At 70.7% G+C, this 115,343-nt stretch carries 86 protein-coding genes and 10 pseudogenes (2 of these 96 only partly in view); 62 read left to right on the forward strand and 34 right to left on the reverse strand.

Annotation, left to right across the window (positions count from 1 at the left end):
• From ACZ6TU_RS28230 to ACZ6TU_RS28275, 10 genes are all read left to right on the forward strand, one after another.
• Nucleotides 1-1,073, forward strand: partial view of an aldehyde dehydrogenase family protein gene (locus ACZ6TU_RS28230; protein ID WP_467677383.1) — the 3' portion only. Its footprint begins 397 nt before the window's first position; only the last 1,073 of its 1,470 coding nucleotides appear in the window; its start codon lies off the left edge, out of view; its stop codon occupies nt 1,071-1,073.
• Nucleotides 1,074-1,093: 20 nt separating this feature from the next.
• Nucleotides 1,094-2,182 carry a quaternary amine ABC transporter ATP-binding protein gene (locus tag ACZ6TU_RS28235; protein WP_193478677.1) on the forward strand — a complete coding sequence of 363 codons (1,089 nt, stop codon included), beginning with the start codon at nt 1,094-1,096 and terminating at the stop codon, nt 2,180-2,182.
• Nucleotides 2,182-4,182 carry an ABC transporter permease gene (locus ACZ6TU_RS28240; protein ID WP_469551904.1) on the forward strand — a complete coding sequence of 667 codons (2,001 nt, stop codon included), beginning with the start codon at nt 2,182-2,184 and terminating at the stop codon, nt 4,180-4,182. The genes ACZ6TU_RS28235 and ACZ6TU_RS28240 overlap by 1 nt, the downstream gene beginning before the upstream one ends.
• Nucleotides 4,183-4,195: 13 nt before the next feature.
• Nucleotides 4,196-5,158 (forward strand): ABC transporter substrate-binding protein, encoded by a 963-nt coding sequence (locus ACZ6TU_RS28245; protein WP_467677388.1) that lies wholly within the window; start codon nt 4,196-4,198, stop codon nt 5,156-5,158.
• A 227-nt stretch (nt 5,159-5,385) separates the two neighbouring features.
• Nucleotides 5,386-7,824, forward strand: coding sequence for a GcvT family protein (locus ACZ6TU_RS28250; protein WP_469551906.1), 2,439 nt, complete (start codon nt 5,386-5,388; stop codon nt 7,822-7,824).
• A 93-nt stretch (nt 7,825-7,917) separates the two neighbouring features.
• The gene (locus tag ACZ6TU_RS28255; RefSeq protein WP_467677392.1) at nt 7,918-8,778 is read left to right on the forward strand and encodes a bifunctional methylenetetrahydrofolate dehydrogenase/methenyltetrahydrofolate cyclohydrolase; all 861 of its coding nucleotides are present in this window, start codon (nt 7,918-7,920) and stop codon (nt 8,776-8,778) included.
• The gene (gene glyA / locus ACZ6TU_RS28260) at nt 8,775-10,058 is read left to right on the forward strand and encodes a serine hydroxymethyltransferase (RefSeq protein WP_467677394.1); all 1,284 of its coding nucleotides are present in this window, start codon (nt 8,775-8,777) and stop codon (nt 10,056-10,058) included. Before ACZ6TU_RS28255 ends, glyA begins: the two co-directional genes overlap by 4 nt.
• Nucleotides 10,055-11,287, forward strand: coding sequence for a sarcosine oxidase subunit beta family protein (locus ACZ6TU_RS28265; protein ID WP_467677396.1), 1,233 nt, complete (start codon nt 10,055-10,057; stop codon nt 11,285-11,287). Before glyA ends, ACZ6TU_RS28265 begins: the two co-directional genes overlap by 4 nt.
• A gap of 20 nt (nt 11,288-11,307) precedes the next feature.
• Nucleotides 11,308-14,547 carry a sarcosine oxidase subunit alpha family protein gene (locus tag ACZ6TU_RS28270; protein ID WP_469551908.1) on the forward strand — a complete coding sequence of 1,080 codons (3,240 nt, stop codon included), beginning with the start codon at nt 11,308-11,310 and terminating at the stop codon, nt 14,545-14,547.
• Entirely contained in the window at nt 14,540-15,145 is a 606-nt protein-coding gene (locus ACZ6TU_RS28275) for a sarcosine oxidase subunit gamma (RefSeq protein ID WP_467677400.1), read from the forward strand. Before ACZ6TU_RS28270 ends, ACZ6TU_RS28275 begins: the two co-directional genes overlap by 8 nt.
• A gap of 105 nt (nt 15,146-15,250) precedes the next feature.
• Here ACZ6TU_RS28275 and ACZ6TU_RS28280 read toward each other — a convergent pair whose 3' ends face one another.
• Nucleotides 15,251-16,042, reverse strand: a complete 792-nt coding sequence (locus tag ACZ6TU_RS28280) for an IclR family transcriptional regulator (protein ID WP_467677402.1) — start codon at nt 16,040-16,042, stop codon at nt 15,251-15,253.
• A 55-nt stretch (nt 16,043-16,097) separates the two neighbouring features.
• Complete coding sequence (gene purU, locus ACZ6TU_RS28285; protein ID WP_469551910.1) at nt 16,098-16,970, reverse strand: formyltetrahydrofolate deformylase; 873 nt, start codon at nt 16,968-16,970, stop codon at nt 16,098-16,100.
• A 191-nt stretch (nt 16,971-17,161) separates the two neighbouring features.
• Between purU and ACZ6TU_RS28290 the strand changes: the two genes are divergently transcribed.
• The gene (locus ACZ6TU_RS28290; RefSeq protein ID WP_467677406.1) at nt 17,162-18,304 is read left to right on the forward strand and encodes an aromatic ring-hydroxylating oxygenase subunit alpha; all 1,143 of its coding nucleotides are present in this window, start codon (nt 17,162-17,164) and stop codon (nt 18,302-18,304) included.
• Nucleotides 18,305-18,307: 3 nt separating this feature from the next.
• Nucleotides 18,308-20,602 (forward strand): FdhF/YdeP family oxidoreductase, encoded by a 2,295-nt coding sequence (locus ACZ6TU_RS28295; protein ID WP_467677408.1) that lies wholly within the window; start codon nt 18,308-18,310, stop codon nt 20,600-20,602.
• A 12-nt stretch (nt 20,603-20,614) separates the two neighbouring features.
• On the opposite strand, the gene mshA is transcribed toward ACZ6TU_RS28295, so the two are convergent.
• The 3 genes from mshA to ACZ6TU_RS28310 are packed head-to-tail and all read right to left on the reverse strand — an operon-like array spanning nt 20,615 to nt 24,160.
• Nucleotides 20,615-21,898 carry a D-inositol-3-phosphate glycosyltransferase gene (gene mshA, locus ACZ6TU_RS28300; RefSeq protein WP_467677410.1) on the reverse strand — a complete coding sequence of 428 codons (1,284 nt, stop codon included), beginning with the start codon at nt 21,896-21,898 and terminating at the stop codon, nt 20,615-20,617.
• Nucleotides 21,895-22,746: a formate dehydrogenase accessory sulfurtransferase FdhD gene (gene fdhD, locus ACZ6TU_RS28305; protein ID WP_467677412.1), complete on the reverse strand. Its 852-nt coding sequence runs from the start codon at nt 22,744-22,746 to the stop codon at nt 21,895-21,897. Before fdhD ends, mshA begins: the two co-directional genes overlap by 4 nt.
• Nucleotides 22,747-22,777: 31 nt before the next feature.
• Nucleotides 22,778-24,160: an L-serine ammonia-lyase gene (locus ACZ6TU_RS28310; protein WP_467677414.1), complete on the reverse strand. Its 1,383-nt coding sequence runs from the start codon at nt 24,158-24,160 to the stop codon at nt 22,778-22,780.
• A gap of 357 nt (nt 24,161-24,517) precedes the next feature.
• Here ACZ6TU_RS28310 and ACZ6TU_RS28315 point away from each other — a divergent pair, with 357 nt between their 5' ends.
• The 6 genes from ACZ6TU_RS28315 (at nt 24,518) to ACZ6TU_RS28340 (ending at nt 32,429) form a co-directional block, all read left to right on the forward strand.
• Complete coding sequence (locus ACZ6TU_RS28315; RefSeq protein WP_467677416.1) at nt 24,518-25,483, forward strand: PaaX family transcriptional regulator; 966 nt, start codon at nt 24,518-24,520, stop codon at nt 25,481-25,483.
• A 379-nt stretch (nt 25,484-25,862) separates the two neighbouring features.
• Entirely contained in the window at nt 25,863-26,744 is an 882-nt protein-coding gene (locus ACZ6TU_RS28320; protein WP_467677418.1) for an alpha/beta hydrolase family protein, read from the forward strand.
• 402 nt (nt 26,745-27,146) lie between these two features.
• A complete protein-coding gene (locus ACZ6TU_RS28325; protein WP_467677420.1) occupies nt 27,147-29,051 on the forward strand; it encodes a rhamnogalacturonan lyase in 1,905 nt (634 codons plus the stop codon).
• 265 nt (nt 29,052-29,316) lie between these two features.
• Nucleotides 29,317-30,372 carry a glycosyl hydrolase 53 family protein gene (locus tag ACZ6TU_RS28330; RefSeq protein ID WP_467677422.1) on the forward strand — a complete coding sequence of 352 codons (1,056 nt, stop codon included), beginning with the start codon at nt 29,317-29,319 and terminating at the stop codon, nt 30,370-30,372.
• Between the two features lie 67 nt (nt 30,373-30,439).
• Entirely contained in the window at nt 30,440-31,516 is a 1,077-nt protein-coding gene (locus ACZ6TU_RS28335) for a rhamnogalacturonan acetylesterase (RefSeq protein ID WP_467677423.1), read from the forward strand.
• A 46-nt stretch (nt 31,517-31,562) separates the two neighbouring features.
• Entirely contained in the window at nt 31,563-32,429 is an 867-nt protein-coding gene (locus tag ACZ6TU_RS28340) for a GDSL-type esterase/lipase family protein (RefSeq protein WP_467677425.1), read from the forward strand.
• A gap of 108 nt (nt 32,430-32,537) precedes the next feature.
• Here ACZ6TU_RS28340 and ACZ6TU_RS28345 read toward each other — a convergent pair whose 3' ends face one another.
• Complete coding sequence (locus ACZ6TU_RS28345; RefSeq protein WP_467677427.1) at nt 32,538-33,917, reverse strand: pyridoxal phosphate-dependent decarboxylase family protein; 1,380 nt, start codon at nt 33,915-33,917, stop codon at nt 32,538-32,540.
• A gap of 152 nt (nt 33,918-34,069) precedes the next feature.
• On the opposite strand from ACZ6TU_RS28345, the gene ACZ6TU_RS28350 reads away from it, so the two are divergent.
• From ACZ6TU_RS28350 to ACZ6TU_RS28360, 3 genes are all read left to right on the forward strand, one after another.
• Nucleotides 34,070-34,558: a MarR family winged helix-turn-helix transcriptional regulator gene (locus tag ACZ6TU_RS28350; RefSeq protein WP_467677429.1), complete on the forward strand. Its 489-nt coding sequence runs from the start codon at nt 34,070-34,072 to the stop codon at nt 34,556-34,558.
• A gap of 203 nt (nt 34,559-34,761) precedes the next feature.
• Nucleotides 34,762-36,015, forward strand: a complete 1,254-nt coding sequence (locus ACZ6TU_RS28355) for a sensor histidine kinase (protein WP_467677431.1) — start codon at nt 34,762-34,764, stop codon at nt 36,013-36,015.
• A 322-nt stretch (nt 36,016-36,337) separates the two neighbouring features.
• Nucleotides 36,338-37,606 (forward strand): alpha/beta hydrolase family protein, encoded by a 1,269-nt coding sequence (locus tag ACZ6TU_RS28360; protein WP_467677433.1) that lies wholly within the window; start codon nt 36,338-36,340, stop codon nt 37,604-37,606.
• A gap of 133 nt (nt 37,607-37,739) precedes the next feature.
• On the opposite strand, the pseudogene ACZ6TU_RS28365 reads toward ACZ6TU_RS28360, so the two are convergent.
• Nucleotides 37,740-38,965, reverse strand: a pseudogene (locus ACZ6TU_RS28365) (IS30 family transposase).
• A gap of 372 nt (nt 38,966-39,337) precedes the next feature.
• Between ACZ6TU_RS28365 and ACZ6TU_RS28370 the strand changes: the two are divergent.
• The 4 genes from ACZ6TU_RS28370 to ACZ6TU_RS28385 all read left to right on the forward strand — a co-directional run bounded on the left by ACZ6TU_RS28370 (nt 39,338) and on the right by ACZ6TU_RS28385 (nt 44,474).
• Nucleotides 39,338-39,988 carry a (2Fe-2S)-binding protein gene (locus tag ACZ6TU_RS28370; protein ID WP_467677435.1) on the forward strand — a complete coding sequence of 217 codons (651 nt, stop codon included), beginning with the start codon at nt 39,338-39,340 and terminating at the stop codon, nt 39,986-39,988.
• A gap of 12 nt (nt 39,989-40,000) precedes the next feature.
• Nucleotides 40,001-40,981, forward strand: coding sequence for an FAD binding domain-containing protein (locus ACZ6TU_RS28375; protein WP_467677437.1), 981 nt, complete (start codon nt 40,001-40,003; stop codon nt 40,979-40,981).
• Complete coding sequence (locus tag ACZ6TU_RS28380) at nt 40,978-43,191, forward strand: xanthine dehydrogenase family protein molybdopterin-binding subunit (protein WP_467677439.1); 2,214 nt, start codon at nt 40,978-40,980, stop codon at nt 43,189-43,191. Before ACZ6TU_RS28375 ends, ACZ6TU_RS28380 begins: the two co-directional genes overlap by 4 nt.
• A 131-nt stretch (nt 43,192-43,322) precedes the next feature.
• On the forward strand, nt 43,323-44,474 hold the full coding sequence (locus ACZ6TU_RS28385) for an XdhC family protein (RefSeq protein WP_467677440.1): 1,152 nt from the start codon (nt 43,323-43,325) through the stop codon (nt 44,472-44,474).
• Nucleotides 44,475-44,497: 23 nt separating this feature from the next.
• Here the strand turns inward: ACZ6TU_RS28385 and ACZ6TU_RS28390 are convergent, their stop codons facing one another.
• Nucleotides 44,498-45,385, reverse strand: a complete 888-nt coding sequence (locus tag ACZ6TU_RS28390) for a helix-turn-helix domain-containing protein (protein WP_467677442.1) — start codon at nt 45,383-45,385, stop codon at nt 44,498-44,500.
• 137 nt (nt 45,386-45,522) lie between these two features.
• Between ACZ6TU_RS28390 and ACZ6TU_RS28395 the strand changes: the two are divergent.
• Nucleotides 45,523-45,792: pseudogene (locus ACZ6TU_RS28395) on the forward strand (SDR family NAD(P)-dependent oxidoreductase); the annotation flags it as partial.
• Nucleotides 45,793-45,794: 2 nt separating this feature from the next.
• Here the strand turns inward: ACZ6TU_RS28395 and ACZ6TU_RS28400 are convergent.
• Nucleotides 45,795-46,443, reverse strand: a pseudogene (locus ACZ6TU_RS28400) (alanine racemase); the annotation flags it as partial.
• Nucleotides 46,440-47,444 (reverse strand): ornithine cyclodeaminase family protein, encoded by a 1,005-nt coding sequence (locus tag ACZ6TU_RS28405; protein ID WP_469551918.1) that lies wholly within the window; start codon nt 47,442-47,444, stop codon nt 46,440-46,442. The pseudogene ACZ6TU_RS28400 and the gene ACZ6TU_RS28405, both read right to left, overlap by 4 nt.
• Nucleotides 47,445-47,696: 252 nt before the next feature.
• Here ACZ6TU_RS28405 and ACZ6TU_RS28410 point away from each other — a divergent pair, with 252 nt between their 5' ends.
• Nucleotides 47,697-48,320, forward strand: coding sequence for a TetR family transcriptional regulator (locus ACZ6TU_RS28410; RefSeq protein ID WP_467677446.1), 624 nt, complete (start codon nt 47,697-47,699; stop codon nt 48,318-48,320).
• 7 nt (nt 48,321-48,327) lie between these two features.
• Nucleotides 48,328-48,444 (forward strand): annotated as a pseudogene (locus tag ACZ6TU_RS28415) (IS5/IS1182 family transposase); the annotation flags it as partial.
• 11 nt (nt 48,445-48,455) lie between these two features.
• On the opposite strand, the gene ACZ6TU_RS28420 reads toward ACZ6TU_RS28415, so the two are convergent.
• The 5 genes and pseudogenes from ACZ6TU_RS28420 to ACZ6TU_RS28440 all read right to left on the reverse strand — a co-directional run bounded on the left by ACZ6TU_RS28420 (nt 48,456) and on the right by ACZ6TU_RS28440 (nt 53,596).
• Nucleotides 48,456-48,983, reverse strand: a complete 528-nt coding sequence (locus ACZ6TU_RS28420; RefSeq protein WP_469551919.1) for a hypothetical protein — start codon at nt 48,981-48,983, stop codon at nt 48,456-48,458.
• A 113-nt stretch (nt 48,984-49,096) separates the two neighbouring features.
• Nucleotides 49,097-49,222 (reverse strand): annotated as a pseudogene (locus ACZ6TU_RS28425) (ABC transporter ATP-binding protein); the annotation flags it as partial.
• Nucleotides 49,223-49,249: 27 nt separating this feature from the next.
• Nucleotides 49,250-50,866, reverse strand: coding sequence for an MDR family MFS transporter (locus tag ACZ6TU_RS28430; RefSeq protein ID WP_467677449.1), 1,617 nt, complete (start codon nt 50,864-50,866; stop codon nt 49,250-49,252).
• 88 nt (nt 50,867-50,954) lie between these two features.
• Nucleotides 50,955-52,163 carry a glycosyltransferase gene (locus ACZ6TU_RS28435; RefSeq protein ID WP_467677451.1) on the reverse strand — a complete coding sequence of 403 codons (1,209 nt, stop codon included), beginning with the start codon at nt 52,161-52,163 and terminating at the stop codon, nt 50,955-50,957.
• A gap of 107 nt (nt 52,164-52,270) precedes the next feature.
• Nucleotides 52,271-53,596 (reverse strand): UDP-glucose dehydrogenase family protein, encoded by a 1,326-nt coding sequence (locus tag ACZ6TU_RS28440; RefSeq protein WP_467677452.1) that lies wholly within the window; start codon nt 53,594-53,596, stop codon nt 52,271-52,273.
• Between the two features lie 283 nt (nt 53,597-53,879).
• Here ACZ6TU_RS28440 and ACZ6TU_RS28445 point away from each other — a divergent pair, with 283 nt between their 5' ends.
• Entirely contained in the window at nt 53,880-54,563 is a 684-nt protein-coding gene (locus ACZ6TU_RS28445) for a TetR/AcrR family transcriptional regulator (RefSeq protein WP_467677454.1), read from the forward strand.
• Nucleotides 54,564-54,578: 15 nt separating this feature from the next.
• Here the strand turns inward: ACZ6TU_RS28445 and ACZ6TU_RS28450 are convergent.
• Nucleotides 54,579-54,692 (reverse strand): annotated as a pseudogene (locus tag ACZ6TU_RS28450) (oxidoreductase); the annotation flags it as partial.
• Nucleotides 54,674-55,129, reverse strand: a pseudogene (locus tag ACZ6TU_RS28455) (helix-turn-helix domain-containing protein); the annotation flags it as partial. The pseudogenes ACZ6TU_RS28450 and ACZ6TU_RS28455, both read right to left, overlap by 19 nt.
• Before the next feature lie 229 nt (nt 55,130-55,358).
• On the opposite strand from ACZ6TU_RS28455, the pseudogene ACZ6TU_RS28460 reads away from it, so the two are divergent.
• Nucleotides 55,359-56,141 (forward strand): annotated as a pseudogene (locus ACZ6TU_RS28460) (zinc-binding dehydrogenase); the annotation flags it as partial.
• An 822-nt stretch (nt 56,142-56,963) separates the two neighbouring features.
• Here ACZ6TU_RS28460 and ACZ6TU_RS28465 read toward each other — a convergent pair.
• Both ACZ6TU_RS28465 and ACZ6TU_RS28470 read right to left on the reverse strand, forming a co-directional pair.
• A pseudogene (locus tag ACZ6TU_RS28465) lies at nt 56,964-57,731 on the reverse strand (serine/threonine-protein kinase); the annotation flags it as partial.
• Between the two features lie 159 nt (nt 57,732-57,890).
• Complete coding sequence (locus ACZ6TU_RS28470) at nt 57,891-60,572, reverse strand: cellulosome protein (RefSeq protein WP_469551922.1); 2,682 nt, start codon at nt 60,570-60,572, stop codon at nt 57,891-57,893.
• 322 nt (nt 60,573-60,894) lie between these two features.
• Here ACZ6TU_RS28470 and ACZ6TU_RS28475 point away from each other — a divergent pair, with 322 nt between their 5' ends.
• The 5 genes from ACZ6TU_RS28475 (at nt 60,895) to ACZ6TU_RS28495 (ending at nt 66,896) form a co-directional block, all read left to right on the forward strand.
• Nucleotides 60,895-61,917: a LacI family DNA-binding transcriptional regulator gene (locus ACZ6TU_RS28475; protein WP_467677457.1), complete on the forward strand. Its 1,023-nt coding sequence runs from the start codon at nt 60,895-60,897 to the stop codon at nt 61,915-61,917.
• Between the two features lie 123 nt (nt 61,918-62,040).
• On the forward strand, nt 62,041-63,282 hold the full coding sequence (locus ACZ6TU_RS28480) for a sugar ABC transporter substrate-binding protein (RefSeq protein WP_469551924.1): 1,242 nt from the start codon (nt 62,041-62,043) through the stop codon (nt 63,280-63,282).
• A 10-nt stretch (nt 63,283-63,292) separates the two neighbouring features.
• Entirely contained in the window at nt 63,293-64,279 is a 987-nt protein-coding gene (locus ACZ6TU_RS28485) for a carbohydrate ABC transporter permease (RefSeq protein WP_467677460.1), read from the forward strand.
• The gene (locus tag ACZ6TU_RS28490) at nt 64,276-65,100 is read left to right on the forward strand and encodes a carbohydrate ABC transporter permease (RefSeq protein WP_467677462.1); all 825 of its coding nucleotides are present in this window, start codon (nt 64,276-64,278) and stop codon (nt 65,098-65,100) included. Before ACZ6TU_RS28485 ends, ACZ6TU_RS28490 begins: the two co-directional genes overlap by 4 nt.
• Nucleotides 65,101-65,156: 56 nt before the next feature.
• Nucleotides 65,157-66,896 (forward strand): amylo-alpha-1,6-glucosidase, encoded by a 1,740-nt coding sequence (locus tag ACZ6TU_RS28495; protein WP_467677464.1) that lies wholly within the window; start codon nt 65,157-65,159, stop codon nt 66,894-66,896.
• A 94-nt stretch (nt 66,897-66,990) separates the two neighbouring features.
• Here ACZ6TU_RS28495 and ACZ6TU_RS28500 read toward each other — a convergent pair whose 3' ends face one another.
• On the reverse strand, nt 66,991-68,670 hold the full coding sequence (locus tag ACZ6TU_RS28500) for an NAD-dependent malic enzyme (RefSeq protein WP_467677466.1): 1,680 nt from the start codon (nt 68,668-68,670) through the stop codon (nt 66,991-66,993).
• 162 nt (nt 68,671-68,832) lie between these two features.
• Here ACZ6TU_RS28500 and ACZ6TU_RS28505 point away from each other — a divergent pair, with 162 nt between their 5' ends.
• The 9 genes from ACZ6TU_RS28505 (at nt 68,833) to hypA (ending at nt 75,948) form a co-directional block, all read left to right on the forward strand.
• The gene (locus ACZ6TU_RS28505) at nt 68,833-69,300 is read left to right on the forward strand and encodes a DUF6069 family protein (protein WP_469551927.1); all 468 of its coding nucleotides are present in this window, start codon (nt 68,833-68,835) and stop codon (nt 69,298-69,300) included.
• Nucleotides 69,301-69,494: 194 nt separating this feature from the next.
• Nucleotides 69,495-71,027 carry a hypothetical protein gene (locus ACZ6TU_RS28510; RefSeq protein WP_469551930.1) on the forward strand — a complete coding sequence of 511 codons (1,533 nt, stop codon included), beginning with the start codon at nt 69,495-69,497 and terminating at the stop codon, nt 71,025-71,027.
• A 1-nt stretch (nt 71,028) separates the two neighbouring features.
• Nucleotides 71,029-72,117, forward strand: a complete 1,089-nt coding sequence (locus tag ACZ6TU_RS28515; RefSeq protein ID WP_467677472.1) for an NADH-quinone oxidoreductase subunit B family protein — start codon at nt 71,029-71,031, stop codon at nt 72,115-72,117.
• Between the two features lie 64 nt (nt 72,118-72,181).
• Complete coding sequence (locus ACZ6TU_RS28520; protein WP_467677473.1) at nt 72,182-73,975, forward strand: nickel-dependent hydrogenase large subunit; 1,794 nt, start codon at nt 72,182-72,184, stop codon at nt 73,973-73,975.
• Nucleotides 73,968-74,519 carry a NifU family protein gene (locus ACZ6TU_RS28525; protein WP_467677475.1) on the forward strand — a complete coding sequence of 184 codons (552 nt, stop codon included), beginning with the start codon at nt 73,968-73,970 and terminating at the stop codon, nt 74,517-74,519. Before ACZ6TU_RS28520 ends, ACZ6TU_RS28525 begins: the two co-directional genes overlap by 8 nt.
• Nucleotides 74,516-75,112, forward strand: a complete 597-nt coding sequence (locus ACZ6TU_RS28530) for a DUF5947 family protein (RefSeq protein ID WP_467677477.1) — start codon at nt 74,516-74,518, stop codon at nt 75,110-75,112. Before ACZ6TU_RS28525 ends, ACZ6TU_RS28530 begins: the two co-directional genes overlap by 4 nt.
• 41 nt (nt 75,113-75,153) lie before the next feature.
• Nucleotides 75,154-75,360 (forward strand): hypothetical protein, encoded by a 207-nt coding sequence (locus ACZ6TU_RS28535; RefSeq protein WP_467677479.1) that lies wholly within the window; start codon nt 75,154-75,156, stop codon nt 75,358-75,360.
• 26 nt (nt 75,361-75,386) lie between these two features.
• Complete coding sequence (locus ACZ6TU_RS28540; protein ID WP_467677481.1) at nt 75,387-75,584, forward strand: hypothetical protein; 198 nt, start codon at nt 75,387-75,389, stop codon at nt 75,582-75,584.
• Nucleotides 75,585-75,591: 7 nt separating this feature from the next.
• A complete protein-coding gene (gene hypA, locus ACZ6TU_RS28545) occupies nt 75,592-75,948 on the forward strand; it encodes a hydrogenase maturation nickel metallochaperone HypA (RefSeq protein ID WP_467677483.1) in 357 nt (118 codons plus the stop codon).
• Between the two features lie 54 nt (nt 75,949-76,002).
• Here hypA and hypE read toward each other — a convergent pair whose 3' ends face one another.
• From hypE to ACZ6TU_RS28590, 9 genes and pseudogenes are all read right to left on the reverse strand, one after another.
• A complete protein-coding gene (gene hypE / locus ACZ6TU_RS28550) occupies nt 76,003-77,073 on the reverse strand; it encodes a hydrogenase expression/formation protein HypE (RefSeq protein WP_467677485.1) in 1,071 nt (356 codons plus the stop codon).
• Nucleotides 77,066-78,208: a hydrogenase formation protein HypD gene (hypD, locus tag ACZ6TU_RS28555; RefSeq protein ID WP_467677487.1), complete on the reverse strand. Its 1,143-nt coding sequence runs from the start codon at nt 78,206-78,208 to the stop codon at nt 77,066-77,068. Before hypD ends, hypE begins: the two co-directional genes overlap by 8 nt.
• Nucleotides 78,205-78,486 (reverse strand): HypC/HybG/HupF family hydrogenase formation chaperone, encoded by a 282-nt coding sequence (locus ACZ6TU_RS28560; protein WP_467677488.1) that lies wholly within the window; start codon nt 78,484-78,486, stop codon nt 78,205-78,207. Before ACZ6TU_RS28560 ends, hypD begins: the two co-directional genes overlap by 4 nt.
• Nucleotides 78,487-78,489: 3 nt before the next feature.
• Entirely contained in the window at nt 78,490-80,802 is a 2,313-nt protein-coding gene (gene hypF, locus ACZ6TU_RS28565; protein WP_467677490.1) for a carbamoyltransferase HypF, read from the reverse strand.
• Nucleotides 80,799-81,548, reverse strand: coding sequence for a hydrogenase nickel incorporation protein HypB (gene hypB / locus ACZ6TU_RS28570; RefSeq protein ID WP_467677492.1), 750 nt, complete (start codon nt 81,546-81,548; stop codon nt 80,799-80,801). Before hypB ends, hypF begins: the two co-directional genes overlap by 4 nt.
• Before the next feature lie 38 nt (nt 81,549-81,586).
• Nucleotides 81,587-82,173: pseudogene (locus ACZ6TU_RS28575) on the reverse strand (hydrogenase maturation protease).
• Complete coding sequence (locus ACZ6TU_RS28580; RefSeq protein ID WP_467677494.1) at nt 82,170-83,915, reverse strand: hydrogenase maturation protein; 1,746 nt, start codon at nt 83,913-83,915, stop codon at nt 82,170-82,172. Before ACZ6TU_RS28580 ends, ACZ6TU_RS28575 begins: the two are co-directional and overlap by 4 nt.
• 105 nt (nt 83,916-84,020) lie before the next feature.
• Nucleotides 84,021-85,511 carry a family 43 glycosylhydrolase gene (locus tag ACZ6TU_RS28585; RefSeq protein WP_467677496.1) on the reverse strand — a complete coding sequence of 497 codons (1,491 nt, stop codon included), beginning with the start codon at nt 85,509-85,511 and terminating at the stop codon, nt 84,021-84,023.
• On the reverse strand, nt 85,508-88,768 hold the full coding sequence (locus ACZ6TU_RS28590; RefSeq protein ID WP_467677497.1) for a discoidin domain-containing protein: 3,261 nt from the start codon (nt 88,766-88,768) through the stop codon (nt 85,508-85,510). Before ACZ6TU_RS28590 ends, ACZ6TU_RS28585 begins: the two co-directional genes overlap by 4 nt.
• A gap of 269 nt (nt 88,769-89,037) precedes the next feature.
• Here ACZ6TU_RS28590 and ACZ6TU_RS28595 point away from each other — a divergent pair, with 269 nt between their 5' ends.
• From ACZ6TU_RS28595 to ACZ6TU_RS28610, 4 genes are all read left to right on the forward strand, one after another.
• The gene (locus tag ACZ6TU_RS28595; protein WP_469551935.1) at nt 89,038-90,702 is read left to right on the forward strand and encodes a glycoside hydrolase family 43 protein; all 1,665 of its coding nucleotides are present in this window, start codon (nt 89,038-89,040) and stop codon (nt 90,700-90,702) included.
• Between the two features lie 81 nt (nt 90,703-90,783).
• The gene (locus tag ACZ6TU_RS28600) at nt 90,784-91,818 is read left to right on the forward strand and encodes a LacI family DNA-binding transcriptional regulator (protein ID WP_467677501.1); all 1,035 of its coding nucleotides are present in this window, start codon (nt 90,784-90,786) and stop codon (nt 91,816-91,818) included.
• Nucleotides 91,819-91,909: 91 nt separating this feature from the next.
• Nucleotides 91,910-92,662 (forward strand): IclR family transcriptional regulator, encoded by a 753-nt coding sequence (locus ACZ6TU_RS28605; RefSeq protein ID WP_469551938.1) that lies wholly within the window; start codon nt 91,910-91,912, stop codon nt 92,660-92,662.
• Nucleotides 92,663-92,778: 116 nt separating this feature from the next.
• Nucleotides 92,779-93,972: a PP2C family protein-serine/threonine phosphatase gene (locus ACZ6TU_RS28610; RefSeq protein WP_469551940.1), complete on the forward strand. Its 1,194-nt coding sequence runs from the start codon at nt 92,779-92,781 to the stop codon at nt 93,970-93,972.
• An 8-nt stretch (nt 93,973-93,980) separates the two neighbouring features.
• Here the strand turns inward: ACZ6TU_RS28610 and paaK are convergent, their stop codons facing one another.
• Complete coding sequence (gene paaK / locus ACZ6TU_RS28615) at nt 93,981-95,324, reverse strand: phenylacetate--CoA ligase PaaK (RefSeq protein ID WP_469551942.1); 1,344 nt, start codon at nt 95,322-95,324, stop codon at nt 93,981-93,983.
• Between the two features lie 159 nt (nt 95,325-95,483).
• On the opposite strand from paaK, the gene paaA reads away from it, so the two are divergent.
• The 5 genes from paaA to paaE are packed head-to-tail and all read left to right on the forward strand — an operon-like array spanning nt 95,484 to nt 99,222.
• Nucleotides 95,484-96,470, forward strand: a complete 987-nt coding sequence (gene paaA / locus ACZ6TU_RS28620; protein WP_469551944.1) for a 1,2-phenylacetyl-CoA epoxidase subunit PaaA — start codon at nt 95,484-95,486, stop codon at nt 96,468-96,470.
• Nucleotides 96,467-96,760, forward strand: coding sequence for a 1,2-phenylacetyl-CoA epoxidase subunit PaaB (gene paaB, locus ACZ6TU_RS28625; RefSeq protein ID WP_467677510.1), 294 nt, complete (start codon nt 96,467-96,469; stop codon nt 96,758-96,760). Before paaA ends, paaB begins: the two co-directional genes overlap by 4 nt.
• 10 nt (nt 96,761-96,770) lie before the next feature.
• Complete coding sequence (gene paaC, locus ACZ6TU_RS28630; protein WP_467677512.1) at nt 96,771-97,598, forward strand: 1,2-phenylacetyl-CoA epoxidase subunit PaaC; 828 nt, start codon at nt 96,771-96,773, stop codon at nt 97,596-97,598.
• Nucleotides 97,592-98,107, forward strand: coding sequence for a 1,2-phenylacetyl-CoA epoxidase subunit PaaD (gene paaD / locus ACZ6TU_RS28635; RefSeq protein WP_467677514.1), 516 nt, complete (start codon nt 97,592-97,594; stop codon nt 98,105-98,107). Before paaC ends, paaD begins: the two co-directional genes overlap by 7 nt.
• A complete protein-coding gene (gene paaE / locus ACZ6TU_RS28640; RefSeq protein WP_467677515.1) occupies nt 98,107-99,222 on the forward strand; it encodes a 1,2-phenylacetyl-CoA epoxidase subunit PaaE in 1,116 nt (371 codons plus the stop codon). Before paaD ends, paaE begins: the two co-directional genes overlap by 1 nt.
• Before the next feature lie 7 nt (nt 99,223-99,229).
• On the opposite strand, the gene ACZ6TU_RS28645 is transcribed toward paaE, so the two are convergent.
• Nucleotides 99,230-99,553 (reverse strand): hypothetical protein, encoded by a 324-nt coding sequence (locus ACZ6TU_RS28645; protein ID WP_469551948.1) that lies wholly within the window; start codon nt 99,551-99,553, stop codon nt 99,230-99,232.
• A gap of 120 nt (nt 99,554-99,673) precedes the next feature.
• On the opposite strand from ACZ6TU_RS28645, the gene ACZ6TU_RS28650 reads away from it, so the two are divergent.
• The gene (locus ACZ6TU_RS28650) at nt 99,674-101,392 is read left to right on the forward strand and encodes an RICIN domain-containing protein (RefSeq protein WP_469552033.1); all 1,719 of its coding nucleotides are present in this window, start codon (nt 99,674-99,676) and stop codon (nt 101,390-101,392) included.
• Nucleotides 101,393-101,395: 3 nt separating this feature from the next.
• Here ACZ6TU_RS28650 and ACZ6TU_RS28655 read toward each other — a convergent pair whose 3' ends face one another.
• Complete coding sequence (locus tag ACZ6TU_RS28655) at nt 101,396-103,018, reverse strand: PucR family transcriptional regulator (protein WP_469551949.1); 1,623 nt, start codon at nt 103,016-103,018, stop codon at nt 101,396-101,398.
• 226 nt (nt 103,019-103,244) lie between these two features.
• On the opposite strand from ACZ6TU_RS28655, the gene ACZ6TU_RS28660 reads away from it, so the two are divergent.
• Genes ACZ6TU_RS28660 through ACZ6TU_RS28670 form a run of 3 tightly spaced genes read left to right on the forward strand, consistent with a single transcriptional unit; the run spans nt 103,245 to nt 108,822 of the window.
• Complete coding sequence (locus ACZ6TU_RS28660; RefSeq protein WP_467677521.1) at nt 103,245-104,513, forward strand: aspartate aminotransferase family protein; 1,269 nt, start codon at nt 103,245-103,247, stop codon at nt 104,511-104,513.
• Nucleotides 104,510-107,386 (forward strand): FAD-binding and (Fe-S)-binding domain-containing protein, encoded by a 2,877-nt coding sequence (locus ACZ6TU_RS28665; protein ID WP_469551951.1) that lies wholly within the window; start codon nt 104,510-104,512, stop codon nt 107,384-107,386. Before ACZ6TU_RS28660 ends, ACZ6TU_RS28665 begins: the two co-directional genes overlap by 4 nt.
• A complete protein-coding gene (locus ACZ6TU_RS28670; protein WP_467677525.1) occupies nt 107,383-108,822 on the forward strand; it encodes an NAD-dependent succinate-semialdehyde dehydrogenase in 1,440 nt (479 codons plus the stop codon). The genes ACZ6TU_RS28665 and ACZ6TU_RS28670 overlap by 4 nt, the downstream gene beginning before the upstream one ends.
• Before the next feature lie 3 nt (nt 108,823-108,825).
• Here the strand turns inward: ACZ6TU_RS28670 and ACZ6TU_RS28675 are convergent, their stop codons facing one another.
• Together ACZ6TU_RS28675 and ACZ6TU_RS28680 are read right to left on the reverse strand one after the other, a co-directional pair.
• On the reverse strand, nt 108,826-109,569 hold the full coding sequence (locus ACZ6TU_RS28675; protein ID WP_467677715.1) for an IclR family transcriptional regulator: 744 nt from the start codon (nt 109,567-109,569) through the stop codon (nt 108,826-108,828).
• 199 nt (nt 109,570-109,768) lie between these two features.
• The gene (locus ACZ6TU_RS28680) at nt 109,769-110,515 is read right to left on the reverse strand and encodes an IclR family transcriptional regulator (protein ID WP_467677717.1); all 747 of its coding nucleotides are present in this window, start codon (nt 110,513-110,515) and stop codon (nt 109,769-109,771) included.
• 280 nt (nt 110,516-110,795) lie between these two features.
• On the opposite strand from ACZ6TU_RS28680, the gene solA reads away from it, so the two are divergent.
• The 5 genes in view from solA to ACZ6TU_RS28705 are tightly spaced (at most 54 nt apart) and all read left to right on the forward strand, a layout consistent with a single transcriptional unit that may run on beyond the window.
• Nucleotides 110,796-111,932, forward strand: a complete 1,137-nt coding sequence (gene solA / locus ACZ6TU_RS28685; RefSeq protein ID WP_467677527.1) for an N-methyl-L-tryptophan oxidase — start codon at nt 110,796-110,798, stop codon at nt 111,930-111,932.
• A gap of 2 nt (nt 111,933-111,934) precedes the next feature.
• Nucleotides 111,935-112,996, forward strand: coding sequence for a M14 family metallopeptidase (locus tag ACZ6TU_RS28690; RefSeq protein ID WP_467677529.1), 1,062 nt, complete (start codon nt 111,935-111,937; stop codon nt 112,994-112,996).
• 54 nt (nt 112,997-113,050) lie between these two features.
• Nucleotides 113,051-114,181 carry an ABC transporter substrate-binding protein gene (locus ACZ6TU_RS28695; RefSeq protein ID WP_467677531.1) on the forward strand — a complete coding sequence of 377 codons (1,131 nt, stop codon included), beginning with the start codon at nt 113,051-113,053 and terminating at the stop codon, nt 114,179-114,181.
• Nucleotides 114,174-115,319, forward strand: coding sequence for an ABC transporter ATP-binding protein (locus ACZ6TU_RS28700; protein WP_467677533.1), 1,146 nt, complete (start codon nt 114,174-114,176; stop codon nt 115,317-115,319). The genes ACZ6TU_RS28695 and ACZ6TU_RS28700 overlap by 8 nt, the downstream gene beginning before the upstream one ends.
• Nucleotides 115,320-115,322: 3 nt before the next feature.
• A protein-coding gene (locus tag ACZ6TU_RS28705; protein ID WP_467677535.1) for an ABC transporter permease crosses the window boundary here: on the forward strand, nt 115,323-115,343 show its beginning. 921 nt of this gene lie beyond the right edge of the window; the window shows 21 of its 942 coding nt (coding positions 1-21); it begins with the start codon at nt 115,323-115,325; its stop codon lies beyond the right edge, outside the window.

Here is a 115,343-nt window from a genome sequence, read left to right on the forward strand (position 1 = left end):
GCCGCGTCGTGTACGAGCCGATCGGTGTGTGCGGACTGATCACCCCCTGGAACTACCCGCTGCTCCAGGCGAGTTGGAAGGTCGCGCCCGCTCTCCTCGCGGGCAACACGATCGTCCTCAAGCCCAGTGAACTCACCCCATCGACGTCCATCCTGCTGATGAAGGCACTGGCGGAGGCCGGGCTCCCGGCCGGTGCCGCCAACCTCGTCCTGGGGACCGGACCCGAGGCGGGCGCACCCCTCGCCGAGGACCCCGCCGTCGACATGATCTCCTTCACCGGCGGCCTGGACACCGGCAGACGCATCATGGCCACCGCCGCCGCGACCGTGAAGAAGGTCGCGCTGGAGCTCGGCGGCAAGAACCCCAATGTCGTCTTCGCCGACGCCGACTTCGAGACGGCCGTGGACTTCGCGCTCACGGCCGTCTTCCTGCATTCGGGCCAGGTCTGCTCGGCCGGCGCCCGGCTGATCGTCGAGGACTCGCTGCACGACCGGTTCGTCGACGAGGTGGTCCGCCGCGCCCGGCGGATCCGGCTCGGCGGCCCCTTCGATCCGCGGGCCGATACCGGCCCGCTGATCTCAGCGCAGCACCTGGCGAAGGTCGAGGCGTACGTCGCCGCCGGACTCGCCGAGGGCGCCGTCCTGCGCTGCGGTGGCGAACGCCCCGACGACCCGGCCCTGGCCGACGGCCACTACTACCCGCCCACCGTGCTCGACGAGTGCGGTCAGGACATGCGGGTGGTGCACGAGGAGTCCTTCGGGCCCGTGCTCACGGTGGAGCGCTTCACCGGCGAGGACGACGCCGTACGCATCGCCAACGACACCGAGTACGGACTCGCGGGCGCCGTCTGGACGCAGGACGCGGGGAAGGCCCAGCGGGTCGCCCGCCGGCTGCGTCACGGCACGGTGTGGATCAACGACTACCACCCCTATGTGCCGCAGGCGGAATGGGGTGGGTTCGGGCACTCCGGCGTGGGCCGGGAGCTGGGCCCGACCGGCTTGGACGAGTACCGGGAACCCAAACACATCTGGCAGAACATCCAACCACGGCCGCAGCACTGGTTCCGCGGCTGAACGCCGAAAAGAGGTCGAACATGACCCCAGCAACGACCGAGGTGCCGCAGCGGCGCGGCACACCCCAGGACTCGGCACCCGACCCGGTCATATCCGTACGCGAGCTGTGGAAGGTGTTCGGGCCGAAGGCGGACCAGGTACCGGGCTCCGAGGAACTGCGCGGGCTCACCCGCCGCGAACTGATGGACCGCACCGGATGCACCGCCGCCGTGCGCGACGTGGACTTCGAGGTCTCGCCCGGCGAGGTGTTCGTCGTCATGGGCCTGTCCGGCTCCGGCAAGTCCACCCTGGTGCGCTGTCTGACCCGGCTCATCGAACCCACCGCCGGCGAGATCCTCTTCGAGGGCGAGAACATCCGCGACGCGGACGCGGGCCGCCTGCGCGAACTGCGCCGCAGCAAGTTCTCCATGGTTTTCCAGCACTTCGGGCTGCTGCCGCACCGCCGGGTCGTCGAGAACGTGGCGTTCGGTCTGGAGATCCGCGGCATGAGCCGGGCCGAGCGCACGAGACGGGCGCTGGAGGTCGTCGAACTCGTCGGGCTCTCCGGGTACGAGAGCTCCTACCCGGACCAGCTCTCCGGCGGTATGCAGCAACGCGTGGGTCTCGCCCGCGCACTGGCCGGCGACCCGGACATACTCCTCTTCGACGAGCCGTTCTCCGCGCTCGACCCGCTGATCCGCCGTGACATGCAGAACGAGGTCGTCCGGCTGCATCACGAGGTCGGCAAGACGATGGTGTTCATCACCCACGATCTGTCGGAGGCGCTGCGGCTGGGCGACCGCATCCTCATCATGCGCGACGGCAGGATGGTCCAGTGCGGCACCGGCGACGAACTGGTCGGGGCCCCCGCCGACGACTACGTACGCGACTTCGTCAGGGACGTGCCCCGCGGTGACGTACTGACCCTGCGGTGGATCATGCGCCCGGCGGAGCCCGACGACCCCCTGGACGGTCCCGAGCTCGGCCCGGACGTCGTGGTGAAGGAGGCCACGCGGGCGGTGCTCGCGGCCGAGAAGCCGGTCAAGGTCGTGGAGGACGGCAAGCTGCTCGGCATCGTCGGTGACGAGGAGATCCTCGCGGTGGTCGCCGGGCAGGAAGGCGACGCGTGATGACCGTCGCGATCGAGAAACCGGAGAAGACCGGGACCGTGGAGCCGCCCGCTCCCGCCCGGCGCGTGCGCACGGTCAACCGCGGCGTGGTGGTGGCCGGGATCCTGCTGGTCTGGCTCGTGCTCTTCGCCGTGCTGCGCGGCAAGCAGACACTGTCCCTGGCCGCGGCCGACCTGACCGACCTGCACCGGTGGTTCAACGACGTCAACGACTCGATCGGCGCGAACCGCAACTCCAATCCGCTCTTCCTCTACTTCTTCAACGAGATCCGCCTGGTCATCGACTCCCTGGTGACCTTCGTGCAGGATCTGATCTCGCAGCCGACCCCGGGCCGCCCGGTGCCGCAAGTCGGCTGGCTCGGTGTCGTCGGCGTCGTCGGCTACGTCTCCTGGGCCGTGGGCAACTGGCGGGTCGCGCTGCTGGCCGTGGCCGGCTTCACCTTCCTCGGCCTGCAAGGGCTCTGGCAGGAGAGCATGGACACCCTGGCGCTGACCCTCTCCGCGGTCTTCGTGGCGCTGCTGTTCGCCATTCCCCTGGGCGTGTGGGCCGGGTTGTCGGACCGGGTCAACCGGATCGTGACGCCGTTCCTGGACTTCATGCAGACGATGCCGACCTTCGTCTATCTGGCGCCGCTGACCCTGTTCTTCCTGATCGGTCCCGCCTCCGCCACGATCGCCACCACCATCTACGCGGCTCCACCGGCGATCCGCATCACCGCGCACGCCATCCGCTCCGTACCACAGGCCACCGTCGAGGCGGCGGACTCGATGGGCGCGACTCGGCGGCAGGCGCTGCTGAAGGTCCTGCTTCCGATGTCCAAGCGGACCGTGGTGATGGGCATCAACCAGACCATCATGGCCGCCCTGGCCATGGTGACCATCGCGGCCCTGATCAACGCGCCCGGCCTTGGCGCGACCGTCATCCAGGCCCTGCAGTCACTGGACGTCGGCACGGCCTTCAACGCCGGTCTGGCCATCGTCGTCATGGCCATCGTGCTGGACCGGGTCACCACCGCGGCGAGCGGCCGGGCGGAGACGGCCCGGGGCTCGGACAGTCCCTTCCTCAAGTGGCGGCGGCAGTTGCTCGCGGCGGGCGCGGTGGCGGCAGCGGTGCTGGTGTATCTGTCGCACACCTACATATGGGCGGCCGAGTTCCCCGGCGAGGGCGGCATCGGCAGCGGCATCGCCAGGACGGCGGACGATGTGACCACCTGGGCGCAGGACAACCTGTCGGGCCTCACCAACGCCTTCCGTGACGTGCTCACCAACGGTTTGCTCAATCCGTTCCAGACCCTGCTGACCGACTCGCCGTGGTGGCTCGTCGGCGCCGCCCTCGTCGCGGTCGGCACGGTGCTCGGCGGCTGGCGCGCCGGGGCCACCACCGTCGTGTGTGTGGGCCTGCTGGTCGGTACCGGTGTCTGGTCGGACGCCATGACGACGCTGGCGTCCACCGCGGTGGCGGCGGTGCTGGTGATGCTGCTCGGCGTCGCCCTCGGCGTATGGATGGGCCGCAGTGCGCTCGTGGACCGGCTGCTGAGGCCCTCCCTGGACGCGGCCCAGGTCATGCCGCCGTTCGTCTATCTCGTGCCGTTCCTCGCGCTGTTCGGCGCGACACGGTTCACGGCCATCGTCGCCGCCGTCGTCTACGCGGCGCCGGTCGCCATCAAGATCATCGCCGACGGGGTGCGGGCCGTGCCCGAGGCCACCGTCGAGGCGGCGACGTCCACCGGGTGCAACACCTGGCAGATCATCACCAAGGTCCAACTGCCGATGTCGCGGGGCGCCCTGACCCTCGCGACCAACCAGGGCCTGATCTATGTGCTGTCGATGGTCGTCGTGGGCGGCCTGGTGGGCGCGGGTGCCCTCGGCTACGACGTGGTGGCCGGGTTCTCGCAGGGACAGCTGTACGGCAAGGGACTCGCGGCGGGGCTGGCCATCGTCCTGCTCGGAGTCATGTTCGATCGGATCACTCAGGCAGCGGCTCGCCGCGCCGGCGCATAAGGAGCACCACACCATGGCACGACACTTCAGAGCCGGCGCGGCCGGCCTGGCCGTCCTCGGCCTCACTCTCACGGCCTGCGGCGGCGCGAAGGTCGGCGACGACAGCGCCGGCGGCTCGGGCAGCTCGGGCAAGTGCGGCACCTTCAACCTCGCGATCAACCCCTGGGTGGGCTACGAGGCGAACGCGGCGGTCCTCGCCTACGTCGCCGAGCACGACCTCGGCTGCAAGGTCGAGCAGAAGGATCTGAAGGAGGAGATCGCCTGGCAGGGCTTCGGGACGGGCGAGGTCGACGCCGTCGTCGAGAACTGGGGTCACGACGACCTGAAGAAGAAGTACATCACCCAGCAGAAGACCGCCGTCGACGCGGGCCCGACCGGCAACGAGGGCCTCATCGGCTGGTACGTGCCGCCGTGGCTGGCCAAGGCGCACCCGGACATCTTGGACTGGAAGAACCTGAACAAGTACGCGTCGAAGTTCAAGACCTCGGAGTCGGGCGGAAAGGGGCAGCTCCTCGACGGCGACCCCTCGTACGTCACCAACGACGAGGCGCTGGTGAAGAACCTCAAGCTGGACTTCAAGGTGGTGTACGCGGGCAGCGAGACCGCGCTCATCCAGGCGTACCGCAACGCCGAGAAGAACAAGGAATGGGTGATCGGCTACTTCTACGAGCCGCAGTGGTTCCTGTCCGAGGTGCCGTTGAAGAAGGTCAGCCTGCCCGAGTACAAGGAAGGCTGCGACGCCGACGCCGAGAAGGTCGCCTGCGACTACCCGGTGTACAAACTCGACAAGATCGTCAGCGCCAAGTTCGCCAAGTCGGGCAGCCCGGCCTATGACCTGGTGAAGAACTTCACCTGGACGAACGACGACCAGAACACCGTGGCCAAGTACATCGCGGTGGACAAGATGGCGCCCGAGGCCGCGGCGAAGAAGTGGGTCGAGGCCAACCGCGACAAGGTCGACGCCTGGATCAAGTAGCGCGCACGACCGCCCTGGTGAACCCCGCCGGAAAGGCCCGGCAGGCTGTGTCCGCAGCCTGCCGGGCCTCGTCGTTTTCCGGTGTTTCCTCCCTGCCGCTCCCGGGGGTTTTTCCGGCGTCGCGGACCCCTTGACACGCCTGTCCACGGCGGGCACATTGAGTTGCGCAACCTGAACCCTGTTGCGCAGACAGCAACTGGATCGCTTTCAACGTCGGAGGTGCGGCGATGGCGGGACCCCGGGTGGTCATCATCGGAGCGGGCGTCGTGGGAGCAGCGCTCGCCGATGAGATCTCCGCGCGAGGCTGGACCGAAGTGACCGTGGTCGACCAGGGCCCGCTGCCCGCCACCGGGGGATCGTCGTCGCACGCCCCGGGCCTGGTCTTCCAGACCAACCCCTCCAAGACCATGACGGAGATGGCCCGTTACACCGTCGAGAAGTTCTGCTCGCTCGACGTGGACGGTCAGCCCTGCTTCCTCCAGGTCGGCGGCCTGGAGGTGGCGACCAGCCCGGAGCGCGTCACGGAACTGCAGCGGCGCCACGGCTGGCTCGCCTCCTGGGGCATCGAATCCCGGCTGCTGAGCACCGAGGAGTGCGTCGAGCGGCACCCGCTCGTCAACCCGGACAAGGTCCTCGCCGGTCTCCTCGTGCCCACGGACGGCCTCGCGAAGGCGGTCCTCGCCGTCGAGGCGCAGATCCGCCGGGCCACCGAGCGTGGCGTGCGCTTCCTCGCCCGCCACGAAGTCCTCGACATCCAGCGGGCCGAAGGCCGGGTGACCGGCGTCCTCACCGACCAGGGCGAGATCCCCGCCGACATCGTCGTGTGCTGCGCCGGCATCTGGGGCCCGAAGATCGCCCGGATGTCCGGCATGAACCTCCCGCTCACGCCGCTCGCCCACCAACTCGCCTGGACGGGCCCGGTACCGGCCCTGGCGGGCCAGACGCAGGAGGCGGTCCGCCCGATCCTGCGCCACCAGGACGCCGACCTCTACTACCGCGACCGCTTCGACGGCCTGGGCATCGGCTACTACGGCCACCGCCCGATGCCGATCTCGGCCGACGACATCCTCTCCGTGGACGAGGCCGACGAGATGCCGTCCGTCCTGAAGTTCACCGAGGAGGACTTCGAGGAGGCCTGGAGCGAGACCCAGTCGCTGCTCCCCGCGACCAAGGACGCCAAGGTCGAAGAGGGCATCAACGGCCTGTTCTCCTTCACCACCGACGGCCTGCCGCTGCTCGGCGAATCCCCGGACGTCAAGGGCTTCTGGGTCGCCGAGGCCGTCTGGGTCACCCACTCCGCGGGCGTCGGACGGGCCATGGCCGAATGGCTGGTCGACGGCTACTGCTCCTCGTTCGACCTGCACGAGTGCGACGTCAACCGCTTCGAGCCGCACCAGCTCTCGCCGGAGTACGTCCTGGCCCGCGACTGCCAGAACTTCGTCGAGGTCTACGACATCCTCCACCCCCTCCAGCCGTCGGGGGACCCGCGCCCGATCCGCACGAGCCCGTTCCACGCCCGCCAGCAGGAGCTGGGCGCCTTCTTCCTGGAGGCGAACGGCTGGGAGCGCCCCCAGTGGTACGAGGCCAACGCGGGCCTGGTCGAAGGCCGTTCCATCGTCACCCCCAACGACTGGGCCGCGCGGTACTGGTCGCCCATCGTCGCCGCCGAGGCCCAGACCACCCGTGAGACCGTCGCGATGTACGACATGACGGCCCTCAAGCGGCTCGAGGTCAGCGGGCGCGGTGCCGGCGAGTTCCTGGAGCGGCTGTGCACCGGCAAGGTCGCCAAGTCCGTCGGCTCGGTGACGTACACCCTGCTCCTCGACCACGACGGCGGCATCCGCAGCGACATCACCGTCGCCCGGCTGGCCCCCGACCTCTTCCAGGTCGGCGCCAACGGCAACCTGGACCTCGACTGGTTCACCCGCCACCTCCCCGCCGACGGCACGGTCCAGGTCCGCGACATCACCCCCGGCACCTGCTGCATCGGCCTGTGGGGCCCCCGCGCCCGCGACGTCCTCCAGCCGCTCACCGACGCCGACTTCTCGGCGACCGGCCTGAAGTACTTCCGGGCCAAACGCGCCCACATCGGCTCCGTCCCCGTCACCGCGATGCGGCTGAGCTATGTCGGTGAGCTCGGCTGGGAGCTGTACACCACCGCCGACCTGGGCGGAAAACTGTGGGACACCCTGTGGCAGGCGGCCGAGCCGCTCGGCGGCATCGCGGCCGGCCGCGGCGCGTTCAACAGCCTCCGCCTGGAGAAGGGCTACCGCTCCTTCGGCACGGACATGACCTACGAGCACGACCCCTACGAGGCCGGAGTCGGATTCGCCGTCAAGCTCGACAAGGACGACTTCATCGGCAAGGCGGCGTTGGAGCGGCGTAAGGCCGACGTACGGCGGAAGCTCACCTGTCTCACGATCGACGACCCGAAGGCCGTCGTCATGGGCAAGGAGCCGGTGTACGACGGGGACTGTGCGGTGGGTTACGTCACCAGTGCCGCGTATGGATACACGATCGGCAAGGGCATTGCCTATGCGTGGTTGCCGGTGGAGCTGGCCGCTCCGGGGACCGTTGTGCACATCGGGTACTTCGATCAGTCCGTCGAGGCGGTAGTGGCTGAGGAGCCTTTGTTCGATCCGACGATGTCCCGGCTTCGTGGCTGAGTCTTCGTCTGCGGGCGCGTCGTGGCTTGTCGCGCAGTTCCCCGCGCCCCTAGAGGGCGTTCAAGCTCGGCCTCGTTGGAAGGAACTCACCAGGTGACCGCACAACTGCTCGACGGTAAGGCCACCGCCGCTGTCATTCGCCGCGAACTCTCCGAGCGCGTCGCCAAGCTGACCGCGACCACCGGCCGGGCACCGGGACTGGGCACCGTCCTGGTCGGCGACGACCCCGGTAGCCACGCCTACGTCGGCGGCAAGCACCGCGACTGCGCCCAGGTGGGCATCGCCTCCATCCGCCGGGAGCTGCCCGCCGACGCCTCGCAGCAGCAGGTCGAGGAGACGATCGACGAACTCAACGCCGACCCTGCCTGCACCGGCTACATCGTCCAGCTGCCGCTGCCGCGCCACCTCGACGCCAACGCCGTACTGGAACGCATGGACCCGGCCAAGGACGCCGACGGACTGCACCCCGTCAACCTCGGCCGGCTCGTCCTCGGCGTCGAGGCCCCGCTGCCGTGCACCCCGCGCGGCATCGTCGAACTGCTCCGCCGCCACGACGTGCCCCTCGCCGGAGCGCGGGTGTGCGTGATCGGCCGGGGCATCACCGTCGGGCGGCCCATCGGGCTCCTCCTCACCCGCAGGTCCGAGAACGCCACCGTCACCCTCTGCCACACCGGCACCAAGGGCCTGGCCTGGCACGTACGCGAGGCGGACATCGTCGTCGCTGCCGCCGGCTCGCCCGGACTGATCACCAAGGACATGCTGCGCCCCGGGGCGGCCGTCCTCGATGTCGGTATCACCCGCACCGACCAGGGGCTGGTGGGTGACATCCACCCGGAGGCCGCCCAGGTCGCCGGATGGCTGGCCCCGATGCCCGGGGGTGTGGGCCCCATGACCCGGGCCATGCTGCTCGCCAATGTCGTCGAGGCCGCCGAGAGGAACGCGAACACCGTATGAACGCGCTGAACACCCCCCTGGCGGAGCTGGACCCCGAGGTCCACGCCGCGCTCCGCGCCGAACTGCACCGCCAGCAGTCCACCCTGGAGATGATCGCCTCCGAGAACTTCGCGCCCTCCGCCGTGATGGAGGCCCAGGGCTCGGTCGCGACCAACAAGTACGCCGAGGGCTACCCGGGCCGCCGTTACTACGGTGGCTGCGAACACGTCGACGTCACCGAGCGGCTGGCCATCGAGCGGATCAAGTCCCTCTTCGGCGCGGGCTTCGCCAATGTGCAGCCGCACTCGGGCGCCCAGGCGAACACCGCCGTCTTCTTCGCCCTGCTCCAGCCCGGCGACACCGTCCTCGGTCTCGACCTCGCGCACGGCGGGCACCTCACGCACGGCATGCGCATCAACTACAGCGGCAAGATGCTCAATGTCGTGCCATACCACGTGTCCGAGGCGGACAACCTCGTCGACATGGACGAGGTGGAGCGGCTCGCCAAGGAACACCGCCCCAAGATGATCATCGCGGGCTGGTCGGCGTACCCGAGGCAGCTGGACTTCGCGGAGTTCCGCAGGATCGCCGACGAGGTGGGTGCCCTGTTGATGGTCGACATGGCGCACTTCGCGGGACTGGTGGCGGCGGGACTGCACCCCAACCCCGTACCGCACGCCCACGTCACGACCACCACGACCCACAAGACACTCGGCGGCCCGCGCGGCGGCGTCATCCTCACCAACGAGGCCGACCTCGCCAAGAAGATCAACTCTGCCGTGTTCCCCGGTATGCAGGGCGGCCCCCTGGAGCACGTCATCGCTGCGAAGGCGGTGTCGTTCAAGGTCGCCGCGTCGCCCGAGTTCGCCGAACGCCAGGCCCGCACGCTCGCCGGCTCCCGCATCCTCGCCGAACGCCTCACCCGGCCCGACGCAGCGGCGGCCGGGGTGAAGGTCCTGACCGGAGGCACGGACGTCCACCTGGTCCTGGTCGACCTGCGCGACTCGGAACTCGACGGCCGGCAGGCCGAGGACCTGCTCCACGAGATCGGCATCACCGTCAACCGCAACGCCGTGCCCTTCGACCCGCGCCCGCCCATGGTCACCTCGGGCCTGCGCATCGGCACCCCGGCCCTGGCCACCCGCGGCTTCACCGAGGCGGACTTCGCCGAGGTCGCGGACGTGATCGCCCTCGCCCTCCAGCCGGAGCCGGACGTGGCCGCCCTGCGCGCCCGCACGGAGGCCCTGGCCGCCAAGCACCCGCTCTACCCCCACCTGTCCGAAGACGGAGATGCCCGATGAGCCCCCGCACCCCAGGCGCCGAGCTCCCCGAACACCCCGACTGGCTGTGGCGCAACCCCGAGCCGAAGCGCTCGTACGACGTCGTCGTCGTGGGCGGCGGCGGCCACGGCCTGGCCACCGCCCACTACCTGGCGAAGAACCACGGCATCACCAACGTCGCCGTGCTGGAGAAGGGCTGGCTGGCGGGCGGCAACATGGCCCGCAACACCACGATCATCCGTTCCAACTACCTGTGGGACGAGAGCGCCGGCATCTACGAGCACGCGCTCAAGCTGTGGGAGGGGCTGGCGGACGAGCTCGACTACCCGATCCTGTTCTCCCAGCGTGGCGTACTGAACCTCGCCCACAGCCTCCAGGACGTCCGCGACAGCGTGCGCCGCGTCGAGGCCAACCGCCTCAACGGCGTGGACGCCGAGTGGCTCGACGCGGACGGCGTCAAGGACGTCTGCCCGATCGTCAACATCTCCCCGGACGTGCGCTATCCGGTCCTGGGCGCGACCTACCAGCCGCGCGCGGGCATCGCCAAGCACGACCACGTGGCGTGGGGCCTGGCCCGCTCAGCCGACGCCGCCGGGATCGACATCATCCAGAACTGCGAGGTGACAGGCCTCGACGTCGTCGGCAACCGGGTGGTGGGAGTCCAGACCACCCGGGGACCGATCGCGGCCGGCAAGGTCGCGCTCTGCTCGGCGGGCCACACCTCGGTCCTGGCGGCCATGGCGGGCGTCGAACTCCCCGTCCAGAGCCACCCCCTGCAGGCCCTGGTGTCGGAGTTGCTGGAGCCGGTGCACCCGACGGTCGTCATGTCCAACGCGGTCCACGTGTACGTCAGCCAGGCCCACAAGGGCGAGCTGGTGATGGGCGCGGGCATCGACGCGTACAACTCCTACACCCAGCGCGGCGCCTTCCACATCATCGAAGAGCAGATGTCGGCGGCCCTGGAACTCTTCCCGGTCTTCGCCCGCGCCCACGTCCTGCGCACCTGGGGCGGCATCGTCGACGTCAGCCCCGACGCCTCACCGATCATCGGCCTCAGCCCGGTCGACAACCTCTACCTCAACTGCGGCTGGGGAACCGGCGGTTTCAAGGCCACCCCGGGCGTCGGCTGGGTCTACGCCCACACCATCGCCCACGACACACCGCATCCGCTGAACGCCCCCTTCTCGCTCGACCGTTTCACCACCGGCGCGCTCGTCGACGAGCACGGCGCGGCCGCGGTCGCCCACTAGGACCATCAGGGAGCCGACCCATGCTGCTGATCCCCTGCCCGTGGTGCGGGCCCCGCGACGAGGCCGAGTTCCACTATGGCGGCCAGGCCCATGTGCCGTACCCGCAGGACCCGTCCTCCCTCACCGACGAGGAGTGGGCCCGCTACCTCTTCTTCCGCGACAACCCGAGGGGCCCCTTCGCCGAGCGCTGGAGCCATGCGGCGGGCTGCCGCCGCTGGTTCAACGCGGTGCGGGACACGTCGACCAACGAGATTCTGACGGTTTACCGGGCGGGGGAGGAGCGCCCTGCCACCTTCGAGTCGCGTTCAGTGCATTCAGCCCGTCCTGCGCTTGAGGACGAGGCCGTCCAGGCCGAAGGGGGGCCCGGGGGCGCAGCCCTCGGCGGGGTCGAAGGGGCAGAGCCCCTTCAGGACGGGAAGGGTAAGGGCGGCGGGGGCGAAACCACCCAGTCGTTCCGCCACCCCGCCCGCGGCCGAATCCACCGCGACACCCCGATCACCTTCACCTTCGACGGCACCGCATACCAGGGCTACAGGGGCGACACCCTCGCCTCCGCCCTCCTCGCCAACGGCGTCATCGAGACCGGCACCAGCATCAAGCTGGGCCGCCCACGCGGCATCTTCTCGGTCGGCGTCGAGGAACCCAACGCGGTCGTCCAGATCGAGGCCCCGTTCCCCGAGCCCATGCTCCCCGCCACCACCGTCGAGCTCTACGACGGCCTCGTCGCGACCAGTCTCCCCGGCCAGGGCCGCCTCGCCACCGACCCGGACCCGGCCCGCTACGACGCCGTGCACACCCACTGCGACCTCCTGGTCGTGGGCGCGGGCCCGGCCGGCCTCGCCGCAGCGCAAGCCGCCGCCCGATCAGGTGCCCGCGTCATCCTCGCCGACGACCAGCCGGAACCCGGCGGCAGCCTCCTCGGCACCGGCGAACACCTCGACTGGGTGACCGAGGCGACCGCCCGGCTCGACGCCGCCCCCCACGTGCGCGTCCTGCGCCGCACCACCGTCTTCGGTTACTACGACGACAACCACCTGCTCGCCGTGGAGCGCCGCACCAACCACTTGGGCGCCGAGGCCCCCGAGAACGTCTCCCGCGAACGCGTCTGGCGCATCCGCGCCCGCCGCGTCGTCCTCGCCACCGGCGCGCACGAACGGTCGCTGGCCTTCGCGGACAACGACCGTCCGGGCGTGATGCTGGCTGCCTCAGCCCGCGCCTACGCCAACCGCCACGGCGTCCTGCCCGGCCGCCGCGCGGTCGTCTTCACCACCAACGACAGCGCCTACGCGGCGGCCCTGGACCTCGCCGCGGCGGGCGTGGCCATCGAGGCCGTCGTCGACACCCGCACCGGACCGGGGGAGTGGGCGACGCGCGCCCGGCAGGCAGGCATCGAGGTGCTGACGGGGCACGCCGTCACCGCCACGGACGGCGCCCCCCGGCTCACCTCCGTGACCGTCGCCCCGTACGGACAGTCCGCGGGACAGCGGGAGTTCGCCGCCGACCTGCTCCTGGTCTCCGGCGGCTGGAACCCGGTGGCACACCTGTTCAGCCAGGCGGGAGGCAAGCTCCGCTACGACGAGCAACTCGGCACGTTCGTCCCCGACACCTGCCGTCAGGCGGTCGAGGTCGCGGGCGCCGCGAGCGGTGTCTTCGACCTGGCCCGGGCCCTCGCGCAAGGAGCGGCCGCCGGCGCCCGCGCGATCGAGGCCGAGGGCTACACCGCGGAGGAGGTCCACCTGCCCCAGGTGGCCACACCGCCGCAGACACCGCCCATGCGGGTCTTCACCGTCCCGGGCCGAGAAGGCGCCCCGCGCTTCGTCGACCTGCAACGCGACGTCACCGTCGAGGACCTGGCCCGGGCGACCGGCGCCGGCATGCGCTCCGTCGAGCACACCAAGCGCTACACCACGGCCGGCACGGCGAACGACCAGGGCAAGACCTCCGGCGTCCTGGCCAGTGGCGTCGTCGCCGAACTGCTCGGCGTGGACATCTCCGCACTCGGCACCACCACCTTCCGGCCGCCGTACACCCCGGTCTCCTTCGCCGCTCTCGCCGGCCGCGACCGTGGTGCCCTGCTCGACCCGATCCGCACCACCGCCCTGCACGAGTGGCATGTCGCGCACGGCGCCCTGTTCGAGAACGTCGGCCAGTGGAAGCGGCCCTGGTACTACCCGCAGGACGGCGAGGACATGGAGACGGCCGTCCTGCGCGAGTGCGCCGCCGCCCGCGAGGGCGTCGCCTTCATGGACGCCTCCACCCTCGGCAAGATCGACGTCCAGGGCCCGGACGCCGGCGTCTTCCTCGACCTGCTCTACACCAACATGATGAGCACCCTGAAGGTCGGCATGATCCGCTACGGCGTGATGTGCCGCCCGGACGGAATGGTCTTCGACGACGGCACGGTGATCCGCCTCGACCAGGACCGCTACCTGGTCACCACCACGACGGGCAACGCCGCCGCCGTGCTGGACTGGATGGAGGAGTGGCTCCAGACGGAGTGGCCCGAACTGCGCGTCCACTGCACGTCGGTGACCGAGCAGTGGGCCACCGTCGCCCTGGTCGGGCCCCGCTCCCGCGAGGTACTCGGCTCGCTCGCGCCTCGACTCGCCGTCGCGAACGAGGACTTCCCGTTCATGGCGTGGCGCGAGACGTCCGTCGCCAGCATCGACGCGCGCGTGTGCCGGATCAGCTTCTCCGGTGAACTCGCCTATGAGATCAACGTGTCACCGTGGGAGGCCCTCGCCCTGTGGGAGGCGCTGTACGAGGCCGGCGCCCCGTACGGCATCACCCCGTACGGCACGGAGACCATGCACGTCCTGCGCGCGGAGAAGGGCTATCCGATCGTCGGCCAGGACACCGACGGCACCGTGACACCGCAGGACCTCGGCATGAGCTGGGTGGTCTCGAAGAAGAAGCGGGACTTCATCGGCAAGCGGTCCCACGCCCGTGCCGACACCGCCCGCCCCGACCGCAAGCATCTGGTCGGTCTGCTTCCGGAGGACCCGGGCACGTTCCTCCCCGAGGGCACGCACCTGGTCGCCGGCAGTGTGCTGCCCGCGCCGCCCGTCCCGATGCTCGGCCACGTCACGTCCAGCTACCGCAGCGCGGCCCTCGGCCGTACCTTCGCCCTGGCGCTGGTCAAGGGCGGCCGGGACCGCATCGGTGAGCGACTCTATGCCCCCGTGGGCGACCGGCTGGTCCCGGTGACCGTCGCGAGCCCCGTCCTCTACGACCCCGAGGGAGCCCGCCGCGATGGCTGACACCGCCGTTACCACCCCGCTCCGCAGCCCCCTGTCGCATGCCGCCGACCGACTGGCCACCGCGACCCGCACCTCCGGGGGCGCGATCCGGCTGGCGGAACTGCCCTTCCTGACCCAGATCAATGTGCGCCTCGACCTCAAGGGGGCGGCGGCGGACGCCGTGGGACTGGCGCTGGGTCTCCAACTTCCCGTCGAGCCCGACACCGTGGTCCGCGCCGGGGAGCTGACCGTGCTGTGGCTCGGCCCCGACGAGTGGCTCGTGGTGGGCCCGCCGGGCGGTCAGCAAGACCTGGAGAGCCGGATCCGTGAGGCCGCGGGCGACGAGCCCGTGTCCGTCATCGATGTCTCGGCCCAGCGCACCACGCTCCTCGTCGCGGGTCCCCGGGCCCGCGACGTGCTGGCACACGGCTGCTCGCTGGATCTCCACCCGCGGGCCTTCGGGCCGGGTCGCTGCGCCCAGACGAACCTGGGCCGCACTCAGGTCGTCCTGGTCGCCCGTGACGACCCCAGTGCCGGTTTCTGGGTGCTGGTCCGTTCGTCCTTCGCCGGCTACCTGACGGACTGGCTGCTGGACGCGGCTGTGGAGTGGACGGGCTGACGCGGGCACATGCAGGCGGCGGTCGGTGATCCGGACACCGGATCACCGACCGCCGCATGTCATGAGGTCCTGCCCTGTCAGCGACCGAGTCGGGCCTCCCGGGCCTCAGCCCGCATACCCGAGACGGCGGCTGATCTCGTCCGCTCCCGTGACCAGCAGCGGCGCGAGTTCGCGCAACCGCTCGTCGGTCAGCCGGAAGGCCGGCCCCGACGCGCTGAGGGCGGCGACGACCTCGCCTTCTTCCGAACGCACGGGAGCGGACAGGGCGTTGAGGCCCTCCTCGTATTCCTCCAGCGTGATGGCATAGCCCTGCTCCCGGGCTTCGGACAGGTCCGCCTCCAGCTTCTTCCTGGAGGTCACCGTGCGCGGTGTCAGACGGGGCAGACCGGCCTCGGCGAGGAGCTCGTCGCGGGCCTCGCGGTCGAGGTGGGCCAGGAGGATCTTGCCGCTCGACGTGCAGTGCAGCGGCGTCAGCCGTCCCACCCAGTTCTGCGCGGCGATGGCGGACGAGCCGCGCACCTGGTAGAGGTTGATCGCGTGGGGGGACTCGAGCACGGCGATGTTCAGCGTCTCGCCCACATCGTCGACGAGACGCTCACAGATCCCGCGCCCGTGTCTGGTGACGGCGATGCGGCCCGTCACGGCGCCGGCCAGGCGCACGACGCCGAAGCCGAGACGGTACTTTCCGCGTTCGCTCTCCTGCTCGACCATCCCATGCGCTTCCAGCGCGCCGAGCAGACGGAAAGCGGTGGACTTGTGGACGTCGATCGCCGCGGCCACCTCACTCACGCCCGCCTCGCCGTGCTGGGCGAGGATCTCCAGCACGGCGACAGCACGGTCAACGGATTGCACTCCGCCACTGGGAGAGCCTGCGGACTCAGCGCCGTAGTTGCTCATGGCGAAACCCTAAGTGAAATGGTCAACAGGCGTGAGGGGGCGGACGTCATTTTCCTCAGCGGAAGACGACCGTACGGTTGCCGTTGACCATGATGCGGCTCTGGCTGTGCCATTCCACCGCCCGTGCCAGGACCTGCGCCTCGACGTCGCGCCCCAGGGCGACCATGCTGTCGGGGCCCTGTGAGTGGTTCACACGGATGACGTCCTGCTCGATGATGGGTCCCTCGTCGAGGTCCGGGGTGACGTAGTGGGCCGTCGCTCCGACGAGCTTGACGCCGCGGTCGTGCGCCTGGACATAAGGGCGAGCGCCCTTGAAGCTAGGCAGGAACGAGTGGTGGATGTTGATCGCCCGGCCTTCGAGCTGCTTGCACAGGTCGTTCGACAGGATCTGCATGTAGCGGGCGAGAACCACCAGGTCGATGTCCAGTTCATCGACGAGTTCCAGCAGCCGCGCCTCCGCCTCGGGCCTCGTCTCCCGGGTGACGGGCACGTGGTGGAAGGGGATTCCGTAGCTCTCGGCGAGCGGCTCGAAGTCCCGGTGGTTGGAGACGATCGCCGGTACCTCGATGTTCAGCGCGCCGGTGCGCCAGCGGAAGAGCAGGTCGTTCAGGCAGTGCCCGAACTTCGACACCATGATCAGCGTGCGCGTCGGCGTCGAGGCCTCGTACAGCTGCCAGGTGATCCGGTACGCCTCCGCGACCTGGGCGAAGCCGGATTTCAGGTCCTCCAGCGACGTGCCCGGGTCCGAGACGTCGAAGTGCACCCGCATGAAGAAGCGGTCCTGCAGCCGGTCGTCGAACTGCTGGCTCTCCTGGATGTTCCCGGAATTCCGGACCAGGAAGCCGGTGACGGCGTGGACGAGGCCCAAGCGGTCGGGGCACGACAGGGTGAGGACGAACTCGCGGCCGGTTGTGGGTCCAAGAGACACGGAGCCCTCCCAGAGAAGTGCGTATTACGCAACAGCCTGACTGATACGCAACATGCTCCTGGCTGCGACGGTCTGCGGTCAAGGGCTTGACAGTGCTTCGGGTGGGCTGCACCGTGAGTTGCGTAGCAAGAAGCTCGTTGCACATGAGGCAACCACTCGCCCGTCCGAGGCGCTTCACTCCGAGGTGAACCATGACTACGACCGGCCTGCCGGAGAGCCTGATCGCGACCCTCCCCGGTGACCACTACACGGACCCGGAGATCTTCCGCCTGGAGCAGGAACACATCTTTGAATCCATGTGGTTCTGCGCGGCACGCTCGTCGGAACTGTCGAAGCCGGGCGCCTTCCGGACCGTGGACGTCGGGCGGGAGAGCGTCCTGCTGACCCGGTCGCGGGACAACTCCGTCCGGGCCTTCTTCAACGTGTGCCGGCACCGGGGCGCGAAGCTGTGCACGCAGGAGTCCGGCGAGGTGAAGCGGGCCTTCCAGTGCCCGTACCACGCGTGGACGTACGACCTGAACGGCAAACTCGTCGCGGCCCCGAACCTGACGAAGATGCCGGACATCGGCCGCACGGAGTACGGCCTGGCGAGCGTGGCGGTACGCGAGTGGCTGGGTTATGTGTGGGTGTGCCTGGCCGAGAACCCGCCCTCGTTCGAGGAGTCGGTGATCGCGGACGTGGTCGCGCGCCTGGGCGATGTGGAGTCCATCGAGCGGTACGACGTCGAGAGCCTGGAGGTCGGCCGGCGGATCGTCTACGACGTCAAGGCCAACTGGAAGCTGATCATCGAGAACTTCATGGAGTGCTACCACTGCGCGACCATCCACCCCGAGCTGACCGAGGTCCTCCCGGAGTTCGCCGACGGCTACGCGGCGCAGTTCTACGTGGGACACGGCGCCGAGTTCGGCTCGGACGTCCAGGGCTTCACCGTGGACGGATCGCAGGGCCTGGACCGTATCCCCACGGTCTCCGAGGAGCAGGACCGCCGGTACTACGCGATCACGGTGCGCCCGCAGGTGTTCATCAACCTGGTCCCCGACCACGTCATCTTCCACCGGATGTTCCCGGTGGCGGTCGACCGCACGATCGTGGAATGTGACTGGCTGTACCTGAAGGGCGTGGTGGAGAGCGGCCGGGACGTGAGCCGGTCGGTCGAGCTGTTCGACCGCGTCAACCGGCAGGACTTCGACGCCTGTGAGCGCTGCCAGCCCGCCATGAGCTCCCGGCTGTACGCCAAGGGCGGAGTCCTCGTGCCCAGCGAGCACCACATCGGCGAGTTCCACGACTGGGTCCAGGACCGCCTCGGCACCCGCGCGAACCTCGCGGAGCGCTAGGCGATGACCCGCAAGGCACCTGCCGAGGACCCCGGTGACTCCCGTCTGCGGGTGGGCCCGCCGAAGGAATACGCCGCGGGCGTTCCCGCGGTCACGTCCTCGCTGCGCCACGCCCACGCGCAGATGGGCGTCCGCCGCAGTCTGCTGACGCTGCTGAGCGTCAACCAGAAGACGGGATTCGACTGCCCGGGATGCGCCTGGCCCGAGCCCGAGCACCGGCACCGTGCCGAGTTCTGCGAGAACGGCGCGAAAGCGGTGGCCGAGGAGGCGACCCTGCGCCGGGTCGGCCCCGGCTTCTTCGCCGAGCACACCCTGGCGGAGCTGGCCGGACGCAGCGACTACTGGCTCGGTCAGCAGGGCCGCCTCACCCACCCCATGTACCGCCCAGCGGACAGCGACCGATACCGGCAGATCTCCTGGGACGAGGCGTTCGCCGTCATCGCCCGGGAGCTGGGCGCTCTCGACACTCCCGACCAGGCCGCTTTCTACACCTCCGGCCGGGCGAGCAACGAGGCCGCCTTCCTCTACCAGCTGTTCGTCCGGCTCCTCGGCACCAACAACCTGCCGGACTGCTCCAACATGTGCCACGAGTCGAGCGGCTCCGCCCTGACCGAGACCATCGGCATCGGCAAGGGCAGCGTCCGGCTGGAGGACCTGTACGAGGCCGACCTGATCCTCGTCGTCGGGCAGAACCCGGGCACCAACCATCCCCGGATGCTCTCGGCGCTCGAGACGGCCAAGGACAAGGGGGCCCGCGTCATCACGGTCAACCCCCTCCCCGAAGCGGGCCTGTTGCGTTTCAAGAACCCCCAGCGGCCCTCCGGCGTGCTGGGGACCGGAACCCAACTCTCCGACCAGTTCCTGCAGATCAGGCTCGGCGGCGACCAGGCCCTCTTCCAGGCCTTCAACCGCATGCTCCTGGAGGCGGAGGACGACGCTCCCGGCACGGTCCTCGACCGTGACTTCATCGTCGCGCACACCCACGGCTTCGAGGAGTACGCCGAGCAGGCCCGCAAGACGCACTGGGACGACGTCCTGGAGGCGACCGGCCTGTCGGAGCGGGAGATCCGGGAGGCGTTCCAGGAGGTACTGTCCGCCCGGAAGATCGTCGTGTGCTGGGCCATGGGCCTCACCCAGCACCGCCACTCGGTGCCGACCATCCGCGAGGTCGTCAACTTCCTGCTGCTGCGGGGCAACATCGGACGCCCCGGTGCCGGCTTGTGCCCCGTGCGCGGGCATTCCAATGTCCAGGGCGACCGGACCATGGGCATCCATGAGAAGCCGGACGCCGCCTTCCTCGACGCGCTCGGCGCGGAGTTCGGTTTCGCGCCGCCCCGTCGGCACGGCCACGACGCGGTGGAGAGCATCCGGGCCATGCGCGACGGCCGGGTACGGGTCTTCGTCGCGCTCGGCGGCAACTTCGTCTCCGCCGCTCCGGACACCGAACTCACCGAGCGAGCTCTGCGCAACTGCGAGCTCACGGTGCAGATCTCCACCAAGCTCAACCGGTCCCACGCGGTGGCCGGCCGCCAGGCGCTCATCCTGCCCTGCCTGGGCCGCACCGAAGCCGACCTGCGGCCCACCGGGGAGCAACGGGTGACGGTGGAGGACTCCATGGGCATGGTGCACCTCTCGCGTGGCCGCCTTGTGCCCGCCTCCGACACCCTGCTGAGCGAGGTCGCGATCATCTGCCGGATGGCGAACGCGACCCTCGACAGCGGTGGTCCGCAGGTGCCCTGGGCCGACTTCGAAGCGGACTACGACCGCATCCGGGACAGGATCGCCCGGGTGATCCCCGGCTTCGAGGACTTCAACGCCCGGGTGCGCCGGCCGGGCGGCTTCGCCCTGCCACACCCGCCACGCGACGAGAGGCGCTTCCCCACCAGGACCGGGCTCGCCAACTTCACCGTCAACCCACTGGATGTGCTGCGCGTCCCGCAGGGGCGGCTGCTCCTCCAGACCATCCGTTCGCACGACCAGTACAACACCACCATCTACGGCCTGGACGACCGCTACCGGGGCATCCACCAGGGCCGCAGGGTGCTCTTCGTCCACCCGGACGACCTCGCCGCGCACGGCCTGACCGACGGCGATCCGGTCGACATCGTCAGCGAGTTCTCCGACGGGGTCGAGCGCCGGGCACCGGCCTTCCGAACGGTCGCCTACCCCACCCCGCGCGGCTGCTGCGCCGCCTACTTCCCCGAGACCAACGTCCTCGTACCGCTGGACTCGACCGCGGAGGTCAGCAACACCCCGACGTCCAAGTCCGTCGTGGTCCGGCTGGAACCGGCGCGCTGACCGGACTGCCGGTCAGTCACGCTCCCACGCAGCCTCGCGCATTGCCGCCGCGTACACGTCCGCCGTGGCCGCGGCGGACGTGTCCCAGCCGAACGACTCGGCGTGCCGGGCGGCGGCCGCGCCCATCCGGGCCGAGAGCGTCGGGTCGTCGGCGAAGCGGCGCAGCGCCCGCGCGTAGTCCGCGGGCCTGTGCCCCGGCACCAGGACGCCGCTCACTCCGTCCCGAACGGCCACCGGCAGGCCGCCGACCGCGGCCGCGATCACGGGCGTGCCGCAGGCCTGCGCCTCGGCGGCCACCAGGCCGAAGGACTCGCTGTAGGAGGGCATGACCAGCACGGTCGCCGCCCGGTACCAGTCCGCGAGCTCCGCCTGTCCCGTCGGCGGACGGAACAGCACCACATCACCGATGCCGAGCTGGGCGGCGAGCTTCTGCAACTCCTCCGGCCTGGCCAGGCCCCTGCCGCTCGGCCCGCCCACGACCGGCACGACGATCCGCTCGCGCAGCCGCGGCCGGTCCACCAGCAGTCGGGCCACCGCACGCAGCAGTATGTCCGGAGCCTTGAGCGGCTGGATGCGGCCGGCGAAGAGCGGGATGAGTGCCTCCGGCGGCAGCCCGAGCCTGGCCCGGGCGGCGGCCCGGCCGGCCTCGACTCCGCGAGGATCGGGCCGGAAGCGGTTCAGGTTCACGCCGGGGTGCACGACCGCGACCCTGCCGGGTTCGGCGTCGTAGTGCCGGCACAACTCGTCCGCTTCCTTCGCCGTGTTGGCGATGAGCCGGTGGGCGCCCCGGACGACCCGGGTCTCCCCGAGCACGCGGGACTCGGGTTCGGGGGTGTCGCCCTCGGCGAGGGACGCGTTCTTGACCAGGGCCATGGTGTGCATGGCGTGCACGAGCGGTACGCGCCGGCGTTCGGCGGTGAGCCGGCCGACCTGCCCGGACAGCCAGTAGTGCGAGTGCACGACGTCGTAGTACCCGGGGCGCTGCCCGGCCCAGACCCGCGCCACTCCCTGCGTGAAGTCGCGCAGCCGCGCCGGCAGCTCCTCCTTGGCCAGACCCTCGTAGGGGCCGGCGACCACATGCCGCGCGAGCACGCCCGGCGCGAGCTCGACGGTGGGCGGCAGCGCCGCCGAGGTCGCCCGGGTGAAGATCTCCACCTCGATGCCGATCGCGGCCAGGCACGTGGCGAGTTCGACGATGTAGACGTTCATGCCGCCCGCGTCGCCGGTGCCCGGCTGGTGCAGGGGCGAGGTGTGCACGCTGAACATCGCGACGCGGCGGGGGCGGCGACGGCTCACTCCGGGCGACCCCCTCGCGGCCCCAGGGCGATGCGCTGCTCGCCGGCGTACACGTTCATGGAGCTGCCGCGCAGGAAACCGACCAGCGTGAGGCCCGTCTCCGCCGCCAGGTCCACCGCGAGGGAGGAGGGCGCGGAGACCGCGGCCAGCACCGGGATGCCGGCCATGACCGACTTCTGCGCCAGCTCGAAGGACGCGCGACCGGAGACCAGCAGGATGGTCCGGGACAGCGGCAGCGCGCCGGACCGCAGCGCGCGTCCGATCAGTTTGTCGACCGCGTTGTGACGGCCCACGTCCTCCCGCAGATCCAGCAGTTCCCCCTCCGCCGAGAACAGCCCCGCGGCATGCAGACCCCCGGTGCGGTCGAACACCCGCTGCGCGGCCCGCAGCCGGTCGGGGAGGACGGTCAGCAGATCGGGAGCGACCCGGACCGGGGGAGTGTCGGCGATCGGCCAACGTGCGGTGGTCCGCACGGCGTCCAGGCTCGCCTTGCCGCACAGACCGCACGAGGAGGTGGTGTACACGTTTCGCTCCAGCGAGATGTCCGGCACCGCCACGCCGGGCGCGAGCCGCACGTCGACGACGTTGTACGTGTTGGAGCCGTCAGTCGTAGCGCCCGCGCAGTACACGATGTTCGCCACCTCCTCGTCCCGGCCGAGGACGCCCTCGCTCACCAGGAACCCGGCGGCCAGCGCGAAGTCGTCTCCGGGTGTGCGCATGGTGATCGCGAGAGGCTTGCCGTTCAGCCGGATCTCCAGCGGCTCCTCCGCCACCAGGGTGTCCGGCCGGCTGCCCACCGCCCCGTCCCGGATGCGCAGTACGCGCCGTCGCTCGGTGACCCGTCCCACGCAGTGCTCCCAGATCTCGGCTGCCGCGTCGTCAGCACTCGATGACGTTGACCGCGAGCCCGCCGCGGGCCGTCTCCTTGTACTTGACCTTCATGTCGGCGCCCGTGTCCTTCATGGTCTTGATGACCTTGTCCAGGGAGACGTGGTGGCGGCCGTCGCCCCGCAGGGCCATCCGGGCAGCGGTGACGGCCTTGACCGCCGCCATGCCGTTGCGCTCGATGCACGGGATCTGCACCAGGCCGCCGACCGGGTCGCAGGTCAGGCCCAGGTTGTGTTCCATGCCGATCTCGGCGGCGTTCTCCACCTGTTCGGGCGAGCCGCCGAGTACCTCCGCGAGGCCGCCCGCGGCCATGGAGCAGGCGGCGCCGACCTCGCCCTGGCAGCCGACCTCGGCGCCCGAGATCGAGGCGTTCTCCTTGAACAGCAGGCCGATGGCGCCGGCCGCCAGCAGGAACCGGACCACTGCGTCGTCGTCGGCTCCGTGCACGAAGTTGACGTAGTAGTGCAGGACCGCCGGGATGATGCCGGCCGCGCCGTTCGTCGGGGCGGTGACCACCCGGCCGCCGGCCGCGTTCTCCTCGTTGACCGCCATGGCGTAGAGGGTCACCCACTCCAAAGCCCGCCCCGCCGGGTCGCCCTCGGCCCGCAGCGCCTTGGCCACGGCGGTCGCCCGGCGGCGGACCCTGAGCCCGCCCGGCAGGATCCCCTCACAGGACAGGCCGCGTGCCACGCACTCCCGCATCACGCGCCAGATCTCCAGCAGTCCCGCGCGGATCTCCTCGTCGGTCCGCCAGGCCCGTTCGTTCTCCAGCATCAGCGCCGAGATCGACAGACCCGTCTCCCGGGTCAGGCGCAGCAGCTCGTCGCCGCTGGCGAACGGGTACTTCACCACCGTGTCGTCGACCTTGACCCGGTCCGCACCGACGGCGTCCTCGTCGACGACGAACCCGCCGCCGACCGAGTAGTAGGTGGCCTCCAGCAAGGACAGCCCCTCGACGTCGTACGCGAACAGAGTCATGCCGTTGGCGTGGTACGGCAGGGAACGGCGGCGGTGCAGGACCAACTGCCGCTCCGTGTCGAAACGGATCTCGTGGGTGTCGCCGAGCTCGCGGCCCAGCAGCCGCAGCCTTCCCGTCGCCCTGATCCGCTCGACGTCGCCTTCGGCCACGCCGACGTCCACCGTGTGCGGCTCGTTGCCCTCCAGACCGAGCAGGACGGCCTTCGGGGTGCCGTGACCGTGGCCGGTGGCCCCCAGCGACCCGAAGAGCTCGGCCCGTACCGACGCCGTCCGCGCGAGCAGATCCTCCTTCTCCAGCCTGCCGGCGAACATGCGGGCGGCCCGCATGGGACCGACCGTGTGCGAACTGGACGGGCCTATGCCGATGGAGAAGAGGTCGAAGACGGAGATGGCCACGAGCGGGCTCCCTTGTCTGCGCGTGGGTGTGGCGGGAGGTGCGAGCGAAACCTCTCGACCGCGGATGCTCTGGTTTCTGATGAAGCAACCAGCATCTCTATGCGCAACAGCTTTTCTTCTGTGTTCCAGGTTGTCAAGACGCCTGCCACACGGTCGACGGCGAAGGTGCTGTGCGTCGGGATCATGCTTCACCAAGAATCCCGATCGGGCACAGAGCTGTTATATATGTACGTCAGTCAGTTGACGTCCCAGTGTTCAGAGGAGTGGCAGTGAGCGCCCGTGGCACCCGCGCGCGTCAGGCGGGGTCGTTACAGTCGTTACATTGGGATCGCCGTATTCGACGCGTCGGAGCAGACCTTGGCGAACCTGTCCCACCTGGATGAGATCTTCTCCGGCGACGGCACCAGGCCGATGCGGTTGCCGCGCTGGCAGGCGGGCGGTTCGCCAGCGGGTTTGGCGGTCACCTTGATCGCTGACTACACGTTTCCGGCCCGGTCCTGGTTGCCGGCGGCGGCGATCGTGGCGTTGTTGGGGGAGTTCGACGTGGCCGCCGGTGCCGCCCGTACGACGATCAGCAGGCTGGCGGGTCGAGGGGTGCTGGAGAGCAGCCGGCAGGGGCGGTACAGCTCGTATCGGCTGACGCGGGAGGCCGCTGTCGATCTGTGGAGCGGCGGTGCCTCGATCGCCACGTTCACCACGCAACCCGACTCATGGGACGGATGGTGGACCCTGGTCGCCTTTTCCGTGCCGGAGCAGGAGAGCACGCGACGGCGCGCGCTGCGCACCGCGTTGAGGTGGCGGGGATTCGCGCCGCTGTATGACGCGGTATGGGCGTCGCCGCATCCGCTCACCCCCAAGGGGCGTGCCGAACTGGCGGACTTGGCGCTGGGGTCGGTGAGTGTGTTCCGCGCGCGGCAGGTGGATCTCGAAACGGAGGCCAACCGCAACCCGGTCGAGGCGTGGGACCTGTCCGGCATCGCCGGCCAGTACGAGATCTTCATCCGGCGGTGGAGCGGCCTGCTGCCCCGTGTCAGCGCTGGTGAAGTCACCGGTGCCGCGGCGGTGCGTGCCCGCACCGAGGTGATGAACACCTACCGCCACTTCCCGGTGCTGGACCCCCTGTTGCCCATCGATCTGCTGCCGGCCGACTGGCCTCGGTCCCGGGCGAGGGAAGTGTGCGTCGCGGTGTACGACGGTCTGGCCCACCCGGCCCAGGAACACGTCCGGTCGGTGGCGGCCCGGTCCGCGGACGGTCCGCACCTCGGCATCAGTGCCCATACGATCGCCGGCATGAGTGCTGGTATCGGTCACAGCCACGGCTGACGGCCCGACGGTCCGACCCTGAGTTCAGAGGGATTGGGTCGCAGAGATTGACAGATGGGAGTCCGATGGCGACTCTTTCTGTTATTCGAGATGGTGTGGGAGCGTTCACAGTCGTGTGGCCGCAGAGAGCAGATCGCATGCAGCATCCCTCGCCGCCTCGGGCCCTTGTACCTCCGCATCAGTGGTGACGGGAGGCACGTCATGCGTGAGTCACGGCCGGTCGGCGTTCGGCGGCCGCCACCGCACCCTGCGTGTTCAGCGGAAGCCGCACCATCACCCCGTCACCCCACCTGACGCTTCCTCATCAGTGGAGCGACCGGGCCACGAAGCTCCCGCATCTCCCCCCACGGACACCCCCCACTCACACAGGAGTTCATCCATGAGCATGCAACGGCGCACCTTCCTGGCTCTGAGCGCGGCCGGAGCAGCGGGCGTGGGCGCATCCCTGCTCGGCACCGGGCAGGCAGGCGCCCTCGTCAGGCCGCAGGGCGCACCGACCACGCCGTTCGCGGTCGGCGTGCGCCGGTATGACTGGACCCGCGGCAGCCGCCGGTGCACCACCTACGTCTACTACCCCGCCACCGGTACCCCCGGCGGCAACCCGGTGACGAACGCCCCGGTCGCAGGCGGTGTCTTCCCCGTCTACAACTTCACCCACGGCTACGGAAGCAGCCCGCAGAACTCCCTGTTCATCATCCGGGCCCTGGCCGCGGCGGGCTTCGTCGTCCCCGCCCCGCACTTCAACCACAACTTCAACGACGTCAACAACGGCAACTCCTCCAAGGACGTCTCGCAGATCCTCACCAACACCCTCGCGCTCAACGCGAGCGGTCCGCTGGCCGGGCACATCAACACCGGGATCGGCGTCGGCGTCTCGGGCCACTCCCTGGGCGGCATGATCACCCATGGCCTGCTGACCTCCTGGCCCGACCGCCGGATCATCTCCGCCAACCCGCAGTCCTGCACCGACATGGGCAACCCGTCCAGCTCGGTCTCGGCCAAGGTCCTGTTCGTGCACGGCGACCGGGACTCGACCACGGGGTACAACTCGGCCCGGCAGGCGTACAGGGAGATTGCCTGGCCCAAGGCGTTCCTCACCTTCGTCGGCGGCAGTCACACCAGCTTCTGGAGCGACAGGCGCTTCCCGAACACCGTCGTCGACTGGGCCCGCTGGACGATGTACGGCGACACCGCCGCACGGGACCGCCTCCCGGCCGACGCGGCCGGATCCAACACCAGGTGGGAATCCGTCCTGGGCTGAGGAGCAACGGCTCCACGCGCCGGGCGTGACGTTCCCGCACGTGAGGATCGCCAGACAGGCAGAACTGTCATGATCACGTCACTCGACGGCGTGCGAGGCGGCTCTGGTCATCCACGAACGCGGACAGCGAGGCGCTCGGTCACCGGCTCCACGACGGGCGCTTCGCTGCTCGTGCCGCCCCACAGCGGATGCCGGCACGGGCAACCTTCCAGGAGGTACTGATGCACGATCCAGTGGACGGTTCCCTCCGGCGGTTTCCACGCCGGACGCGGCCGGCGCGCCCTCGCGCCGCAGTGCCTCATGACCATGAAACGCAGATCTCTCCGCGGGGATGGCCCCCCGTCGGCCACCACCCCGTGATCCACCACTAGGCATGCACATCCCCCCACACCGGAGGTCACTGTGACCGACTCTCACCGGCGCCCCCGCACGGCGCCGCGTCCACGAAGAATCCGCCGAGCCTCGGGCGGCCGTGTGGCAGGCGTTCTCGCCGCCGCCGTCGCGCTGGCCGCCTCCGCTCTCACCGTGGCGCCCCAGACCGCGGAGGCCGCGACCGCGCGACAGGTGGAGCGCCTCGACCGGGGACTGACCAGTGTTCACACCAGCAGCGGGAACCTGGTGTCGTGGCGCTGGCTGGCCACCGACCCGAACGACGTGGCGTTCAACGTCTACCGCGGCGCCACCAAGCTCAACTCCTCGCCGATCACCGGCTCCACGAACTACTTCGACTCCGGCGCCCAGGACTCCGCCGACTACACGGTGCGCCCGGTGGTGAACGGCACCGAACAGACCCCTTCCGAGCGCGCGCTGCAGTTCCGGTCGGGTTACCTGGATGTGCCGATCTCGCCGCCGGCCGGAGGCACCGCTCCGGGCAACTCGGCGTACACCTACGAGGCAAACGACGCCAGTCTCGGCGACCTGGACGGCGACGGCAGGCTCGACCTGGTCCTGAAGTGGTATCCCACCAACGCCAAGGACAACGCCCAGTCCGGCTACACCGGCAACACCATCGTCGACGGCATCAAGCTCGACGGCACCCGGCTGTGGCGCATCGACCTGGGCCGCAACATCCGCTCAGGCGCGCACTACACGCAGTTCCAGGTGTACGACTACGACGGCGACGGCAAGGCAGAGGTCGCCATGAAGACCGCCGACGGCACCCGGGACGGCACGGGCGCGGTGATCGGCAGCTCGTCGGCCGACCACCGCAACTCCAGCGGCTACGTGCTCTCCGGCCCCGAGTACCTGACCATGTTCAACGGGCAGACCGGCAAGGCGATGGGGACCGTCGACTACGTCCCGGGCCGGGGCAACGTCTCCTCCTGGGGCGACAACTACGGCAACCGTGTCGACCGCTTCCTGGCCGGAACGGCGTACCTCGACGGAGCACGCCCATCGCTGATCATGGCGCGCGGCTACTACACCCGCAGCGTCATCGCCGCCTGGGACTGGCGAGGCGGCCAGTTCACCCGCCGCTGGACCTTCGACACCGCCTCCTCCGCCAACAGCGGCAAGGGCTATGACGGCCAGGGCAACCACAGCCTGTCCGTCGCGGACGTCGACGCCGACGGCAAGGACGAGATCGTCTACGGCGCGATGACCGTGGACGACAACGGCTCCGGGCTGTGGACCACCAGGCTGGGCCATGGCGACGCCGGTCACGTCGGGGACCTCAACCCGTCCCGCGCGGGCCTGGAGTACTTCAAGGTCTCGGAAAGCTCCAGCCAGCCCGGCTCGTGGATGGCCGACGCGCGCACCGGCCAGATCCTGTGGCGTACGGCCTCCGGCTCGGACAACGGCCGCGGGGTCGCTGCCGACGTCCACGCCGGCAGCCCGGGTGCCGAGGCATGGTCGGCCACCGACACCACCCTGCGCTCGGCGACCGGGGCCTCCCTGGGCCGGGAGCCGTCCAGCATGAACTTCCTGTCCTGGTGGGACGGCGACCCCGTCCGCGAGCTCCTCGACGGCACCCGCATCGACAAGTACGGCACCTCGGGCGACACCCGCCTGCTGACCGGCTCCGGCGTCCACTCCAACAACGGCACCAAGTCCACCCCGTCGCTGTCCGGAGACATCCTCGGCGACTGGCGTGAAGAGGTCATCTGGCCGACGTCGAACAACAGGGCCCTGCGGATCTACTCCACGCCGCACCAGACGAACACCCGCATCACGACCCTGCTCCACGACACCCAGTACCGGGCTGCCCTCGCCTGGCAGAACACCGCCTACAACCAGCCCCCGCACCCGAGCTTCTTCATCGGCAACGGGATGCCGGCGGCTCCCCGCCCCACCGTCTACACGCCCTGAACTCCGCCGCTCGGCCGCCCATGCTCCACCGCATGGGCGGCCGACCAGGGGCGGGGAGGGCTGGTCCGCTGTGAGACCCGCCGCGGCCGAGGCGCGGAACGGCGCGCTCGGCATGAGCGGCTCCGCCGTATCGGCGCGAAGCACCTCCTACGACGACCCACCGCCCCACTCACCTGCGCCAAACCCTGGAACACCCACCCCCCACGACCAACCTCCCGTCGGCCGCCACGACTCACGCGCGCCCGGCGAGGAGGAAGGAGCGACCATGCACCCCACCCAGGCATCCGGCTCCGGGCGGATCAGCCGCAGGACTCTGCTCAAGGCCACCACCGCCACCGCGGGGGCGATCGCCACCGCCGCCGCGCTCGCCGAACTCGAGACGCCGGCCAACGCCGCCGCGGGTTTCGTCAAGGGCGTCGACATCAGCTGGGTGCCGCAGATGGAGGCGCGCGGCTTCTCCTGGAAGAACGCGAGCGGGCAGAAGCAGGACCTGCTGACCATTCTCAAGGGGTACGGCATCACCGCCGTGCGGTTGCGCACGTTCGTCAATCCCTCCAGCAGCCCGACCGACGGGCACTGCGGCATCAACGAGGTCGCCGCCTTCGCCAAGCGGGTCAAGGCCGCCGGAATGTCGATCATGCTCGACTACATGTTCGGCGACACCTGGAACTCCGTCGGTGTGCAGAACCCGCCCGCCGCCTGGCGGAACATGAACTACAGCCAGATGCGCACCGCGATGAGCACGTACGTGAACCAGACCATGACGGTCATGAAGAACAACGACGTGCTCCCCATGTGGGTGCAGATCGGCAACGAGATCAACAGCGGGATCTGCCGCCCCGTCGGCAGCGTCTCCAACCCGGCGCAGATGACTGGGCTGCTCAACGCGGCGTACACCCAGGTCAAGGCGGTGTCACCGAACTCGATCGTGTGCATCCACCTGGCCCAGCCGCAGAAGTACGACGTGATGACGACGTTCTTCAGCCGCTTCGCGGCCAACGGCGGCAAGTGGGACATGTCGGTGTTCTCCTCCTACGGCAGCGCCGACGTCGCCCCCGGGATCGTGGGGAACATGAAGAAGATCTCGACGCAGTACGGAAAACCGTTCCTGCAGAGCGAGTTCGGCGGCCGGGTGGACAGGGCCTCCTCCACCCGGGCCGCGCTGGTCGCCTACACCAAGGCGCTGAAGGCCAACGGCGGGCAGGGCATCTTCTACTGGGAGCCGGAGTGCATGTCCCCGTTCACCGGCTACAACATGGGTGCCTGGGACTCCTCCACGCAGCGGCCCACCGTCATCATGGACGGCTTCACCCAGGCCTGAGCGACGGGCCGTCGACCTCAACCCGGTATCGACTCGGTCAAAGATGGGATTGGTGATTGTAATGGGCATGCCAGTAGTGCGCTCCGGAGGGCATCGGGTCCGGCTGGGCGCAGCGGGCCTGCTGACACTTGGGATGCTGGTCGGCACCGGCGCGGCGCATGCCGATGCCGCCGCGCGGGCTCTGCCGGCCGGTTGTTCCGGCACTGCGCCGATCAAGTGTCACTACGCGGTCTCACCCGGCAACTACGACGTGACGGTCTCCATCGGCGGCACGGCCTCCGCCGGGCAGACCGAGATGTGGGTGGAGGCCCGGCGTCTGATGCTTCCGGCGACGAAGACGGCGGCCGGTGCCGTCGCCACGTACTCGTTCACGGTCAACGTGCGGCAGCCGGAGGGGCAGCCGACCGGCCAGGGCGGCAACGGCAACCCCGGCCTGGACATCCGGTTCGCGGGCTCCAACCCCCAGGTCTCGGCCGTCTCGGTGAAGCCGGCGACCCAGCCGATGGTCGCCTACCTGGCCGGTGACTCGACCGTGTGCGACCAGCTGATCGCCCCGTACACCGGGTGGGGTCAGATGATCACGCCTGCGGTGCGTCCCGGCGCGGTCGTCGCCAACTACGCCGACTCCGGAGAGAGTTCGGGCAGCTTCCGGAACAACTCGGCGCTCTTCCCGGCCCTGCTGTCGAAGGTCAGGGCGAACGACGCGGTCTTCATCCAGTTCGGCCACAACGACAAGCAGACCAGCGCCTCCGCCTTCCGGAGCAACCTCACGTCCATGATCACGCAGGTCCGTGCGAAGGGCGGCGTCCCGGTCCTGGTGACCCCGCCGGTCCGCCGGCAGTTCAACGGCAACCGGCTGACGGCAACGGCGCTGCACGTCAACGGCGTGGGCGTGAACCTGCCCGCCGAGATGCGCTCGCTCGGCGCGGCGCAGAACGTGCCGGTGATCGACCTGACCACCAAGAGCAAGACGCTGGTGGAGTCCCTCGGCCCGTCCGCCTCCGCGCAGCTCTTCCTGCGCTCCTCCGTCGACGGCGTCACGGACAACACCCACTTCTCGCAGTACGGCGCGAACCAGATCGGTGGGCTGGTGCTCCAGAGCATCCGGGAGCAGCGCCTGCCCCTGGCCGCGCACCTGCGCTGACCGACGCCCGGCGGTGCCCGTCTGTGGGAAGGACCTGATGGACCTGATGAAGAAACTTCGGATACTCGTCACGACCGCGCTGGTGATCGCCTTGTCGAGCCTCGGCGTCAGCGCCGCCTCGGCGGCCGACGGCGTCGCGGCGAACTGCACCGGCGCCTCCCGCGCCGAGGCCCCGGCCGCACGAGCCGCGGCCGCACCGGTCACCGTGTGGCTGGCCGGTGACTCCACCATGGCCAACCCGGGCTCGGCCCGTTGCCCGGTCGGCTGGGGCAGCCAGTTCGACGCCCTGTTCAACAGCGATGTGACGGTCAAGAACCAAGCAGTGGGAGGCCGCAGCATCCAGACCTGGCTGTACGAGGGGAACGTGAGCAGCACCAAGGGCTCCGACGGCGAGTGCCGCCTCACGTCCAACACGTACTCGTCACGCTGGCAGGCGATGCTGAACGCGAGCACCGGGATGAAGGCCGGCGACTACCTGTTCATCCAGTTCGGCATCAACGACTCTTCCTCGACCTGCCCACGACACGTCGGCCCGGCCCGGTACCAACAGCTGATGACCATGATGGCGCAGGCTGCCCTGGCCCGGGGCGCACACCCGGTGCTGCTCACCCCGGTGGCAGCCATCACCTGCTCCGGCAGCACGGCGACCAAGAACCGCGGCTTCGTCTCCCAGACCTTCGCCGCCGGCTCCGCAACCGGAGCGCCGGTCATCGACCTGCAGACGCTCAGCGTCTCGCGTTACAACAGTCTGCGCTTCTGCCCGCACAACGGCGACTTCGGATCGGGGCCCGTGGGCGCATTCTTCTGCAACGACCGCACCCACTTCGAAACCTACGGCGCGCAGCAGGTCGCCGGGCTCGTCGCCGGTGACGTGCGCCGACAAAGCCTCCCGCTGGCCGCGTATCTCAGGTAGCGACGGGCTCGGAAGCGGCCCGGCCCACGCCTGATGCGGCACTCGCAACGCCCGGATCCGCCGACCGTGGCGGACCCGGGCGTCTGCTTGCGGCATCGGCGGCGAGCGTCACCTCGCCAGTGGTGGCCGTTGTCCGGCGAGCCGTTCGACCTGCTGGTGGAGGTGCTCCACGTGGTGCTCGGATTCCGGTTTCATCAGCACGCTGCGGAGGATGCGGGCGCTGTCGGCGTCCGCGGTGATTTTGGGGTGGCGTGCGGCGAACGCCTCGCTGTCGGCGCGCAGGGTGCTGAGGAAAACCGGGTCGGGGCTCGTCATGCCGTCCGTCAGGATGCGGGCGGAGGCAGTGTCGATGCCGCTCAGGGTGGCGGGGTCGACCACGGGGAAGTAGCTGACGATGTCCAGCTCCGGCTGCTGGTAGAGCTCCAGGTGGTCGGAGGTGGTGATCAGTTGTGCCCACTTCAACGCGGCCCGGCGGCCCGCCGCCAGCACCCGGCCCAGGCCGTCGGCGGTGGGCGGCAGGAGCTGGAAGGTGAGCCAGAGCGCGGCGGCCGAGGCACCGGCGCGTGAGCATTCCAGGCTGATCTCGCCGAGGTGGAGGTCCGTGGAGGTGAAGTACGTGTAGGGCGAGTCGTGCAGGTAGAAGCGCCCCACGTCGGGGTCGCGGAAGAGCACGGCACCGCAGCCGTAGGGCTGGAGCCCGTGTTTGTGCGGGTCGACGACGACCGAGTCGCATCGGGCGATCGCCTGCCAGGGCTCAGGCGCGAGTCCCTCGGGGCCCTCGGCGCCGGCCAGCAGGGTGAAGAAGCCGCCGTAGGCGGCGTCGATGTGGAACCGGACGCCGTAACGCTCTTTGAGGAGCAGGGCCTCGTGGATCGGGTCGACGACGCCCAGCCCGGTGGTTCCGGCAGTCAGTACGACCGTGCCCACCCGGCCGCCGCGCAGCAGGTCCTCCAGCGCGTCGAGGTCCATGCGTCCCCGGCCGTCCGTGGGGACCGCGTGTCCCTCCATCCCCAGCACACGGCACATGCGGCCGTGTGTGTAGTGGGCGTCCGCGCTGTACGCGACACCTCGGCCGGGGTGGAGTTCGCGGGCGACGAAGAGGGCCTCGAGGTTGGCGATCGTGCCGCTGGTGGTGAGGTGGCCGAGGTGGGTGTCGTAGCCGAACATGGCGGCCAGCTGAGCAACGGCCTCGCGTTCCATCCGGGCCGTGGCGGGGCCGCCGTCCAAGGCGTGGTTGTTGGGGTTGATCAGCATGGCGGTGAGGTAGCCGACCACCGCGGCGGGGTGCGGAGGCTTGAGCATCTGTCCCGCGTAGTGCGGGTGGAAGAAGGGGTAGTTGTCCCGAAGTCTCCCGGTGAAGTCCTCGAAGGCTGCGGCGAAGCGGCCGTCGTCGACCTGGAGCGACGGGTGCGGCTGGTAGGGGCCGAAGGTGTCGGCCCAGTCCTGTATCGCATGGGTGGCTCGGCCGAGCCAGTGTTGCAGGTCCATGGGGTCCCTCTCCGATGAGGCCGACGGGATGGCGTCCACCATAGGATTTCGTTGAGCAGTCAGCAATTGATTGCTCAGTAATTGAGACGTCAGTAGGTGATGTGGCAGTAAACTCCCAGGCCAGGACCATCAGGATGGGAGGACCTGGGCAGGTGAATGCCGCGACCCGGCAGGGCGACCAAGCCGCCCGTGCCGCCAACAGCCAGCTCGTTCACGACTTCGGGCTGCTGATCAAAGCCGCGACCCGGCTGGAGCACCGGATCGATACCGCGCTGCGACGGGAGTGCGGGATCAGTCACACGATGCTGGAGGTCCTCATCAGGCTGTGCCGCAAGCCGGGCGAGGAGGTCTCCCAGCGTCGGCTCGCCGAGGACCTCACCCTCACCAGCAGTGGCACCACCCGGCTGATCGACCGCATGGAAGAAGCCGGCCTGGTCTGTCGTGTCCCGTCACCGGACGACCGCAGAAGCGTGCTGGTGGAACCGACCGATCACGGTCGTACCGTGTTCCTTCAGGCCGCGACTGTTCACGCTCATGTCGTCGAGCGGTACTTCGTCACCCCCGTGGCCCACGACGACTACACCCGGCTGACCGGCGCACTGAGCGACATCAACGAGGCGCTGCGCGAGGCCGCCGACTGACATCGGCGGCCCATGGGTGCAGCACACGGTGGCGGAAGCGACCGCTGGGACTGCCGGTACCGGACAGGCGGGGGCGTCGCCCATATTCCTCGCGTAACACCGCGAACGCCTCGGTCGTTCGGCCACTTTACGACGCCCCACGCTCGGGCGGCGGTGGCCCTTCGGCTGATCCGGCTGGGGCGCGGGATGTTTACTGTGGCGCCGTGGACTCTTGGCACGTGATCGTCGGACCGGCCGGCCCGCGCGGCCGCCGGCGCAGAGGGCTGTACGCGGCCGGTGTGGTCGTGATGGTCCTGGCGGCCGGTACGGATCTGCTGGAGGCGGGTCTGGTTGCGGCGCTGGGTACCCCGGGCAGGTACAGCGTGGCGCCGTGGCTGCAGCCTGCCGCTGTGCTGCCGCTCTGCCTGGCCGCGGTGCTCTGGCCCGCTGCCCGGCGGCCTGTGTGGGTCACTCCTGTGCTGCGTGTCGCCGTGCCCGCCGGCGCGTCGTTGGGGCTGACGATGGTCGCTGTCGTGACCGGCTGGCAGGTGGCGTTCGGGCTGGGGGAAGTGGCGTGCCTGCTGTACCTGCTGCTGGTTGCCGTCCGTTCCGGCCCCGGGTGGTGGGCGGCGGTCTGCGGTGTGTCCGTCGTCACCCTGCCCGCCAGGTTTCTCGCGAGCGCCGGCGAGGCCGCCGGAGGATTCGGGCTGGCGCTCCTCGTGCTGGCGATCGTGAGCGGCGGTCTGGGCGGCTACCTGCGTTTCCTCGATCATCGCCGCCGCGTGATGCTTGACGAGACCCGTCGGAGTGAACGCCTCGCGATGGCCGCTGACCTGCATGACTTCGTCGCCCACCACGTCACGGGGATCCTGGTGCAGACGCAGATGGCCCAGATGATGGCCACCGATCCGGACCAGCTGCGTCCCGTGCTGGGGAACATCGAGTCCTCCGCCACCGAGGCTCTGGCGTCCATGCGGCGTACCGTGGGCCTGCTGCGGGAGGCGCCGGACGACGCCACAGCTGACGGCGCGAGCCGTCCGCGCGGCGATCTGACGGCGCTTGCGGGCCTGGTCGAGGGCTTCGGTGGTCCCGTCGGCCCGAAGGCCGTTGTGCACCGTGATCCCGCCGTACTCGACGACCTCCCGCCCGAGGTACAGGCAGCCGCATACCGTGTCGTCCAGGAGGCCCTGACCAACGTCCGCCGTCACGCCGCCGACGCCGACGAGGTCACCGTGGACCTGGTCCACGACGGCCGCGCGCTGACGGTGACCGTGCGCGACGACGGCCGCGGCGGCACCCGGATCCCGCAGGCCGCGCGGGGCGGCGGCTTCGGTCTGGTCGGCCTCACCGAACGCGTCACCGCCCTCGGCGGTGAACTGCGCACCGGTCCCCGTCCCACCGGTCAGGGCTGGGAGGTCACGGCGGTGCTGCCGACGGCCTCATCAGCCAGGGGCGTGACGCGCCGGTGGCCTGACTGACGTGATACAGGCGCGGTAGGCAGGGCCGGGACGGACGGGCGAATTCCAGGGGTTGTTGCAACACCATGGTGATTTGATCAAGCTGCGAGCAGGTTAGACAGGCGCTCGGCTGGGGTTTCCCAGCAGAGCGTCTTGCGTGGGTGGCTGTTGAGTTCGGCGGTTACGGCGTCGAGGTCGCTACAGGTGTGCCGGATCAAGGTGGCGGGGAACGTCGTCGTCGGGCAGCGACGGTGAGCACCGAGCGCACCCTCGGGAAAACCCCACACACGTCGGAGGGTTGGCCGGATGGTCGGCTGTGTCGGCGGATACGTACGGTCACGACATGAAGCGAATGAGCAGGGTACTGATGGTCTCGGCGGTGTCGGTGGCGCTGACGGCGAGCGGCACGACGGCCGTGGTCGCACAGCAAGCGGAGGAACCCCGGGCCGCGGTTGTCGCGCCGGTTGCGGCGGACTTATCGCGGGGCACGCTCGTGTCGATCGAGCACCTGCGCACGCTCAGCGCCCGCGAGGTCGCGGCTGAGCTGGCGGGGGACAAGGCGGGTGCCTGGGACACCGGCGCCGTACGGTACGGTCTGGACACCTTCCGGATCGTGTACCACACAGTTGACCCTCACGGTCGGCCCACGACGGCCAGCGGACTGCTGGCTCTGCCTCGGAGCGGTGAACGGCGCCTGCGGACCGTGTCCTTCACGCACGGCACCGAACTGTTCAAGGGCGACGTCGCCTCCGTCTCGACCAGCGTCTGGGACCAGGCCCCCGCCTTGACCTACGCCTCCGCCGGATTCGCCACGGTGCTCCCCGACTACCTCGGATTGGGCTTGGGCCCCGGCCCGCACCCCTGGATGGACGTGCCCTCGGAGACGACGGCCGCCCTGGACATGCTGCGCGCCTCCCGCGCCGTCGCGACGGCCAAGGGTCGGGAGCTGCGGCGCGAGGTACTGGTCACCGGCTTCTCACAAGGCGCCTCGGCGGCACTGGGACTGGCCCAGTCGCTGCAGGAAGGCGCCGACGGATGGTTCCGGCTGCGCGCCGTGGCGCCCATCAGCGGCGCGTACGCGTTCCGCGACGCGGAACTGCCCGCGCTACTGGCCGGGCAGACGGAGCCGAAGGCAAGCGTGATCTACACGGCGCTGACCCTGGTCGCCTTGAACCGCCTGCACCACCTGTACGACACGCCGGCCCAGGTATTCCGCGCGCCGTACGACCAGACGATCGAAGGTCTGCTGGACGGCACACACACCGGTCAGGAGGTCGAGGCGGGCACCCCGGACTCCATCGACGCGCTCCTCACACCCCGAGGCCGGGCGATGCTGGCCCACCCCACCGGACGGCTGGCGGCGGCCCTGCGGATCGCCGACGGCGTGTGCACCGACTGGACGCCGCGCGCTCCGATCCGGCTCTACTACGCCGATGGCGACGAGCAGGCCGTCACCGCGAACACCGCCCGCTGCCACGCCGCCCTGCGTGCCCGCGGCGTCCATGCCCCGTTGATCGACCTCGGCACCCCTGACTACGGCGGCTCACGCCACCTGGGTTCCCAGCAGGCCGGAACCGCCGCCGTGGTGCGGTGGTTCCACTCCATGCGGTAGGCGGGCCGTCTACCGGATGTTCCGCCGTCGGAGGCTTCACTATCACTCGCCGGGTGCAGAACAGCTTCTCCCTGGCCCGTCCCTCGGGTGAGGGGGCCGCTGTAGGGGTCGTTGCAACACCATGGTGATTTGATCAAGCTGCGAGCAGGTTAGACAGGCGCTCGGCTGGGGTTTTCCAGCCGAGCGTCTTGCGTGGGCGGCTGTTGAGCTCGGCCGCGACGGCTTGAAGGTCCTCAGGGGTGTGCGTGGACAGGTCGGTGCCCTTGGGGAAGTACTGCCGTAGCAGGCCGTTGGTGTTCTCGTTCGAGCCTCGCTGCCAGGGACTGCCGGGATCGCAGAAGTAGACCGGGATGTTGGTAGTGATGCTGAAGCCGCGGTGAGCGGCCATCTCGGTGCCCTGATCCCAGGTCAAGGACCGCTTCAGGAGGGGCGGCAAGGTCTCGAAGGTGGCGATGAGGGCGTCGCGCACGGCTGCGGAGTTGTAGCCGTCGGGCAGGTGGACCAGCATCAGGTAGCGGGTGCTGCGTTCGACGAGTGTGGCGATCGCGGAGTGCTTGTTGCGGCCGAGGATCAGGTCGCCTTCCCAGTGTCCCGGGACAGCCCGGTCGGCTGCCTCGGGCGGCCGTTGGCTGATCATGACCATGTTCTTGACGGCGCGGGTGCGCCTGCGGTCGGCCAGGCGGCGAGGGCGTCGCATGGCACGTCCAGTGCGCGGAGCGCGGGTCAGTTCGCGGCGGAGTTCACTGCGGCCTCGGGCGTAAAGGGCCTGGTAGATGGTCTCGAGGCTCACGTGCATCTCTGGCCGGTTGGCGAAGCGTCTGTGCAGAGCGTGACAGATCTGTTCAGGGCTCCAGCGCAGGGCCAGATGGGACTGGACGAAGTCGTGCAGTTCTGGGTTCTGTCCGATCTTCCCGGTCTTGGGGCGGGGCAGGCGGGCGTGGGCGGCAAAGGGCCGGTAGCGCCGGCGGCCGTTGGCCAGGACGGTGCGGTGCGGCGGATTTCGCGGCTGATGGTCGACGGGCTTCGACCCAGCTCGGCGGCGATTGCCCGGATGGTGGCCTTCTCCTGCAGGCGGTCGGCTATGTGGATGCGGTCGGCCTCGCGCAGATAGCGGGAAGGAGCGGCAGGTGTCAGCTCAGCGACGGGCGGTGCCGGGTTGACCGGTGATGCTGCCTTGAACCGACCCGATGCACCTCGTCCGTTGCGCCATCGCTCGCCGGTACGGGTGCTGATGCCGACGGTCCTGGCTGCCTCGACAAAGCTCATTCCTTGATCCACAAACCGGAAGTATGTCTCCCGTTCCCGGACCAAGGGCTTGCGGCCCCGCGGCCTCCGGCTCCCCCGAACTTCGATGTCCATTGCCACCTCTGAGCTGAGGTGTTGCAACGACCACTAGAACCCAGAACGCCGTGGCGACATAAGGGCTGCCGACGGCCGGGCAGCTCTGCCTGCTACTGCCAGACGTACCAACGGCAGTCGTAGCAATGGGAGTCGTCCCAAAACTCTTTGCTCGTTGGATCGCGCCGTGTGCAGCACAGTGGATGTCATGCCGCACCGAAGGCCTGGTGAGGCGGCTGCCGGACGCGTTCAAGCCCCGGCCGCCGCACTCCTCCCGGGCTGAGGGCCCGGCTCGTCCGCCGCGGCGTGAACCGTCTCCCGCACTCACGCCGATTCGTGCACATGACGGTGGTCGGTACCGCCATCCGTCTTCCGTCGACCAAGAGAGTGGGCATGTCCATCGAACCCCCCGAGTCAACTGTTTCTCCTCCCGAGGGATCGCCCGAGGGACCTGCGTCCGCCCCGTCCCGGCGCACGTTCATCGCGACCACCGCCGTCGGCGGTGCGGTCGTGGTCGGCGGCCTGACAGCGGGGCCGTCCGTGTTCGGCGCCGAGCCCGCGGAAGCCGCCGAGGCGCCGCCCGGCAGCCGCGTCTCCCTGACCGTCAACGGCGAGCGGCGCACCGTCACGGTCGACAACCGGACCTCCCTGCTGGACCTGCTGCGCGAACACCTGGGGCTGACCGGCTCGAAGAAGGGTTGCAACGCCGGTGCCTGCGGCGCCTGCACGGTCCTGGTCGACGGACGCCGGGTCAACTCCTGCCTGACGCTGGCGATCCGGCTGGACGGCGCCGAGGTCACCACCATCGAGGGCCTGTCGAAGGGCGAACGGCTGCACCCGCTGCAGCAGGCGTTCATCGACCAGGACGCCTTCCAGTGCGGGTTCTGCACCTCCGGCCAGATCATGTCCGGCGTCGGCTGCATCAAGGAGGGGCACACCGGCTCACCGGAGGAGATCCGGGAGTTCATGAGCGGCAACATCTGCCGCTGCGGCTGCTACGTGAAGATCGTGCGCGCCGTCGAGCAGACCGCACACGGGAAATGAGGCACGGTCCCCATGCACCCCTTCTCTTACACCAGGGCCGCCGACACCCGGCAAGCCCTCGACGCGGGCCGTGACGGCGGCCGTTACATCGCCGGCGGCACCACGCTGGTCGACCTGATGCGTGAGACCGTCGAACGCCCCCGCACGCTGGTCGACATCAGCGGCCTGCCCCTGCGCGAGATCATGGTCGCCAAGCGCGGGGGCCTGCGCATCGGCGCGCTCGTGCGGATGTCCGAGGCCGCCGCCCACCGGGGCGTGCGCGCTCTGTTTCCGGTGATCTCGCAGGCGCTGGAGCTGAGCGCGTCGGCGCAGCTGCGCAACATGGCGACCATCGGCGGCAACATCATGCAGCGCACCCGGTGCACGTACTTCCGTGATGTGACGGCAGCCTGCAACAAGCGTGAGGCGGGCTCCGGTTGCGCTGCCCTGCACGGCGTCAACCGCACCCACGCCATCCTCGGCACCTCCGACGACTGCGTGGCCACCCATCCCTCCGACGTCGCCGTGGCCTTCGCCGCCCTGGAGGCGACCGTGGTACTGCTGGGGCCGGACGGCGAGCGGACCGTGCCCTTCGCGAACTTCCTGCTCAAGCCGGGCAGCACACCCAACCGCGAACAGGCCCTGCGCCAGGGTGAGTTGATCACCGCAGTGGAGATTCCGGCCCTTCCGCGTCCGCTGAAGTCGGGTTACCTGAAGGTGCGCGACCGGCAGTCGTACGAGTTCGCGCTCACCTCGGCGGCCGTCGCCCTGCACATCAGCGGCGGGGTGATCCGCCAGGCGAAGGTGGCCGCCGGAGGCGTGGGCACCGTGCCGTGGAAGCTGCCCGCCGTCGAGCGGGAGCTCATCGGCAAGCGGCCGTCCGCCGACCTGTGGGCCAGGGCCGCCGAGCGGGCGGCGGACGGGGCCCGGCCCCTCCAGCACAACCGTTTCAAGGTCGAGTTGCTCAAACGGACCGTCGAGCGCCAACTGCGCGTCGTAGGAGGTGGCAAGTGAGCCCGCAGCCGCAGGCAGCCGTCGGAGCGCCGCTGTCCCGGGTGGACGGACGGCTGAAGGTCACCGGCCAGGTCAAGTACGCCGCCGACCACGACATCGACGGCGTCGTCCACGCCGTCATCGTCGACAGCACCATCGCGCGCGGACGCATCACCGGCATCGACACCCGCGCCGCCGACGCCCTGCCCGGAGTCCTGAGTGTCATCAGCCACCTCGACGCCCCCAGGCTGGCCTACCGCGACAACCCGGGCGCCTGGCTGGACCCGGCCGTCGGCGAGCGGCTGCACGTGTTCCAGGACGACGAGGTCCGCTTCATGGGGCAGCCCGTCGCCGTGGTCGTCGCCCGCACACTGGAGGCCGCCCAGCACGCCGCGGACCTGGTGAAGGTCTCCTACGACGCCGAGAAGCCGTCGACCGACATGGCAGCATCCGGAGTCCGGGAGAACGACCCCCTGCCGCCGCAGAACTACGCGCGCGGCAACCCCGAAGACGCACTGGCGTCGGCGGAGGTCAAACTGGAGGGCACCTACCGGCTCACCCGTAACCACCACAACGCGCTGGAGCCGCACGCCACCATAGCCCGCTGGGACGGCGACAAGCTCACCGTGTGGGACAAGACCCAGTGGGTGGTGGGCGCGCGGGACGAACTCGCCGCCGTGTTCGGCATTTCGGCGGAGAACGTGCGTGTGATCTCGCCGTTCGTCGGCGGCGCGTTCGGCAACGGGCTGCGCGCCTGGCCGCACTCCACCATCGCGGCCCTCGCCGCCCGCCAGATCCGCCGCCCGGTCAAACTGGTCCTGACCCGCGAGCAGCTGTACTACGGGGTGGGCTACCGGCCCGCCTACGAGTACGGGCTGCGTCTGGGCAGCACCCGAGGCGGACGCCTGACGGCGGCGGTCCACCGGATACGGGCCGAGACGTCCTCGTACGAGCACTACGTCGAGGGTGTGATGAACCCGGGGCAGATGCTCTACGCCACGCCCCACGTCCGCCAGGCGTATCGGACCGTGCCGCTGGACGTGAACACACCGACGTTCATGCGGGGCCCCGGCTGGTCCAGCGCCGCCTTCGCCATCGAGTCGGCCATGGACGAACTCGCCCACGAGACCGGCATCGACCCGATCGAGCTGCGGCTGCGCAACGAACCGCAGGAGGACCCTGCCAACGGGCTGCCCTGGTCCACCCGGCGCCTGAGCGAGTGCCTGCGGACCGGAGCCCGCGAGTTCGGCTGGCACCGGCGCAACCCCAAGCCCCGCTCCCGGCGGGACGGCGACTGGCTCATCGGCATGGGCATGGCCAGCGGTATCTACGACACCCTGCGCATGCGGTCCGAGGCACGGGTCAGGCTGGACGCCGACGGCACGGCCCTGGTCCAGGCGTCGACGAGCGACATGGGCCCCGGCACCTACACCTCCATGACCCAGCTCGCCGCCGATGCCCTCGGCCTGACCATGCGCACGGTCCGCTTCGAACTCGGCGACTCCACCTTCCCGGCGGCCCCACCGCATGGCGGATCGCAGACCATGGCCGGCGTCGGTTCCGCCGTCCAGGACGGCTGCGACAAGCTGCGGCAGGAGGCGATCAAACTCGCCGTCGAGGACGAGCGGTCACCGCTGCACGGCATCGACGCCGACGACATCGTGGTCCGAGGCGGCCGGCTGCACGTCAAGGGCAACCCCGCGCGCGGGGAGACCTACCGGCAACTGCTGGTGCGTAACGGCCGTACGCACCTGGAGACGCGCGGGCTCTTCACCCCGAGCGGCGACGACCGGTACTCCATGAACGCCTACAGCGTGACGTTCGCCGAGGTGGCCGTCGACCGGCGGCTTGGCCTGGTGCGGATGCGGCGCATGCTGGGCGTCTACGACGTCGGGCGGATCATCAGTCCCAAGCTCGCCGACAGCCAGGCCCTCGGCGCCATGGTGGGCGGCGTCGGGCAGGCCCTGCTGGAGCACACGGCCACCGACCACCGCGACGGCCGGATCGTCAACGCCAACCTCGCCGACTACCTCGTGCCCGTCAACGCCGACATCCCCGACATCAAGGCGATCTATCTGGACGGGGAGGACCTCCACGCCGACCCCATCGGCGTCAAGGGCCTCGGCGAGATCGTGAAGGTCGGGGTCGCACCGGCCATCGCCAACGCGGTCTTCAACGCCACCGGCCGCCGCGTCCGCGACCTGCCCATCACCGCCGAAGCCCTGCTCTGAACCCCGGGCGGCCGGGGCTCTCTCTCCCCCTGGGAGTCCCGGAATCGACCCGGTCGGCCCGCCGCCGCGGCCATTCCCCCCATGCCGCCGCGGCGGCGGGCCTCCCCGACCACCCCCGAAGGACACCTTTCATGCTGAACATCGCGGACACTCTGTACCGCTGGTGCCGCGAGGCCCGCCCCTTCGCCCTCGCCACCGTCACCCGGGTCAGCGGCAGCGCACCCCTGCCACCCGGCACCGCACTGGCCGTGAACACCGACGGGGAGGCGGTCGGCAGCGTCTCCGGAGGGTGCGTGGAGGGCGCCGTCTACGAGCTGTGCCAACAGGTGCTGGAGACGGGCGAACCCCCGATACGGGCCTCGTTCGGCTACTCCGACGACGACGCCTTCGCCGTGGGCCTGACCTGCGGCGGTGAGTTGGAGGTCCTGGTGCAGCGGGTCGACCCCGCCGACCAGCCCCACCTCACCACCACCCTGGAACAGGTGTCGGCCGGTGTGCCCGTCGCCGTGGCACAGGTGATCGGCGGGCCGCAGCGCCTTCTCGGCCGCACCCTGTCCGTTTTCGGGGGTGGCAGCGCGTACGACGGGACACTGGGCAGCCGCCAGGCGGACCGGGCGGCGGCCAACCAGGTCCGCGCGCTGCTTCGGGCGGGCCGGACCGCCCGCGTCGAGGTCGGCGGGGACGCCGACACCTGCCCGGAGAAGCTGACGCTCCTGGTCCACACCCAGGCGGCGCCGCCCCGCATGCTGATCTTCGGCGCCGTCGACTTCGCCGCCGCCCTCAGCCAGGCCGGACGCTTCCTCGGCTACCACGTCACCGTCTGCGACGCCCGCCCCGTCTTCGCCACCACTCAGCGCTTCCCACACGCCGACGAGGTCGTCGTCGACTGGCCCCACCGCTACCTGGAGGCCACGGAAGTCGACGCCCGCACCGCGATCTGCGTCCTCACCCACGACGCCAAGTTCGACATCCCCCTGCTGCGCCTGGCCCTCACCCTCCCCGTCGGCTACATCGGCGCGATGGGCTCCCGGCGTACCCACGAACACCGCCTGGAACGTCTGCGTGAGACCGGCGTGCCCGAAGAGCACCTCGCGCTCCTGCACTCGCCGATCGGACTCGACCTCGGCGCCCACACCCCCGAAGAGACAGCGATCTCCATCACCGCCGAGATCATCGCCCGCGTCAACAACGGCACCGGCCTGCCCTTGTCCCGCGTCCCCGGCCCCATCCACGGTTCCGCCCCGGTGGCCGGGTTGTCACCCTCCTCGGTGCTGGCCGCATGACGGCGTGACATGCACCGGGGAGATCAGCGCAGCGGCTCCATTTCCCAACTGGCCAGCATCCGCAGGGCTTCCTCCGAGCGGGAGCCCGGCTCGGCGTGGTAGGTCATCAGCCGCATGGGGGCGCCCCCCGGCAGCGTCATGGGTTCGTGGACGAGGTCGAACTCTCCCACGAGCGGGTGCCGCATCCGCACGGGCTCGCCGGTGCTCGGACAGCTCACCTCGTGCCGTGTCCACAACTGCCGGAACTCCTCACTCTTCTGCGACAGCTCCTGGATCAGCGAAGAGAGGTGTGAATCCCCGGGGCTCTTGCCGGCGTTCATGCGCAGCACGCCGGCGATTCTCAGAGCGCTACGGTCCGGGTCGGCGAAGCGGTCGCGCGCCTCGGGCGAGAGGAAGAACAGCCGGGCCACGTTGCGCTCCTCGGGCGGCAGTTGGGCCCAGTCCCCGAAGACGGCGGTGGCGAGCCGGTTCCACCCCAGGATGTCCAGGCGCCGGCCGACGACGTAGGCGGGTACGCCGAGCGCGTCGAGCAGGTGCTGGACGGCGGGCCGCAGTCGCTGCGGCGAGGGTGCGGCCTGCGCCGTGCTCTGACGCTCGGGCTGAGCCAGCCGGACCAAATGGTCACTCTCCTCCTGGTTCAGGCGCAGGGCGCGGGCGACGGCGTCCAGCACCTCGGCCGACATGGTCTCGCCGTAGCCCTGCTCCAGGCGTGCGTAGTACGCGTACGACATTCCCGCCAACTGCGCCAACTCCTCGCGCCGCAGCCCGGGAACCCGCCGCCGCCCGTACGAGGGCAGGCCCACGTCCTCGGGCCTGAGCCGGGCCCTGCGGGAACGCAGGAACTCCCTCAGTTCAGTACGCCGGTCGAGTCCGGACGTCACCTGGTCACCGTGCGCCCCGTCTGAAGACATCTCTGTCCTCCAGTTGTCAAACGTGCCTCGCTGATGCGGGCAGCGTACAGCAGCGAATCCACGACTCATCTTGATACTAAGTCTCAATCCGATGTAGAGTCTTCTCGTAAGACTTAATTCGAAACGGGAGTGTTCTCGTGAGCAAGATCTGGTTCATCACCGGCTCCTCGCGCGGCTTCGGCCGCCAGTTCGTCCAGGCGGCCCTGGAGCGCGGCGACAGGGTCGCGGCCACCGCCCGCACCACCGACTCCCTCGCGGACCTGGTGGCCGCCCACGGCGAGGCGATCCTTCCGCTGACCCTGGACGTCACCGACAAGGCCGCCGTCACCGAGGCCCCCAAGCGGGCGCACGACCACTTCGGCCGTCTGGACGTCGTCGTCAACAACGCCGACTACGGCCTGTTCGGCACCAGCCGCTCGGCCGCGGTGACGGCGGTGTCACGTTCCTTCTTCGCCGCCAGACGCAGTTCCCCGGCGGTGTAGGCGAAGTAGGACTCACCCGCGTGGGTCAGCACGCCGTCCAGGCAGCCCGCGTCGTGCAGGATGCCGCCGATTTCGCGGAGTGCGGGGTCGTCGGGCTTGAGGCCCCCGCGGTGGCCGTCACAGTCGATCTCGATCTGGGTCGGGACGGGAAGGCCGGACTGGCGGGAGGCTTCGGCGACGAACTCCGCCTGGGTGGTGCTGTCCAGCAGGATGCGCAGGGTGACACCGCGGCGCAGCAGTGCGAGGACACGCGGGAGTTTGTGGGGGGGGGGGTGGGGGGGGCGATGCCGACGGCGTAGGTGATGTCGGTGTAGCCGCCGTCGGCGAACGCCTCGGCCTCGGCGAGGGTGGAGACGGTGATGGGGCAGGGAGAGCCGTCGTGCAGGAGGGCGGCGCATCCAGGCTCTTGGCCGTCTTCACGTGGGGGCGCAGGGCGACCGCGAGCCGGTCGGCCTTGGCTGCCAGTCGTTCGATGTTGCGTCGGGTCTTGTGGATGTCGACGACGGCGAACGGGGTGTCGGGGTCGGTAAGCGTCCGGACGGCGCTGCGGCTGGTGGCGGGTCCGAGGGTGTTCACAGGGAGATGTCCATTTTCTTCAGAAGGGCCAGGCCCAGATACAGGTCCTGCAGTCCGATTCCGGAGCTGTCGAAGATCGTGATGCCGCTGTCGTCGGTGCGTCCCGTGGCGCGGTGGGTCAGGACCTCGCCGAGTGGGGTGAGGACCGCCTCGGCAGGAGCGTGCTGGCTCTCGCCCATGAGGCGGGCCTGCTCGGACAGGTCGCAGAAGACGCGCGCACGGCTGAACAGGTCGGACGGGAGTTCCCGCTTGCCGGGGGCGTCGGCGCCCATGCAGGAGATATGCGTACCGGGGCGGACCCACGTGGCATCGAACAGCGGCGGGGTGTCGATCGTGGCGGTGGTGGCGGTGACGATCACATCGGCCCGGGCGCAGGCTTCCTCGGCGCCGACGCCACGGGCGTTGTGTCCTTCCGCGGCCAGCGCCGCGGCCATCTGCTCGGCCCGCTCCGAGGTTCGTCCCACGACCAGGACCTCGTCGAGGGGACGGATGCGGCTGACGGCCGCCACCTCGTAGGCCGCCTGGTGCCCGGTGCCGAAGACGGCCAGGGTGGTGGCGTCGGCCCGGGCCAGAAGGTCGACGGCCAGGGCGTCGGCCGCAGCGGTCCGGTAGGCGTTCGCGGTGCCGACCTCCAGGACGACCGCGATCCTGCCGGTCGTCTGGTCGAAGAGCAGCAGGGCGGAGTGGTGGCGCGGCAGCCCGTGCTCCGCGTTGCCCGGCCAGTAGGTACCGATCTTCACCCCGGCATGCGTCGCCGACGCGGACGGCTTGAGCGTGAATCGGTTGCGCGGGTCGGACCCGTGGACGGCGAGACTGGGAAAGACCGGCCCGTCCACCGTCGCGGCGAAGGCGGCACGGGCCGCTTCGAGGGCCAGGTCCTCATCCATGATCGCGGCGGTCTGCTCCTCGGTGATGTGGAGCAGGCGGTGTGCGGCCGGTGGCCGGCCGGAGCCGGGCGAGGGAGCGGGCGCGGGCTCGGTGGCCGATCCGGCGGAGGTCATGGACTGCCCTTCACTCGGCGTAGTTGTAGACGATCGCCCGGGAGGCACCGAGCCGTACGAGTGCCCTCTTGTCCGATGCGTTTCACAAGGCCTGCCCGAGAAGCGATTCTGGACCGGGTGTCCAGACCTGGACGGAAAATCTAGACACTCTTCGGGTGGTCGTCCAGTAGGCCGGGGCGCTCGGCGAGGTGGTCGAGGTCGCTCGGGTTTGATACTCGGTATCAAATTGAGTCCTTGCTGTACCCTTCTGGCATGACCGAGACCGCCCGTACCGCCGCACAGTCCGCAGGCAAGCCGCCCGGCTTGCGTGAGCGCATGCGTGCGACGGTTCGGGCGGAAGTGGTCGAGGTGGCGCACCGGCTCTTCACCGAGCAGGGGTTCGACAAGACGACCGTCGACCAGATCGCCGCCGAGGTGGGTCTGTCGCGCGCCAGCCTGTTCCGGTACTTCGGCACCAAGGAGGACATCGTCCTCGGGCGCTTGGCGGAGTCCGGTCGCCGGATCGCGGAGGCGCTCGCCGCCCGCCCCGACGACGAGCCGCCCTGGGAGGCGCTGCGCCGGTCGTTCGATGTCCTGACGCGGATGAACGAGCAGGCACCGGAACAGGCACTCAGCTATCTGCGCATGCTCCAGGAGACCCCGTCGCTGCGCGCCGGCCACTATGAGAAGCAACGGAGCTGGCAGGAACTGCTGGTGCCGGAGGTCGCCCGGCGACTCGGGGTCAGCCCCGACCGGCCGGAGGACACCAGGCCGAGCGCACTGGCCGCCGCCGCGCTCGCCTGCCTGGACGTGGCCGCCACGGGGTGGGTGGCTTGCGAGGGCACTGTTCCCCTGGCCGTGCTGCTCGACCGGGCGATGGGCGCGCTGGCGGGGTAGCCCGGCCTCCCGCGGCGTCCGGCACCGCCTCGCCCGCAAGGGCATCGAGTCATCCCAACGACTGGGCCGGCACCGATGGGTCGTGGAACGGCCCATCTCCTGGCCGTCCGGCTGCCGACGCCTCTGAATGACGGCTTACAGTTGGTCCCCCATGCCGGCTGGTTCTGGAGGATGCGGCCCGCCACCGTCCTTGATGTCCTGCTCGCAGGTTCGTCCGTCGTGGGACTGGTCATTCGGGATCAACAGCACTCCGGCAACCTGCTCAGGGTGCTGGACGGCGAGCCAGTCGTCGCCCGTGAGGTCACCGTCCGGCCCGAACGCCTGGGACGAATAAACCGTATGACACCCCAACGCCACGCGCTCCTTATCGACCGCGCAGGCGTCCACTGCAGGGCCGGATATCTCGTCGGCGCCGTCCAAGCGGTAGTGGAAGTGGACCTGGTCACCTTCGGAGGGCACCTGCGGGTGGGGCTCAAGGCGCCAGTCAACGACCTCGGCGGTGACGCCGAGAGGCCGCCCAGACGTGTCCTCGACCTGCACCCTGACACCCGCCTCACCGCGCTCCGCGGTCGTGTCGGTGCAGCCCCAGTGGGAAGAGCAGCCGGACAGGGCGAGAATCACCAGAGCCAACGGAGCACCGGCAAGTACCCGTGCGGGGGACATTCAGGTGACCTCCAGTCAGGGTGGAGCGGAGCAGTGTATCCCGGGGCATGGCAGCTGCGGGTGATAGCGACGAGCGCCTGCGGCGGTGAATCCTCGCCCTCATCGCCGTCGCCACCAGCCTCACCCATGATCGCGGTGTACTCGCCCTGGTGGAAGTTCACAGTGACGTGGTCCAGGGCGATCACCCGGGTCTCGCCCTGTCCGTACACGTGGGACAGATCCGCGGCGCGTGCGGCCAGGACCTGACATTCGACGTTCCCTGGACGCTACTCGTCGGAGAGCGTGAGGTCGGGAACCCGCCAGGCCGCCAGCGCGAAGGCGGCCAGGGACACCGCGGCGCCGGTGAGGAAGACGATGCGCATCGAGGTGACGTAGCCCTCCAGGAACGGCAGTGCCGCGCTCGGGTCGAGGGTGCGCAGGAAGGCGGAGTCCTCCAGGCTGACGCCGCCGCCGGGTCGGAGGACACCCGTCAGGGCGTGCGCGTTGTCGGGCTGGGCCAGCAGGTGGCGGTAGGCCGGGTCGTGGCGGGCCTCGGCCAGTCGCTCGGCGATGCTGCCGGCCGCCGTGGTGAACAGGATCGACAGGAACGCCGCGGTGCCGACCGTGCCGCCGTTGGAGCGGAAGAAGTTGACGGATGCCGTCGCCGCGCCCATGTCCGTACGGGGCACCTCGCACTGCGCGAGCGTGGTGAGCGTCTGCATCGACGCACCGAGTCCCGCGCCCATCAGGGCCATGCCGAGCGCAGGGTGCCACAGCGGGCTGTCCACGCGCAGCGTGGCGAACACGAGCATCGCGGCGGTGAACGAGCCGACGCCGGCGACGAGATGGACCTTGAACCGGCCGGTCCGGGCGATCATCCGGCCCGTCAGCAGCGTCACCGCGAGGTTCGCGGCGACCGTGGGCAGGGTGGCCACGCCCGCCTCGATGGGGCTCATGCCGCGCACGAGCTGGAGATAGAGCGGCAGCGTCGTCATCGCGCCGAACATGCCGATGCCGACGACGAAGTGCAGCCCGACGCCCAGCCGGAAGGTCCGGATGCGGAACAGGCGCGGCGGCAGCAGCGCGGCGTCGCCCGACCGCCGCTCCACCACGACGAACACGGCCAGCCCTGCCACTCCGATCGCGTACATCGACAGGGCCCGGGGCGAGTCCCACCCCCAGGTGCGTCCCTGCTCGGCGACCGTCAGCAGCGGCACGAGTCCCACGGCCAGGGCGAGCGCCCCGGCGTGGTCGAGCCGGTGCCGGACCCGCCGGTGCGGGAAGCGCAGCACGCGCGTGATCGCCACCGCGGCCGCGGCGGCGAGCGGCACGTTGATCAGGAAAATCCAGCGCCAGCCGGCTATCCCGAGCAGCTCGGCCCGGTCCGCGAACGCTCCGCCCACCAGCGGGCCGACGATGCTGGCGCCGCCGAACACGGCCATGAAGTAGCCCTGGTAGCGGCCCCTTTCGCGCGGGGTGGTGATGTCGGCGACGATCGTCATCGCGAGCGACATCAGCCCGCCCCCGCCGAGACCCTGCACGGCGCGGAACGCCGCGAGTTCGTAGATCGACGTGGCGCATCCGCACAGCAGCGAGCCGACGGTGAACAGGGCGATCGCGGCGAGGTAGACGGGCCTGCGGCCGTGGATGTCGGAGAGCTTGCCGTAGAGCGGCGTCGCGATGGTGGCGGTGATGAGATACGCGGTGGTCACCCATGCCTGGGCGGTCAGCCCGTGCAGGTCGTCGGCGATGGTCCGCAGCGCGGACGAGACCACTGTCTGGTCCAGCGCCCCCAGGAACATGCCGAGCACCAGCCCGGACATGACGGTGGTGATCTGCCGGTGACTGAGCCGCGGGGGCATGTCCCCGGCCGCGCCCTGTTCTTGGGTGTCGGAGAAGGTCACGTGTCGTCCTCGGGGTGGGGGCGGGTACGGCGCGCGGGCGCGGGCCGCCCCGGGGCTCCGGAGCGGCCCGCGCCGGGGGCAGGGGCGGCTAGCCGACGATGCCGGCCAGGTCGCCGACCGCCTGCTCGATCTCCGGCAGTGTCAGCATCGCCAGTTGGGCCGACCGGGCCCGCGCCCGGGGCTCGGGATCGGTGAGGAGTTTGCGGCACACGTCGGCGATGCCGGCCGCGCTGCGGTCCTCGATGTGACGACCCAGGCCCAGCTCCTCCACACGTTCCGCGTTGGCGGGCTGGTCCCCGAAGTGCGGCAGGACCGCCAGCGGCGTGCCGGTGCGCATGGCCTCGCGGATGCTGTTGAAACCGCCGTGGGTGAGGAACAGGTCGACCGACTCCAGCAGCAGCGGCTGCGGCACCCGCTCCGTGACATGGACGTGCCCGGGCAGCCCCTCGGTGCCCACCGGCACCCCGGACGTCGACACGACCACGGTGCAGTCGTCCAACTCGGCAGCCGCCTCCAGAATCGCGCGCAGGCTCTCGGTGGGGTCCGGCAGCTTCACGGGCAGAGGTGCCGCCCCGTCCGCCGTGCGCTCACTCATCTTCGGCAGGGCGGTACCGATCGCGGCGTACACCAGCGGCCGGTCCGTGGGCAGTTCGGCGGCCCACTCCGGCAGCACCCCACCGCGCTCGACGTCCACCGTCTGCCGGTAGGCCCATGTCTTGGGCAGGTGCCGGGCGAACGAGAAGGCGGGCGGCACGTAGTCGACCCGGCCGTGCGGTACGACGGACAGCGGATCGTCCCGCACGGGCAGGTCCAGCTCCGCGCGCCGCTCGTTCAGCTGCGGCAGCACATCGGCGGGGTCCAGGATGTTGCTGAACCCGGAAGGCGTCGGCAACTGCGGCACGCCGAGCAGTTCGGCGGTGAGCACCGCGCCCATGTCCATACCGTCCCGCAGGATCAGATCGGGCCGGAAATCCCGGGCGAGGGGGAGCAGAACGTCCAGATGAGGCTTGACTCCCGGCCCGGCCACGTTGCGCATCAGCAGCCGGGTCAGCGCGTCCGTCGGCTGCGTCAGGTCGGCGGTGTCCTGGAGCTCCGCGAGGTACGGTCCCATCGCGGCGAGCGGATCGAACTCCGGTAAAGCGGCGTTCACCTGTACGTCGTCGTCGCGGAAGACGGGGACGAGGGCCTCGGTGGTGACCACCAGCACCTGATGCCCGGCCTCGGCGAGGGCGCGCAGCAGGGGCAGCTGAGCACGCCCGTGGGAGGGGCTGCCGAGCGTGGTGCACAGAACCCGCATGGGGGTGAGCCTTTCTCTAGGGATTCTTCTTCGGAGGGAAGGAGGAGTTGGGCGTGCGTCCGGGCCCGACAGGGCGCGACCGGCGCGCCGGTCGCCCCGCACAGGTGTCACGCCACCTGTGTCGGTGCCTCCGCGGGCCGCCCGACGCCGTGCCAGCTCAGCCCGGCCCGCGCGAGCCGGTCCGCGTCCAGCAGGTTGCGGAAGTCGTGGACCTCCTGGCCGGCCATGCGCGCGGCGATCGCCGCCCAGTCGAGGTCGCGCAGCTCCGGCCACTCGGTGAGGACGAGACAGGCCGCCGCCCCCTCCGCCGCCCGCACCGGGTCGTCGGCGAGTTCGACGAGATCGCTCAGATCGGGCCGCTCCTCACGCAACGCCGGGTCGTACGCCGTGAGTTCGGCGCCGCGCTCGCGCAGCAGCCGGGCGACGGAGAGCGCGGGGGAGTCGCGCAGGTCGGAGGTGCCGGCCTTGAAGGTCAGGCCGTACAGGGCGAGTCGTACGCCGTGCAGCGAGCCGTCCGCGCCGCGCCCGCACGCGGCGGCGACACGTTCGACGAGCTGCTGTTGGTGGGTGACGTTGGTCTCGATGGTGGCGCGCAGCAACGGGAAGTCGATCCCGGCCAGTTCGCACACGGTCAGCAGGGCGTGGGTGTCCTTGGGCAGACAGGAGCCGCCCCAGCCGGGTCCGGGCCGCAGGAACGCGGAGCCGATGCGCGGGTCCCGGCCGATGCCCTCGGTGACATCGTTGATGTCGGCGCCGAAGCGTTCGCAGACCGTGGCGAGGTTGTTGGCGAAGGACAGCTTCATCGCGAGGAAGAAGTTGGCCGCGTACTTGGTCAGTTCGGCGCTGGCGGGGTCGGTGAGCACCAGCGGCGCGTCCAGTCCGGCGTACAGGTCGGCGACGCGCCGGGCGGCGTCCCGGTCGGCGGAGCCGATGACGATCCGGTCGGGGTGCAGGAAGTCGTGGACGGCGCGGCCCTCGCGAAGGAACTCCGGGTTGCTCACCACGGCCACGTCGTCCCGGCCGAGCAGCGCGGCGACGCGCTCGCACGTTCCGACGGGCACGGTCGACTTGTTGACGACGACACAGCCGGGCGGCAGTACGTCGCGGATCTGCGCGGCGACGGCCTCCACGGCGGCGAGGTCGGCCGCGCCGCCCGCCCCCATGGGCGTGGGCAGGCACAGGAACACCACCTCCGCCTCGGCGACGGCGGCCGCGGTGTCGCCGGTGAAGTGGAGCCGGGCCGCGTCCAGCGCGTCCCGGACGGTCTCTTGCAGACCAGGCTCCAAGATGTCCACCCGGGCTTCGCGCAGCCGCTCGACCTTGTACGGGTCGGCGTCCGCGCACCCCACGGAGTGCCCAAGTGAGGCCAGACAGGCTCCGGTTGTGAGTCCGACGTAGCCGGTTCCGATCACGGCGACGCGTCGAGCAGGCACAGAAGATCACCTTTTCCGGTCGGTGGGGGCCTGCCTGCGACGGTCGGGGGCGCGGAGGGCGAGCTCGATCGCGTCGTGCGGGCGGACCTGGAAGGGCCGACTCCGTCGTACGGCCCGGGCAGAGAGAGGACTTAGTAACCAATCGTTGACCTGAGTCAGGTATCGCATGCGGCGAGAACATAAGTCAACGATTGATGACATCGGTCGGTGACTTTGAGACAGCCGCCGCAGACTGGAACATGGGCGGATGGCGGAAGCGCCGTGGACCACGGAGGTGCGGTACGTGACCGGAGTACAGAACGGCGAGGCGGCAAAGGCGGTGGCCCGCCGGCCCGCCCACAAACGCTCGGCCTCGGCGACGCGAACGGCGCTGCGGGCCGCCGCGGCCTTCCGCTTCGGCAAGTACGGCTACGAGGGCACCAGCGTGCGCGACATAGCTGGCGACGTCGGCGTGGACGCCGCCCTCGTCTACCGCTACTTCGGCTCGAAAGAAGCGCTGTTCAACGACGTTTCCGGTACAGGCAAGATGTTCGAGCCGCTGCTGAACGAGCCGGTCGAGACGATCCCCGACTGGTTCTGCGCGCTGCTCATGGGGCAGCCGAGGGAGGGTGACTTCCCGCACCCGGTGCTCTCCGTGCTGCGGTCCTCCGGCCGGGACGAGGCGGTGGCGCGACTGCGGGCGGATTTCACGGAAGTGTTCTCCAACCGCCTGGCCGCCCGCCTCGACGGCCCCGACGCCGACTTGAGGGCGGAACTCCTTGCGGCCTGGATGCTCGGCACCAGCCTGATGCGCACGGAGATCCGCCCACCCGCCCTGGTCTCGGCGCCGGACGCCACGCTGGAGCGGTACCTGCGCGCGGGCATCGAGGTCCTGCTGGGCCCGGCGCCGGAAGACGACGACCGGGCGGCCGGGGCCGGGGCCGGGGGTGGGGACGGGGACGAGGAACGCGCCGTCGGCGACAACTGACGGCGGCGCAACCCGTCAGGCAGAAGGGCGGGTGACGACATTGATGTTGAACGTGGGAGAACCCAGACCGCCCGCGATGCCCATGAACAGCAGGGCGAAATGCTCCTGTCCGCGTGCTGTGGTGATGCCGAGGCGCGGGCGAGCTGGTTGGCGGCGGGCAGATCCAGACGGCCGTTGACGACGAACGCGGCCCCGGTGGTGATGGCGTCCAGGACCCATTGCAGGCTCCTGTGCAGGGTGCGCTGCCTGCTGGAGCGGGGCCGGGGGCGGGCGAGGGCGTCGGAGCCCTCGGCGGCTTGGGCCAGATGGAGCAGGTGGGCGCGTTCCGCGTCGTCGAGCTGGAGGGCGCGGGCGACGGCTTCGAGCACGGCGGGTGAGACGCTGGCGAGGTCGCCGCGTTCGAGCTTGGCGTAGTACTCGACGCTGACGTCGGCCAGGGCTGCGACCTCGCTGCGGCGCAGCCCGGGGACGCGGCGCCGGGTGCCGGCCGGCAGCCCGGCCTGCGCGGGTGTGGTCTTGGCTCGCCGCGAGGTGAGGAACTCGCGGACTTCGTCACGGTTGTCCACAGCACGACCGTACGGCCGAGTCCGGCGGCGTGGGGTGTACTGCCAGTACACCCCTCATCAGTAACTCCCTGCCCGCGCCATGGGCTGGTTCCCTGGATGTCGTGGTGCTTTCCGCTCCGCCGTCACCGGTGGCGCGGCCTGATCGGAAGCGCCTCGGGCGGTGACGTGACCCACCTGGCACGACTCGGCGCTGCGGGCGCCGGCACACAGAAGGCAAGGAGACGCAGTCATGCGTGGAGTAGTCATGTACACGGCAGGCGATGTCCGGGTGGAGGAGCGTGAGGACCCGAAGATCATCGAGCCCACCCACGCGATCGTCCGGCTGACCGCGACCTGTATCTGCGGGTCGGACCTGTGGCCCTACCGCGGGGTCGAGCCCGCCGACCACACGGCCATGGGCCACGAGTACGCGGGCGTGGTCGAGGAGGTCGGCGACGACCTGCGGAACGTCAAGGTGGGCGACTTCGTCGTCGGGTCGTTCGTGATCTCCGACAACACCTGCGAGATCTGCCGCTCGGGCTGCCAGTCCGGCTGTGTGCACCGCGAATTCGTGGCAGGGACGATCGGCACCCAGGCCGAGAAGGCCCGCATCCCCCACGCGGACGGCACCCTCGTGCCCACACCCGGGCAGCCGGACGAGGACCTGATCCCCTCGCTGCTGGCCGCCTCCGACGTTCTCGGCACCGGCTGGTACGGAGCCGTCGCCGCCGAGGCCGGCCCGGGTAAGACCGTCGCGGTCGTCGGCGACGGCGCGGTCGGCCTGATGGCCGTCCTCGCCGCCAAACAGCTCGGCGCCGAGCGGATCATCGCGATGTCCCGCCACCCCGAACGGCAGGAGCTCGCCCGGTTCTACGGCGCGACCGACATCGTCGAGGAGCGCGGTGACGCGGGCGTGGCGAGGATCAAGGAACTGACGGGCGGGCTGGGCGCGCACTCGGTGGTCGAGGCCGTCGGCACCCAGGAGTCGACCATGCAGGCCATCAACTCCACCCGCCCCGGCGGCCACCTCGGCCTGCACGAACAGGATCCGGGCGCGGGCGAGCGCACCGGTCGACAGGTGCTGTACGGCGGCTGCCGCCTGGTCGGCGTTGGTGGGCGCGACCCGTGCCAGGCCGGGAACGGCGGACCAGGAGTCGGCCGTGAGGACGGAACCGAACGCGGGCAGGCCGCCGGCCGTCAGCGCCTCCACCATGTCCTGGCTGGCGGCGGTGCTGCCGCCCAGACCGAGCGCCGCCACGATCCGCTCGGCACGCCGGGCCCCGAGCACCTGCCCGACCGTGTGGTTCCGCTGCTGGGCGGAGCCTCCGGTCTGGCCGAACAGCAGCCGGACCGGGGCGCCTTCGGCCTGGCCGGCGAGTCTCCCGTTGGTCCTGAGCTGGGCGAAATAGGCGCCCTCCAGATCACGCCGTACCGCCTCCATCGAGGCGACGCCGTCGAACTCCTCGGTGAGGGGCGTCAGATACACCATCGACACGTACCGCCGCCCGCCCGGCTTCGCGGCGGCCGCCACCACCCGCCGGTTCTCCGCGGCGATCCGCTCCAGCACCGGGGCGACGGCCCGGCTCGACGTGCGGCGCAGCAGCTCGGGCGACACGTCCGCGTCCAGCAGACCGACACATCTGCGCATACGCCCCTCACCGAGGGCGGTCATACCGTCCGCGCACGGCAGGACAGCCGACGCCCCCGACCGTGACACATCCCCAGGCAGGAGCAGAGCGGTGAGCGCGGCCAGCGCGGCGACCGCCGCCCTCCCGGGGCGCCGGTGCCGTACCGGTCGCGCGCTGTCGGCCTCGCCGTCGCCCCGCTCGGCCCTGGTAGCCAGGCGCAGCACCTCCTCCAGGCCTGGCCGCCGGGTGGGGTCCTTGGTGAGACAGCGGATAACCAGCCCGCGCAGCGCTCCGGGAAGGCCGGTCAGATCCGGCTCCTGGTGCACCACCGCGAAGGCCACCGCGATCGGCTCCAGTTCCGCCGCCTCGGGATCCTCGAAGGGACTTCGGCCCGACGCGGCGAAGGCCAGGACGCCACCGAGCGCGAACACATCCGTCGCCGGGGAGACCTCCTGGGCCGAGATCAGCTGCTCCGGCGCCATGAAGGCCGGGGTGCCCACCAGCGCGCCGTTGCGGGTGAGCGCCCGGCTCTGGGCGATGGAACGGGCGATACCGAAGTCGATGACCAGTACGCCGTCGTCGGCCAGCAGTATGTTGGCAGGCTTCAGATCCCGGTGCACGAGCCCCTGCCGGTGGATGTCGCGCAACGCCTCCGCGAGCTGTCCGGCCAGTCGGACCACATCGGCCACGGGCAGCGGACCACAGGACCGCACTCGGTCGTCCAAGGAGTCGCCGACCACGTACTGCGTCGCCAGCCAGGGCGGATCGCCGTCCGGGTCGGCGTCCAGGACGGGCGCCGTGAACGCCCCGCTCACCTTGCGGGCCGCCGCCACCTCGCGCCGGAACCGGGCACGGAAGTGCGGCTCGTCCGCGTACTCGGGCCGGATCACCTTCAGCGCCACGCGCCGTCCGGCGGCGCTGCGCGCGAGGTACACCACGCCCATTCCGCCGGCACCGAGGCGCCGTTCCACGGTGAACTCCCCGATCCGCCGCACCGTGCCAACGTAGCGGCGCGGGGGCCCCGGTTTCCGCCTTCCGGGCGTACGGCCTCCCTCATCACACCTGTGGGTGACACCGCGCGGGCACTGACGCGCGGGGCGAGGCGCCGACCGGGTTTCCGGATCGGCGCCTCGCGGTCGGAGCGGCTACTTCGCCTACTTCGCCGCCATCGGCGTGACGGCGATCCGGTCGATCACCGGTGCGTACGGGGATCGCTGGTCGTACTGGTTGTACGTGTCGCCGTCGAAGTCCGGCAGTTCCTCCGCCGTGAAGGTGAGCCGGTTCTTGCCCTTCTCGAGGGTGACCGGGACGGTCAGGTCCCAGAAGTTGTTGAAGTGGAAGGTGGTCGGGAACAGCACCCGGCGTGCCGGTCCGCCATTGACGGAGAGGTCCGCGTGGCGGGCGATCGGGTCGGGGTTGTAGTGGGTGGCCGGAGCCTGCTCGGCGTTGGAGTAGCGGATGGTCAGCGCGTGCCGCCCGGCCCTGGCGGCCACCACGTCGACGCTGAGGGCGTTGGCCTTTCCGTCGCCGATGCCGGTGACGGCCTTGCCGTTCGTGGCGAAGGTGTAGGCGTCGGTGACCTTCGCCGCCCCGGTGAGCGTGCCGTTCTCCGCCTGCTGGACGCTGGGCACCAGGGTGCCCTTCGACGGGGTGACCCGCAGCCGGTCGAGGACGAGTTCGCGTGCCGTACCGGTCACGGTGATCTTGTTGATGCCGCCGGACAGGAACATCCGGACCGTGTCCGTGCCCTTCTTGGTCCCGCCGGTCTTCGGCAGGTCGAGCTTCTCGCCGTTGAGTGCCAGGCTCGCGTGGCCGCCGCCCAAGTGGTCGACCGACACGGTCGATTCACCGTCGGTGGGGGAGTGGACCCAGAAGGTCGCGGAGGCGCCCTTGGGCAGCGGAACCGCGCCCGGCCCCGAGGCAGTGCGGTCCGTGTAGCGCGGCTCGGTACCGGTGAGGGTGGCGTACTCGGCCTCGTAGACCGCCGGGGCGGTCACCTTCTCGTCCCGCAGGGACAGGTCGATCTTGTCGATGATCGCGTCACCCTTGGTGACCCCGAGGTCGGGGTCCTGCGCGGCCAGTGTGATCCGGTGCTTGCCGGCCGTCAGCTTCACCGTCGTGTCGGTGTGGCCCCACACCACCCACTTGTAGCCCAGCGGCAGCCGCAGCTCCTGCGGTTCCTTGCCGTCGACACGCAGGAAGACATTGGTCGGGCCCTGCTCCTTCACCAGGTCGTACAGGTTGTAGGAGTTGGCGAAGACGCTCAGGTCGTACGTGCCGTCCTGGGGGACCTCGACGTCGAAGGCGAGGACCCCGTCGGAGCCGGTGCGCAGACCGCCCACGTTGTAGGCGCCCGACGTGGCGAACTTGCCGACGTCGGAGGGCGTGCCCTCGGGGCCGTTCCTGGAGTAACCCTTGCCGGTGTAGGTGGCGTTCTCGGCCTCGTACGTCTTGCGCCAGCTGACCGAAGGCGCGGCCGGCTTCGCGCCGTTGCCGCCGGGGGAGAGGATGACCTGGTAGGCGGACATCTCGTTCATGCCGGTCATCGGCAGCGTGACCGAGCCGTCCGACCCGACCGTCAGTTCCTGGTCCGCGAGCCGCAACGGCTGTGCCGAGTCGCCGACCTGCCCGCTCCAGGGGATCTCCTGGACGGTGGCGCGTACGGTCTTCCCGAACAGCTTCGGGTCGATGTGGTCGAAGACGATGTCGGCGTCACCGCTCTTGCCGCCGAAGAGGGCCCGGGACTGCTTCTTGTCCTCGTCGAGGGTGGCCACGCCCTGGAGCGTGTACTGCTGGTTGGGGTGCGGGGCGGTCACCTTCACGGTGTGGCCGGACATCTGCCCGTAGGCGTTGAACAGCCACCACTGGCCGTTGCCCTTGTTGGCCTCCACGGCCGAGTCGTTGAGGTTGCCGTCGATGTTCCAGTAGGCCAGGTCGGCGTCGATCTTCGACTCCTCGATGGCGGAGACCCACTGGACGACCTGGCCGGGCACGGACAGGTGGTAGTTGTGCCCGTACTCGTTGACGTTGATCGGCAGCGGGCCGACCCCGACGTCCTTCTCCATCTGCCGGTACTTCGCCACGTTCGTGCGGACCGCGGCGGGCGACGACAGCTCGTGCCAGGTCATCACGTCCGGCACCACGTCGTTGGCCTTGGCGTACTGCAGGAAGCCCTTGACCTGGTTGTAGAGCACGCTGGTGTTGGGGCCGGCGATGCGGGCGTCCGGGTCGAGGCCCTTGATGAGGTGGTAGACCTCCTTCCAGGCCGCGAAGTAGTGCCGCGGGTCGTTCAGCCAGGAGACCTTGTTGTAACTCCACTCGCCGGTCCCGAACATGTTCCCTTCGGGCTCGTTGAAGGGCACGTAGACGACGTTGTCCTTGTACTCGCCCATGGTCAGGACCTGCTGGACCTGCTTCTTGATCTTCTCCTTGAAGCCGGCCAGCCGCGCCGGACCGTCCGCGCCCGGCCACTGGTAAGGGAAGCCGCGGTAGATGTCGGTCATGTAGATGTAGACGTCCTTGCCGCCCGAGTCCACGAACGGCGGCAGCATCTCCAGCGCGTCCGCTCCCGGGTGCTGCGGACCGTCCTGTGCCTTCGTCGAAACCGTGCGCAGGTGCATGCCCTCGATGAGGTTGCGGCTCGGCACGCCGTCGCCGTACACGCCGTACAGCGAGCCGGCGGCGCCGCCGTGGAAGGCGCCGGTGTCGGTGGCGAGGTCGATGACGAGCCGTTCCCGCTCCGCGGCCCCGGCGGTTCCCGCGTAAGGGCCGGCCAGGAGGGTGGCGAGGGCGGCCGTCGCCGCGGCTCCGGCCACAGTCGTTCTACTTCGTCGCACTGAGGTCTCCGTGGTTTCCGTACTGCTCGGACGCTGACTGCTCGGACGCTGAATCGGAGGCTGAAGGAGAGTCGAACCGGTTCGACTCATCGCGTGGACATGGGCTGCGACCCGTCCGTCGTCCCTTGCGGCATGCGGAGACGGCCGCTCGTCGAACCGGTTCGCAGGAAGTTAGCACCGGCGAAATCCCCCAGCAATACCTCTGCCGCAGGACAAGAAGTGCTGCGCAGGGTGTTGACAGCCGTCCGGGCAGTTCCTAGCTTCACTTCACGCGAACCGGTTCGACAACCACTGGTTCGACAGCCCACGCAAGGAGTTCCCCGTGAACATCGGTGAGATCGCCCGGCGGGCCGGTGTCTCGCGGAGCACCGTGTCGTACGCGCTCAGCGGCAAGCGTCCGGTGTCGGACGAGACACGCCGGAAGATCCAGGACGTCATCGACGAGCTGGGCTACCGGCCCAACGCCAGCGCCCGCGCCCTGGCCAACGGCCGGACCAGCACGATCGGCCTGGTCTTCCCGCCCGCCGGCAACCACTACACCGGCATGCAGCTGGACTTCATCGGCAGTGTCGTCGAAGCCGCCGCGGCCCATGACTACGACGTGCTGCTGTCCCCGAGCGGCGTGGACAGCGACCGCTCGTTCCAGCGGCTGCTGGGGGAGCGGCGGGTCGACGGCGCGATCCTGATGGAGATCAGACTGGAGGACGACCGGGTCGACCACCTGGCCGAGCTGGACTTCCCCGCCGTCGCCATCGGCCGCACCGCGCACCCGGAGGGCGGCTGGTGGGTCGGCCTGGACCACACCGCACTGGCGGCGGCGTGCGTCCACCATCTCGCGGACCTCGGTCATCGCCGGGTCGCCTTCGTCAACCGGCCGGAGCAGCTCCTGCGGGCGGGATACGAGTCCGCGCACCGGGGACTGGACGGATTCACCAAGGCCGCGGCCGAGCGCGGGCTGGCGGTGCGGACGTACTGCTGCGGCGACGACGCCGCGTCCGGCCAGGCGTGCCTGGAGCGGATCCTGCACGACGACCCGGCGACCACGGCCCTGGTCACGCTGAACGAGGCCGCCCTGGGCGGCCTCTACCGAGGGCTCGCCCAGGCGGGCCGCCATGTGCCGAGGGACTTCTCCGTCACCGGAGTCGTGGCCGGCCGGTGGGCGGAGACGGTGACCCCGCAGCTCACCGCGGCGGACGTACCGGCCGAGGAGATGGGACGTCGCGCCGTCGACCTGCTCATCGAACGGCTCGACCACCCCGGCGCGCCACCTCGGCACCACCTTCTCGCACCGCCCATCTCGCTGCGGGCGAGCACCGGGCCCGCCGGCGGAACGCCCCCCGCCTGACCCTCGAACCCACCTCGGACCCTCATCGCTTCACCACCACGCACGCCGCCGCCCTTCGGCGTACCGGCACACCCCTCGTCATCCCTCCCACGGCACCCGTATGCCAAGAACGAAGGACCCGCCATGCACAGCTCCTCAAGACGGCTCCTCGCCACCGTGGCCCTGTCGACCGTCGTCGCCGTCGTCGGCACCGCCTGTTCCTCCGGCACGGGCAGCACCGACGCCAAGGACGCCGACAGCGGCACCTACACGATCTGGGACCCGTACCCGCAGTTCGCCAAGGGTTCGTCCTGGACGAAGCTACTGGACAAGTGCGGCACCCAGGCCGGTGTGAAGATCCAGCGGACCGGTTTCGACACCAGCGACCTGGCCAACAAGACGCTGCTCGCGGCCCAGCAGGGCAACTCCCCGGACGTCCTCATCGTCGACAACCCCGTCGTCTCGACCCTGGCCGAGGCGGGCGTGCTCACCACGACCGACGACAACAAGCTCGACACCTCCAAGGTCGACCCGAACCTGATCGCGGCCGGCCAGTCGGGCGGCAAGACGTACGGCACGCCGATCGGCGCCAACACCCTCGCCCTCTACTACAACAAGAAGGTGCTGAAGGAGGCCGGGGTGGACATCGCCTCGGTCAAGGACTGGAAGTCGCTGACGGCGGCGCTGGAGAAGGTCAAGAAGGCCGGCAAGAAGGGCATCACCTTCTCCGCCATCGGGACCGAGGAGGGCAGCTTCCAGTTCCTGCCCTGGTTCTGGGGCTCGGGCGCCGAACTGACCGAACTCGACTCCGCCCAGGCCGTCTCCGCGCTGTCGCTGTGGAAGAACTGGCTGAAGCAGGGCTACGCCCCCAACTCGGTCATCAACAACACCCAGACGACCAGCTGGCAGGAGTTCGCCGGCGGCGACTACGCCTTCGCCGAGAACGGCACCTGGCAGCTCGCCAACGCCGAGAAGGCCGACTTCGAATACGGGGTCCTGCCGATCCCGGGCTCCGACGGGGGCAACGCCGCCGCCCCGACCGGCGGCGAGTTCGTCACCCTCCCGGTCCAGGACGACACCGGCCGCTACACCACCTCGCAGAAACTGGCTGCCTGCCTGACCAGCACCAAGAACCTGTACGACACCGACACCACCCTGTCCTACGTGGCCCCCACCGGCGAGGTCCAGAACAAGCAGGTGGCGGCGAACCCCGCGCTGAAGCCCTGGGTCGACGCGGTCAAGTCGGCCAAGGGCCGCACCAGCGGCGACCTCGGCACCAAGTACCCCAAGATCTCGGAGCAGTTGTGGAAGGCGGTCCAGTCCGCCCTCAGCGGGTCCAAGTCGCCCAAGGACGCGCTGACGTCGGCGCAGGCCGCGGTCAAGTGACATGAGTCCGATGAAGCAGACGGCACATCCGCCGGACCACCGGCCCGTGCGCACCCCGGCCGGGACGGCGGCGGCCTCCGCCCCGCCCCCGGCCCGTGCCGCGACACGGCGCCGCCCGACCTCCCCGCAGTGGGCCGCCTGGGCCTTCCTCGCCCCGGTGACCCTCTACCTCGTCCTCTTCTACGCCTATCCGCTGTTCCGCAACCTCGACCTGAGCCTGCGCGACTACACGGTCCGCTCCTTCGTCCAGGGCAACGCGCCCTTCACGGGCCTGGAGAACTACGGGAAGGTCCTCGACGACCCGACCTTCGCCCCGGCCCTGCTCCACACCGTGGTGTTCACCGCCGTGTGCCTGGTCTTCCAGTACGCCATCGGCCTGGCCCTCGCGGTCTTCTTCCACCAGCACTTCCGGTTGTCGGCGACCCTGCGGGCCCTGTTCCTGGTGCCCTGGCTGCTCCCGCTGATCGTGTCGGCCTCCACCTGGTCGTGGATGCTCAACAGCGACTCCGGCATCGTCAACGCCCTGCTGGGCACCGTCGGCGTCGACCCGGTGAACTGGCTGACCTCGCCGTCCTGGTCGCTGACCTCGGTGATCATCGCCAACATCTGGATCGGCGTCCCCTTCAACCTGGTCGTGCTTCACAGCGGCCTGCAGTCCATCCCCGCCAGCCTGTACGAGGCGGCGGCGCTGGACGGGGCGAACGCCTGGCACCGCTTCTGGCGTATCACCTTCCCGCTGCTGCGCCCGGTGTCCGCGATCACCCTGCTCCTGGGCCTCGTCTACACGCTCAAGGTCTTCGACATCATCTGGATCATGACCAAGGGCGGCCCGGCGGACTCGTCCACCACCTTCGCCACCTGGTCCTACCAGCTCGGCTTCGGCAACCTCCTGCCCGCCTTCGGTCCCGGAGCGGCCGTCGGCAACCTGCTCGTCGTCGCCGCCCTGGTGTTCGGCCTCGTCTACATCCGGGTCCAGCGAAAGCAGGCGCTGTCATGAACCGAAGCCCCAGCCGTACATGGTGGAAGACGGCCATCGGTCTGCTGCTGACCGCGATCATGCTCTTCCCGGTCTACTGGATGCTCAACGTCTCCCTCACCCGCGACCAGGACATGCGCAAGAGCCCGCCGGACCTGCTGCCGCTGAACGGCACCCTGGCCGGCTACCGCACCGTCCTGGACGAGCAGTTGCCCTACCTCGCGACCAGCCTCGTCATCGGCCTGGGAACGGTCGTCCTGACCGTGGCACTGGCCGCCCCCGCCGGCTACGCCCTGGCCAAACTGCGCCCGCGCGGCGGCGGTCTGCTCGCCTTCCTCTTCCTGGTCGCCCAGATGATCCCCGGCATCATCATGGCGATGGGGTTCTACGCCATCTACCTCCAGCTCGGCCTGCTCCGGTCCGTGCCCGGACTGATCGTCGCCGACTCCACCCTGGCCGTCCCGTTCGCCGTGCTCATCTTCACGGCGTTCATGTCCGGCATCCCCGGCGAACTGCTCCAGGCCGCGAAGACGGACGGGGCGGGGGCCCTGCGCACCTTCTGGTCCGTCGTCCTGCCGATGAGCCGCAACGCCGTCGTCACGGTGTCCCTCTTCGCGTTCCTGTGGTCGTGGTCCGACTTCGTCTTCGCCGGCACCCTCGTCAACGGCGGCACCCACGAGCCGATCACCCTGGGCATCTACCACTACATCGGCAACAACAACCAGGAGTGGAACGCCATCATGGCGACCGCCGTCGTGGCCTCGCTGCCGGCCGCGGTGATCCTCGTCCTGGCCCAGCGCTACGTCGCCGCCGGCGTGACCGCCGGTGCCGTCAAGGACTGACCTCCCGTCATCCCCTTCTGCCGACGCTCCCTGCTCGAGAAACGAGTCACGCCTTCATGACCGCCGCCCCGTCGTCCGGACCGGCCTTCTCCGTCCACGACATCCCGTTCAGCACGTTCGGATCCTGGTTCGGCATCTCACCCGTGGTGGCGGAGAAGACATACGCCGAGGACCTCCACCTCGTCTCGCACCAGAACGGCATGCACGCCGTCCTCCGCCTCGTCCCCCTGGACCCGGCGACGGGCGAGCGCGCCGGCACCCGTGTCGAGGCGACACCGGGACTGCTCAGCTGGGTCGCCCCGGCCGGGCGCATCGACCTCGCCTACGAGTCGCCGGACACCGTACGCCTGCGGGGGAGCGGACTGGACATCGGCGTCTCCGCGGCCGCGCAGGTCCTGACCCCGTTCAGCGGGACGTACTTCTTCCACGACCCGGCAGCTGACGCGCACGTGTTCACGTCGTACGAGACGGGACGCCGCTACCGAGTCACCACCCTGTCCGGCCGTATCGCCCACACCGCCGGAGCCCAGGCCCTGGGCGGCGGCGACCGCGGCCTCGCCCTGAGCGCGGCGGCGGACGGCGGGTGGGAGATCGCCATCGAGGAAATCGACACCTCCCGCCCCCCGTACGCGTCCTCGGCCGACTTCGGCGAGATCGTGACGGCAGCACGCGGATCCTTCGCCGACTTCGTCGACGCGGTGGCCCCCTGGCGCTCGTCCGCCACCCCGGCCGCCGAACTCGCCGCCTACGTCCTCTGGTCGGCGACCGTACGCCCGGCCGGACTCGTCTCCCGGCCCGCCGTTCTCATGTCCAAGCACTGGATGGACAAGGTCTGGAGCTGGGACCACTGTTTCAACGCCCTGGCCCTGGCTCCGGGTTGTCCCGAACTGGCCGTGGACCAGTTCGCCCTGCCCTTCGACCACCAGGACGGCAGCGGAGCCCTGCCCGACTCCGTCACCCACTCCGAGGTCCTCCACAACTTCGTCAAACCGCCCATCCACGGCTGGGCGTCGGGCCATCTGCGCCGTCGGCTGCCGGTGCCGCCCAGCCGGGCGGAACTGGCCGACACATACGACCGGCTGACACGCTGGACGCACTTCTGGCTCACCGCTCGGCGCGCCCCCGGAGCCCTCCTGCCCCACTACCAGCACGGCAACGACAGCGGCTGGGACAACGCCACCACCTTCGACCCCGAGCGGGTGGTCGTCACCGCCGATCTGGCCGCCTTCCTCGTCCTCCAGCTGCACGAACTCGCCGGTCTCGCCACGGAGTTGCGGAAGACGGACGAAGCGACCCGGTGGACGCGAACGGCACACGAGATCCAGTCGGCGCTGCTGGACGAACTCTGGACCGGCGAACGGTTCGTCGCCCGGGGAGCCGCCACCGGGCAGACCTGGAGCAGCTCCAGCCTCCTCGACCTGATGCCCATCGTGCTGGGCGAGCACCTGCCCGGCGAGATCGGCAGCGCGCTGGCCGACCACATCAAGGCCCATCTGACCCCGTTCGGCCTGGCCACCGAGCTGCCCACCTCACCGCACTACCTCTCCGACGGCTACTGGCGCGGCCCCGTCTGGGCCCCCGCCACCGTCCTCATCGAGGACGGCCTGCGCCGCGCCGGCCACCACCGGCTCGCCGACGACATCAGCGCCCGGTTCCGCGCCCTGTGCGAGACCCACGGCTTCGCCGAGAACTTCGACGCCCTCACGGGCACGGGCCTGCGCGACCGCGCCTACACCTGGACCGCCGGCAGCTACCTCCTCCTCGCCGAAGCACACGCACACCGGGGCAGCCACTGACCGAGCCCGGACCTTCCTCACCGCAGCGGATGCAGCGCGGTCAACTCGGCGGCCGGGCGGCCCGTGACGATCGACTCATCAAGGAAGCGCCGGTCTAGGCCTCGTACCGTGGTGTCCACTGGGTCTTCGCGACCGCCTCGCGCAGTTCCGCCTCCGTCGCCCGCGGGGCCACCCCGTCCTCGACGGCGGCGAGAGCAGCGGCCAGGGCGATCTCGCGAGCGGACTCGCGCATCCCGTTCAGGGGCGGCAGCAGCGGCACGGGACCGTCCTCGCCGTGGGCCGCCCGTACCGCGCACTCGGCGACGGCCCGGGCGGCAGCCACCATCATGCGGTCGGTGACGCGCGTGGCCCGGCTCGCGGTCACCGCGAGCCCCATGGCCGGGAAGACGTACACGTTGTTCGACTGCGCCACCGGCACCTCGTGCCCGTCCACCATGAGCGGCGGGAAGGGCGAGCCGGTGGCGATCAGCGCCCGGCCGTCGGTCCAGCGGGTGAGGTCGGCGGGCTCGGCCTCGGAGTGGGAGGTGGGGTTGGAGAGCGGGAAGATGACGGGCCGTTCACAGGTCGAGCCCATCTGCCGCACGATCTCCTCGGTGAACGCGCCGTGAGCCGTCGACAGCCCGATGAGCGCCGTCGGCTCGACACGGCGCACCACCTCGGCGAGGCCGGTGCCGTCCCAGCCCTTCACCTCGCTGTCGTCGCGCGCGAACATCCGCTGCTGCGGCGTCAGTTCCGTGCGCGACCGCACCAGCAGACCGTCGACGTCCAGGATCCAGAACCGTGCCGTGGCCTCGTCCTCGGACAGGCCCTCCTCGATCATGGCCGTCCGGATCATGTCGGCGACACCGATGGCGGCCGACCCCGCACCCAGGATCACCAGGCGCTGCTCCGGCAGCGGAGTGCCGGACACGTTCGCAGCGGTGGACAGGGCGCCGAGCGTGACGGCCGCCGTGCCCTGGATGTCGTCGTTGAAGGTGAGCAGCCGGTCCCGGTAGCGCGAGAGGATGGGATAGGCGTGGGCGGTGGCGAAGTCCTCCCACTGGAGCAGCGTTCCGGGAAGCTCCGCCTCGACCGCCGAGACGAAGGCCTCGATCATCTCGTCGTACTCGGCGCCGGTCAGCCTGCGGGCGCGCCGGCCGAGGTAGCGCGGGTTGCCGAGCAGGTCCTCGTTGTCGGTGCCGACGTCCAGCAGGATCGGCAGGGTACGGGCGGGGTGGATGCCGCCGATCGCCGTGTAGAGGCTGAGCTTGCCGATCGGGATGCCCATCCCGCCGACGCCCTGGTCGCCCAGGCCGAGGATGCGCTGACCGTCGGTGACGACGATGACGTCCACGTCCTTGTCGCGGTGCGGACGGTTGCGCAGGATGTCCCGGAACCGATGCCGGTCCTCCCACGTCAGGAACAGCCCGCGCGGCCGCCGGTAGATCTCGCTGAAACGCTGACAGGCCTCACCCACCGTCGGCGTGTAGACGACGGGCAGCAGTTCCTCCAGGTACTCGGTGACCAGACCGTAGAAGAGCACCTCGTTGGTGTCCTGGAGCTGACGCAGGTAGATGTGCCGGTTGAGGGGTTTGTCGTAGCCGTGGAACGCCTCGTAGGCGCGGGCGACCTGCTCGTCCAGGGTCTCCACGGCGGGCGGCAGCAGCCCGTCGAGACCGAGCTCGGCGCGCTCCCGCCGGCTGAAGGCGGTGCCCTTGTTGACCAACGGGTCGGCCAGGGTCGTGACGGCGGGGCTGGTGGTCGTGCGGGGGTGCTGGTTCATCGGCTGGTCCATGGTGTGACGACTTCCCTGGACTCGCCGGTTCGTGCAGGCGACTTGCGCTGTTCGGTCGAACGGTCGTGCCGGTCCTCGGTTCACCGATGAGTTCCGGCGCGTCTGCCCGGTCTACCTCTCCGTAAGGCGTACCAAGCCCAACACCCGGCAGGAGAAGGCGACATGAGCGTGACGACCCCGCAGACGCAGGCCCGGACCGAGTCCCGGCACAACCCCGACTTCCTTTCCACGCGGCCCGTATGGCTGGTCGGCGTCCTGGCGACGCTCGCCGGTGCCGTCGTGACGGAGGCGTTCGCGCTCGTCGCCCGGGCCGTGGGCGCCCCGATGGAGGCGGCCGGCCCCGGGGCCACGGAGGCCGCGGAGATCCCCGTCGGCGGCTTCGGCGGCGGCGTGGTGTTCTGGTCGGTCGCCGGCATCGTCCTCGCGGTGGTGCTCGCCCGCTGGGCGAAGCGGCCCGCCCGCACCTTCACCGTGACCACCGTCGTCCTCACCGTACTGTCCCTCGCCGGCCCGGCCGTCGCCCCGCACACGGCCACGTCCACCCAGATCATCCTCGCCGCGTCGCATGTGGTGGCCGCCGCAGTGATCGTCCCCCTCGTGGCACGGCGGCTGTCCCACGTGCAGAGGTGACGCCCTCGACTCCCAGCGTCCCGACACCGGCCCGTCGCGCTCGCCGCCGACGGGCCGTCGTCATGTTCGTGCCGCCCCGAACGGCCCAATGACGCTGCGCCGGAGGAGGCGACCGTGGATGAGCGGTGTGACCGTGGTGGAAGGGATGCGCGTGCACCCCTGGATGCGCGTGCACACCCGGACGAGGAGGCGCGATGGCGGAGGGATTGGCCGAGGGCGGCACGGCGTGCGCTGCCACGAGAGGCGGCGAGGATCCGCCCCCTGACCGGTCTTCGGACCCCTTCGAGCAGGTGAGCGCCGTCGCCGACGCCGTCCTCTACGAGGGCTACCTCCTCTACCCCTACCGCCGGTCCTCGGCCAAGAACCGCGTCCGATGGCAGTTCGGGGTCCTGTTCCCGCGGGACTGGGTGGAGGCGGACGGGCCCGTGGCCCCCGGTGTCTCCGGCTCCGCCGACTCCTGGTACCAGCAGACCGAGTGCCTGCTGCGGATCAGACAGCCCGGCAACGCGTCCGTACGCGTGCGGATCCGTCACCTCCAGATGCAGCGCAAGCAGGTGGAGGAAGCCCGGGACGGCCGTCATCACGCCGTCGAGTCGCTGCGCACGGCCGACGGCACGGCACATCTGACCTTCGACGAGGCCGTGCCGCGTGAATACGAGGTCGAGGTCCCGCTCGACGAACTCCTCCTTCAGGGTGGACGTACCGTCCCCGTGGTCGCGTCGGCCGGCGTGGACGTCGAGCCGCTGCCCGGTCACGCCGGGCGGGTGGTGCGGCACCGCGACGAGGTACGGGCCGACACCACCGTCACCGCCGAGCGACTCTCGGACGACCTCTGCCGGCTCCGTGTGCGCACCACGAACACCGGGCCGGCACCGGACCCGCGGACCACTCGTGGCGAGGCACTGTGCCGGGCCCTCATCGCCACCCACACCCTCGTCGGCGGCGACGGCGTGGAGTTCGTCTCGCTGACCGACCCGCCGACGGACCTGCGCACACTCGCCCGCTCGTGCCGGAACGAGTTCACCTTCCCCGTCCTCGGCGGCGACGGACACGTCCTGCTCTCCGCACCGATCATCCTGCCCGACCACCCCCAGGTGGCCCCCGAGAGCCCGGGCGACCTGCACGACGCCGCGGAGATCGACGAGATCCTCACGCTGCGCACGATGCTGCTGACCGACGATGAGAAGCGCGAAGCGCGGGCCACCGACCCGAGGGCGGCCGCGATCCTCGACCGGGTCGACACCATGCCGCCGGAGGTCTTCGAACGGCTGCACGGCGCAGTCCGCTCCCTGGCACCGGTCGCCCCCGTGGCCCCGACGCCCGCCGACCGCCCCGCCTGGTGGCAGGAGGGCGCCGACGACGGGCTCTCCCCGACCAACGACACCGTGCTCGTCGACGGCGTCCCGCTCGGCAGTGGCAGCCGCGTACGGCTCCGCCCCCGGGGACGCGGCGCCGACGCCCAGGACATGTTCCTGGCCGGCCGCACCGCCGAGGTCGCCGCCGTCTTCCACGACGTGGACGGCAGCGTGCACCTCGCCGTCACTCTCGACGACGACCCCGCGGCCGAACTGCACACCTGGTACGGCCGCTTCCACTACTTCCGGCCCGACGAACTCGAACCCCTCGAGCCCGCCGGATCCCCGGACGAGCCGTCGGCACCGGCTCCCGCCGCAGCCCAGGCGCGGCACACGACCGACTCCGAGACCCCCGCAGCGGAGGCCGAGTGACATGACAACGCACAGCAGCACCACCGAAGTCAGCAAGGAGCCCGACCGGTCAGAGGAACGACAGGGCATGGAGGAGATCCACATCCTCTGGATCTCAGAAGGCATGAGCTGCGACGGCGACACCGTCTCCCTCACCGCCGCCGACCAGCCCTCCATCGAGGACCTGGTGCTCGGACTGATCCCGGGCCTGCCCAAGGTGAACCTCGTCAACAAGGTGCTCTCCCCGAGCCTGGGCGGCGAGGACTTCCTCGCCCCCTACCGGGCGGCCGTACGCGGCGAACTCGGCCCGTTCATCCTTGTCATCGAGGGCTCGATCCCCAACCAGAACATCATCGAGGGCGACGGCTACTGGACGTCCTTCGGCAACGACCCGGAGACCGGCGAGCCGCAGACCCTCAACTGGTGGATCGACCAGCTGGCCCCCAAGGCCTGGGCGGTGGTGGCCGCCGGCACCTGCGCCACCTTCGGCGGCATCCACGCCATGTCCGGCAACCCGACCGGGTGCATGGGCCTCGCCGACTACCTGGGCTGGGACTACACCTCCCAGGGCGGCCTGCCCATCGTCAACGTGCCGGGCTGCCCGATCCAGCCCGAGAACTTCATGGAGACCCTGGTCTGGGTCCTCTACCACGCGGCCGGCTCCGCGCCGCCGCCCCCGCTGGACCACATGCTGCGCCCGCAGTGGCTGTTCGGGAAGACGGTCCACGAGGGCTGCGACCGCGGCTCGTACTACGAGCAGGCCAGCTTCGCCAAGGACTACAACTCGCCCAAGTGCCTGGTCAAGACGGGCTGCTGGGGTCCGGTCGTCAACTGCAACGTGCCCAAGCGCGGCTGGATGGCCGGCATCGGCGGCTGCCCCAACGTCGGCGGCATCTGCATCGGCTGCACGATGCCCGGCTTCCCCGACGCGTTCATGCCGTTCATGGACGAGCCCCCGGGCGGCACCCTGTCGTCCATGGTCATCAAGCCGTACGGGGCCGTCATCCGCCGGCTGCGCGGCATGACCAACGAACTGGTCAACCACGAACCCAGGTGGCGCCACAACAAGCGCAAGCTGACCAGCGGTTACGACCCGCGCTGGCGACCCTGATGCCGGGCGACGAGCCCTCCACCACCCACCCCCACACCACCGACAGCGAGGGGCAGTACCGCAGATGACCACCACCGAGGCCCGGCCCACCGAGCGCAAACCGCCACAGCTCGTGGACATGTCCTGGGATCCGATCACCCGAATCATCGGGAACCTGGGCATCTACACGAAGATCGACTTCGCCAACCGGGAAGTCGTGGAATGCCACAGCACCTCGTCGCTGTTCCGCGGCTACTCGGTGTTCATGAAGGGCAAGGACCCGCGCGACGCGGGCTTCATCACGTCCCGGATCTGCGGCATCTGCGGCGACAACCACACCACCTGCTCCGACTACGCCCAGCAGATGGCCTACGGCGTCAAGCCGCCCCCGCTGGCCGAGCACATCGTCAACCTCGGCGAAGCGGCCGAGTACATGTTCGATCACACGATCTTCCAGGACAACCTGGTGTTCGTGGACTTCTGCGAGGCGATGGTCAAGGCCACCAACCCGGGGGTGCTGGCCCGCGCCGAACGCACCGAGGCGCCCCGCGGCGAGATCCACGGCTACCGGACGATCGCCGACATCATGAAGGCCTTCAACCCCTTCGAGGGCGAGGTCTACAAGGAGGCCCTGAAGGTCAGCCGGGTCACCCGCGAGATGTTCTGCCTGATGGAGGGGCGGCACGTCCACCCGTCCACGCTGTACCCGGGCGGTGTCGGCACGATGCCGCAGCCGACCGTCTTCACCGACTACCTCAGCCGCCTCATGCGGGTCATCGACTTCGTGAAGAAGGCCGTCGCCATGAACGACGACGTCTTCGACTTCTTCTACGAGGCGCTGCCCGGTTACGAGGAGGTCGGCCGCCGCCGCGTCCTGCTGGGCTGCTGGGGCGCCTTCCAGAACCCCCAGACCGTCGACTACCGCTACGAGACGATGAACTCCTGGGGCAAGGACATGTACGTCACCCCCGGCATCATCGTCGACGGCGAGCTGGTCACCAACAACCTCGTCGACATCAACCTGGGCCTGCGCATCATGCTCGGCAGCTCGTACTACGAGGACTGGGTGAACGAATCGCCCTTCGTCACGCACGACCCGCTCGGCAACCCCGTCGACATGCGCCACCCGTGGAACCAGACCACCGTCCCGGTGCCGCAGAAGCGCGACTTCGACGACAAGTACAGCTGGGTGATGAGCCCCCGCTGGTTCGACCAGCGCACCGGCGACCACCTCGCCCTCGACACCGGCGGCGGTCCGCTGGCCCGGCTGTGGTCGACCGCGCTGAGCGGCCTCGTCAACACCCCGTACGTCAAGTCCACCGGCCACAGCGTGCGCATCTCGCTGCCCAAGGGCGAGTCCCTGCCGGAGACCACCCTGGAGTGGCGCATCCCGCGGTGGAGCAACACCATCGAACGCGACCGCGCCCGGCCGTACTTCGTCGCCTACGCGGCCGCCATGGCCCTGCAGTTCATCGAAGAGGCCATGGGGATGGTCCGCGCGGGCGAGACCAAGGTGTTCGAGAACTACGAGGTGCCCGACGAGGCGATCGGCTGCGGCTTCCACGAGGCGGTGCGCGGCGTCCTCTCCCACCACCTGGTGATCAAGGACAAGAAGATCGCCAACTACCACCCGTACCCGCCCACCCCGTGGAACGCCAGCCCCCGCGACATGTACGGCACCCCCGGCCCGTACGAGGACGCCGTCCAGGGCCAGCCCATCTTCGAGGAGAACGGGCCGGACGACTTCAAGGGCGTCGACATCATGCGCACCGTCCGCAGCTTCGACCCCTGCCTGCCGTGCGGCGTGCACATGTACGTCGGCAAGGGCAAGACGCTGACCACCCTGCACTCGCCGACGTACGGGGCGAACCATGGCTGAGGCCGGCACCGCACGGCTGGCCGACCCGGACGTCGAGGCCCGGCTCGCCCGGCTCGACGACCTGCTGGCCGGCCTCGAGTCCGCCCCCGGCCCCACCACCCGCTCCGCCACCGAGGCCGTGGCGCTGCTGACCGAGGTCTACGGCGAGGCACTGGCCCGCGTCCTGGATCACGCGGACGGGCAACTGGCCGAGCAGCTGGCCGACGACGAGTTGCTGGGCCATCTCCTGGTCCTGCACGACATCCACCCCGAGCCGGCCGAGCGCCGGGCGGCCCGCGCGGTCGAGCGGCTGCGGCCCGCCGTACAGGAACGCGGCGGCGACGTGGAGTGGGCCGGTGTGGAGGGGCAGGTGGCCCAGGTGCGGCTCAAAGCGGGTGGCGGCTGCGGATCCGGTTGCGGTGGTGGAGCTTCCGAGGTCACCGACGCCGTCCGTGAGGCGGTGCTCGCGGTGGCTCCCGAGCTGACGGCGGTGGAACCACTGCCGAGCACGCCGGCACCCGCATTCGTACCGCTGACCACGCTGACACACCGGGGCGCACGGTGACCACGGACGGAGCCCTGGCCCGCCTCATCCGCTCCTCGGCCGACCGCACGGCGGCGGCCGAGACGGAGGTGTGCGACCTGTGCGCCGCGCCGGTGCCCGACGAGCACGCCCACCTCTACGACACCGGGCAGGACGAGGTGCGGTGCGTCTGCCGCCCCTGCTCGGTGCTGTTCGCCGAGACCGGGGCGCGTGACGGCCAGTACCGGCTCGTGCCCCGCCGCAGGGTCCGGCTGCCCAAGGTCGACACCGGGGTCCTGGGCGTACCCGTCGGCCTGGTCTTCTTCGTGCCCCGGGCGGACGGCACCGTCACCGCGCAGGGCCCGAGCCCGGCGGGGGCCATGCGATGGGAGGTGGAAGCGACGGCTTGGCAGGAACTGGCCGGCAGGTGTCCGCAGCTCGCGACCGTGGAACCCGAGGTGGAGGCGCTTCTTGTGAACACCGTCCACGGTCTCGACCACCACTGGATCGTGCCGATCGACGACTGCTACCGGATGGTCGCCGTCGTCCGCCGGGAGTGGCGCGGCCTGTCCGGCGGCGGCCGGGTCTGGCCGGCCGTCGAGCAGTTCTTCGAGGACCTCACCGAGCGGCCATGAGCACGCACTCCGCAGGTCGGAGGCGAGGAAGGAGAACACCCATGGGCAACATCAGAGTGGGCCGGCCCCAGGCGAAGCCCGACACCCCCGGCCATGTCGCCGGCATGCACCAGGGCAACAAGGGGCGGTACGAGGACCAGACCGGTCACCACGAGGACGGCACCGCCGACGCGCGCCGCTCCACGGGAATCCACTGGAAGCGGCATGACGCGCTCGCGGAGACCATGCCGAACATCCCGCCGGGATGATGACGAACAGCAGGGAGTCGCCGCAAATGAAGGTCCAGAGAGTACGCAGACGCGTCGCGCGCAGGCGAGGCGGGATGAGCGGACAGCGGGTGCTGAAGGCCGAGGCCGCCCTGGTGGGCGGTGTGGCCCTGGCACTGTTGTGCTGGGAGTTTCCCAGCCTGAGGCGGGAGATGCGGATCTGGCGGATGGCCGGCGGTTTCCGCGCCGGACACCGGTATCCGTGAGCCGGCCGTGCACGAACTGTCGATCGCGACCGCGATCATCGAGCGGGCCGGCGAGCTGGCCCGGGCGGACGGGACGGGCGCCGTCTCGGCGGTGACCGTCCGCGTCGGCGAGCTGGCGGGCGTCGTCCCCGACGCCCTCGACTTCGCCTTCGAGGTGGCCCGCGACGGCACGGCTCTCGCCGGGGCACGGCTCGTGGTCGAGCAGGTTCCCGCGCAGGCCTGGTGCGGCCCGTGTGCCGAGGAGTTCCCGGTGGGCATGCCCCCGTTCTTCTGGTGCCCGCGCTGCGACCAGCCCTCCAGCGACCTGCGCAGCGGCCGGGAACTGGAGATCGCCGGGATCGAGCCGTCACCGGCCCCGGCATAGCGTGAGTGGGCCCCGCCGAGCATGTCGGCGGGGCCCACTCGCTTCCGGAGCGGATCAGCAGATACGCGGCAACTGCTCGCCGAGCGGCAGATCCACCACCCGCGTGCCGCCGAGGCCGGTGGCGGTCACGACCATGCCGGGATGATCGGCGACGCACTCGCCGATCAGCGCGGCCCCGGCACCCTGAGGGTGGGACCGCATCGCCGCGAGGACCTCGTCCGCCGCCGACGGGGGCACGAAGGCGACGAGCCGGCCCTCGTTGGCGACGTAGAGGGGGTCGAGCCCGAGGAACCCGCAGGCGTTCGCCACCGCGTCCGGCACCGGAATGGCGCGCTCCTGAAGCCGGACACCGGTCCCCGAGGCACGGGCGATCTCGTTGAGGGACGCCGCCAGGCCACCCCTGGTCGGGTCGCGCAGCACATGGATGTCCGGTGTGACGGCCAGCATCGCCGCCACCAGATCCGCCAGCGGCGCGGTGTCGCTGGTGACCTCGACGCCGAACTCCAGTCCCTCCCGGACACTCATGATCGCCACCCCGTGCAGGCCGATCGGCCCGCTCACGATGACGGCGTCACCGGGACGCGCACGCTGGGGCCGGATGTCCACCCCGTCGGGGACGAGCCCCACCCCGGCGGTGGTGACGTACACACCGTCGCCGTGCCCGGACTCCACCACCTTGGTGTCACCCGTGGCGATGGTGACCCCGGCCGCCTCGGCCGCCGCACCCATGGAGCGTGCGACCCGTTCGACGACCGTCAGCTCCACGCCCTCTTCCAGGACGAACGCGGCGGAGAGATACGCGGGCCGCGCACCGCTCATCGCCAGGTCGTTGACGGTGCCGTTGACCGCGAGGTCGCCCAGGCTGCCGCCGGGGAAGAACAGCGGCCGGACGACGTACGAGTCGGTGGAGAAGGCGAGCCGCGCGCCGCCCAGTTCGAGGACGGCCGAGTCGGCGAGACCGGCCAGGGTGGCGTTGCCGTAGGCGGGAGTGAAGATCTGCTCCATCAGCTCCGCCGACAGTGCTCCGCCTCCGCCGTGTCCCATCACCACGACATCCTGGTCGCGCAGCGGGGCGGGGCAGGTCCAGTTGGCCGGGTCGACCACATCGGCGAGCTGCTCAGGCAACGGGAGCCACCTCCTCCTGTGGGGCCCCGCCGGTCTGCGGAGACGGGGCGTTCATCCGGCGGTACAGGTAGTAGGCCGCGCAGGCGCCCTCGCTGGAGACCATGGTGGCGCCGAGCGGGGTGCGCGGGGTGCAGGTGGTGCCGAACGCGGCGCACTCGGTCGGCTTGATCAGCCCCTGCAGCACCTCGCCGCTGCGGCACTCGGCGGGCTCCTCGGTACGGATCCCGTTGACGTCGAAGCGGTGCTCGGCGTCGTACGCGCGGAAGGCGTCGGTCAGCTTCCAGCCGCTGGCGGGGATCCGCCCGATGCCCCGCCAGTTCCGGTCGGTGACCTCGAACACCTCCTCGATCATGCGCACGGCGGCCGGATTGCCCTCCTCGCGCACGGCACGCGGATACGCGTTCTCCACCCGGTGCTCGCCACGCTCCAGCTGGCGGACCGCCCGGCGGATGCCCTCCAGGATGTCCAGCGGCTCGAACCCGGTCACCACCATCGGCACACCGAACCGCTCGGCCAGCTCCGGATACTCCGCCGTGCCCATCACGCTGCACACGTGCCCGGCGGCCAGGAAGCCCTGCACCCGGCAGGCCGGAGCCGTCATGATCGCCTCGACGGCCGGGGGCACCCGCACATGCGACACCAGCAGGCTGAAGTTGCTCAGACCCAGCCTGCGCGCCTGGTGCACGGCCATCGCGTTGGCCGGTGCGGTGGTCTCGAAGCCGATCGCGAAGAACACCACCTCCCGGTCCGGGTGGCGGCGGGCCAGCTCCAGGGCGTCGAGCGGCGAGTAGACCACGCGTACGTCGCCGCCTTCGCCCTTGACCCGGAACAGGTCGCGGCCGGTGCCCGGCACTCGGAGCATGTCGCCGAAGGAACAGAAGATCACTCCAGGTCGCGAGGCGATCTCCAGGGCCTTGTCGATGACCTCCAGCGGTGTGACGCAGACGGGGCAGCCAGGGCCATGGATCAACTCGACCTGTTCGGGCAGCAGTTGGTCGATGCCGTGCCGGATGATCGAGTGGGTCTGCCCGCCGCACACCTCCATCAGGGCCCACGGCCGGGTCGCGGTGGCCCGGATCTCGTCCAGCAGACGCCGGGCCAGATCCGGGTCGTTGAACTCGTCGATGTACTTCACGCCGTTCCCGCCTCCTTCGCCGCCTGCTCCCAGGCGTCGCCGAACTCCTCCTCCAGCAACCCCAGTTCCTCGAACAGCTTCAGCGAGGCCAGGGCCGACTCCTCGTCCAGGCGCTGGAGCGCGAAACCGACGTGCACGATGACGTACTCGCCCACCCGCACCTCGGGCACGTACTCCAGACACGCCTGCTTCCGCACTCCGCCGAAGTCGATCAGCCCGGTGAGCGGATCCGCGCTGTCGTCGATGGCCACGACCTTGCCGGGCACTGCCAAACACATGGGTCACTCCTCCTGTCGTAGGTGCGCCGCGACCACCAGCTGGCCGAGGGCCAATCCGCCGTCGTTCGGGGGGACTTCGCCGTGGCGGAGCACCGAGAACCCGTCGCCGGCCAGCAGCCGCGTGCACTCCTCCTCCAGCAGCGCGTTGGCGAAGACCCCGCCGCTGAGGGCGACGGTGGCCAGGCCGGTGGCCCGGCGCGCACGCCGGCAGATCTCCGCGACGGCCCGCGCCACCGCCCGGTGGAAGCGGGAGGCGAGCACGGGGGCAGGGGTGCCCCGCCGCAGATCGGCGACCAGTGCGCTGAGCACGGGCGCCGGGTCGAGGTCGCCGGCGAAGGCGTATGCCGAGGTCTCGGCGTCCCAGGCCGAAGCGGCCGCCGCCTCCAGCTCCAGGGCGGCCTGCGCCTCGTACCCCGCGCGATGGCACACGCCGACGAGCGACGACACGGCGTCGAAGAGCCGGCCCATGCTGGAGGTCGCCACACAGGCCACACCGCGCGCCAGTTGCTGTCGCAGAACGGCCAGTTCGTCGGCCGCGCAGGCGGTCACGCTCGGCAGGTCCGCGTCCCACGGCAGGCCCGCCGCCCACAGCCGGGCCAGCGCCAGGCGGCACGGGTTGGCCACACCCGCGTCGCCGCCGGGCAGCGGGGCGGGAGCCAGATGGGCCAGGCGCCGGTGGCCGGTGTAGTCGGCGATCAGGATCTCGCCGCCCCAGACGGTGCCGTCGTCGCCGTAGCCCGTGCCGTCGAAGGCGACGCCGATCACGGGTGCGGTGCCGTCGAGACCGTGCTCGGCCATCGCGGAGGCGATGTGCGCGTGGTGGTGCTGGACCAGCACAGGAGTGCGCTCGGCCAGCCGGGCGGCCCACCTCGCCGAGTGGTACCCAGGGTGCCGGTCCGCGGCGACGACTTCGGGCGCGACGCCGGTCAGGCACCGCATGTGCGCCTCCGCCCGTCGGGCCGCCTCCAGGGTGGTCAGATCGCCCATGTCGCCGATGTGCGGTCCGAACCAGGCGTCGTCGCCCTCGCCGAGGCACAGGGCGTTCTTCAGATCGCCGCCCACGGCGAGCGCGGGCCGCACCGGGACCGGCAGCCGCAGGGGGCGGGGCACATACCCCCGGGACCGGCGGAGCACCTGCTCGGTGCCGTCGGGGCGCACCCGCAGCAGGGAGTCGTCGCAGGGCGAGGCGATGGGCCGGTCGTGGGCGAGCCACGCGTCGGCCAGCCCGGCGAGCCGGGTCAGTGCCTCGTCGTCGTCCGTGACGATCGGTTCGCCGGAGCGGTTGCCACTCGTCATGACCAGCACGCGCGGTCCCGGCGGATCGCCGGGCAGGCCGAACAGCAGGGTGTGCACGGGTGTGTAGGGCAGCATGACGCCGAGGTGGGGGCTGCCGGGGCAGACGCCGGGCGCGAGGCCTGCCCGCCCGTCGCGTCGGCGGAGCAGGACGATGGGGCGCCGGGGGCTGGTGAGGGCGGTCAGCTCGGGTGTGGAGAGCACGGCGATCCGCCGTACGGCGTCCAGGTCCGCGCACATCACCGCGAACGGCTTGCCGCCGCGTGCCTTGCGGGTGCGCAGCGTCTCGACGGCCCGCGCGTCGGTCGCGTCGCACGCCAGGTGGTAGCCGCCGAGGCCCTTGACGGCGACGATCCGCCCGGCGGCCAGCAGCGCCCGTGCCACCGCCAGGGCGTCGGCGTCCCGCGCCGGGCGGACATCGCTGCCGGCGGCGGGCACCAGGCGCAGCCGGGGACCGCAGCCGGGGCAGGCCACGGGCTGGGCGTGGAAGCGGCGGTCGAGGGGATCGCCGTACTCCCGGGCACAGTCGGCACACATCGGGAAGCCGGTCATGGTCGTGACCGCCCGGTCGTACGGCATGCCCGTGGCGATGGTGAAGCGGGGCCCGCAGTGGGTGCACGTGACGAACGGGTGCCGGTGCCGGCGGTCCGCCGGATCGGCCAGTTCCCGCAGACAGTCCGCGCAGGTCGCCGTGTCGGGCGGGAGGAGGGTGTGGCCGGGAGAGCGGTCGGTGGCACGGATGGCGAAGGTGCCTTCGGCGCCGGTGACGGGCAGGTCCTCGAACCCGACACCGGTGACGGCGGCCAACGGTGGAGTCCGGGTCACCAGCCGGTCGCAGAAGTCCGCGACACCCTCCGGCGTGCCCTCCACCTCGATGAGAACACCGCTCGCCGTGTTGCTCACGAATCCCGTGAGCGCGAGACCGGTGGCCAGGCGGTGCACGAAGGGGCGGAACCCCACGCCCTGCACGGTGCCGCGTACCGTGACGCGGCGGCGCACCGCCTGTGTGACGGGGGCTGTCACGAGACGAGGCCGGCTTCGGCGTCCTCATGGGTGTGGGTGTGGGTGTGGGTGTGCGGGCGGGGCGCCAGCGGAGGCCGGTGGGCAGGGCCCCCGTCCCGCACGGCGAGCACCCGTTCCAGCACGGCGTCGACGCCGTCGCCGGTGCGCGCGCAGGACCGCACCACCTCCACCCCCGGGTTGACCCGCTGCACATGCGCCTCGAAGGCGGTCCGGTCGAACCCGGCGGGCGCGGTCAGATCGGTCTTGGTGAGCACCACGAGGTGGGCGGAGCCGAAGGCCGTGGGGTACTTGAGCGGCTTGTCCTCGCCCTCCGTCACCGCCATGAGCACGATCCGCAGACTCTCACCGAGGTCGTAGGACGCCGGGCAGACGAGGTTGCCGACGTTCTCCACGAAAAGCAGCGAGGTGTCCTCGGGCAGCCAGCTCTCCACGTGGCCGCGCAGCTGCCGCGCCTCCAGATGGCACAGCCCGTCCGTCAGCAGCTGCTTCACCGGGGCTCCCGAACGGGCCAGCCGGTCGGCGTCGTTCTCGGTCGCCAGGTCGGCGGTGAGCGCGGCCACCGGAAGGCCCCGCTCCACCGCCCTGGCGAGCACCCGCCCGAGCAGTTCCGTCTTGCCGCTGCCCGGGCTGGACAGCAGATTGACCACGCTCACTCCGCGCCGGGTCAGCTCGTCGCGCAGGCCCGCGGCCAGACCGTCGTTCTTCGCCAGGACGGCCTGAGTGACCTCGTCCACGGAATCGCACATGGGCGCCGCTCCTCGCGGTCGGTAGGGAAATCGGTCCGCTACCGATCCTCGGCGCCGTCTCTCACGGTGCCCGGCAGCCCGGCGGGGACAGGGCGGGGGATTCGTCCGGGCGGCTCAACGAGGGCGTGGCCGCCGGGTCGGCCAGCAGCACCGGAACCATGGCGTGCAGGGCCGCGACGGCCCGCCCGACCGCTTCGCGTACCGTCGCGCTGATGCCCGGGGCGATGTCCTCGTCGGCAGGTGCCCGCAGCTCGGGCTCGCAAGCCAGGACGAGGACGCGCGGGAGCGGTTCGTCGCCGAGGTGGGCGGCCAGGGCGAGGACCTTCGCCGGGTCCATGCCGTGTGCCTCGGGCGGGGCGCCGGCCGAGGCGCGGTCGGGCAGGTCCGGCTCGATCAGCGACAGGGTGCCCGGCTCGTGTCCCCGTACGGCCGCGTCGACCAGGACGGCCGTGTCGTAGCCGTCGAGCAGCGCGTACGCGAGGTCCATCCCGCGGATGCCGAAGTCCCGTACCCGCACCTCGGGCGGCAGCGGGCGCTGGTCCAGGGCGCGGACCACCTCGGGGCCGAAGGCGTCGTCGGCGAGGAAGATGTTGCCGACGCCCGCCACGAGCAGCCGCGCACTCATCGTGCGCCTTCGGTCGCCAGTGGCCTGGCGGAGCCGCTCGGGACCTTGCGGACGAAGGCGGACCGCAGCGCGTGGTACGGGGCCTGCGGGTCGAAGAAGATGGCGCGCATGCGGGCGAGTTCGGTCCGCCGGTATTCGGCGAGGGGGCGCTGGAGCTCGTCCGCGTGACGTGCCGTGGTCTTGGCGGTGATCCGGCGTGTGAGGTCCGGGTCGCCGGCGAGTGCGGCAGCCAGTCGCTCGACCTCGGTCGTGAACTCCCCGGCCTGGGCCGGCACCAGACGATCCACCAGGCCCATCCGCGCAGCCGTCGCGGCGCTCACCGGCAACGCCTCGCTCGTCAGCCGCTCGGCCGTCTCGGCTCCCACGCGGCGCGGCAGCGAGTACGTCCAGTACTCCGATCCGTACAGGCCCATGTTCCGGTAGTGCGGGTTGAGGACGCTGCCCGTGCGGCACCACACCTCATCGGCGGCCAGGGCCAGCATGACACCGCCGGCCGCCGCGTTGCCGCCGAGCGCCGCCACCACCAGCCGATCCGTGGTGCGCAGCACGGCCTCGACCAGATCGTTCATGGCGATGAGGTTGGACCAGGACTCGCCCGCCGGGTCGCTCGACGCCTCGATGACGTTCAGGTGGATGCCGTTGGAGAAGAAGTCACGGGCGCCGCCGAGCACCACCACCGAAGTGGGGCGGGTGAGCGCGTACCGGTAGGCGGCGAGCAGCCTGCGGCAGTGGTTGGTGCTCATCGCCCCGCCCGGGAACGAGAAGGACAGGAAGCCGATGTCGTCCCGCTGCCGGTAGCGGATGTCGGACCAGGTGGTGCGGTTCGGTGGCAGTTCGAGCGGGGCGGCGATCTCCGGCAGCCAGTACGGTCGGTCGTTCGAACCAGGCATGCCAGGGCCGCTGCCGGGCGGGGCCGGGAAGCCGGCGAGGACCGAGGCCGCCGGGCGGCGGAACGGTGCCGGGTCGCCGGAGCTCTTGCGGGGGCGCAGTTCCGGGATCCACACCGCGCCGTCGCGGGTGGCCCGGCAGACCGCGCCGGACCGCGTCGCGAGCAGCTCGCCAGGGTGTCCGCGCAGACGGTCCTCGTGGTGCCCGCCGTGCAGGAACACCTCCCGGTCGCACACCTCGTCCAGGACGCCGGGCTGTGAGTCGGCCCCGCGGAGCTTGCGCAGCACCGTGTCCGTGCTGTCGTTCTCCCAGTCGATCCGCCGCTGCTCCTGGCGGAAGAAGTCGCGCCACACCACGCTGATCCCGGGATCGCTCTGCGGCCGTGGCTTGAACGATCCGTCGGCGAACCGCCGTACGGCCAGCAGCACCGCGGCCGCGGCGGCGTCGGACACCTCGTTGCGGTACACGTCGCTCTTGCCGGCCGGCGGCACCCGGAAGGACCCGTCCGCCCAGATGTCCCCCGCGTCCATCGCCGCCTCGGCCTGGAGTACCGTCACGCCCCACTCGGGCGCCTCCTCGGCGATCGCCCAGTCCAGCGACGACGGGCCGCGGTCGCCGGGTGGTCCCGGGTGCACGATCAGGCAGGTGTGCTCCTGCCACACGTCCTCCGGCAGGGCCGACTTCAGCATCGGCGCGACGATCAATTCCGGGCGCACCTCGCGTACGGCGGCTCGGAGCGCGTCGGCGCCGTGCGAGGCGAGCACGACGTCCACGTCGTGCCCTTGGTCCGACAGTTCCGCGTACACACGCTGGGACAGGCTGTTGAACGCGCTGGCGACGAGCAAGATGTCCATGACATGGCATGGTCGCCGGTCGGGGGAGGCCCGAGAAGTACCACGGCGGCGTTTCGCCGGTCTTCACGGGCCTCTTGCTCCATCCGGATCGCCTGCGCGGTCGCGCTACTCGCCCGACGGCGCCGTCAGCGGGACGCCCAGGCCCGCCGGGGTGCCGAAGTTCGGCGTGCCGTCGGCGTTCCAGGTGAACTTCTGTGCCCTGGTCGAGCGGTTCATGTCGCAGCCGCCGCTCGCCGAACTGTTCGCGTGGTACACCATCCAGTCCTCCGTGCCGTCCGGCGACTTGAAGAAGCCGTTGTGGCCGGGGCCGTACACGCCGTTGGCGTTGGACCGCTGGAAGACCGGGTTCGGTGACTTGGTCCAGGAGGAGGAGCTGAGCGGGTCGCCGCCGTTGTACGTGAGCATGCCCAGCTTGTAGTCGGGCGTGGAGCAGTGGCTGGCGGAGTAGATGATGAACGTCTTCCCGTTCCGCTGGAGGACTTCGGCGCCCTCGTTGACCGCGCCGCCGACCGTCTCCCAGCTGTGGGTGGGGCTGGACAGGATCCGGCGGGTGCCGCTCGCGGTCCACGGGTTCGACAGCGGCCGGATGAACATCGGCTGCGAGCCGTTGTAGAACGTGCCGAGCAGGTAGAGCTTGCCGTTCAGCTGGAGGATGCCCGGGTCCAGCTCCCAGGTGTTGTCCTGGGCCGGGTCGAGCAGGTCGGCCTTGAAGGTGTACGGCCCCATCGGGTCCAGGCCGGCGCTCTCCAGCACGTGGATCCGCTGCGTGCCCAGGTCGAACGGTTCCCGTCCGGCGGTGTAGTAGAAGTACAACCGCTTGCCGTTCGGGCCGTCGAGCAGGTGGAACTCGGGCGCCCACATCGTGCCCGCCCCGTTGGGCCGGGTCAGGTTGAAGATCACCTGTTCGGTGGCCGTGGCCAGCCCCGCCAGGGTGCGGGACTTGCGCATGGTGACCGTCGAGTTCCAGGTCGTGGTGGCGAGGTAGTAGTAGCCGTCGTGGTAGGTCATCCAGGGGTCGGGGCCGCGCTGGGCGATGGGGTTGGTGAAGGTGTTCGGGCTCGTGCCGCCGCCGGTGAAGCCGGGCAGCCGCCACACCCTGCCGTTCGCCGTGGAGCACGGCAGTTGCACCAGGCCGGTGTTCGATACCGGCGAACCTCCGCTGGGTGTGACGCACTTGCCCGAGCTCGCGGAGACCAGGTTGAAGGTCTTGTCTCCGCCGCTGACCGGCACCAGTCGCCACTGCTGGTTGGTGCCGCCGTGGCAGGGCCACTGGATGACTGTCGCGTTGTCCGCCGTGGAAGCGCCGTGGACGTCGACGCACTGGCCGGACCGGGTCGTGATCGTGTACGTGTCGCTCGTCCCCGGAACGGGGGCGAAGCCGAGGCTCTGGTTCGCGCCGGAGTCGCACGTGACGGCACGCAGCTGCGCCCCGTCGGCCGACGAACCGCCGGGCAGGTCGAGGCAGTTGCCGCCGTTCTGGTTCACCCCCGTCGAGGTGAAGGAGACGGCGGCGGCAGCGGGCGGTGGCGCGGCCAGGAAGGCGACCGCCATGGTGAGTGGGGCGAGGAGCGCGGACAGGCAGCGGGAACGGGTCACGGGCCGTACACCTTTGCTTCGAGGAGGCCGACGGAGTGGGTGCCGTTGCTGGTGAGCTGCACACGGAGTCGCGTGGTGTTCGTCGCGGTGAACGTGACGGTGTTGTACTGGTTCTTCGCCACCGGGTAGGCGCCGGCACCGGGCACGTCGACGTAGGCGCTGCCGTTCCAGTACTGGAGCTTCCACGAGGCGGGCACGTCGATGCCCTGGTCGTCGTCGAAGAAGTACACCTCGGCCTTGTTCAGCGTCTTCGCCGACGGCCAGGTCAGCTCGGCCCACTGCTGCCCGCTCTCCGGCCAGGTGCCCCAGCGCGGATTCACGGTGTCGTCGGACGAGGGCGGGTCGACCCCGTCGTTGACGGCGGTGACGCTCTCCCAGGGGGAGGTGTACGAGGCGGACGCCGTGGCCGACGAAGCCAGGTTGGCGGGTGGCTGGGCGCCGCCCCGGTGGTGGACCTTGATCTCGGTCAGCCCCGTCTTCGCCCCGGAGGCGTGGGTGGCCAGGACCCGTACGCGCTGGGCACTGATCGCCGGGAACCGCACCAGGTTGTAGTTGGCCCGGGGGGTGGCCGGACCCTTCGTCTGCTCGGGCACGTTCACCCAGGAACCGCCGTTGTGGTACTGGACCGAGTACGAGGACGGCGCCCGGTAGGTGGTGCTCGCCGGGCGGCTGTCCTTGAAGTACAGGCGCATCTCGTTCAGCGTCCGGGTGGTGCCGAAGTTCAGTTCGTACCAGTCCTGGCTGTTGGCGGAGCCGCCCGCGCCCCAGAACGGCTCGTTGGTGGGATAGCCGTCGACGGCGCCGGAGACCGTGCTGCCCGACCCGGTGTGGGAGGCGGACACGGTCGCCCCGGACGCGAGGTTCGCCGGGTCGGCGGTCAGGTCGACACCGGCCTTGGCGAGCATGTCGACCATGCGGGGACTGTCCTGCACGACCTGGGTGGGGGTTTTCAGCCCGGGGACGGCCGTGCGGTGGGTGACCGTGCCGCTGGTGGTGACCTCGCCGGTGGCCGGGTCCCAGGTGAAGGGCACCAGGGAGCTGACGGTGGCGGCCCGGTCGCCGTTGACGTAGACCGAATAGCCCTCCGGGATGCCGGGGTAGCGCGCCACGCCGTCGGCCGGGTCGTCCCAGACGATGGAGAGGTCGGCGCCCCGGTAGCGGAGGTTGTTGACCGTGAAGTGGGACCAGCCGATGTCGATGGGGGAGAGCTCGACCTTCGCGTCGTTGCGCGGCCGCAGCCCCGCCACGTCCTCGATCACGGTCCAGTTGCCGCTGCCCAGGATGTTGTGGTGGATCCATGACCGGTAGTTGATCGAGTTGCCGTTCCAGTCGGCCCAGAACTCGTTCGCGTCCGGCCACTGGGTGTTGCCGCCGACGTACTGCGCCCAGGTGTTCCAGTAGAGGAGCTTCTTGTAGTCGGTCGCGCTCATCCAGGAGTTGGGGTAGTTGCGCAGCACCGAGGAGTAGAGCCGGAACTGGACGGTGGAGTTGATGGTGGAGAAGTTGTTGGAGCCCGGTTCACCGGCCTCGGCCGCCGCCTTCTTGTCGGCCTGGTTGGCGGTGAAGAAGGGGAAGACCGGGTACTGGGCCGGGTCGTCGAACAGCCGCAGGGCCTGCCGGTACGTCGCTGTGTTCGGGACGGCGCCGACCGAGAACGGGTAGTAGTTGTTGATCTCCTTCCAGGGCACCCACTCGTTCGTCGACTTCAGCCGGTGCTCGAACAACTGCCGGTTCGGGTTCCACAGCACATTGACGATGGCGTCCTTGATCTGGTCGGCCAGCGTGCGCATCTCGCTCGCCTTGGCCCTGTTGCCGGTCGCCTCGTACGCCTGCGCTGCGGCCAGCGCCCCGCTGTACTGGTAGGCGGACTCGGCGCGGTCCATGTTCCCGGGCTTCCAGTGGAAGGAGACCGCGTCGGCGTCGTTGCCGGTGAGGGCACCCCAGTCGTACTCGATGAGCTTGTTGTCGTCGTGGTCGTAGTGGGCGAGCTGGCCCTTGACGTCGCCCTCGGCATAGCGGGCCAGGTTCGCGGCGATCGCCGGCTGGCCCCCGTGGATCTGGTAGCTCTTCCAGGCCGCCTCGGCGATGTATTGGGTGTAGCTGTTGGACCAGTTCTCGGGGTCGCCCGGGTTGTCCATGAAGCGGCCGCCCCTGGAGGTCTGGCCGACGCTGAGCCAGTCGCCGTAGGCATAGGACGGGTCGCGCAGGTACTTCAGGTCGTCGATGTGCATCGGCTGGGTGAGCGCGATGGCGTTGTTGTAGCCGAGGACGCCTTCGGTCGAGGTCGGGAACTGGAAGGTCTGCCCGGGGATGTCGGCGTCGAGGTGGTTGAAGCGCATCAGCCACCAGCGGTAGTAGAGGTTCTTCTTGATCGCGGGCTCGGGCACGTCGATGTAGGGCACGTTCTGCGCCCACCACCGGTTGTAGGCCCTCACGTGGGTCGCGAACGCGGTGGCTGCCGAGTAGCCCGCGTAGGCGTCGTACTCCGTGCGCGACTCGGGGATCTCGTCGGTGACGAAGCCCATGACCACCTTGGCGGTCACGGTGCCCCCGGCCGCGACCGTGACGGACCGGTCGAGGCCGCCGCCGGAGACGGTGAACCCGTCACCCGTGAGCCGCGGGCGGATGGTCGTCAGGTTGTTGTGGGCGTTCACCTGCCCGGTCAGCTCGCTGCCGCTGCCCGTGGTGGCGTACGGCGACGTCGCCCGTAACCGGAGCGTGGTGGAGCCGGAGCCGTTGTTCCTGATCGACAGGTTGGTCACGGCGACGTTGTTGTCCGTGATGAACTTCGTCTGGTCGACCGTGACCGAGCCGCTGGTGTGCACGCTCTTCCAGTGGCTGGGCGTCTGCCGGCGCTGCGAGACCTGCTCGGCGAAGGTGCCCGGGGACACCGCGACGGTGTAGGCGTTGTTGCCGGTGATGCTCTCCCAGTAGGCGACCTTGCCGCCGAAGCCGAACCGGGCGGGGTCGTGCTCCTTCATGAAGACCGCGCGTCCCCGGCTCATCAGCCAGGGGCCGGCCGGGTCGTCGCCAGAGCGGGCCAGCAGGCGGTCCATCCAGAAGTCGGTCCCCGAGCTCTCCGCGTCGTAGATCGCCCGCATCATGTCGCCCGGCGTGTGGGCGACGGGCGGAGCGGGGATCGAGGGGCCGCTGAAGGTGGGAAACCCGATGGTCTGCGCCGCCGCGGCCGGTCCGGCCGGGACGAGGGAACAGACGCCGAGCACCAGTGCGGCCAGCAGAACCTGCGGTCTTCTCATCGGATGCTCCCTGTCCGGACCGGGAAGAGCACGGAAACGACCTGAAAGGTTTTCGCAACGTAGGAGGGAGCTGATGAAGTGTCAAGAGAGCTGTGCCCTACTGGAGTTGGCAGACCCGGTAATGACGTGCGGCCGGAGGACGGGCCCACGACACCGTCGCGGCCCCGGAAAACCTTTCAGGCCGGCGTTGCTCGCGAACGTATTCGACATTACGGTCCTGCGGTGATCACCCGGCGCACGCCGGAGCGGGCGTCACGAGGGGACATCACATGGGAAACCGGCCGGTCGGCGTCATCCGCAACCCGGTCCTGCCCGGCTCGCACCCGGACCCGTCGATCCTGCGGGTGGGGCCGGACTTCTACCTGGCGACATCGACGTTCGAGTGGTACCCCGGCGTGCGCCTGCACCACTCCACCGACCTGGTGCACTGGCGCCCCCTCGGCGGTGCCCTCGCCGACACCCGCCTGCTGGACCTGACCGGCTGCCCCGATTCCGGCGGCGTGTGGGCGCCGAGCCTCACCCACGCGGACGGCCTCTTCCACCTCGTTTACAGCAACGTCTCCACGTACTCGGGCGGCTTCACCGACTGCCCCAACTACCTGGTCACCGCGCCCTCCGTCGAGGGCCCCTGGTCGGATCCGGTGCCGCTGCACGCCCGGGGCTTCGACGCCTCCCTGTTCCACGACGGAGCGGACAGCCGGCTGCTGAACCTGGTCCACGACTGGCGCCCCGGCCACGGCGGCTCCGCGGGCCTGGAGGCCCGGCGCTACGACCGTGCCGAGCGCCGCCTGACCGGCGACCCCGTGCGGATCGAGCTGCCGCCACAGGCCGGCTGGATCGAAGGCCCGAACCTCTACCGGCACGGCGACTGGTACTACCTGCTCACCGCGGACGGCGGCACGGGCTACGACCACCAGGTCACGGTCTCCCGCTCGCGCACCCTGACGGGCCCCTATGAGCGCGACCCGAACGGCCCGCTCCTCACCGCCCGCGACCACCCCGACCTGCCCCTCCAGAAGGCCGGGCACGGCAGCCTGGTGGAGACCGGGGACGGCCGGTGGTACCTGGCCTACCTCGTGGCCCGGCCCCACGGGCGTCGAGGGCCGTGCGTGCTGGGACGGGAGACGGCACTGGCGCCCGTGACGTGGACCGCCGACGGCTGGTTGCGCACGGAGACGGGGCTCCCCGCCCTGAAGGTGCCGGGTCCTGGCCTGTCCTCGGCGCCGTCCGGGAGGGATCACGCGGAGGGGGACGGCACCGAAGGATTCGACGATTCTGCCGAAGGCGACGGGTTCGACGGATTCGACGGATTCGACGGGCCGACCCTGGGGCCCCACTGGTCGACCCTGCGCCGGCCCGCGACCCCCGACTGGGCCTCCCTCGCCGAACGCCCCTCCCACCTGCGGCTTCGGGGCGGCCGCTCGCCGCAGAGCCTGGTCGGACCCAGCCTGATGGCGCGCCGCGTCACATCGGCACGCTGCTCCTTCGAGGCGACGATGGAGTACCGGCCCCTCACGTTCCAGCACCTGGCCGGGATCACCGCGTACTACAACACCCGCAACTGGTACCACCTGCACGTCACCGTGGACGACGAGGGGCGGACCGTCCTGCGCGTCGCGAGCTGCGACCGGGGCGTGCTGACCGTCGACGAGGCCGGTCAGGCGCGGCTCGGCGACACCACGCGGCTGAGGCTCGGCCTGGACTTCGACGGGGCAGAGCTGCGCTTCCGGTACGACGCGGGCGGAGGCTGGGAGCCGTTCGGCGCCGCCCTGGACGCGACGGTCCTGTCCGACGAGCACGCCGAGCACATCGAGGACGGCCAGGTCCGCTCCCTCGGCTTCACGGGCGCGTTCGCCGGTCTGTGGGCCTGGGACCTCACCGGGGCCAGGCACCACGCGGACTTCGACGAGGTGACGTACCGGGTGACGAGCTGAGCGCACGCCCGGCTTCTTGACGCGGCTCGTTTCACCGCGTACGCATGACTGCGCAGTCCGGCAGGACACAGGGAGAGACGCATGACGCCAGGGGGAGGACGGGCCGGCGGCCCCGCGCCGCGCAGCGTGGACGTGGCCCGGCTGGCCGGCGTCTCGCAGAAGACGGTGTCGAGGGTCCTCAACGGGGAGCGGTACGTCTCCGACGAGGTGCGCCGGCGGGTGCTGGAGGCGGCCGGGGAACTCGGTTACCGGCTGAACAGCGCGGCCAGAGCACTGGCCTCCGGGCGGACCCGCTCCATCGGCGTGGTCACGCTCGGCACCGCCCTCTACGGGCCCGCCTCGCTCCTGATCGGCGTCGAGCGGGCCGCGCGGGACGCGGGATACGCGCTCCGGGTGGTCAACACGCTGGAAGGCGACCCGGGAGGTGTCGTCGGCGCCGTGGAGTCGCTGCTGGAGCAGGGCGTGGACGGCATCGTCGTCTCCGAGCCCATCGACGAGGGAGCGGTCTCCCTCAGCGTCGACGTGCCGGTCCTCGTCCTCGGGGCGCCGGCCGCGTTCGGTGGCACCCGGACCGTCGCCACCGGCGTCGGCGCCGAACTCCTCGCGCGCACGGCCACCGAACACCTGCTGGACCTCGGCCACACGACGGTCCACCACCTCGCGGGCCCCGAACGGTGGTTCGCCGCCCGGGACCGCATGGAGGGCTGGCGCGGTGCCCTCGCGGCGCGGGGCAGCGAGCAGCCGGCCGTGCTCGTCGGCGACTGGTCGGCCGCGTCGGGCCACGAGGCGGGCCGCGTACTCGCCGCCGACAGTGACGTCACGGCCGTGTTCGCCGCCAACGACGACATGGCCATCGGCGTGATCCGCGCCCTGACGGAGGCCGGACGGCGGGTTCCGGACGACATCAGCGTGGTCGGCTTCGACGACATCCCCGTCGCCGCGTATGTGACCCCACCGCTCACCACGGTGCGCCAGCCCTTCGACGCCGTGGCGCGAGAGGGACTCCGGCTCCTGGTGCAGGCCATCGAGAAACCGGACGCGGAACCGCCACCGGCGAACGACCCCCCGGTCGAACTCGTGGTGCGCGCCTCGACCGCACCTCCGCCGTCCCGGTAACCGCCGGGGCGGCAGCCGCCGTCAGCCCGGCGAGGCGGCGCGGCCTCCACCCCGCCTTGCCCGCGCCGTACCGCTGACGCACGCTGGTCCTATGGGTGCGCAAGACGGCCCCACGCTCATCACCTCCGTCCAGCGGGCCATGCGTCTGCTGGAGGCGGTGAGCGCGCACCAGAACGGCGCGCCGGCCAAGCAGCTGGCGCGTGAGACCGGCCTGCCTCTGGCCACCGCCTATCACCTGCTGCGGACACTGGTGCACGACGGGTACGTGCGGAAACTGGACGACGGCGGGTTCGTCCTCGGCGACAAGTTGCAGACCATTCGGACCACGGGCCGCGCGCAGGCGCTGCTCAGCCGCGTCCGGCCCACGCTCGCCGCGCTGCGGGACGAGCTCACGGCCCCCGCCTATCTCACCTTCTACGAGGAGGGCGAGATCCGGGTCGCCGAGATCGTCGACGGCCCCGGGACGCCCCGCGTCGATCTCTGGGTGGGCTTCGAGGACGCGGGGCACGCGACGGCGCTGGGCAAGTCCGTCCTCAGGGAACTGGACGAGGAGGCCCGCAAGGACTACCTCTCCCGCCACCACCTCGCCGACCTCACACCACGGACCATCACCAGCCTGCCGGAACTGCTCCGGCGGCTGGACACCTCACCCCCGGCCGTCACGGACCTGGAGGAGTACGCCCTCGGCACGGTCTGCGTCGCCGTCCCGGTCTACAGCGGGGACATCCTCGGCTCCCTCGGCGTCTCGCTGCCGGCGAACCGGCTCTCCCGGCTGCCGGAGATCAGCGCACGGCTGCTCCCGACCGCGAGCCGGGTGACGCGGGGCCTCTCGCTCACTATCTGAAAATCCGCTCCTTGCCGGTGCCCCAGCTCACCCCGTTTTCTGGATGAAACAGACATTTCAGGGATGCGCCCCCAGCCCCGCGCCCCCGCTCACAGGTGAGGATCACGGATACAGACATGAGCCAGACCCGAGACCTTGGTGACGACCACTGGGCCGTACGGCCGTTCAGCAACCGAGTGGCCGGTACCCGGGCCTCGGCCCGCAGACGCGCATTCGCGCAGCTGGCCGCCGGTACGCCCGTCCTGCCCGTACTGATCGTCACCGTCATCGTGCTCGTCGACCTCGCCGGCGGAGCCGGGATGATCTGGCTCCCCCTGCTCGCGGCCGGGCCGGCCCTCGCGGCCACGACCAACGGGCCGCGCGGAGTCCTGTGGGTGGGCTTCCTCGCCGTCGCGCTCGGCGCGACGCTCGGCTTCCGGGACGGTATCCCGGGCCGGGAACTTGCCGCCGTACTGTCCGCCCTGGTGGCCGTCACCCTCGCGAGCGGCCTGGCCAGTGTCCTGCGGGGGCGCCGGGAACGGGTGCTCGCGGCCGTCCGATCGGTCGCGGAGACCGCCCAGCACGCACTGCTCAAGCCCGTGCCGTCGACCGTCGGACCGTTCCAGGTGGCCGTCCGCTACAGCGCCGCGGCGGCCGAGGCCCGTATCGGCGGGGACCTCTACGCCCTGATACCGACCCCGCACGGGGTGCGGTTGATCGTCGGCGATGTGCGCGGCAAGGGACTGCCCGCCGTCGGGACCGCCGCGCTGGTGCTCGGTGTCTTCCGCGAGGCCGCCCACGACGAGGCCGACCTCCTCGCCGTGGTCGACAGGATCGAGCGGAGTCTGGCGCGCAACCTCGGTCACGACGACTTCGTCACCGCCGTGGTCGCGGGCTACCCGCAGGACGGGCACCTGGAGGTGGTGAACTGCGGACACACGCCTCCGCTGCTGGTGCGCGCCTCCGGGAACGTCACTCCGGTGGAGCCCGCTCATCCGTCCCCGCCTCTCGGGCTGCGAGCCCTCGCCGGTCACGGGCCCAGCCTCCACGTGCTTCCCTTCGCCGACGGTGACCAGCTGCTGCTCTACACCGACGGGGTCACCGAAGCCCGGGACCACGGGCAATCCTTCTATCCGCTCGCCGAAGGACTGGAGCGACACGTGTCCCGCGAGCCGGCCCACACCCTCGGCGCGCTCCACGACGAGCTGCTGACCCATGTGGGCGGCCGGCTGCACGACGACGCGGCACTGCTCCTGATCCGCAAACCGGCCGCATCCGAAGCGGGCGTGCCCGAGGAGGTCACCGCTCCCGAGGCGCGGTACTGCCTGTGAGGGCGGTGTTACCGCTTCCCGCGCAGGTCCTTGACCCGGCGGAGCTTGCCGAGGGAGCGCTCCAGGGTCTCCGGGTCGACGATCGACACGTCGACGGTCACACCGACTCCGTCCTTGACGTCCTTCGCGATCGCTCGGGCGGCGGCCTCGCGCCGGTCGGCGGGCGTGCCGGGGCGAGTTTCGACGCGGACGGTCATGTGGTCCGTCCGTTCGCGCCGGGACAGCTCGATCTGGAAGTGCGCGGCGACGCCGGGCGTGCGCAGCACGATCTCCTCGATCTGGCTGGGGAAGACGTTCACCCCACGCAGGATGATCATGTCGTCGCAGCGGCCGGTGATCTTCTGGATGCGACGGAAGGCGGGACGGGCCGTGCCGGGCAGCAGCCGGGTCAGGTCGCGTGTGCGGTAGCGGACGACCGGCAGGGCTTCCTTGGTGAGGGAGGTGAAGACCAGTTCGCCCTCCTCGCCGTCGGGCAGCACCTCGCCCGTGAGCGGGTCGACGACCTCGGGGTAGAAGTGGTCCTCCCACACGTGCAGCCCGTCCTTGGTCTCCACGCACTCCTGGGCGACACCCGGGCCGATGACCTCGGACAGGCCGTATATGTCGACGGCGTGGACGTCCATGCGCTCCTCGATCTCGCGGCGCATCTCCTCCGTCCACGGCTCGGCACCGAAGATCCCGACCTTCAGGGAGGTGGAGCGCGGGTCGGCGCCCTGACGCTCGAACTCGTCGAGGAGGGTGAGCATGTAGGAGGGGGTGACCATGATGATCTCGGGCTGGAAGTCCTGGATGATCTGCACCTGGCGTGCGGTCATGCCCCCCGAGGCGGGGATGACGGTGCACCCGGCCCGTTCGGCCCCGTAGTGCGCGCCGAGGCCGCCGGTGAACAGGCCGTATCCGTAGGAGACATGCACCTTGTGCCCGGGGCGACCGCCCGCGGCACGGATCGAGCGGGCGACCAGGTCCGCCCACATCGTCAGGTCGTTCTCCGTGTAGCCGACGACCGTGGGACGGCCGGTGGTGCCACTGGAGGCGTGGACGCGCCGGACCTGGTCCATGGGGACGGCGAACATGCCGAACGGGTAGGTGTCGCGCAGATCCGCCTTGGTCGTGAAGGGGAACCGGGACAGGTCCTCCAGCGAGCGGCAGTCGTCAGGTCCGACACCGGCCTCGTCGAACTTGTTCCGGTACGTCGCCACGTTGTCGTAGGCGTGGCGCAGACTCCGGCGCAGACGGTCGAGCTGGAGATCGCGCAGCTCCTCGCGTGACAGGCGCTCGCCGTCGTCCAGCAGGCCGTGGGGGAGGGGCTCGCCCCGCCGGGGCCCTGCCGCCGTGTCAGCTGTCCGGCTCACTTCACGCACCACCTTGTAACCCGACCGACCATTCGGTTAGCTTCGGCGTTGCCAAGTAATCCAGCCGCCTCGGGGCCTGTCAAGGATCAGGGTCTTACCAAGGCCCCCGGGGTCGTTCTATGATGGACCGAACGAATGGTCGGTTGGGAAGTGGGACGGATGGACACGACACACTCCAGCCCCCGGGGGGCGGACGGCGCCGAGCCGGTTCTCCAGCAGCACTTCGACGCGACGATCGCGCGGGACCAGCGGATCGAGCCGCGCGACTGGATGCCGGAGGGCTATCGGAAGACGCTGGTGCGGCAGATCGCGCAGCACGCGCACTCGGAGATCATCGGCATGCAGCCGGAGGGCGAGTGGATCACGCGTGCGCCGTCGCTGCGCCGCAAGGCCATTCTGTTCGCGAAGGTCCAGGACGAGGCCGGGCACGGGCTGTATCTGTACTCGGCGGCGGAGACGCTGGGTGCCGACCGCGCGGATCTGACCGAGCGGCTGATCGAGGGCCGCCAGAAGTATTCCTCGATCTTCAACTACCCCACGCTGAGCTTCGCGGACGTCGGGGTGATCGGCTGGTTCGTGGACGGGGCGGCGATCTGCAACCAGGTGCCGCTGTGCCGGTCGTCGTACGGGCCGTACGCGCGGGCGATGGTGCGGATCTGCAAGGAGGAGTCGTTTCATCAGCGGCAGGGCTACGAGCTGCTGATGACGATGATGCGGGGGACCGCGGCGCAGCGGGAGATGGTGCAGGACGCGGTGGACCGCTGGTGGTGGCCGTCCCTGATGATGTTCGGCCCGCCCGACGACGCCTCGCCCAACTCGGCGCAGTCCATGGCCTGGAAGATCAAGCGGCACAGCAACGACGACTTGCGTCAGCGCTTCGTCGACATGACCGTCCCGCAGGCCGAGAAGCTCGGTGTGACGCTGCCCGACCCGGAGCTGCGGTGGAACGAGGAGCGTGGGCACCACGACTTCGGCACTCCCGACTGGGACGAGCTGATGCGGGTCATCAAGGGCGACGGTCCGTGCAACGCCCAGCGGATGGAGCGGCGCCGGACGGCTCATGAGGAGGGTGCCTGGGTGCGTGAGGCGGCGACCGCCCACGCGGCCAAGCAGGCCGCCCCCGTGGAGAAGGGAGCGGTGGCATGACCGCCGAGAAGCAGAACTGGCCGTTGTACGAGGTGTTCGTGCGCGGCAAGCGCGGGCTGAACCACGTCCATGTGGGCTCGCTGCACGCCGCCGACGACCGCATGGCCCTCACGCATGCCCGGGACCTCTACACACGGCGCAACGAGGGCGTGAGCATCTGGGTCGTGCGCTCCGAGCACATCACCGCCTCGACCCGCGACGAGAAGGACCCGTTCTTCGAGCCCAGCGCCGACAAGGTCTACCGGCACCCGACCTTCTACGACATCCCCGACGACGTCCCGCATATCTGAGGAGCAGGGCATGAGTGACGATCACGTCTACATGACCCTCGCCGAGGGGCACGAGGACGACACCCGCTGGGCCTACGGCACCGGCTTCGAGGATCCCCTGCACGGTGTGGACACCGCCGTGCCCGACGGCGTGGACGCCGGGGAACTGGCCGACCTCTGCGTCACCCTGGCCGACGACGCCCTGGTCTCGGCCCAGCGGCTGGCCGAGTGGACCACGCGGGCGCCCGAGCTGGAGGAGGAGGTGGCGCTGGCCAACACAGGGCTCGATCTGCTCGGCCAGGCCCGCCTGTTGTACTCCCGCGCGGGACAGGTCGACGGGACCGGGCGCGACGAGGACGCCTACGCCTACTTCCGCGACGCCGCCGAGTTCCGCAACATACGCCTCGCCGAACTCCCCAACGGCGACTTCGCGTTCTCGATCGTGCGACTGCTGGTGTTCTCCAGCTGGCGCCTCGCGCACTTCGAGCGGCTCACCGCCCACCGCGACCCGGTGCTCGCGGCGATCGCCGCCAAGGGTGTGAAGGAGCTGGCCTACCACCGGCAGTACGCGGCCGAGTGGGCGGTACGGCTGGGTGACGGCACCGAGGAGTCGCACCGGCGGACGCGCAGGGCGCTGGAGCAGGTCGCCCCCTACCTGGGCGAGCTGTTCACCGCGCACGACGTACGGGACGCGGTCGTCGCCGTCCTGCGCCAGGTCACCGAGGCGGCCGGGCTGCCCATGCCCGTCTACCGGCCGCTGCCCGGCTCGGGCCGCACCGGGGAGCACACCGAGCATCTCGCCCCGCTGCTGGCCGAGTTGCAGGGCGTGGCCCGCGCCCACCCGGAGGCGACATGGTGACCACACTGCTGGACGCGCGACGGGCCCGGCGCATCGCCGAGCAGGTGCCCGACCCCGAACTGCCCATGCTCACCCTGGCCGACCTCGGAGTGCTGCGCGAGGTGTCGCTGAGCCCGGACGGCACGGTGGTCGCGAGCCTGACCCCCACCTACTCGGGCTGCCCGGCCATGGCGGAGATGCGCGCCGGCGTGGCAGCCCGGCTGCGGGACGCCGGGTACGCGCGCGTGGAGATCCGCACGGTCCTCGACCCGCCCTGGAGCAGCGACTGGATCACGGCGGCCGGCCGCCGCAAGCTCGCCGAGCACGGCATCGCCCCGCCCGGGGCCGCGCCCGCGCGAGCAGCCGGCCCGGTCCCGCTCGTGCTGTCGCCGACCCGCCGCTCGGTGCCCTGCCCCCGCTGCGGCCATCCCGACACCGAGGAGACCTCCCGCTTCGGCGCCACGTCCTGCAAGTCCCTGTGGCGCTGCCTCGCCTGCCGCGAGCCGTTCGAGTACGTCAAGGAGATCTGATGGAGGACCTGATGGAGCCGGCCCCCGCCCCGGCGGCACGCGCGCGTGCCCGCCGACGTCCGGTCTTCCACTCCCTGCGGGTCGCCGCCGTGCAGCCGCTGTGCGAGGACGCGGCTGCCGTCAGCTTCGACATCCCGGCCGAGCTGGCCGAGGAGTTCGCCTTCGCGCCCGGCCAGTCGCTCACCCTGCGGCGCGAGATCGACGGCCGGGACGAGCGCCGCTCGTACTCGATCTGCTCACCCGCCGGCACGGCACCGCGCATCGGCGTCCGGGTCGTACCCGGCGGCCTGTTCTCCTCCTGGCTGGTGCGCGAGGTACGCCCCGGTGACACCGTCGAGGTGATGGCGCCCACCGGTGCCTTCACACCCGACCTCACCACCCCCGGCCACCACGTCCTGATCGCGGCCGGCTCCGGCATCACGCCCATGGTCTCCATCGCCGAGTCCGTCCTGGCCGCCGGCTCCCGCTCGACGGTCACCCTCCTCTACGGCAACCGCCGCACCGGCACCGTGATGTTCGCCGACGAGCTGGCCGACCTGAAGGACCTCTACCCGGCACGCTTCCAGGTCGCCCACGTCCTCTCCCGTGAGCCCCGCGAGGCCGAGGTGCTCTCCGGCCGCCTCGACGCCGAACGGCTGTCGGCACTCGTCGACGCGCTGGTCGACGTGGAGTCCGCCGACCACTGGTGGCTGTGCGGGCCGCACGGTATGGTCCGCGCCGCCCAAGAGGTCCTGGCCGGCCTCGGCGTGCCCGGCGACCGCGTCCACCAGGAGCTGTTCTACGCCGACGACGAGCCCGTCCGCGAGGTCCAGCACGCCGAGGCGGGCCCCTCCGGCCCGGTCAGCCAGGTCACCGTCACCCTCGACGGCCGCTCCACCACCTCCGCCCTGCCCCGCGAGCGGACCATCCTCGAAGGTGCCCAGCAGACCCGCCCGGACCTGCCGTTCGCCTGCAAGGGCGGGGTCTGCGGCACCTGCCGCGCCCTGGTCACCGACGGCAAGGCCGACATGCGCCGCAACTTCGCCCTCGAACCGGCCGAGGTCGACGCGGGCTACGTCCTCACCTGCCAGTCGTTCCCGGTGTCGGACACCCTGACGGTGGACTTCGACACCTGAGCCTGCGTCAGGGTGTTCCCACCCCGAGGTCGTCGAATTCCTCGGCGCACTCCTCCGGCACGGCCACGTCCCCGACGATGACCGACTGGTACCCCGCGGTCGGCGACGGCCCGAGCGCTTCCCGATGCTCGCGCCTGGCCTCGGCCCGGGCCTGTTCGATGTGGTCGGCGATCTCCTGGCAGTCGACGGCGTACGTGCCGGTCGGCGTCGGCTCCTCGGCGGGGGAGCCCGAGCCACCCGTGTACGACTCGGTGTTGAGCGCGAGCGTGCCGACCAGACCGGCCAGGCACACCCCCGCCCAGGCGACGACGATCCGCCGACGGGCACTCAAGGGCCGGCCCTTCCGCAGTCGGCCCTTCCGCTGCACGCGTCCTTCATCGAAACCCCTCCCTCGACAGATGGTGCCGGAGTCTTGACTGCGGCGCGACACCGCTCACAGACTCCCGTCTGACTGCGCCGGCTCGGGGACGAGCCGTGCCTGAAGGGCCGGGGCAACTGCGCGGTCTACCCTAAGTCGGCGCAACTGCCGGGCGGACGTCTCGTCGCGTCGTTCGAGAAGGCCACCGTCGTACCGGAGACGGGCAGCGCCGACGGAGAGACGCTGCCGGTCTACAAGAGCGACGACCACGGCACGTCCTGGCAGCCGCTGTCGGAGGTCCGGGCTCCGGCGTACCTCTCCCGCGATCCCAAGTACGCGAAGTACACGAGCAACTGGACCAATCCGTACCTCTACGTGCTTCCCCAGGCGGTCGGGAAGCTGAAGAAGGGCACGCTGCTGCTCGCGAGCGTCGTGTCGGGCGACGACCAGTACTACCTCGAGCACAAGGCGGCAGATCCGGACTGGACGCCGTCCAACGACGGGGACCGCGAGGACCTGGCGATCGCGCTGTACTCCAGCACGGACGAGGGCAGGTCGTGGAAGGTCGTCAACGTCATCGCGACCGGCGGCCGGCAGGGCGGCAGCGCGGGCGCCGTCGGCAGGAACGTCGCCGCCGCGAACACGCACCGGCAGGTGGACCCCCTCTGGGAGCCGTATCTGATGGTCCACAAGGGCCGGCTCGTCTGCTACTACTCCGACGAGAACGACTACATCGGCTTCGACCCCGTCACCGGTGTGCCCACACCGGACCCCGCGAACGACACCGCCCCGGACTCCCACGGCCAGATCCTCGTCCACAAGACCTGGGACGGACGCGCCGCCGGGTGGAGCGAGCCCGTCGTGGACGTCGCGGGACTCACCCAGGACATGGGCGGCGGCAAGACGCAGATCGGCGGCGGGCGCCCGGGCATGACGAACGTCGTGCGGACCTCGGACGGCAAGTGGCTGCTCACCTTCGAGTACTGGGCCGGCGGAGCCGACACCAGGTACGTGATCGCCGACGACCCGCTGGCGTTCCACCGCGGATCCCCCACGGGGCAGGGCGTCACCTCCCTGCCGGTCGACGCCGGTTCCCGCCCCCTCGCCACCGGCGGCAGCCCGGTCGTCATCCGGCTCCCCGACGGGCGCCTGGTCTACAACGCGGCCGGCAGCGGCAACGTCTGGGTCAACGACAGCGGCCGCGGCGACGGGGTGTGGAAGGAGTACCAGACGACCTCGCGGGCCGGCTACAGCCGCAACCTCCAGTACGTCGCGGGCACCGGCCGCATCGTGATCCTCAACAACCAGGACACGTCGGCGATCGCCCACGCCGAGGTCGACCTCGGCCGCTCGGACGGCGCCTACCACCGGCTCGTCAACCGCCGGACCGGCCAGGTCATCGGCACCGGCGGCAGGACCAACGACGCGAACATCGGCAACGGCGACGTCCCCGACGTCCGCCTGGAGGACGCCGGCTCGGCCACGGACAAGGACACGCAGTACTGGCACGTGGTGACCCGGCCGCAGGGCGGTACGACCCTGCTGAACAAGTCCGGCGGCCGGGCGGCGGCGATCTGGACCGGGACCGCTTCCGCCGGGCAGCGCATCGGCCAGTGGGTCGACGACAACGCCACCGGCAGCTGGAACGTCATCAGGACCGACGACGGCTCCTACAGGTTCCAGGCGGCGAAGAACCCGGACCTGTACCTGACCGGTGCGTCCCGAGGGGCGCCGCTCACCCTCCAGAACGAGACCGCGGACGGCTCGCAGGAGTGGCGGCTGGTCCGGCAGGCGGGGCCTCGGCCCGAGTGACGCTCACTCGGCGCGCAGGACCCGCAACGCCGTGAGCGCCACGTGGAGTTCGGTGCGCCGTTCACCGGATTCGAGGTCGGTGTCGAGGAGGCGCTCGATGGTGCGCAGACGCTGGTACATGGTCTCCCTGGACTGGCCGCCGCGGCGGGCCGCGGTGGTCTTGTTGCCGGCGGCGTCGAGGTAGTGGCCGAGGGTCGTCAGCAGGTCGGTACCGTGCCGGGTGTCGTGGTCGATGAGCCGGCCGAGCCGCCGTTCGGTGTAGTCCTGGACGCGGGTGTCCTCGCGCAGGGCGTACAGCAGGCGGCGCAGGTCGATGTCCGGCAGCTCGTGGAAGGAGCGGTCCGCGGGCAACGGCTGGCCGGGCGGCGTGGCCTCGGTGACCCGGGCCGCCTCCCGGAAGGAGCGCGCGGTGTCGGCGAGTTCCGCCACCTCCGAACCGACGCTCACGATCGCCTCCGGGACCAGGTTCAGCGCGGTGCGGCTCAGGCGTTCGGCCACGGGCCGCCAGGGCTGGGAGGGACGTAGGGCCAGCAGGACGCCGAGGCGGCCGGGGGAGAGCTCCCCGACGAGCGCCGCGACCCCCGCCGACCTGAGCTCCCGGTGCAGCCGCGCCTCGGGCTCGCTCCCCCCGGCACCGGTGCCCAGGTCCACGAGGATCGCCAGGAAGCGGCTGTCCCGGGTGGGCAGGCCGAGCGCGGCGCAACGGGCGCGGGCGTCCTCGGGAGAGTGGTGGCGCAGCTCCGCCAGCTCCCGCAGGGCGCTGCGGTGGGCCGTGTGCTCCCAGGGCGTGGAGTGGATGAGACGGGCGACGGTCAGGGCCATCGCCGTTCTCTCCAGGACGGTGTTGTGCTCCGGCCCGAAGCCTGGTCCGTCGCCCGGGGGCGGGAGCATGGCCAGTCGGCCCCAGCGTTCGCCCTGGTAGGAGACCGGCGCGGTGAGCCAGCCCTCCGGGCCGCCCACCTCCGTGTGGTCGCCGGGCGCGGTCGCCCGGGAGCGCTGTTCCCAGTCGGTGAGCGCCTCCTCCACAGTGCTTCCCGACGGCTCGCAGATCAGCGCCTGGTGCACCAGGTTCTCCAGGACTACCGTCCGGCCGCTCATCTCCGCCGCCGCGCGCACCACGTCCTCCGGGCCCGCGCCGCGCAACGTCAGGGCCGTGAACGCCTCGTGGATGCGCTGCGTCCGGCGCATCGCGTCGGCCTGGCTGCCGAGGATGAGCGCGTGGACGACCTGGGTGACCTCCAGGAAGTTGACGTCCCGGGCCAGGGTGACCAGGGGCAGACCCCGGGCGCGGCAGGCCTGGACGAGGGCGTCGGGCGGACGGTGGTAGCGCCGTACCAGCTCGATGACCAGGGCGGCCGCTCCCACCTCCGTGAGTTCGTCGACGTACCGGCGGACACCCGCGGCGTCCTCGGGCAGGGGCATGCCCGTGGTCAGGACCAGCTCACCGCCCTTGAGGAAGGAGGCCGGGTCCGTCAGCTCGGTGATGTGCACCCAGCGCACCGGCCGGTCCAGCTGGGCCAGCCCTGTGACGACCTGGGGCTGTCCGGCGGCCAGGACGGGCAGGGCCAGGACGTCGGCGACGGTCGGCGCGCGACCGGCCGGGGCCGTCGGGTGGTTCTCGTTCACGGTGTCTCCCTGCTCGCCCGGTCACTCTGACAAGCGGCACTGACCTGCGCAAGAGCTGCCCACGGGAGGGGCGGGCGGTGCCCGAGGGGTCCGGCGGTTGACACAACGTCCGAACAACGCGTTCCGGCTGGACAGATCACGCGTTGTCGCCTTTCGCGGCGGCTTGGATCCTCGGATACCGGAGCTGAGCAAGCCATCAGACCTCGACGTACGGCCGGGAGACGAAATGACCGCACTGTCGCCGCACCTTCGCCAGGCCACACCCGTGGTGGCGGCCCGGGGCGAGGGCGTCCACCTCTACGGTGAGGACGGCCGCCGCTACCTCGACTTCACCGCCGGCATCGGCGTCACCAGCACCGGGCACTGCCACCCCAAGGTCGTGGCGGCGGCGCAGGAGCAGGTGGGCACGCTGATCCATGGCCAGTACACGACCGTCATGCACCAGCCGCTGCGCCGCCTCGTCGACAAGCTGGGCGAGGTGCTGCCGGCCGGCCTGGACAGCCTGTTCTTCACCAACTCCGGCAGCGAGGCCGTCGAGGCGGCGCTGCGGCTGGCCCGCCAGGCCACCGGCCGGCCCAACGTCATCGTCTGCCACGGCGGTTTCCACGGCCGTACGGTCGCCGCCGCTTCCATGACCACCTCCGGCATCCGCTTCCGGTCCGGTTTCTCCCCGTTGATGAGCGGCGTGGTCGTCACACCGTTCCCGACGGCCTTCCGCTACGGCTGGGACGAGGAGACCGCCACCCGCTTCGCCCTGAAGGAACTCGACTACACCCTCCAGACGATCTCCTCGCCCGCCGACACAGCCGCGATCATCGTCGAGCCGGTGCTCGGCGAGGGCGGGTACGTGCCCGCGAACCGCGCCTTCATGGAAGGGCTGCGGGAGCGGGCGGACCGGCACGGCTTCCTGCTGATCCTCGACGAGGTGCAGACCGGCGTCGGCCGCACCGGGCGCTTCTGGGGCCACGACCACTTCGGCGTCACCCCGGACATCCTCGTCACCGCCAAGGGTCTGGCCAGTGGCTTCCCGCTCTCCGGCATCGCTGCCTCCGAGGAACTGATGACCAAGGCCTGGCCCGGATCGCAGGGCGGCACGTACGGCGCCAACGCCGTCGCCTGCGCCGCCGCCTGCGCGACCCTCGACGTCGTACGCGACGAGAAGCTCGTCGAGAACGCCGAGGCGATGGGCAAGCGGCTGCGCCAGGGCCTGGAGGCGGTGGCCGACCGGACTCCGGGCATCGGCGACGTCCGCGGCCTCGGCCTCATGCTCGCCACCGAGTTCGTCACCGAAGACGGCAGCCCCGACCCCGAGGCCGCCGCCCGTGTGCAGCGTGCCGCCGTCGACGAGGGCCTGCTCCTGCTGCTGTGCGGGGCCTGGAACCAGGTGGTCCGCATGATCCCGGCGCTCGTCATCGACGAGGCGGGCGTGGACGAGGGTCTCCAGGCCTGGGCGAACGCCGTGGAGGCCGGTACGTCGGGAGCGGCGGAGCGATGACGACAGCCACCCGCGACCTGGCGGGTCTCACGGCCCGTATCGCCGAGATCGCGCCCCGCCTGCGGGTGGAGACCGGCCCGGGGGCGACGGGCCCCTACGCCTACGACGCGTCCAACTACCGTGTGCCGCCCCGGGCCGTGGCCTGTCCGCGCACCGCCGACGACGTGGTCGCGGTGCTGCGGGCCTGCCGTGAGACGGGCGTCCCGGTCACCGCCCGGGGCGGCGGCACCAGCATGGCCGGCAACGCCGTCGGGCCCGGAGTCGTCCTGGACTTCTCCCGGTACATGAACCGGATCCTGGACATCGACGTCGAGGCGCGTACCGCGCGGGTCGAGGCCGGTGTCGTCCTCGACGCGCTGCGCGGCGCGACCGCCCTGCACGGGCTCGACTTCGGCCCCGACCCGTCCTCGCACAGCCGCTGCACCCTCGGCGGCATGATCGGCAACGACGCGTGCGGCAACCGGTCGGTGCGCGACGGGCGGACCGGCGGCCACGTCGAGGCCCTGGAGATCGTGACGGCGGACGGCGTGCGGGCCGTCGCCGACCACTCCGGGCTGCGGGCCGCGGAGCCGGGCGACGCGGAGGCTGTGCGGCGCGTCGCCCGGCTCGAAGCCGGCCTCAGGCGGCTGGTCGAGGACAACCTGGCGCTGATCCGTACCGAGCTGGGCCGTATCCCGCGCCAGGTCTCCGGCTTCCAGCTCCAGCACCTGCTGCCCGAGAACGGCTTCGACATGGCCCGCGCGCTCGTGGGCACGGAAGGCACCTGTGCGGTCGTCACCGCCGCGACGGTCCGCCTGGTGGCGACCGCACAGGCATCCACTCTGCTGACGCTCGGCTACGAGGATGTGGTCGAGGCGGCCGAGGACGTGCCGGAGATCCTGCGCTGGTCGCCCAGCGCCGTGGAGGGCATGGACGAGGCGATCGTCGCCACCATGCGCGCCCGCCGTGGTGCGGATTCGGTGACCGGGCTGCCCGAGGGGCGGGCCTGGCTGTACGTCGAGCTCGAAGGCGACGACCAGGCTGCGGTGAACGCTCGCGCAGCTGAGCTGCTCGAGGCTCTCAAGACGCGGGGGCGGATGACCGGCGGCCGGGTCGTGGAGAGCCCGGCCGAGCGGCGTTCGCTGTGGCGGGTCCGCGAGGACGGGGCCGGGCTCGCCGCCCGCCTCGTCGACGGCGGGGAGTCCTGGCCCGGCTGGGAGGACGCGGCCGTCGCGCCCGAGAACCTCGCGGCCTACCTGCGCGGCTTTCGCAAGCTGCTCGAATCGCACGGGCTGACGGGCGTGCTGTACGGGCACTTCGGCGCGGGCTGCGTCCACGTACGCATCGACTTCGACCCGGCCACCGAGGCCGGCCGGACGGTCATGCGCCGCTTCCTCACCGAAGCAGCGGCCCTGGTCGTCGAGCACGGCGGCACGCTCTCGGGTGAGCACGGCGACGGTCGCGCCCGCAGTGAGCTGCTCGAGGTCATGTACAGCCACCGCATGATCGCCGCGTTCGCCGCGTTCAAGAAGACCCTCGATCCGGATGGGCTGCTCAACCCCGGCGTGATCGTCGACCCGGCGCCCTTGGACGCCGACCTCGCGCTGCGTGAACTGCCGATGCTCGAGACGTCGTTCGGTTTCCCCCATGACGAGGACGGTTTCGCCGGCGCGGTGCGCCGCTGCGTCGGCGTCGGCCGCTGCCGCAGCGACGCGGGCGGCGTCATGTGCCCGAGCTACCGGGCCACGGGAGAGGAGAACGACTCCACCCGCGGCCGGGCCCGCATGCTCCAGGAGATGGTGCGCGGCGAGGCCGTCCAGGACGGCTGGCGCTCGACCGAGGTGCGCGATGCCCTCGACCTGTGCCTGTCCTGCAAGGCCTGCTCCAGCGACTGCCCGGTCGGCGTCGACATGGCGACGTACAAGGCGGAGTTCCTGCACCAGCACTACAAGGGCCGTTTTCGTCCGCGCTCCCACTACTCGCTGGGCTGGCTGCCGCTGACCTCGGCCCTGGCCGGATACGTGGCCCGCCCGGTCAATCTGCTGCTGCGCGGACCGCTCGGCAGGCTCCTCGCCCGCCTCGGCGGAGTGACCACGAAGCGCCAGATCCCCGCCTTCGCCTCTCGCCGCGCCCTGCGCAAGTCCCTGCGCGTGGCCAAGACGAACGCGCCCCCGAAGGCCGTGCTCTTCGTCGACAGCTTCACCCGGGCCTTCCGTCCCGAGGTCGCCGGAGCCGCGAGCCGCGTGCTCGCCGACGCCGGCGTCTCCTGCACGCCGCGGGAGGGACTGTGCTGCGGACTCACCTGGGTCAGCACCGGCCAGCTGTCCGTGGCCCGCAAGGTCATGGCCCGTACCGTGGCCCACCTCGACGACGGTGACGACCGGCCGATCATCGTGGCCGAGCCGAGCTGCGCGGCAGCGTTGAAACGTGATGTGCCCGAACTGCTCGGCACCGAGGCAGCCCAACGCGTCGCGAGCCGCGTCCACACCTTCACCGGGGCCCTGACCGACCTTGCCGACCAGGGCTGGACCCCGCCGTCGCTGCCTGAGAACGTCGTCCTCCAGACCCACTGCCACGAGTACGCCACCTTCAAGGGCCGCCGCCCCGCTGACCTGCTGCGCCGCCTCGGCGTGCGCACGGTCGACGAGGCCGAGGGCTGCTGCGGACTCGCCGGGAACTTCGGCTTCGAGGCACAGCACTACGACACCTCGATGGCTGTCGCAGACCTGGCCCTGAAGCCCCGCCTCGACGCCCTCGACGGGCGGGCGGTCGTGGCCGACGGCTTCAGCTGCGCCACCCAGATCGACCACCTCACCGGTGACCGGGACGTCCGTGCCCTGCATCTCGCGGAACTCCTCGACCCCGCCGCCGATCAACCAGGAGAGACAACATGACCGAGGTACTGACCCAGTTGTTCATCGGCGGTGCCTGGGTGGACGCCGCCGACGGCGCCACCATGCCCGTCGACGACCCCGCGACCGGCGAGATCCTCTGCCACGTCGCCGACGCGGGCCCCAAGGATGCCAAGCTCGCGGAGGACGCGGCCGTCCGGGCCCAGGCGGAGTGGGCCCGCACAGCACCCCGGGCCCGCAGCGAGATCCTGCGCCGCGCCTACGAACTCATCCTCGAGCGCACCGACGAGCTCGCCCACCTGATGACGTCGGAGATGGGCAAACCGCTGGCCGAGGCCAGGGGAGAGGTGGCCTACGCCGCCGAGTTCTTCCGCTGGTTCTCCGAGGAGGCCGTCCGTATCGACGGCGGTTGCGGGACGCTTCCCGACGGCCGTAACCGCATGCTGCTCTCCCGCCGCCCGGTGGGTCCCTGCCTGCTGATCACGCCGTGGAACTTCCCGTTGGCCATGGGCACCCGCAAGATCGGCCCGGCTATCGCGGCGGGCTGCACGATGATCCTCAAGCCGGCCCCGCAGACCCCGCTGGCCAGCCTCGCCCTGGCCGGAATCCTGAAAGAGGCGGGCCTGCCGGACGGCGTGCTGAACGTCGTCACCACCTCCCGTGCCGGTGAGGTCTGCGAACCGCTCCTGCGCGGCGGGCGGATCCGCAAGCTGTCCTTCACCGGCTCCACGGGCGTCGGCCGGCTGCTGCTCGCCCAGTGCGCCGACACCGTCGTCCGCACCTCGATGGAGCTGGGCGGCAACGCGCCGTTCATCGTCTTCGAGGACGCCGACCTGGATGCGGCCGTGGACGGCGCGATGGTCGCCAAGATGCGCAACATGGGCGAGGCCTGCACGGCCGCGAACCGCTTCTTCGTGCACGAGTCGGTGGCCGACGAGTTCGGACGGCGCCTCGCCGAGCGGATGGGCGCGCTCGTGGTCGGTCCCGGCACCCGGGAGGGCGTCGACGTCGGCCCCCTGATCGACGCCGCCGGACGTGGCAAGGTCGAGGAACTCGTCGCCGACGCGGTGGAGCGCGGCGCCCGCGTGCTGGTCGGCGGCCGTACTCCGGAGGGGCCGGGCTGCTTCTACCCGCCGACCGTGCTCACCGACGTGTCCCCCGAGAGCCGCCTCATGGACACGGAGATCTTCGGACCCGTAGCCGCGATCCTCACCTTCGACGACGAGGACGAGGTCGTGGACCGCGCCAACGACACGCCCTGGGGCCTCGTCGGCTACGTCTTCACCGAGGGCCTGGACCGCGCCCTGCGGGTCAGCGAACGCCTGGAGGTCGGCATGGTCGGCCTCAACACCGGCCTCGTCTCCAACCCGGCCGCGCCCTTCGGCGGGGTCAAGCAGTCCGGGCTCGGGCGTGAGGGCGGCCGGGTCGGTATCGACGAGTTCCTGGAGTACCAGTACCTCGCGGTGCCCGTGCGCTGAGCGTCAGCCGAGGTGGCGGGCGGTGATCTCCGACGCGGTGTCGGTCACCAGCCTGCCCAGCTCGGGGAGTCGGCCGGGCTCGAAACGGGAGTCGGGCATGGAGACGACCACGGTGGCCAGGGGAGTGCCGTCACCGTCCAGTACGGGCGCGGCGATCGCGCAGATCCCCGGCCGGAAGTGGTTGTGATTCACGGCGTAGCCGCGGTCCCTGACCCGGCGGAGCTCCGCGCGGAGCTCCGCCGGGTCGGTGATGGTCTCTTCGCCGTACCCCTCCAGCCCGCCTGCCACGAGCTCGTCGACCTCCGACTTCGGCAGGTGGGCGAGGATCGCGTGTCCGGTGGCGGTGGCGTGCAGGGGTGAGGTGTCGCCGATGGCGTGGAAGGTCCGTACGGCGTGGTCGCAGTCGACGCGGTCGACGACGACCATGCACTGCAGCGCGTCGGGCACCGACAGGTGGATGGTCTCGTTCACCGCGTCCCGGAGCCGGATCATCGGCTCACGGGCGGCGGCGAACAGGCTGGACCCCTGGAGGGCGGCGGGCCGCACGGCCAGGACGCGTGCGCCGATCTCCCAGCGGGTCGTGTCCTTGCGGTTGGCGCGCAGCCAGCCCGCCTCGTTGAGCGTGACCAGGGTGCGCTGCACGGTCGACTTGGGCAGCCCGAAGAGCTTGGTCAGCTCCCCGACGGTCACCGGCTGGTGCTGGGCGACCGCCTCCAGGATGCGCAGCGATCGGGTGACGCTCTTCATTTCCATCCGAAGTCCCCGTCAGCTCTGACGATTTCTCTTGCTCACCTCATGACCCCCTCCTGGAGTCACAGGCACGATCGTGCCGGATCCTAGCATGGCGTTCCACAATATGGCACGCACGGCGCTCGGCTGAGCGTCAACGGGAAGGGGTCGGCCCCACGCGAGTGCGTGCGGCCGGCCCCTGTCGATGCCGGGAGGCTCAGGCGCCCATGCGGCGTCCCGTGATCTCCGCTGCCGTATCGGCGACCAGGCGGCCCCACTCGGGCACCCGGTCCGCGTCGTACCGCGACTCGGGCATGGAGACGGCGATGGTGGCCAGCGGTGCGCCCTCCTCGTCCAGGACGGGCGCGGCGATGGCGCAGACCCCCGGCCGGTACTGGTTGCGGTTGACCGAGTAGCCGTCGGTTCGGATCCGGTCCAGCTCGGCGCGGAGGGCGTCGGGGTCGGCGGGTGTCGCGTCGCTGAAGCGCTCCAGCCCTTGCGCGATGAGCTCCTCGACGTCCTGCTTCGGCAGGTGGGCGAGGACGGCGCGCCCCACGGCGGTGGCGTGCAGGGGTGAGGTGTCGCCGATGGCGTGGAAGGTCCGTACGGGGTGGTCGCAGTCCACCCGGTCCACCACGACCATGCACTGCAGCGCGTCGGGGACGGACAGGTGGATGGTCTCGTTCACCGCGTTCCGGAGTCGGACCATGGGCTCGCGGGCCGCCGCGAACAGGCTGGACCCCTGGAGGGCGGCGGGCCGCACGGCCAGGACGCGTGCGCCGATCTCCCAGCGGGTCGTGTCCTTGCGGTTGGCCCTCAGCCAGCCGGCTTCGGCCAGCGTGACCAGCGTGCGCTGCACCGTCGACTTCGGGAGGCCGAAGAGCTTCGTCAGCTCCCCGACCGTCACCGGCTGATGCTGGGCGACCGCCTCCAGGATGCGCAGCGACCTGGTGACGCTCTTCATTTCCATCCGGTTTCCCCCTGTTAATCCTCGGAATTTCCGGCCGACACCCTCTTGACTCCCCTTCGTGTCACTGCCATTGTCTGTGCCAGATTCTAGCACAGCATTCCACAATGTGGCACGGCCCCCGGGGAGCGCCCCGAGGCGGTGAGCCGGACTCCAAGACCGGGCGAATGCAGCCGGAGAGCTTCCCCAAGGGCCCGGCCTCGCCCAAACCTCCTCGAATCGAACAGCCTCACGCAGGGGCTCAGCATGCGCCCCGGCGATACGAAAGGAAAGCCCTGTGTCAGCTGCCAGGAAGCGCGTCGCCGTCGTCGGCGTCGGAACGATGGGCAGCCAGGCCGCCTGGCGGCTGGCGGCCCGCGGCGCCGAGGTCGTCGGGTACGACCGGTACGCCCCCGGCCACGATCGCAGCGCGGCCGGCGGCGAGACCCGCATCTTCCGCAGCGCCCACTTCGAGGACTCCCGGTACGTGCCGCTGCTCAAGCACGCCGACGCCCTCTGGGAGCAGCTCCAGCAGGAGACCGGCCGCGAGCTGCGCCGCCTGACCGGATGCCTGCTGATGGGGCCGACCGAGCACCACCAGATGGCGACCGTCCTCCAGTCCATCGCCGAGCACGACCTCGACCACGAGGTGCTCGACGCCGAGGCCCTCGCCAAGCGCTTCCCGCAGTACCGGCTGGAGGACGGCGATGCCGCCGTGCTCGACCGCCGCGCCGGCTTCATCCGCCCGGAGCTGACGATCCAGACCGCCGCCCGCCGCGCCGAGCAACTGGGCGCCCGGATCCACCGCTACACCACGGTCCGCGAGGTCGTCCCCGTCGAGGGCGGTGTGGAGATCCGCACCGACGCCGGCAGCGAGCGCTTCGACACGGCCGTCGTCACCCCCGGCCCCTGGGTCAACGACCTGCTGCCCGACCTGCCGTGGGAGGTGGACATCCGCCGCCTCGTCAGCGCCTGGTACGTGCCCACCACCGACGCCTGGTTCGGCGAGGAGCGTCCCGCCTTCATCCGCACGGCACCCACCCACTGCTACGGGCTGCCCTCCCCGGACGGCATCTCCGTAAAGCTCGGCCTGTCCCGCGCGCTGCACCGGCCCGCCGGCGACCCCAACCAGCTGGACCGGACGGTGCAGCCGGGGGAGCTGGAGATCTTCAGCGAGCTGATCGGCCGTCACATGCCGGATCTGCACCCGGACCCCACGCGGCTCTCCGTCTACATGGAGGGCTACACCGAGAGCAGCCGCCCGCTGGTCGGCCCGCTGCCCGGCGCCGAGAGCGTCGTCCTTCTCGCCGGCTTCTCCGGCCACGGCTTCAAGCTCTCGCCCGCCTTCGGCGACATCGCCGCGGACCTCGCCCTGGACGGCACCTCCCCCCAGCCCATCGAGTTCATCTCCACCGTCGGCCGCACGGAGGCATGACCATGAACGACACCACCCTCTCCGTCGGTTCCCTGGAGGCCGGGCCCGGCGCCAAGGCACGCGGCACCGTCCGGGCCGATCTCGGCACCCGCACCGTCGACATCCCGCTGACCCTGATCAACGGCACCCGCCCCGGCCCCCGGGTCGTCATCACCGCGGGCGTGCACGGCGGCGAGTTCACCCCCATCGACGCCGTCGCGCGGCTGACGAACCTGCTGGAACCGGAGCAGGTGCGCGGGCAGTTGATCATCTGCCCGGTCGCCAACCCGCCCGCCGTCTACGAGGGCCGGCTCAACGTCTCCCCGGTCGACGGCGTGAACATCAACCGCGTCTTCCCCGGAACCCCGGACGGCGGCCCCACCGAGCGGCTGGCCGCCTGGCTCTTCGCCCACCTGGTCGACGGCGCCGACGTCTACATCGACCTGCACTGCGGCGGAATCGACCAGGTCCTGCGGGACTTCGTCGGCTACCGCCTGACCGGCGACCCCGACCTCGACAAGGCGACCGCCGAACTGGCGGGGTCCTTCGGCATCGAGGACGTCATCCTCGGGCTGACGGCCGAGGGCGGCAACAGCCACGCCGCCGCCGCCCGACGGGGCATCTCGGCGGTCCTCGTCGAGGTGGGCGAACTCGGACAGCGCGACGAGGCCACGGCCCTCCGCCGCATCGACGGCCTCCTCCGGGCGCTGCGCCACCTGGGCACGCTGGACCCGGACGGCTCCGCCCCGGCACCGATCCGCGAATGGGTCTGGTCCGCCGGCGTCACAGCCGAGGCCACCGGCCTGTGGTACCCGCAGTTCTCCTTCGACGCCGACGTCATCGGCGAGGTCGCGGAAGACGACGTCCTCGGCCACATCGTCGACCCGGCCGACGGCCGGGAGCACACCGTCCACGCACCGGCCGGCGGCCGGATCTTCTACGGCATGCACGGCCTCACCGTCACCCAGGGCGCCGAGCTGGCCGCCATCGCCATCCCGTGGGACCCCGACACGGCTGCGCGAACCGACTCCCTCCGGACCCCCGGCCTGGGTGACGTACCCGACGAGGCGGACTCCCGCCCGTAGCGCCTCACCCCGACCGCCCCCCTTCCCACGTAGTACCACCCCAGGAGGCACACGATGACGAATCGATATGCGGCTCTGCCGCGTGGCGCCCGGATAGACCGCCGGCTGTTCCTGCGCGGAGTCGGCGGAGCCACGGCGGGTCTCGCCGCCGCGTCCGCCCTCAGCGGCTGCGGCACCGGCACCAGTCGGGCCAGCGCCGGCTCCGATGGCAAGAGTTCCAAGACGCTTGTCGTCCGCAACAGCGGTGGCACGTACGGCGAGGCCAACCAGAAAGCGGTCTACGACGCGTTCACCAAGGAGACCGGCATCCAGATCAAGGTGGTGAACATCGCGTACGCGCAGCTGCTCGCCCAGATCAAGCAGGGCCGCCCGCAGTTCGACCTGATCGACACCTCCTTGGCCGACATCGTGCGCTTCAAGGACGAAGACGCCACCATCGAGCTCGACTACGGCCGGCTGAAGAGCACCAAGAACGCCGGAATCGCCGAGAACCTGATGATGAGCCATGGCGTCGGCAAGAACTACTGGGCCAGCGTCATGGCGTACCGTACCGATGCCTTCGATGGCAGGAAGCCGGAGAACTGGGCGGACTTCTGGGACACCAAGACGTTCAAGGGCAGCCGCGCCCTCCAGGCCCGGGACGCCGACCTGCCCGAGCTGGAGTTCGCCCTCCTCGCCGACGGCGTGCCCCTGGACAAGCTGTACCCGCTCGACGTCGACCGCGCCTTCAAGTCTCTCGACAACATCAAGGGATCCGTCCGCAAGTACTGGGACACCGGTGCCCTCCCCGGCGTGCTGCTGGGCCGCGAGGAGGTCGTCGCCACCAGCGTCTGGCACGGCCGCCTCGACGCCCTGATCAAGGGCGGCTCGCCGATGGCGTACCAGTGGAACGGCGCCCGCCGGCAGAGCAACGGCTTCTGTGTCCCCAAGGGCGCAGCCAACTCCGACGCCGCCTACCAGCTGATCGACTTCGCGCTGCGTCCCGACATCCAGGCCGCCTACGCCGAGCTCTACCCGATGGCCCCGGTCGTGCCCGCCGCCTACAAGAAGCTCTCCCCGGCCGCCGCCGGCAACCTGGCCAGCTCGCCCGAGCACCTGAAGTCCGGATTCGACCTGGACGTCGAGTGGTGGATCAAGAACGAGTCGGCCGTCTCCAACCGCTGGCAGGAGTGGGTCAATGGCTGAGCTGCATCTGACGTCCGAGCTCCAGACGTCCCCGGCGGTCTCCCCGCCGCCGGGGACCGGCACCGGAAAGCCTCTTTCCGTCACGGACCTCCGCAAGACGTACGGAGGCGTGACCGCAGTCGACACGGTCTCCATGGAGATCGCGGGCGGCGAGTTCGTCACCTTCCTGGGGTCCTCCGGGTCCGGCAAGACCACCACCCTGATGATGATCGCCGGGTTCTGCGAACCCGACTCCGGCAGCATCGTCGTGGGCGGCCGTGACGTGACCCGGCTGGCCCCGCAGAAGCGCGGCCTCGGCTTCGTCTTCCAGCAGTACCTGCTGTTCCCGCACATGACGGTGTGGGAGAACGTCGCCTTTCCGCTGCAACTGCGCGATGTCCCCAAGGCGGAGCTGCGTCGGCGGGTCGGCGAGACCCTGGAGATGGCCGGGCTCTCCGCCCTGGCCCGGCGCCGGCCGCGCGAGCTGTCCGGCGGTCAGCAGCAGCGTGTCGCGCTGTGCCGCGCCCTGGTCTACCGGCCGCCGGTGATCCTCATGGACGAACCGCTCGGCGCCCTCGACAAGAAGCTGCGCGACCAGCTGCAGACCGAGATCAAGCGCATCCAGCAGGAACTCGGCCTGACCGTCATCTACGTGACGCACGACCAGGAGGAGGCACTGGTCCTGTCCGACCGCATCGCGGTGATGCGGGACGGGCGGATCGACCAGTTCGACACCCCGCGCGAGCTCTTCGAGCGCCCGCGCACCCCGTTCGTCGCCGACTTCCTCGGCGCGGCGAACTTCCTCCCCGGCCGCGTCCAGCAGCAGACGTCCGAGTACACGCTCGTACGGCTCGACACGGGAGGACTGCTCAAGGCCCGCCCGCAGTCGGGAACGGAGGGCGCACGGGTACGGGCCGGGGTCCAGCCGGGCCGGCTCGGACTGTGTGCGCCCGGCGACGGGTTCTGTACGGGGACCGTTGAGTCGGTCACCTACGTCGGCACCCTCGTCCGCGTCACCGTCCGCCCGGCGGGCGACGCCGACACCGGTCTCGTACGGCTGGAACTCCCGGCCGGACGCGCCCCGGTCCTCGGCGAGCAGGTCAGCCTGACGGCCCACCCCGACGACGTCAGCGTGTTCGCGGCGGAAGGAGGCGGATGATCCATGGCCGGATCCCTCCTCGCC

The sequence above is a fragment of the Streptomyces sp. NPDC052064 genome (assembly GCF_055585925.1).

Bases quoted from the DNA above. Each gene is read 5' to 3' on its own strand.
- ACZ6TU_RS28535 (WP_467677479.1), top strand. From the start codon at position 75,154: ATGGGCAACATCAGAGTGGGCCGGCCCCAGGCGAAGCCCGACACCCCC.
- ACZ6TU_RS28385 (WP_467677440.1), top strand. From the start codon at position 43,323: ATGCTGAACATCGCGGACACTCTGTACCGCTGGTGCCGCGAGGCCCGC.
- ACZ6TU_RS28525 (WP_467677475.1), top strand. From the start codon at position 73,968: ATGGCTGAGGCCGGCACCGCACGGCTGGCCGACCCGGACGTCGAGGCC.
- ACZ6TU_RS28435 (WP_467677451.1), bottom strand. From the start codon at position 52,163: ATGCGGGTTCTGTGCACCACGCTCGGCAGCCCCTCCCACGGGCGTGCT.
- ACZ6TU_RS28670 (WP_467677525.1), top strand. From the start codon at position 107,383: ATGACCGAGGTACTGACCCAGTTGTTCATCGGCGGTGCCTGGGTGGAC.
- ACZ6TU_RS28500 (WP_467677466.1), bottom strand. From the start codon at position 68,670: ATGGACCAGCCGATGAACCAGCACCCCCGCACGACCACCAGCCCCGCC.
- ACZ6TU_RS28330 (WP_467677422.1), top strand. From the start codon at position 29,317: ATGCACCCCACCCAGGCATCCGGCTCCGGGCGGATCAGCCGCAGGACT.
- ACZ6TU_RS28590 (WP_467677497.1), bottom strand. From the start codon at position 88,768: ATGAGAAGACCGCAGGTTCTGCTGGCCGCACTGGTGCTCGGCGTCTGT.
- ACZ6TU_RS28540 (WP_467677481.1), top strand. From the start codon at position 75,387: ATGAAGGTCCAGAGAGTACGCAGACGCGTCGCGCGCAGGCGAGGCGGG.
- ACZ6TU_RS28320 (WP_467677418.1), top strand. From the start codon at position 25,863: ATGAGCATGCAACGGCGCACCTTCCTGGCTCTGAGCGCGGCCGGAGCA.
- ACZ6TU_RS28605 (WP_469551938.1), top strand. From the start codon at position 91,910: ATGGGTGCGCAAGACGGCCCCACGCTCATCACCTCCGTCCAGCGGGCC.
- ACZ6TU_RS28560 (WP_467677488.1), bottom strand. From the start codon at position 78,486: ATGTGTTTGGCAGTGCCCGGCAAGGTCGTGGCCATCGACGACAGCGCG.
- ACZ6TU_RS28345 (WP_467677427.1), bottom strand. From the start codon at position 33,917: ATGGACCTGCAACACTGGCTCGGCCGAGCCACCCATGCGATACAGGAC.
- ACZ6TU_RS28600 (WP_467677501.1), top strand. From the start codon at position 90,784: ATGACGCCAGGGGGAGGACGGGCCGGCGGCCCCGCGCCGCGCAGCGTG.
- ACZ6TU_RS28700 (WP_467677533.1), top strand. From the start codon at position 114,174: ATGGCTGAGCTGCATCTGACGTCCGAGCTCCAGACGTCCCCGGCGGTC.
- ACZ6TU_RS28520 (WP_467677473.1), top strand. From the start codon at position 72,182: ATGACCACCACCGAGGCCCGGCCCACCGAGCGCAAACCGCCACAGCTC.
- ACZ6TU_RS28420 (WP_469551919.1), bottom strand. From the start codon at position 48,983: ATGTCCCCCGCACGGGTACTTGCCGGTGCTCCGTTGGCTCTGGTGATT.
- ACZ6TU_RS28505 (WP_469551927.1), top strand. From the start codon at position 68,833: ATGAGCGTGACGACCCCGCAGACGCAGGCCCGGACCGAGTCCCGGCAC.
- ACZ6TU_RS28270 (WP_469551908.1), top strand. From the start codon at position 11,308: ATGCTGCTGATCCCCTGCCCGTGGTGCGGGCCCCGCGACGAGGCCGAG.
- ACZ6TU_RS28595 (WP_469551935.1), top strand. From the start codon at position 89,038: ATGGGAAACCGGCCGGTCGGCGTCATCCGCAACCCGGTCCTGCCCGGC.
- paaD (WP_467677514.1), top strand. From the start codon at position 97,592: ATGGTGACCACACTGCTGGACGCGCGACGGGCCCGGCGCATCGCCGAG.
- ACZ6TU_RS28340 (WP_467677425.1), top strand. From the start codon at position 31,563: ATGAAGAAACTTCGGATACTCGTCACGACCGCGCTGGTGATCGCCTTG.
- ACZ6TU_RS28250 (WP_469551906.1), top strand. From the start codon at position 5,386: ATGGCGGGACCCCGGGTGGTCATCATCGGAGCGGGCGTCGTGGGAGCA.
- ACZ6TU_RS28375 (WP_467677437.1), top strand. From the start codon at position 40,001: ATGCACCCCTTCTCTTACACCAGGGCCGCCGACACCCGGCAAGCCCTC.
- paaA (WP_469551944.1), top strand. From the start codon at position 95,484: ATGGACACGACACACTCCAGCCCCCGGGGGGCGGACGGCGCCGAGCCG.
- ACZ6TU_RS28275 (WP_467677400.1), top strand. From the start codon at position 14,540: ATGGCTGACACCGCCGTTACCACCCCGCTCCGCAGCCCCCTGTCGCAT.
- ACZ6TU_RS28390 (WP_467677442.1), bottom strand. From the start codon at position 45,385: ATGTCTTCAGACGGGGCGCACGGTGACCAGGTGACGTCCGGACTCGAC.
- ACZ6TU_RS28480 (WP_469551924.1), top strand. From the start codon at position 62,041: ATGCACAGCTCCTCAAGACGGCTCCTCGCCACCGTGGCCCTGTCGACC.
- ACZ6TU_RS28405 (WP_469551918.1), bottom strand. From the start codon at position 47,444: ATGACCTCCGCCGGATCGGCCACCGAGCCCGCGCCCGCTCCCTCGCCC.
- paaB (WP_467677510.1), top strand. From the start codon at position 96,467: ATGACCGCCGAGAAGCAGAACTGGCCGTTGTACGAGGTGTTCGTGCGC.
- ACZ6TU_RS28610 (WP_469551940.1), top strand. From the start codon at position 92,779: ATGAGCCAGACCCGAGACCTTGGTGACGACCACTGGGCCGTACGGCCG.
- ACZ6TU_RS28360 (WP_467677433.1), top strand. From the start codon at position 36,338: ATGAAGCGAATGAGCAGGGTACTGATGGTCTCGGCGGTGTCGGTGGCG.
- ACZ6TU_RS28695 (WP_467677531.1), top strand. From the start codon at position 113,051: ATGACGAATCGATATGCGGCTCTGCCGCGTGGCGCCCGGATAGACCGC.
- paaC (WP_467677512.1), top strand. From the start codon at position 96,771: ATGAGTGACGATCACGTCTACATGACCCTCGCCGAGGGGCACGAGGAC.
- glyA (WP_467677394.1), top strand. From the start codon at position 8,775: ATGAACGCGCTGAACACCCCCCTGGCGGAGCTGGACCCCGAGGTCCAC.
- ACZ6TU_RS28410 (WP_467677446.1), top strand. From the start codon at position 47,697: ATGACCGAGACCGCCCGTACCGCCGCACAGTCCGCAGGCAAGCCGCCC.
- ACZ6TU_RS28690 (WP_467677529.1), top strand. From the start codon at position 111,935: ATGAACGACACCACCCTCTCCGTCGGTTCCCTGGAGGCCGGGCCCGGC.
- ACZ6TU_RS28580 (WP_467677494.1), bottom strand. From the start codon at position 83,915: ATGGACATCTTGCTCGTCGCCAGCGCGTTCAACAGCCTGTCCCAGCGT.
- ACZ6TU_RS28240 (WP_469551904.1), top strand. From the start codon at position 2,182: ATGACCGTCGCGATCGAGAAACCGGAGAAGACCGGGACCGTGGAGCCG.
- ACZ6TU_RS28515 (WP_467677472.1), top strand. From the start codon at position 71,029: ATGACAACGCACAGCAGCACCACCGAAGTCAGCAAGGAGCCCGACCGG.
- ACZ6TU_RS28680 (WP_467677717.1), bottom strand. From the start codon at position 110,515: ATGAAGAGCGTCACCAGGTCGCTGCGCATCCTGGAGGCGGTCGCCCAG.
- ACZ6TU_RS28290 (WP_467677406.1), top strand. From the start codon at position 17,162: ATGACTACGACCGGCCTGCCGGAGAGCCTGATCGCGACCCTCCCCGGT.
- paaE (WP_467677515.1), top strand. From the start codon at position 98,107: ATGGAGGACCTGATGGAGCCGGCCCCCGCCCCGGCGGCACGCGCGCGT.
- hypB (WP_467677492.1), bottom strand. From the start codon at position 81,548: ATGTGCGATTCCGTGGACGAGGTCACTCAGGCCGTCCTGGCGAAGAAC.
- ACZ6TU_RS28245 (WP_467677388.1), top strand. From the start codon at position 4,196: ATGGCACGACACTTCAGAGCCGGCGCGGCCGGCCTGGCCGTCCTCGGC.
- ACZ6TU_RS28295 (WP_467677408.1), top strand. From the start codon at position 18,308: ATGACCCGCAAGGCACCTGCCGAGGACCCCGGTGACTCCCGTCTGCGG.
- ACZ6TU_RS28370 (WP_467677435.1), top strand. From the start codon at position 39,338: ATGTCCATCGAACCCCCCGAGTCAACTGTTTCTCCTCCCGAGGGATCG.
- ACZ6TU_RS28280 (WP_467677402.1), bottom strand. From the start codon at position 16,042: ATGAGCAACTACGGCGCTGAGTCCGCAGGCTCTCCCAGTGGCGGAGTG.
- ACZ6TU_RS28235 (WP_193478677.1), top strand. From the start codon at position 1,094: ATGACCCCAGCAACGACCGAGGTGCCGCAGCGGCGCGGCACACCCCAG.
- ACZ6TU_RS28675 (WP_467677715.1), bottom strand. From the start codon at position 109,569: ATGAAGAGCGTCACCCGATCGCTGCGCATCCTGGAGGCGGTCGCCCAG.
- ACZ6TU_RS28660 (WP_467677521.1), top strand. From the start codon at position 103,245: ATGACCGCACTGTCGCCGCACCTTCGCCAGGCCACACCCGTGGTGGCG.
- ACZ6TU_RS28495 (WP_467677464.1), top strand. From the start codon at position 65,157: ATGACCGCCGCCCCGTCGTCCGGACCGGCCTTCTCCGTCCACGACATC.
- ACZ6TU_RS28510 (WP_469551930.1), top strand. From the start codon at position 69,495: ATGGCGGAGGGATTGGCCGAGGGCGGCACGGCGTGCGCTGCCACGAGA.
- ACZ6TU_RS28265 (WP_467677396.1), top strand. From the start codon at position 10,055: ATGAGCCCCCGCACCCCAGGCGCCGAGCTCCCCGAACACCCCGACTGG.
- ACZ6TU_RS28665 (WP_469551951.1), top strand. From the start codon at position 104,510: ATGACGACAGCCACCCGCGACCTGGCGGGTCTCACGGCCCGTATCGCC.
- ACZ6TU_RS28490 (WP_467677462.1), top strand. From the start codon at position 64,276: ATGAACCGAAGCCCCAGCCGTACATGGTGGAAGACGGCCATCGGTCTG.
- ACZ6TU_RS28485 (WP_467677460.1), top strand. From the start codon at position 63,293: ATGAAGCAGACGGCACATCCGCCGGACCACCGGCCCGTGCGCACCCCG.
- ACZ6TU_RS28335 (WP_467677423.1), top strand. From the start codon at position 30,440: ATGCCAGTAGTGCGCTCCGGAGGGCATCGGGTCCGGCTGGGCGCAGCG.